This window comes from Actinacidiphila glaucinigra (genome assembly GCF_035918135.1).
Lineage (GTDB): Bacteria > Actinomycetota > Actinomycetes > Streptomycetales > Streptomycetaceae > Actinacidiphila > Actinacidiphila glaucinigra.
The window spans coordinates 7387501-7499615 of sequence record NZ_CP109144.1 but is presented as its reverse complement, the minus strand read 5'-3'; the positions used below and the strand labels follow the sequence as shown (position 1 = coordinate 7499615).

Below are 112115 nucleotides of genomic sequence, written 5' to 3'. Positions count from 1 at the left end.
GAAGTTGATGACCCAGGCGTCGGGCGCGAGCCGCGCGATGCGGCGGGCGATGTCGACGGCGACCGGGATGGTGCGCAGCCCGTACGCGATGCCGCCGGGGCCGACCGTCTCCTGGCCGAGGACGCCTTCGTCGAGGGCGACGCGCTCGTCGACGACGCGTCCGGCGAGGCCGCCGACGCGGATCGCGGAGAAGACGAAGTCGGCGCCGGTGACGGCCTCGTCGAGGTCGGTGGTGACGGTGACCCCCGGCGCGTCGGGGTATCCCCGCGCCTGCTGCCGCAGCACCCGGACGATGGCGTCCAGGCGTCCGGGGTCCAGGTCGTGCAGGGTCACGTGGGTGACGCGGCCCGCCGCACGGTCCTCCAGCAGGGCGCGGTAGACCAGCGGGACGCGGAAACCGCCACCACCGAGAATCGTGAGCCTCATACCTCGACCACCTCCACCCCCGCCTCGCGCAGCGAGGTCCGGGTCGTCGCGTCCGCCGGGGCGTTGGTCACCACGACGTCGATGTCCTCGGGCCCGCACACGCGGGCCATGCCGGTGCCGGGGAACTTGCCGGCGTCCGCGGCGAGCACCACCTGGTCGCTCGCCGCGATCATGGCCCGCTTGACGGGCACCTCCACGGCGGTCGTGTCCAGTATCTGCCCGTTGGGGCGGATGCCGCTGGTGCCCAGGACCAGCCGGTCGGCCCGGACCTGGCGCAGGTTGTCCTCGGTGAGGAAACCGACCAGGGAGCGGTACTCGCGGCGCACGACCCCGCCGAGCAGCACCAGCTGGACGTCCTTCTCGTCCTGCAGCTCCTCGTAGACCGCGAGGTTGCTGGTGATCACCGTGAGCGAGCGGCCGCGCAGGTGCCGGGCGACCCGCAGGGCGGTGGTCCCGATGTCCAGCAGCACGGTCTCGCCGTCCTTGATGATCTCGGCGCAGCGAACGGCGATGGCGTCCTTGGCCTCGACGCGGACGGCGGCGACGTCAGGGAACGGGTCGTCCTCGCCGGTCAGCGGGACCGCGCCGCCGTAGACCCGCTTCAGCAGGCCCTCGTCCTCGAGCTGGATGAGGTCGCGGCGGATCGTGGCCTGGCTGGCGCCGATCCGCTCGGCCAGCACGGTCACCGAGGTGGGGCCGTCCGCCCGCAGGGCTCGGAGGATCAGCTCATGTCGTCGGTCGGGGAGCATGGCACGAACCCTACCCGGGCTCTCTGCAAAGTCAATCAAAGTCGAGCAGGTTTGTGATTGACCCTTGTCAAACCACTGCACAGCATGCAAGCTCTTGCCTACTTCAGGCCGGGGCGTCCCCCCGTCCGGGCCTGGACCGGGGGGACACGAAGCACCGGGCGCCCCGCGCCGGTGCCCCTGGAGAGGTAGGTCGCAATGCCGCGGTCGACACACGCCGGCAGCACCCGGGAGGAGGCAGCCGATGTCTTCCTGTCAGGGCTGCTCTTCTTCGACCTGGGTTTCACCGGGCTCCCCTCGGCTCCCACCCCGGGCGCCGAGGTGTGGACCAAGGGCATGGGCACGTCCCCCGGCGGGATCGCCAACTTCGCGGTCGCGCTGCGCAGGCTGGGGCTGCGCACGTCGCTGTCCGCGGCCTTCGGCGAGGACCTGCTCGGCACGCACCTGTGGCACGAGCTGTCCGTCACCGAGGGCGTCGAGCTCTCCCGCTCCCGCCGCTTCGCCGGATGGCCGACCCCGGTGACCGTCTCGCTCGCGTACGACGGCGACCGGGCACTGGTCACCCACGGCCAGGAGCCCCCGCTCGGCCCGGACGCGATGATCGGCGAACCGCCGCCCAGCCGGGCCGCGATCGCCCACATCGGCGCCGAGCCGCTGGAGTGGGTGGGGCGCGCGCACGCCGCGGGCACCCTGGTCTTCGCCGACGTCGGCTGGGACCCCTCGGAGCGCTGGAGCCCGGCGGTGCTGGAGCAGCTGGCCCTGTGCCACGCCTTCATGCCCAACGCGGAGGAGGCGATGGCCTACACCCGCACCGGCACCCCGCGGGCGGCGCTGTCCCGGCTCGCCGACCTGGTGCCGCTCGCCGTGGTCACCGACGGCGCCGGGGGCGCGCTGGCGGTGGACGCCACGACGGGCGAGAGCGTGTCGGTGGCCGGTCTGGTGGTGGACGCCGTCGACACCACCGGCGCCGGCGACGTCTTCGGGGCCGGGCTGGTCGCCGCCACCCTGGCCGGCCGGCCGCTCGCCGACCGGCTGCGCTTCGCCAACCTCGTCGCCGCGCTGTCCGTGCGGCGGATCGGGGGCGCCGCCGCCGCACCGGACCTGGCCGCCGTCGGCCACTGGTGGCGGTCCGTGCGCGACTCCCCCGGCAACGACGACCTGCGCTCCGCGTACGCCTTCCTCGACCACGCCGTGCCGGCCGCCGAGACGACCGCCGCCGGCCCGCACCCCGCCGATCAGCCCGAGCAGTAGGAGAACCCCGTGGACCTTTCCCGCAGACGATTCCTGCAGGCGACCGTGCTCACCGCCGCGGCCGCCGGCCTCACCGCCGCGTGCGGTGGCGGCGGAGCGGGCGGCACCAGGAACGGCAAGAACCTCACGCTCTGGTACTGGGGCGGCGGGCTGAGTGACAAGGTTGTCAAGGACGCCGAGGCGCACTTCACCGAGGTGACCCTGAAGTCCGCGCAGATAGGCGGCGACTTCAAACAGAAGCTGCTCACGACGCTGACCGGCGGCCAGTCCGTGCCCGACATCACCGGCATCAAGGGCGAGGACATGGCCTCCTTCCTGCCCAACGCCAACCGCTTCCTGGACCTCAACGACCTGGGCTTCAAGGACGTGGCCCCGCAGTACCTGGAGTGGAAGACCAAACTGGCGCGGAGCGAGGACGGCCGGCAGGTCGGCTTCCCGATCGACATCGGCCCCACCGCGATGTTCTACCGCGCTGACTTCTTCGAGCAGGCCGGGCTGCCCTCCGAGCCGGAGCAGGTCGCGGCGCAGATCAAGACCTGGGACGACTGGCTGGCCGCGGGCCGGGAGCTGCACAAGGCGGTGCCGTCGGCGTCGCTGATCAACAGCGCGAGCGCGGTCTTCGACATCGCCGTCGGCCAGGGCACACAGCGCTTCATCGACACCGGCAACCACTTCGTCGGCGACCAGGACCACATCCGTGCCGCGTGGGACCTGGCCGTACGGCCGTACGAGCTCGGGCTAGACGCCAAGATCAACGACAACAGCTGGAACGCGGCCATCGCCAAGGGCACGCTGGCGACCGAACTCGGCGCCGCCTGGCACGCCCTGGACATCTCCTCCGCCGCCCCCGACTCCAAGGGCAAGTGGCGCGTGGCCCCGATGCCGGGCGGCCCGTCCAACCTCGGCGGCTCGTTCCTGGCGCTGCCCCGCCAGTGCCGCAACCCCGAGCAGGCCTTCAAGGTCGTGAGCTGGCTGCTGAGCCCCGCCAACGACGCCCGCGGCTTCGCCGACGCCGCGATCTTCCCGGCCGCCCCCGCGGCGTACGCGATGCCGCAGATGACGGCCGGCGATCCGTACTTCGGCGGCCAGAAGACCATCGACGTCTTCGGGCCGGCCGCCAAGGCGATCCCGGCTGCCTACGAGGCCCCGGCGGACGCGGCCCTGATGGCGACGTACAAGACCGAGCTGACCAACGTCGAGACCAAGGGCAAGAAGCCGGACGACGCCTGGAAGGACGCCGTGGCCCAGGCCAAGCAGATCGCGCAGCGGCAGGGCGTGCGCTGACATGGCGGCGCCTCCGACCACCGGCCCCGGTTCCGTCGCGGTGGACGCCACCGGCGGCGGCCCCGGGCGGCCGCGCTTCCGTCCGCGCCGCTCCGCGCCCGCGCACCACCCGCCCCGGCCGGGGGCGCGGGCCGCCCGGCGCGGGGTGCTGTCCTTCTGGCCGCAGTACCTGGCGATCTCGCCGTTCTACCTGGTCTTCGGCGTCTTCATGCTCTGGCCGGTGTTCTACTCGCTCTACCTGGCCTTCCACCGCTGGGACGGCATCGGCGAGATGCAGTTCGTCGGGCTGCAGCAGTTCCGCTTCCTGATGGACGACCCGGTCTTCTGGCTGTCGATCCGCAACACCCTGGCCATCTGGGTGCTGTCGACGGTGCCGACGCTCCTCGGGGCGCTGGTGCTGGCCACGCTGCTCAACTCCGTGCGGCGCTTCAAGTCCTTCTACCGGATCGCGCTCTTCCTGCCGAACGTCACCTCGATCGTCGCCATCGCGATCTTCTTCGGGGCGGTCTTCAGCAACAACTTCGGCCTGGTCAACGCGATCCTGCACATGGCCGGCCTGCCCGAGGTCCAGTGGATGAGCAATCCGTGGACCATCAAGCTGGTGATCGCGCTGCTGATGACCTGGCAGTGGACCGGGTACAACATGATCATCTACCTGGCGGGGATGCAGGCCATCCCCGGCGAGGTCTACGAGGCGGCGCGGATCGACGGGGCCGGGCCGGTGCGGACCTTCCTGCGCATCACGATCCCGATCCTGCGCCCGATCATCCTGTTCACGGTCGTCATCTCGACCGTCAACGGCCTGCAGAGCTTCACCGAGCCGCAGGTCCTCTTCGGCAGCAACGCGGCCAACGCCAATCTCGGCGGCCCCGGCCAGGCAGGTCTGACCACCTTGCTCTACTTCTACCAATCGGCGTTCTCCAACAACGACTTCGGCTACGGGGCCGCCATCGTCTGGGCGTTCTTCGTGCTCGTCCTCGTGCTCGTCGTCGTCAACTGGCGCCTCGTCCAGCGCGGGAGGAAGTCATGACGCGCACCGCACGGTCGCTGCGCCCCAAGGGGCTCACCGCGCACCTCGTGCTGATCGTCGCGGTCCTCGTCTCGGTCTTCCCGTTCTACTGGACGATCGTCATGGCGACCAACACCACCCGCGACATCTACCGCACGCCGCCCAAGGTCTCCTTCGGCCCGCACCTGCTGGACAACGTCCGCACGGTGCTCGACAGCATCGACTTCTTCGGCTCGATGCTCAACACGCTGGCGGTCGCCTGCGTCTCGACCGTGCTCGTGCTCCTCGTCGACTCGATCGCGGCCTTCGCCTTCGCCAAGTTCGACTTCCCCGGGCGCAGGTGGCTCTTCGGGGTGCTGCTCGTCTTCATGATGCTGCCGCTGCAGCTGGCGATCATCCCGCAGTACCTGATCATGATGCACCTGGGCTGGCTCGGCACGCTCAAGGCGCTCATCCCGCCCGCGCTGGCCAACGCCTTCGGCATCTTCTGGCTGCGCCAGTACGTCAGCGGGGGCGTCCCCGACGAACTCCTCGACGCCGCCCGCATGGACGGCTGCGGATTCCTGCGCCAGTACTGGCACGTGGTGCTGCCGATGATCCGGCCGGCGCTGGCGTTCCTCGGGATCTACGCCTTCGTCAACGCCTGGAACGACTACGTCTGGCCGCTGATCGCCCTGGTCAACCCCGAGCACATCACGCTCCAGGTCGCCCTGGCCCAGCTGAACGTCGGCCGCTCCACCGACTACAGCGTCGTGATGGCCGCCGTGCTCATCGCCTCCGCGCCCCTGGTGGTGGTCTTCGCGCTCTTCGCCCGGGGCTTCATCGCGGGCGCGACCGAGGGGGCCGTCCGCGGCTGACCGCACGGCCCCCGGGGCACCGCGGCGAACAGCGGCGCCCCGGGGCGGCCCCGGGCGGGCGGTCAGCCCGTCTGCACCGTGACCATGCCGTTCTCGGTGGTGGCGGTGATCCTGCGGGACGACGACGCATCGGTCGGCACGCTCACCTGCCTCATCCCGACGCCGGTCCGGGCCCGCACGTCGTAGGCGGTTCCGGGGGGCACGGTGACGGTGACCATGCCGTTCTCGGTCGTGGCGGTGACCTCCTCCGGTGCGATCTCGAAGGTCGCCTCGACCGTGCCGTTCACGCTCGTCAGGGACGCCCGGCGGGCGCCGAGGGCGGCGCCGGTGACGCTGCCGTTGCCCGTGCCGAGGTCGACCGCGCCGGTGACGCCGTCCGCCTCGACCTCCCCGTTGTCCACCTTGACGGTGACGGGCGTCGCAGGGGGCACCCTGACGACGTAGTCGACCTTGCACGGCCGGCTGTTCCCGCACCCGGAGCCGACCAGCCTCAAGGTGCCGGCCTCGACCCGATGGCGGGTGGCCGGCTTCACGGCGCCGTACTCCAGGGTCTCGGTCACCGACATCGGCCCGCTGCCCACGGTGATCCGCACGGAACCGTTCTCGTTGCGCACGTCGAGCGCCTTCGCGCCGGAGATCTCGTAGGAGTGCGGGGAGGACTTGTCGGTCGCGCCGCCGGGTGACCCCTCCCCCGAGGGGACGGCGGAGCCGGTGACGTCGGCACCGGGTGCCCCGTCGCCGCCCGCGTCGCAGGACGTCAGGAACCCCGCCGCCGCAAGTGCCAGGACGACCGCGACCGCGCGCCAACTGTTCACCACTGCCTTCTCCTTGCACGTCGTCAACCATCGCCCCATGCGGATCATATCGCTGCAAAGGCGGCATTCCCGATCCTCCGATGGGGTGACCGGCCCGTCGGCGGGCAGGCGGGCGGGCGGGCAGGGGATGGCGCGTGGCGGTCGCACCGGCCGCCCGCCCCGGGCGGTTACGGTCCGTGCATGGGACCGGGTATCGCCTTCGCTCTGTGTGCCGCCGTGCTGATGGGGACGGCGACCGTGCTCCAGGCCATGGGCGCGCGCCGGGCCGCCGCGGCCGCACCGGGGGCGCCGTGCGCGGGGGCGCGGACGCTGGTGGCGGCACTGCGCTGCTGGCCGTTCGTCGTGGGTGTCGGGATGGACGCGCTGGGCTTCGCGGCGGAGTTGGTCGCGCTGCGGTCCGTCGCGCTGTTCGTGGTCGAGGCGGCGCTGGCGTCCTCCCTCGCGGTCACCGCGGTCGTGGCGGCGGTGCTGCTGAAGGTGCGGCTGCGCGCGGTGGAGTGGACGGCGGTCGGGGCGGTCTGCCTCGGGCTCGCGGTGCTCGCCGTCTCCGGCGGCCGGGACGGCGGAGGCGAGGGTGACCTGCGGCTGCGGCTGGCGATCCTCGTCACGGCGGTCGTGCTGGCGGTTGCCGGGCGGGTCGTGGAACGCCGTGCCACGCGGAGCCGGGCGGCCGTGCTCGGCGCCGTGGCCGGGCTCGGCTTCGGGGTCGTCGCGGTGTCGGTGCGGATGCTGATCGGGTTCGCGCCGGGCGAGCTGCTCGCGGACCCGGCGACGTACGCCGTCGTCATCTCGGGGGTCACCGGCTTCGTCTTCCTCGTCGACGCCCTCCGGGCGGGCTCGGTGACCGCCGCGACGGCGGCGATGGTCATCACCGAGTCCCTGTGGCCCGCGCTCTTCGGGGTGGTGTGGCTGGGGGACTCCACGCGGCACGACCGGGCCCCGCTCGCCGCCATCGGCTTCGTGCTGTCGATCGCGGGGGCGCTGGCACTGGCGCGGTTCGGGGAGGCGGAGCAGGACGCGCCGCCCGCGTCGGCCGCGGGCGGCGCGCCGTGAGGGCCGCCTGACGGCCGTCAGACGGTCAGCCGGTCACCGCCCCGGCCAGGTCCAGTCGGCGACCTCCGGCAGGTCCGTGCCGTGCTCGCGGATCCACGCGTGGTGCCGCAGCCGGGCGTCCTCCATCAGCTGCCGTACCGGCGCGGCCCGCACCGCCAGCCCCGGTACGCGGTCGATGACGTCCATGACCAGCCGGAAGCGGTCGAGGTCGTTGCGGACGACCATGTCGAAGGGCGTGGTCGTGGTGCCGATCTCCTTGTAGCCGCGCACATGCAGGTGGGCGTGTCCGGTACGGCGGTAGGCGAGGCGGTGGATGAGCCACGGATAGCCGTGGTAGGCGAAGATCACCGGCCTGTCGCGGGTGAAGAGCGCGTCGTAATCCGGGTCCGCCATGCCGTGCGGGTGCTCGTCCTTGGGCAGCAGCCGCGCGAGGTCGACCACGTTGACCACCCGCACGGCCAGCTCGGGCAGATGACGACGGATCAGCGAGGCGGCGGCCAGCACCTCCTGGGTGGGCACGTCACCGGCGCAGGCGAGGACGACGTCCGGTTCGCGGGTGCCGTCCTCGGTGCCCGCCCACTGCCAGACCCCGGCGCCGCGGGCGCAGTGGGCGCGGGCGGCGTCGAGGTCGAGCCAGTCGAAGCAGGGCTGCTTGCCGGCGACGACGACGTTGACGTAGTCGCGGCTGTGCAGCACGTGCTCGGCGGTCGACAGCAGGGTGTTGGTGTCCGGCGGCAGGTAGACCCGCACGACCTCGGGCGCCTTGTTGAGGATGTGGTCGATGAAGCCGGGGTCCTGGTGGGAGAAGCCGTTGTGGTCCTGCCGCCACACGTGCGATGTCAGCAGGTAGTTCAGGGAGGCGATGGGGCGGCGCCAGGGCAGCGCCCGGGTGGTGCGCAGCCACTTGACGTGCTGGTTCACCATCGAGTCGACGATGTGGACGAAGGCCTCGTAGCAGGAGAACAGCCCGTGCCTGCCGGTGAGGAGGTAGCCCTCCAGCCAGCCCTGGCAGGTGTGCTCGGAGAGGATCTCCATGACGCGGCCGTGCCGGTCCAGGTGTTCGTCGACGGGGAGGACCTCGGCCCGCCACGCCTTGCCGCTGGCCTCGTAGACCGCCTGTAGCCGGTTGGAGGCGGTCTCGTCGGGGCCCACGAGCCGGAAGTCGCGGCGCTCGGCGGTGTCGGCCATGACGCGCTCCAGCAGAGCGCCGAGCATCCGGGTGGGCTCGTGCAGGGTCACCCCCGGCTTGTCGACCTCGACGGCGAACCGCTCCAGGGGCGGCACGGGCAGGTCGCGCAGCAGCAGCCCGCCGTTGGCGTAGGGGGTGGCGCCGAGCCGCAGGTCGCCCTCGGGGACGCAGGCCAGCACCTGCGCGGTGGGCGCGCCGTCCTCGTCGAACAGCTCCTGCGGCCGGTACGAGCGCATCCACTGCTCGAGCTGCCGCAGGTGCTGGGGGTTGTCACGGACCGCGGCCAACGGCACCTGGTGGGCGCGCCAAGTCCCCTCCACGGGAAGGCCGTCGACCTCGGCCGGGCCGGTCCACCCCTTGGGCGTGCGCAACACGATCACGGGCCAGCGCGGTCGCCCGTTCTCCCCGCCCTCGCGGGCGGCGGCCTGGATCTCCGCGATGCGGTCCAGGGCGGTGTCCATCGCCTCGGCCATCGCGGCGTGCACCGCCATCGGGTCGTCCCCGGTGACGTACAGCGGCTCGTGTCCGTAGCCGCGCAGCAGTTCGTCGAGTTCGCCCTGCGGGATCCGGGCGAGAACGGTGGGGTTGGCGATCTTGTAGCCGTTCAGGTGCAGGACCGGCAGGACCGCCCCGTCGTGGACGGGGTCGAGGAACTTGTTGGAGTGCCAGGACGCGGCGAGCGGCCCCGTCTCGGCCTCGCCGTCGCCGATGACGCAGGTGACGACGAGTTCGGGGTGGTCGAAGGCGGCACCGTAGGCGTGCGAGAGCGAGTAGCCCAGCTCACCGCCCTCGTGGATCGAGCCGGGGGTCTCCGGCGCCACGTGGCTCGGCACGCCCCCGGGGAAGGAGAACTGCCGGAACAGCCGGTCCATGCCCGAGGCGTCACGGGGGACGTCCGGGTAGGTCTGCGAGTACGTGCCCTCCAGCCACGCGTTCGCCAGGACCGCCGGGCCGCCGTGCCCCGGGCCCCAGACGGCGAGCTCCCGCTGCCCGCGGGCCTTGATCACCCGGTTGAGGTGCGTGTACACGAGGTTCAGGCCGGGCGAGGTGCCCCAGTGGCCGAGCAGCCGTGGTTTCACGTGTTCGGGGCGGAGCGGTTCGGCCAGGAGCGGATTGCCCATCAGATAGATCTGGCCGACGGCCAGGTAGTTCGCGGCGCGCCAATGGGCGTCGAGGGCACGGAGCTCCTCGTCGTGCATGGCTTCCTCCGAAACGTCGGTTACGGGAGACCTCTCCTTCCCAGACTCGGCACTCCCGATGACGGTCCGCTAGGGCCGGATGGGGCCTCTTGCCGCGGTCCGGACGCCGACGGGATGTCCGACACGGGCCGTGATCTGGAGTGCCCGTGCCGGAGGAGGACGCAGGGAAGATCGCCCGTTGAGCGGTTTCGGGCGAACCGGACCGCTTTCGGCGCATCCCCGGCACGGCCCGTCCCCAGGCCCTACGGTCCCGGAATCGGCCCCGTAAGGACGCCCGGATCGACAGGGGGACCATGATGCACGAGACCCGGACCGACGCGGCGGCCCCGGCGGTCGGTGACCCGGCCGCCGGGGAGATGTTCCGAGCGCTGCTCGAGGCGGCCCCGGACGCGATGGTCATCGTGGACGGCACCGGTGTCATCAGACTGGTCAACGCCCAGACCGAGTCCCTCTTCGGCCACACCCGGCAGGAGCTGCTGGGCCGCCCCGTCGAGGTGCTGGTCCCCGATCGCTTCCGCGGCCACCACCCCGCCTACCGGCACGGCTACGCGCACAACCAGCAGGTGCGCCCGATGGGCGCCGGACTGGAGCTGTACGGACTGCGCAAGGACGGCCGGGAGTTCCCCGTCGAGATCAGCCTCAGCCCGCTGCAGACCGCCGACGGCCTGCTGATCTCCGCGGCGGTTCGCGACGTCAGCGAGCGCAAGGCCGCGGAGGAGCGCATCAACGAGCTGGCGGTGCTCGTGGAGTCGTCCCAGGACGCGATCCTCGCCAAGACCCTCGACGGCCGCATCACCTACTGGAACGCCGCGGCGCAGCGGCTGTACGGCTACTCGGCGGAGGAGGCGATCGGCCGGCACGTGTCGATGCTGGCCCCTGCGCACCTGAAGGAGGAGATCGCGGCCCTGCTGGAACGGCTCGCCCGCGGTGAGCGGGTGGAGCACTTCGAGATGCTGCGGGTGACGAGCACCGGGCGGCTGCTGGACGTCGACGTGACCCTCTGGCCGATCCGCGGCCGGGACGGGGCCATCGTGGGCGCCTGCTCCATCGTGCGCGACATCGCCGACCTCAGGCGTGCCGAGGAGGAGCTGACGGAGCTGTACCGGCAGCAGCGGCACATCGCGCTGACCCTGCAGCGCAGCCTCATGGGGTCGCCGCCGGAACCGCCCGGCATGCGCACCGCGAGCCGCTACTTCCCCGCCACGCAGGGCGCGGGCGTCGGCGGCGACTGGTTCGACCTCATCCCGCTGGGCGGAGGCCAGGTGGGCGTGCTCATCGGCGACGTGATGGGGCGCGGCCTGGAGGCCGCCGCGGTGATGGGGCAACTGCGGTCGGCGGCCCGCGCGCTGGCCAAGACCGGGATACCGCCGCGGCAGTTGATACAGGCCCTCGACGCCTTCGTCACCGACCTGCCCGACCAGCTCGTCACCTGCTGCTACCTGGTGGTGGACCCGGACGCGGGCGAGGTGACGGTCTGCTCCGCGGGCCATCTGCCGGTGCTGCTGGTGGACCCCGGTCCCGACGCCGTCGTGCGGGAGCTGCCCGCGCCGATCAGCGTGCCGCTCGGCGTCGGCGACGTGCCGCACCAGCAGGTGTGCCTGCCCGTGCCGGCGGGGTCGACGCTCGTGCTCTACACCGACGGGCTGGTCGAGACGCCCCGCTCCGACATCGACGAACAGCTGCGCCGCCTGGGAACGGAGCTCCGCACCGCCTTCGCCCGCTCCCCCGGGCTGGAGGAGGCCGCCGACATGGTGCTGGCCTCACTCCGCCCCGACGCCGACGGCCACGCCGACGACGTCACCCTGCTGCTGGCCCGGCTGCCCGAGGCACCGCTCGCCTCGACCGCCATAGAGGTGACGGCCGTCCCCTCGGCGGTCGCCGACGGGCGCGGCTTCGTCCGCGAGACCCTGGCGCAGTGGGGCTGCGAGGAGGTCTCGGACGCCGCCTGCCTGCTGGCCTCGGAGGTCCTCACCAACGCCGTCCGGCACGCCCAGGGGCCGCTGCGGCTGCGGCTGCACCGTACCGACCAGGAGATCACCGTCGAGGTCACCGACCACAGCACCCACATCCCGCAGCGCCGTCCGGCCGAGCTCGGCGACGAGTCGGGGCGCGGCCTGCTGCTGGTGGAGGCCCTGGCCACGGGCTGGGGCACCCGGCCGTCCAGCGAGGGCAAGACGGTGTGGTTCACCCTCCGGCTGGCGCACGGGTGACGCCGGGGGCGGCGCCGCCGGTTGCCCCGCTCACCTCGGCCGCCTCGGCCACCTCGACGAAGTGTGGGTTGTACATCACGCCGAGCAGGTTCCCGAAGGGGTCGACGGCCGCGCCCGCGACAAAGCCGTGGCCGTAGTCGCGCGGTGCCTCGTGGGAGCGGGCCCCCAGGGCGAGCAGTCGCTCCCAGACCGCCTCGACGTCGTCGACGTGCCAGTAGGCGACCACGCCGACCGGCGCGGAGGGCGTACGGGAGACGCCCAGCTCCTGGCTGTGGTCGCCGAGGCGGAACTCGATGTAGTCCGGGGTGTCGAAGTAGGGCTCGACGCCGAGCAGTTCGATGTACCAGGCCTTCGCGGCCGCGAGGTCCTCCGCGTGGTGGCGGATGGTGGCCAGACCGCGGAATGTCGTCGTCATACCGTCATGCTCGCGCGGCTGGCGGTCGGTTCCGGTCCGCATTGCGCGAGTCCCGGGGCCCGGACGGCGGTGCGGTCGTGACCAGGGCCGCGCGCCGCCGGTCCCGGTCCGGGGTCCGTCCGTAGCATCGGGTCCATGGCAACCCTGTGGGAGCTCATGCGCGACTGCATCCCCGACGACCACGCCCGCCAGGTCACCTCGCGCTTCTACCTCGACGAGGCCATGACCTCCGCCCAGGCACCGGACCGGGTGGTGGACCTCGGCTGCGGCCGCGGCACCTCCGCCGCGCACTTCCGCCGGCACAACCCGCGGGTGCGCTGGGTGGGCGTCGACATCGGCGACTCCCCCGAGGCGCGGCAGCGCACCCCCGGCGACGACCCCGTCCTGCACTACGACGGCGTCCGGCTGCCCTTCCGCACCGGCGCCCTCCCGCTGGTCTACTCGCACCAGGTGTTCGAGCACGTCTCCCGCCCGAGGGAACTGCTGGCCGAGATCGGACGGGTGCTGCGGCCGGGCGCGGTCTTCATCGGCAGCACCTCGCAGTTCGAGCCCTACCACTCCTTCAGTCTCTGGAACTACACGCCGTACGGCTTCCGGGTGCTGGTCGAGGAGGCCGGGCTCACCCTGGAGGAGATCCGGCCCTCGCTGGACGGGGTGACCCTCATCATGCGCTCTTACCACGGGCGGCCGCCGGAGTACGGCCGCTACTGGGACGAGGCGTCACCCCTGAACGCCGAGATCGACACCTGGGCGCAGCGGACGAAGCGCGGCGCCGCCCTGGCGAACCTCCGCAAGCTCACCTACTGCGGGCAGTTCGCCTTCCGCGTCCGCAAGCCCGCTGCCGCACCCGCGGTGTGACGGCACGTCATCACCCCAGCGACAGCGACTCCGGACCCGGCTCCCCCGGGCGGGAGTGGCCCGACAGGGCGAGGGTGAGGTCGAACTCGGCGAGCAGGCAGCGGATGACGTGCTCGACGCCCGCCCGGCCGTCGAGGCCGAGGCCGTAGGCGTAGGGGCGGCCGAGGAGGACGGCGGAGGCGCCGAGGGCGAGGGCCTTGAAGACGTCGTCGCCGGTGCGGATGCCGCTGTCGAAGAGGACGGCGAGGCGGTCGCCGACGGCGCGGGCCACCGCGGGGAGGGCGTCGGCGGCGCCGATCGCACCGCCCACCTGGCGGCCGCCGTGGTTGGAGACGACGACGCCGTCCATGCCGGCGTCGGCGGCCAGACGGGCGTCGTCGGGGTGCTGCACGCCCTTGAGGACGATGGGGCCGTCCCAGTTCTCGCGCAGGAAGGCGAGGTCGGGCCAGGTCTTGCCGGGGTCGGCGAACATGCCGACGAAGTGCAGGACGGCGGCGTTGAGGTCGTCCTCGACGGGCTTGGCGAGTCCGGCGAGGAAGGCGGGGTCGGTGAAGTAGTTGGCGGTGCCGATGCCCTTGAGGAAGGGCAGGTACGCCTGGTCCAGGTCGCGGGGCCGCCAGGCGAGCAGCGGGGTGTCGAGGGTGACGAACAGCGCGGTGTACCCGGCGGCCTTGGCGCGGCCCAGGAAGCTGCGCGTCACCTCTCGGTCCTTGGCCCAGTACAGCTGGAACCAGCGTTCCGCGTCGCCCATGGCCTCGGCGACGTCCTCCATGGGCGTGCTGGACGCCGAGGAGAGCACGAACGGCACCCCCTGCGCCGCGGCGGCACGGGCGGCCGCGCGCTCGGCGTCGGGGTGCACGATCGACAGGACGCCGACCGGGCCCAGCGCGAGCGGGGCGCTCAGCGTGCGGCCGAGGACCTCCACCGACAGGTCGCGCGCCGACACGTCGCGCAGCATGCGCGGCACGATCCGCAGCCGGTCCAGGGCCTCCCGGTTGGCACGTTCCGTGCGGCCGCTTCCCGCGCTGCCGGCGACGTACCCGAAGGGACCGGGGGCCAGGCGCTCGGCGGCCAGTGCCTCCAGCCGCGTCAGGTCGGTGGGGAGCGCGGGCAGCACGCCCGCGAGCCCGTTGAGGTAGATCTCGTACTGGTGGTCCGCCCGGTCGCCCATCCCTGTCCCTGTCCCGTCTCTCGGTGCCGAGAGCAGGACTGTGTCAGGGCCGGGCCGCCGCGTCCACCGTCCGGTCAGGCTTCTTGCGGCAGCTCGGCAGCCATGTCGGCGCGTACGGCGGCATTGCGGCGGGAGATCACCACCGCCGCGGCGACGGCGCTGGCCGCGAAGGATGCCGCGACCGTCCAGGGACAGTCCAGTACGCCGCCGGTCAGATGGTCCAGGGAGTAGCGGCCGGGCCCGGCCAGACCGATCGCGGCGGCCGTGAAGCCGAGGAAGGCCGGGTGCTCGAAGCCGCCCGAGGCGGAGAAGAAGCCGGCCGGCAGGTGCACGGAGACGGCGCCGGCCATCCCCCCGGCGGCGGCCGCGCCCGCGGCCGGCGTGGCCAGGCCGAGCGCCAGCAGGGTGCCGCCGCCGGCCTCGGCGAGGCCTGAGGCGAGCGCGCTGCGCCGGCCGGGCCGGAAGCCCATGGACTCCATCGCCTCGCCCGTGCCCTCCAGGCCGTGGCCCCCGAACCAGCCGAAGAGCTTCTGGGAGCCGTGCGCGAAGAGCACCGCGCCGGCACCGAGACGCAGCGCGAGCAGTCCGAGGTCCTTGCGGCGGCTGTTGAGCATGACGGGGTCCTTCCGGGGCGGTGCTGACGCGTACGGCCAGTCTCGGCGCCCGCCGCGGGGCACGCCCGCTCGCGATGGGCCGTCCGGGCGGTCAGGAGGCGATGGCCACGGCCTGCCGTACGCAGTCCTCGGAGCCGAGGGCGCGGAGCATGAAGTCGGCGAGGTCCGCCCGGCTGACCCGGGAGGCGAGGCCGAGCCGCAGATCGGGTCCGGTGCGGTAGACGCCGGAGTAGCGGCCGCCGGTGATGACCGCGGGCCGCACGATCGTCCACAGGTCGCCCTCGGCGCGGATCACCTCCTCCTGCCGGTCCTTGTCCCGCATGATGGCCGGGATGACCAGCGAGGTCGCGACCCGGTACGCGCCGCGCCTGCCGGGTCCCGACCCGTACGCGCCCACGGCCACCAGCCGCCGTACGCCGAGCGCCCGCATGGCGGGGAGGATGCGCCGCATCGCGTCGGCGCAGACGGTCCCGCCGCGCGGGGAACGCGTGCCGAGGGCGCTGAGCACCCCGTCGGCGCCCGCGATGACGCGGCCGACGGCCTCGGGGTCACGGACGTCGCCGGGCACCACCGTCAGCCGTTCGTGCGGGGGGAGTGCGGCGGGGTCGCGGGCCAGGGCGGTGACCTCGTGGCCCGAGGCGAGTGCCTGCGCGACGAGTTCGCGTCCCACATGGCCGGTGGCTCCGAAGATCGCGATGCGCATGTCGGCGTGGCTCCGGGTCGGGGAAGGGTCACCGGCCATCCTGGTCCACCGCCCGCCGGGCGGCTACTTCAGCAGCCGCGACATCCTGCGGTCGGCGAGCGGCTTCCCGCCCGTCTGGCAGGTGGGGCAGTACTGCAGGGAGGAGTCGCTGAAGGAGACCTCGCGGATCGTGTCGCCGCAGACGGGGCACGGTTCGCCGGCGCGCCCGTGCACCCGCAGCCCGGTCTTCTTCTCGCCCTTCAGGTCGCCCGCGGCCAGACCGCGGGAGCGTTCGACGGCGTCCTGGAGGGTGGTGCGCAGCGCTTCGTACAACCGGCTGACCTCCGTCTCGGAGAGGTTCGCGGCGAGCGCGTACGGCGACATCCGGGCGGCGTGCAGCACCTCGTCCGAATAGGCGTTGCCGACACCGGCGATGACGCCCTGGTCGCGCAGGACGCCCTTGATGCGGCGGCGTTCGCCGGAGAGCAGGCCCGCGAAGACGTCGCGGGTGAAGGCGGGGCCGAGCGGTTCGGGGCCGAGGCGGGCGATGCCGGGGACGTCCTGGAGGTCCCGGACGCAGTGGATGGCCAGCCGCTTCTGCGTCCCCGCCTCCGTCAGGTCGAAGCCGGATCCCTCCGGTTCCGCCATCAGCAGCCGCAGCGCGAGCGGGCCCTTGCCGGGGCGGGGCGGAGTCGCGGGCAGGTCGTCCTTCCAGCGCAGCCAGCCGCCCCGGGCCAGGTGGACGGCGAGGTACGGACCCGCGCCGTCGTCGGTGGTGAACACCAGGAACTTGCCGCGCCGCCCCACGGAGGTCACGGTGCGCCCGTGCAGCGCGTCCAGCGGCGGGTCGTAGGTCTTGAGGACGCTCACCGCCACCGGCAGGATCCGGGCGATGGCGTGCCCGGCCATGCGGCCGGTGAGGAACCCGGCCAGGGCCTCGACTTCGGGCAGCTCCGGCATGCGACCAGTGTGCGCCCCGGGGCGGCGGGGTGCGAGCGGCGGCGGCCGGTTCCGCCCGGTATCGGCGTCAATACCGCACCATGAACGGACAGTTGGATCTTCGGGAGAACTGGACATCGGGCCGCCGGATGTGAATGATCGCAGCCATGGCCGATTCTCTCCCCCTGCCCGCCGAGGCACCGAGCCACCCGGACCCGGGTGCGCTGGACCCCACCGAGGTGATACCCCGGCCGCAGCCGGTGGAGGCCGGTGAGGCCTCGGAGGTCAGGGTGATCAGCGGAGAGGTCGTCGGCGGCCGCCACCGCGGGCAGCGCCGCGGGCCCGGCCGCAGCTCGGTGGGCACGGCCGTGCTGACGGCGACCGGCGCCGTCGCGGGGCTGTCCATGCTGATGCCGCACGGCGGCTCCGGCGACGTCGCGCAGGCCGCCCAGCAGCCGGTCAATACCGTGCCGGACGGGGTCGTCGAGGACACCATGGTGCCGACCGCGGCGGGCGCCGCCGTGGCCGCCGAGACCCCGAAGCCCGGCGCCGAGGCGGTCACGAAGGCCGCTTCCAAGGGCACGGACACCGGCACCCCCACGACCACCGGCACGGGATCCGGCACCCGCGACACCGCGCGGACGGACACCCCGGAGGGCGCCCCCGCCCCGGGCCGCCACGCCCGCGTCAGCGGCAGCTGGGACAGTGAGGACTGGCAGGAGGCCGTGGCCCGCGCCGTCGCCGGGCACCGCTCGGGCGAGCAGGGACACCTCGGCGGCCGCCACCGCTCCGGCGGCGGCTCCGGCTGGAACGGCGGTTCCGGCGGTGACCAGTGGGGCGGCGGCCGGCAGGGGGACTGGTCCCGGGGCGGCTGAGCCGCCTCCGGGCTGACACGGCTTCAGTGCGGCGCCGCATCGAGGCGGGCGCCGCTCCAAGGCAGGGCGCCGCATCGAGGCGGGCGCCGTACCAAGGCAGGGCGCCGTACCAAGGCAGGGCGCCGCCTCGACCGGACACCGCATCAGGACCGGCGCCGCGCCGAAGCCGGGCAGGCTCCGGGGCGTCAGGGCAGTGCCTGCTCGGCCCAGATCGTCTTGCCGGTGGGCGTCTGCCGGGATCCCCAGCGCTGCGTGAGCTGGGCGACGAGCAGCAGACCGCGGCCGCCCTCGTCGAAGATCCGGGCACGGCGCAGGTGCGGGGCGGTGCTGCTGGTGTCGGAGACCTCGCAGATCAAGGTGGCGTCGCGGATCAGCCGGAGCTGGATCGGACCGCCGCCGGCGTAGCGGATCGCGTTGGTCACCAGCTCGCTGACGACCAGTTCGGTGATGAACACGGCCTCCCCGAGCCCCCACTCCCGGAGTTGCTCCGCGGCCGCGCCCCGCGCGTCGGCGACGACGACCGGGTCGTCGGGCAGTTCCCAGGTGACGACCTGACGGGCGCCGAGCGCCCGGGTACGGGCGATCAGCAGGGCGATGTCGTCGCCGGGGCGGTCCGGCAGCAGCCCGTACAGCACGTTGTCGCAGAGTTCCTCCAGGCTCCCGGCGGGCCGGGTGAGCGTCCGGGCGAGCAGAGTGAGCCCCGCGTCGACGTCGTGCCCGGCCGATTCGATCAGGCCGTCGGTGTAGAGGGCCAGCAGGCTGCCCTCGGGCAGTTCCAGCTCGGCCGACTCGAAGGGCAGCCCGCCCAGCCCCAGCGGCGGTCCCGCGGGCAGGTCGGGGAACTCGGCCCGGCCGCCGGGCAGCACCACGGCGGGCGGCGGGTGGCCGGCGCGTGCCATGGTGCAGCGCCGGGAGACGGGGTCGTACACCGCGTACAGGCAGGTGGCGCCGACCTCCCCGGAGAACTGCTCGGAGACGCCCGCGATGCCCTGCCCCTCCTCCATGTCGAGGCGTACCACCAGGTCGTCGAGCTGGGTGAGGAGTTCGTCGGGCGCCAGGTCGACGTCGGCGAGGGTCCGCACGGCCGTGCGCAGCCGTCCCATCGTCGCCGAGGCGTGCACTCCGTGGCCGACGACGTCGCCCACCACGAGCGCCACCCGGGCGCCGCTCAGCGGGATCACGTCGAACCAGTCGCCGCCCACTCCCGCCCGCGAGCCGGCCGGCAGGTAGCGGGAGGCGACCTCGACGGCGGCCTGCCGCGGGGAGCGCCGCGGGAGCATGCTGCGCTGCAGGGTCAGGGCGGTGGAGCGCTCCCTGGAGTAGCGGCGCGCGTTGTCCACGCAGACGGCGGCCCGGGCGGTGATCTCCTCGGCGAGCAGCAGGTCGTCGGCGTGGAAGGGGTCGAGGTTGCGGTGCCGGATGAAGATCGCCAGACCCAGGGTGGTGCCCCGGGCGCGCAGCGGGACGATCATCAGCGAGTGCACGCCGTAGTCGACGACGCTCCTGCCCCGGGCCAGGTCGTACGCGGTCCAGCGCCGGATGTCCGGCTCATGCGTGCGGTGCAGCGACCCCTGCCCGGTGACCAGGGCGCGGGCGGCCGGTGAGTACTCGGGAACCGTGTCCAGCTCGCCGACCTGGGCGGCGGCCTCGGGGCAGCCGGGCAGCACGGACTGCTGGGCGACGCGGCGGAGGCGGAGGGCTCCGGCGGCGGGCAGCGGGCCGGGCTCCTCGCCGCGGACGACGGAGTCCAGCAGGTCGACGCTGACCATGTCGGCGAAGCGGCGTACGGCGACGTCGGCGAGCTCCTGCGCGGTGCGGGTGATGTCCAGGGTGGTGCCGATGCAGGTGCTCGCCTCGTTGACGATGTCCAGCCGGCGCCGGGCGTGGAACTGCTCGGTCGTCTCGTAGACGGCGGCGGACACCCCGGTGACCTGCCCCGAGCCGTCCCTCAGCGGGAAGACCACCATCGCGTACGCGTGGTCGCGGTCGTCGCCGGGCGGGCGGCCCAGGCTCTCCAGGCGCGCGGTCTCGCCGTTCTTCATCACCTCCTCCTGGACGCGGTCGAACTCCTCGAAGGCCGCTCCGGGCATGAACTCGCGCAGTCGCAGCCCGCGCACCTCCGCCACCCTCCTGCCGACCAGGCGCTCCATCGCGGAGTTGGCGGTGCGCAGCCGTACCTCGCGGTCGTAGACGGCGACGGCGACCGGGAGCTGGGCGAGGACCCGGGCGTCCAGTTCCGGCCGCCCGGGGGCGGTCGTGGTCGCGGTGACGGCCCAGTGCGCGGTGCCCGAGGCGTCGCTGAGGAGGCGCAGACCGAGCCGGACCGGCAGCCGGCGGCCGTCGCGGTGTCGCAGGACGACGGGGCCCGCCCAGGAGCGGCCGGCGGCGATCCGGCGCAGCGCGGCGAAGGGCAGGGGTTCGGCGAGCAGGGTGCCGGCCGGCCGGCCGAGGACCTCGGCGGACGACCAGCCGAGCAGTCGGCGGGCGTCCTCGCCCTAGGCGGTCAGCACTCCGGTGTCACCGGCAGCGACGGCAGCGGCCGCGGGCGGCGTCGGCCCGTTGCGCTCCTCCCCTTCCACGTGCTCCTCGTGGCCGGTGCGCCTTCCCATGGGTACGTCCTCGTCCTCATGGCCGTTCCCCCTCAGCATGGTCCCCCGCGGGGGCACTCTCAACCGGCGTGCGCGGCGGGGCGGCGGCGCGCACCGCACGGGACCGCCGGCTCACGCGCTGTCGCCCTCTGGGCAACGCCGTCCCGACGAACGAGACTGAGGCCAGGCGAGTGTGAGGAGTGGCGCAGGTGACGTTGAAGGTCGACGGGCCGCTGACGGCCTCCCCCCGGCCCGCCTCGCCCTGGACGCGCGGCGCGGCAGCCGCGGCGGCGGGGGCGTTGCCCGCGCTGGCCTTCCCCGCGCCGTCGCTGTGGTGGCTGGCGTACGTCGCCCTGGTGCCGTGGATGCTGCTGGCGCGCGCCGCGCCGACCGGGCGGCGGGCCGCCCTGGACGGTTGGCTGGGCGGGGCCGGGTTCATGGTGGCCGTGCACCACTGGCTGATCCCGAGCCTGCACGTCTTCATCGTGCTGATAGCGCTGCTGCTGGGGGCTTTGTGGGCGCCGTGGGGGTGGCTGGTGCGGCGGCTGCTCGGGGGCACGCCCGGCCGCCGCTCGGTGGTGGCGGCGACGGTGCTGGTGCCGTGCGCCTGGCTGCTGGTCGAGCTGGTGCGGTCGTGGGAGTACCTGGGCGGGCCGTGGGGCCTGCTGGGGGCGAGCCAGTGGCAGGTCGCGCCGGCGCTGCGGCTGGCGTCGATCGGGGGCGTGTGGCTGGTCAGCTTCCTGGTGGTGGCGGTGAACACCGCGCTGGCCGCGCTCCTCGCGGTGCCCTCGTGCCGGACGGCCGCGGGCTCGGTGCTGGCGGCCGCCGCGGTGGGCACGACGGCGGTGTGGGCCTGGGCGCCGGTCCCGTCCCGCAGCGGGGAGTCCGTGCGGGTGGCGGTGGTGCAGCCGGGGGTGATCGACGGGCCGCAGCCGCGCTTCGACCGGGGGGAGCGGCTGACCCGTGCGCTCGCGGGCAAGGGCGTGGACCTGGTGGTGTGGGGGGAGAGCAGCGTCGGCTTCGACCTGTCGGCGCGTCCCGACCTGGCCGACCGGCTGGCCGCGCTGTCCCGGGACGTGGGCGCCGGCATCCTGGTCAACGTCGACGCCCGGCGGGCGGACGGCCTCGGGATATCCAAGACCTCGGTGCTGATGGGCCCGGACGGGCCGGCCGGCCCGAGCTACGACAAGATGCGGCTGGTGCCCTTCGGCGAGTACGTCCCGGCCCGCACCGTGCTGGGCTGGGCCACGTCGGTGGGCAGGGCGGCCGGTGAGGACCGGATCCGGGGCGAGCACCAGGTGGTCATGGACGCGGGCCCGGTGCGGCTGGGCCCCCTGGTGTGCTTCGAGTCGGCGTTCCCCGACATGAGCCGGCACCTCGCGGACGACGGGGCGCAGCTGCTGGTGGCGCAGTCCTCCACGTCCTCGTTCCAGGGCAGCTGGGCGCCCGCGCAGCACGCCTCGCTGGCGGCGCTGCGCTCCGCGGAGTCCTGGCGGCCGATGGTGCACGCGACGCTGACCGGGGTCAGCGCGGTCCACGACGCCCGCGGCGAGCGGATCGGCCCGGTGCTGGGAACGTCGCGCAGCGCGGCGCAGGTGTACGACGTGCCGCTGGGCGCCGGGCGCAGCCCGTACGACCGGCTCGGGGACTGGGTGCCCCGGCTCGCGGTGCTGCTGCTGGCCGGGGCGGGCGCCTACGAGGCGGCGCTCAGGAGGTCTGCTCGGTCACGGCGGTGACGACGCGCTCGCACAGCTCATGGGTGAGCAGGGCGTCGCGGGCGTCGAGGGGCTTGCCGTGCCGTACGGCGTCGAGGAAGGCGAGGGCGATCCCCTCTATCCCGCGCTGGCGGGCGACCGGCACCCAGTCGCCGCGGCGGCGGACGGTGGGCTGGCCCTTGTGGTCGACGACCTCGGCCAGGTTGAACACCTGGCGCTTGCTGTCGTGGCCCATGACCTCCAGGACCTCCTCGCTGGAGCCGCTCATGCGGTTCATCACGCCGATCGCGGTGAAGCCGTCGCCGGACAGCTGCAGCGTGACGTGGTGGAGCAGCCCGCCGCGGACCCGTGCCCGGACGTCGGTGTGCTCGACGGGGCCGGGGAGGAGGAAGCGCAGGGTGTCGACGACGTGGATGAAGTCGTCGAAGACGACGGTGCGCGCGGTCTCCGGATGGCCGATGCGGTTCTTCTGCATGAGGATCAGGTCGCGCGGGTGGTCGGCGCACTGCACGTAGCCCGGCGCGTGGCGGCGGTTGAAGCCGACCGTGAGCCCGACGCCGCGCTCCTCGGCCAGGCGCACCAGGTGCTCGGCCCCGGCCAGGTCGTAGGCGAGCGGCTTGTCGACGTAGACGGGGACGCCCGCGGCGATGAGGCGTTCGGTGATCTCGACGTGCGTCTCGGTGGGGGCGTGCACGAACGCCCCGTCGAGCCCCTGGTCGAGCAGGGCGTCGAGGGTCTCGTGGCGGTGCGCGACCGGGACGCGGTGGGTGTCGCCGACGGTGTCGAGGGTCGCGCGGGTACGGGTCTGCAGGTGGAGCTCCACCCCCGGCTGAGCCGTGAGCACCGGCAGGTACGCCTTGCGCGCGATGTCGCCGAGTCCGATGACCCCGATCCTGAGGGGTTCCATGTGCCGCTCCCGCCTGCCTGCCGTGCCCGACCTGTGCCGTCGGCAGCATACGGGCCGGTCGGCGGGCGCCAGTCGGCGATCCCGTCGAGGCCGCGCAGGGCCAGGCGCGGGCCGACCCGGTTGACGCCGGCGAACAGGGCGTCGCGCCGGGCGACGGCGGGCCGGGACGTCACGCCCGGACCCTCGTCGCGTGGTGCGACGGCGTCCTGTTCCACTCCGTCGCCGGCGCGGGCTCGGCGTCACCGCCCCCGGAGGCCGAGTCGCGGGCGGGTGCGGCCGGCCTGCTGCGGGGGGACGCTGGGCGCCGGCTCCGGCGGCTCGGCCGGTTAATGCGTCGACGCTGTCAGAGGCCCCCGCCATCATGGCGGCCATGACGACCTCACCGGAGCGCACCGACCCGCCCTACATCGCCGACGAGCGCACCATGCTGGAGAGCTGGCTGGACTTCCATCGCGACACCCTCGCGATGAAGTGCGCCGGCCTGGACGACGAACAACTTCGCACGGCCGCCACGCCCCCGTCCGACCTCACCCTGCTGGGCCTGGTCCGGCACATGGCGGGCGTCGAACAGGGCTGGTTCCGCACCGTGTTCTCGGGGGAGGACGTGCCGCCCCTCCACCTCACCCAGGGGGACCCCGACGGCGAGTTCCACGACCTCGACAAGGCCGACACCGCCGAGGCGTTCGCCACCTGGCGCGCCGAGATCGCGCACGCCCGCGAGGTGACCCGCGGCCGGTCGCTCGACGACGTCGGGCTGCGGCGGGGCAGGGACGAGGTCTCCCTGCGCTGGATCTACGTCCACATGATCGAGGAGTACGCCCGCCACAACGGCCACGCCGACCTGATCCGCGAGCGCATCGACGGGGTCACCGGCGACTGACGCCTCGAGCACCCCCATCGGCCCGGGCCGGGCGACGACCCCCGTGCGCCGCCCGGCCCGGGCCGGGCCTCACTCGCCCAGGTCCGGGATGCGCCAGTCCACCGGGTCGTGACCCTGTGCCTTGAGCGCCTCGTCGATCTGGGTGAAGGGGCGGCTGCCGAGGAAGAGCTTGGCCGACAGCGGCGACGGGTGGGCGCCCTGGACGACCGCGTGCCGCTCGGTGTCGATCAGCGGCAGCTTCTTCTTGGCGTAGTTGCCCCACAGCACGAAGACCGCCGGGTCGGACCGGGACGCGACGGCCTTGATGACCGCGTCGGTGAACTTCTCCCAGCCCTTGCCCTTGTGCGAGTTGGCCTCCGCCTCGCGCACCGTCAGCACCGCGTTCAGCAGCAGGACGCCCTGCTCGGCCCACGGCATCAGGTAGCCGTTGTCGGGGACCGGGTAGCCGTACTCCTCCTTCATCTCCTTGAAGATGTTCCGCAGGGAGGGCGGCGTCCTGACACCGGGCTGCACGGAGAAGCAGAGGCCGTGCCCCTGGCCCTCGCCGTGGTACGGGTCCTGGCCGAGGACCAGCACCTTCACCTTGTCGTAGGGAGTGGCCTCCAGGGCCGCGAAGACCTGCTCGCGCGGCGGGAAGACCTTGTGCTTCCCGCGCTCCGCCTCCACGAACTCGGTCAGCTGGGTGAAGTAGGGCTTCTCCAGCTCCTCACCGAGGACGGCCTGCCAGGACTCGGGCAGCGTGATGGGCACGTCGGGAACCTCCGGTACGCGATCCGTTACTGGGGACGAACGTACCGTTCCGCACTGACAATCCGCCCGGCCGGGTGTCAGGCGGCGTCCGGCCGCACCCCGACGCGCACCGGGGACGGTGCGCGTCGGGGTGCCGGCGAACGCGAACCTCAGGCGCCGACGCCGGCGTTGAGGAAGATGCCGCCGTCCACGACCAGGGTCTGGCCGGTGATCCAGGCCGCCGCGTCCGAGAGCAGGAAGGCGGCGGCGCCGCCGATGTCCTCGGGCACGCCGAGCCGGCCCAGCGGGTACGCGGACGCGGCCTGCTCCTCGCGGCCCTCGTAGAGGGCGGAGGCGAACCTGGTCTTGACGACCGCGGGGGCGATGGCGTTGGCGCGGACGCCGGGCGCCATCTCGGAGGCGAGCTGCAGCGTGAGGTTGACCATCGCGGCCTTGCTCATGCCGTACGCGCCGATGAACGGGGAGGCGCTGATGCCCGCGATGGAGGCGATGTTGACGATCGCGCCGCCGTTCTCCTTCATCCACGCCTTGTAGGTCTGCTGGGCGAAGCCGAGCGCGGAGACGACGTTGGTCTCGAAGACCTTGCGGGCGACGCCGAGGTCGAGCTCGGCGAGCGGGCCGAAGACCGGGTTCGTGCCGGCGTTGTTGGCGACGTAGTCGACGCGGCCGAAGGCCTCCATCGTGCGCTCGACGACCTCGGCCTGGTGCGCCTCGTCGTGGGCCTTGCCGGCCACGCCGAGGGCCCGGTCGGCGCCGAGGCGTTCGACGGCCTCCTTCAGCGCCTCCTCGTTGCGGCCGGTGATGACGACGCGGTCGCCGCGGGCGACCAGGGCCTCGGCGATGCCGTAGCCGATGCCGCGGCTGGCTCCGGTGACGATCGCGACGCGGCCGTTCTCGGGCTGGGTGCTCATGATGCGGGTCTCCTGTCGCGGGTCAGTCGAGCGGGCCGCCGGCCACGTACAGCACCTGTCCGGAGACAAAGCCCGCGGCGTCGCCGGTGAAGAAGGCGATGGCGTTGGCGACGTCGTCCGGGTTGCCGACGCGCTGCACCGGGATCTGGGTGGCGGCCGCCGCCTGGAACTCCTCGAAGCCCATGCCGATGCGGGCGGCGGTGGCGGCGGTCATGTCGGTGACGATGAAGCCGGGGGCGACGGCGTTGGCGGTGACGCCGAACTTGCCGAGTTCGTGCGCGAGGGTCTTGGTGAAGCCCTGCAGGCCCGCCTTGGCGGCGGAGTAGTTGGCCTGGCCGCGGTTGCCGAGGGCGGAGGAGGAGGACAGGTTGACCACGCGGCCGAACTTCGCGTCCACCATGTGCTTCTGGACGGCGCGGGTCATCAGGAAGGCGCCGCGCAGGTGCACGTTCATGACCGTGTCCCAGTCGGCCGCGCTCATCTTGAACAGCAGGTTGTCGCGGAGCACGCCGGCGTTGTTGACGAGGATCGTCGGCGCCCCGAGCTCCTCGGCGACACGCGCGACCGCGGCCGCGACCTGCTCCTCGTCGGAGACGTCGGCACCGACGGCGACGGCCCGGCCGCCCGCCTTGGTGATCTGCTCGACGGTGTCCTTGCACGCGGTCTCGTCGAGGTCCAGCACGGCCACGGCGCGGCCCTCCGCCGCCAGGCGCACGGCGGTGGCGGCGCCGATGCCGCGCGCCGCCCCTGTCACGATCGCCACACGCTGCTCGGTGGTCGACATCTGCTCTCCTCAGCCCTGTGGGGAGCGGTCGCGCAGGTGAGCGACCGCTTAGTACGTCCCGTAGCCGAAACCGTAGGAGCGCAGTGACCCTGTGTCAACGCCCACCGCGCCGATGTGGCTCAGCGCACCAGAAGATCCAGCAGACGGTCCACCTCGGCCTCCGGGTCCTCGGTCAGCCCGGTGTGGATGGGGCCCGGCTGCACGATGGTGCTGCGCGGCGCCGTCAGCCACCGGAAGCGCCGCCCCGGATCGTCCTCCGCCGCCTGCCCGGCCCGCTCGCCACCCGCGCAGATGCCCTCGTACCCGCGCAGCGCGGCCCGCACTCCGGCGACGTCCACGTCGGGGTCGAGGCAGCGCAGCCGCGTCTCGTCCAGGTGGACCCGGGCACCCACGAAGGACTTGGCCCGGCAGTAGACCAGCACGCCCGCGTTGATCAGCTCGCCGCGCTCGATCCGCGGCATCACACGCACCAGCGCGTACTCGAACACATCGCGCCCGCTCGCCGTGCTCACTTGGCGGCCTTCCCCTCGACCCAGGTGCGCAGCCATTCCGGCGGCGCCTGCTTCTCCTGCTGCTTCGGGGCGAGGACGATCCGCTCCCCCACGGTGCCGGCGCGCGCCAGCAGTACCCGCTCGTAGGCGCGTCGCACCTCGTCGGGGCCCGCGAAGCCGGGCTCGTCCACCAGCCACTCGTCGGGGATCTGGGCGGTGACCTCGCGCAGCAGCGCCTCGTCCACGCGCGGGGCGAGGTCGCGGGCGGCGGACTCGACGTCCGGGGCGAACCGGGCGAGCGCGTGGTCGGCGGCGTCGTACGGCTTGTCGGCGGCCTGGTCGGCGCCCTTCCAGTTGTGGTGGAAGATCAGCGAGGCGCCGTGGTCGATCAGCCAGAGGTCCTGGTGCCAGACCAGCATGTTCGGGTTGCGCCACGAGCGGTCGACGTTGCCCACGAGCGCGTCGAACCACACGATCCGCCCCGCCTCGCCGGACTCCACCTCGAAGACGAGCGGGTCGAAGCCGAGCGCGCCGGGGAGGAAGTCCATGCCGAGGTTGAGGCCGCCACTGGCCTTCAGCAGGTCCTGGATCTCCTGGTCCGGCTCGCCCAGCCCGATCACCGGGTCGAACTGGAACCGCACCAGCAGCGGCACCCGCAACTCCAGCCGCCGGGCCAGCTCCCCGGCGATCACCTCCGCAACCAGCGCCTTGCGGCCCTGTGCGGCACCCACGAACTTCACCACGTACGTCCCCAGGTCGTCGGCCTCGACGACACCGGGCACCGATCCGCCCTCACGCAACGGCGTGACGTAGCGGATCCCTGTCACTTCCTCCATGGGCGCATCTTAATGATCGGCCTCCGGATGCCGCGGACCGCCGTCGCCCGGTGCCGACCCCTGCCCGGGTCCCGGATCGGTCCCGGGTGGAATTTCCGGGGAATGGTTGAACGGCTCACCCATCCGGCCCGTACGACAGGGCAGGGCGTGACCCACGCTCCCGGGCCCCGGCAGGCGGTCCGGAACGGACGAGGCAACAGGATGTGTGACGCATGGCCGAGACGACTGGCATCGCAGGAGCTCCGACCCGCCGCGCCGTGGTCGCCGGAGTGGGTGCGGCGGGGCTCGCGGCCGCGCTGGCCGCCTGCGGCGACTCCAACGACTCCGCGGGCGCCTACAGCCCCGCGGCGCCCCCGCAGGGCGGCGACCAGGGGACCGGGGGGTCGGCGCCCGCCGGTGGAGGGGCCGAGGCGGCGCTGGCCAAGACCTCGGAGATCCCGGTCGGCGGCGGCAAGATCTTCGCGGACAAGAAGGTCGTGGTCTGCCAGCCCGAGGCGGGCTCGTTCAAGGCGTTCTCCGCGATCTGCACCCACCAGGGCTGCGCCGTCAACGAGATCGCGGGCGGCACGATCAACTGCCCGTGCCACGGCAGCAAGTTCAGCATCAAGGACGGCAGCGTGGCCAACGGCCCGGCGACCCAGCCGCTGCAGGCGGCGAACATCAAGGTGGAGGGGGACTCAGTGGCCCTGGCCTGAGTCCCCCGGACCCGGCCCGGACCGTTCCCAGCTGCCGATCACCTCGTCGGCGGTGGTGACCGTGGCGACCAGCGCGAGAGTGTGCCGGAGCATGTCGGCGGTGTACGACTGCGGCACCCCGGCGATGGCATCGGCGGGCACGACCGCCTCGTAGCCGAGGTTGACCACGTCGAAGACGGCGTTGGGGACGGCCACGTTGGCCGACACCCCGGTGACGACGACCGTGCGCACGCCGAGGTTGCGCAGCACGGCGTCGAGGCCGGTGCCGGCGACCGGCGACAGCCCGTGCAGCCGTCGCACCACGAAGTCGCCGGCACCGACCGGTATCTCCTCCGCGACCTCGACGGCGGGCGTGCCGGCGACCTGCAGCACGGGCAGCCGCTCGGCGGCGCGGAAGATCCGCGCGTTGCGGCTGGACCCTCGGCCGTCACAGCGGCGTTCGGCGACGGCGTGCACCACGGTGGCGCCCGCCGCGTGGGCGGCGGCGACCAGCCGCGCGGTGGCGTCCAGCGCCCCGGAGGCGCGTACGGCGGCCGCGAGTTCCGGCAGCGCGCCGCCCGGGCCGACCACCCCGCGCTGGCACTCGACGGTGAGCACGGCGGCGGTCCGGGGGGTCAGGAGCGCGTCGAGCCGCCGGTGCCGATTGCCGTCCGCCATGCTTGCCCCCTCGCGCGCGGGTGCCCTACCGTCGTCCCGAGTGACCGTATCTGACGGAGCGTCAGACTGGGAAGTGGGGGGTGCGCATGGCCGTCGCACAGCGTCGCGGACGCCGGATCATGATGACCGCCGAGGAGGTCGACGCGTTCCTCGGCGCGCAGCGCACCTGCCGCGTCGCCACGGTCTCGCCCGACGGCCGCCCGCACGTGGGCGCCCTGTGGTTCGTCTGGGACGGCACGTCCCTGTGGCTGTACTCGATCGTCCGCAGCCGCCGCTGGGCCGACCTGCGGAGCGACCCGCGCGTCGCGGTCGTCGTCGACGACGGCACGGAGTACGGGGACCTGCGCGGCGTCGAGCTCTCCGGCACCGTCGAGTTCGTCGGTGAGGCGCCCCGCACCGGTGAGCCCCACCCGGGCCTGGAGGTCGTCGAGCGGCTGTTCGCCGCCAAGAACTTCGGCCTGGAGTCCATGCCCCACGACGGCCGCCACGCCTGGCTCCGCCTGACCCCGGACTCCGTCGTCTCCTGGGACTTCCGCAAGATGCCCGGGCCCGGCTAGGGCACGCGCAGGACCGCGTCCCCGAGGCGATCAGCCCTCGGCGGCCGCCACATCCTCCCCCGCCCGGCGCAGGGCCTCGACGGCGGCGCGGATGGCGGGGCGGCGGTCGGCGTCGGAGCGCCAGACGGCGTAGATGTGGCGCTTCATGGTGTGCCGCACGCGGATGGCTCGGACCCCGGCCGGGAGGGGGCCGCGGCCCAGGCGCGGGACGACGGCGACGCCCAGGCCGGCGGCGACGAGGGCCAGCACCGTGGGATGCTCCTCGGCGTGGTGGGCGATACGCGGTTCCACGCCCTTGCCGCGCAGGGTGAACAGCAGCCACTCGTGGCAGAAGCCGCCGTCCGGCCAGGCGATCCAGTCGTCGTCGGCGAGTTCGCCGAGGTCGACCTCGGCGCGGCCGGACAGGGGGTGGCCCTCGGGGACGACCACGTCGGCGATGTCGTCGAGCAGCGGCTCCTTGGCCAGGCCCCCGGGCAGCGAGAGCGGCTTGTTGTACCAGTCGAGGACGACCGCGAGGTCGATGTCGCCGCGGACGAGCCGGGCCAGCGCGTCCTGGGGCTCCATCTCGTGGACCATCGCGCGCAGCTTGGGGTGGTCGCGCCGCGTCGCGGCGAGCGCCTGCGGGAAGAGCCCGCGCACCGCCGTGGGGAAGGCCCCCATGCGCAGTTCGCCGACCGCGGCCCCGCGGTGCGCCTCCAGGTCGGAGTGGGCGAGTTCGACGAGCGAGAGGATGCGGCCGGCGTGCCCGGACAGCAGCCGGCCGGCGTCGGTGAGGCGGACTCCGCGGCCGTTCTTGGCCAGCAGCGTCTGGCCGGTCTCGCGTTCGAGCTTGCCCATCTGCTGGGAGACGGCCGAGGTCGTCACGTGCAGGACGTCCGCCGCGGCGCTCACCGAGCCGTAGGTGGAGATCGCGTGCAGGATGCGCAGGCGCTCGAGGTTCAACATGTAAGCAACACTACGTGATCACCGGCAGGTTTTCTCGCTTGTCCTAAGAGGTTCAATCCGTCATCGTGATGGCCATGAGCGCACCCAGCACCCGCCGCCCGGCCGATGTGGCCGCCCCCTCCCCCGCCGGCACCCCACCCGCCGCCGTCACCGACGCCCCCTCCACGACGACGCGCCGCCGCCTCGTCGTCGACTGGCGCGTCAGCTGGGCGGTGCTCGCGCTCATCTGGGGCTTCAGCTTCCTGTTCATCAAGGTGGGCACCGAGGCCTACGCGCCGCTGCAGGTCGCGCTCGGCCGCATGGTCTTCGGCACCGCCGTGCTGGCCGCAGCCTTCGCGCTGAAGCGGGAACGGATGCCGCGCGGTGCCCGCACCTGGGGGCACATGGCGGTCGCCGCGCTGCTGCTGAACACACTGCCGTTCACGCTCTTCGCGTACGCGGAGCTGACCATCCCGTCGACGCTCGCGGGTATCTGCAACGCCACGACCCCGCTGTGGAGCATGGTGCTGTCGGTGGTGGCGCTCTCGGACGACAAGCCGACCCGGCAGCGGGTCGCGGGGGTCGGCATCGGCTTCGTCGGCGTGCTGACCGTGCTCGGTGCCTGGCAGGGCTTCTCCGGGACGGACCCGGCGGGCACCGCGATGGCGCTGGGTGCCTCCGCGAGCTACGCGGTGGGCTGGATCTACGTGCGCCGCACCCTGAGCGGCAGCGGCAACTCGGCGCTGTCGATGTCCTCCGCGCAGCTGCTCCTCGGTACCGCCCAACTGGCCGTGCTGACCCCGCTGTTCACCTCCGTGCCCGCCTCGTTCCCGCTCTGGCCGACGCTGTCGGTGGTGGCGCTGGGCGCGCTGGGCACCGGGATCGCCTTCCTGCTGCAGTACGGGATCGTCGCGGAGAAGGGCCCGACGATCGCCACGATGGTCACCTATCTGATCCCGGTCATCGCGACCGCGGCCGGCGTCGCCCTGCTGAACGAGCGCCTGACGTGGAACGAGCCGGTCGGCGCCCTCGTGGTGCTCGCCGGCGCGGCGCTGACCCAGCGCCGCCCGGCGCGCTGACCCTTGGGCCGCGCCCCCTCAGCCGAAGCGCCCGGCGCGGTGCGGGCGGACCGCGCCGGCGACGGCCTCGGTCAGGGCCGGGATCTCGTCCACCGTGACCGGCGAGACGGTGATGCGGATGCCCGGCGGGGAGTCCAGGCGGAAGCGCGCGCCGGGCGCCACGGCCCAGCCCGCCTGCAGGAGCCGGGCGACGGCCGCGGTCTCGTCCGGCACCGGGACCCAGACGTTCATGCCGCTGCGGCCGTGTGCCGCGACGCCCCGGTCGGCCAGCGCCCGCACCAGCGCGTCGCGGCGCGCGGCGTAGGCGGCGGAGACGGCCGGGACGTCGACCGCGCCGGTGCGCCAGAGGTGGGCGACGGTGTGCTGCAGCAGATGGCTGACCCAGCCGGGCCCCAGCCGGTAGCGGCCGCGGACCCGGTCGACGGTGACCGGATCGCCGGTGAGGACGGCCAGCCGCAGGTCGGGACCGTAGGCCTTGGCGGTGGATCGGACCAGCATCCAGTGCGGGGTGCTGCCGGCGAGCGGATGCAGGGGCAGCTCCGTCAGTCCGTTCACATGGTCGTCGTCGATGACGAGCACCTGCGGGTGGCCGCCCAGGACGGCCCGCAGTTCGCCGGAGCGCGCCGCGGAGAGCGTGGCGCCGGTCGGGTTCTGGCCGCGGTCGGTGACGATCAGCGCCCGCGCGCCCTGCCGGAGGGCGGCGTCCACGTCCTGCGGCAGCGGGCCGTCGTCGTCCACGCCGACCGGGACGGCGCGCAGCCCGAGGGCCGGGACGAGGTCGAAGACGCTGCCCCAGCCGGGGTCCTCCACCGCCACCGCGTCCCCCGGTCGCAGGTGGGCGGTGAGCGCGCGTTCCATGGCGTCGAGCGAACCGGAGGTGAGCCCGACCGGCCCGGCCGGCACCCCCTCGGCGTCGAAGGCGGCCCGCGCCAGGGCGGCGAGCTCCTCCTCGACCGGGGCGTGCCCGTACAGCATGGGCTGCCGCGCGTTGCGGGCCGCCGCCTCGGCCAGCGCCTCCGCGAGCGGTGGCAGCAGCGCGGTGTCCGGGTTGCCGGTGGACAGGTCCCGCACCCCAGGCGGCACCTCCAGGCGGATCTCGTCCCGCGCGGTGGTCGCCGGACGACGCCGCACCCGGCTGCCGCGGCGGCCCGCGGTCTCGATGACACCGCGGTCGCGCAGCAGGCGGTAGGCGGCGGCGACGGTGTTGGGGTTGACGCCGAGTCCGGCGGCGAGCTCCCGCAGCGGCGGCAGCGCGGCGCCGGGGGCGAGCGCGCCCTCCCCGATGGCCCGTTCGACGCTCGCCGCGATGTCCGCTGCGCCCCGGCCTGTGAACGTGTACTCTCCTAGCACAAAAAGCATTATGCACTAGTGCAAAGGATCGTGCCATGTCCGCCACGCCCTCCGCTGCCGACGCGTACGCTCCCACCGACCGCACCGTCCCCACCCGCAGCCGCGAGCGCGCCTCGTACGACCGCGACCTGGTGCACGCGATCCTCGACGCGGACTACCTCTGCCACCTCGGCTTCGTCCGCGACGGGGCGCCGGTCGTGCTGCCGACCCTCTACGCCCGCGTCGGCGAGCGGCTCTACGTGCACGGTTCCACCGGCTCCCGTCCGCTGCGCGGCGCCGGCGAGGACACCGGGCTCCCGGTCTGCCTGACCGTGACGCACCTGGACGGGCTCGTGCTGGCCCGGTCCGCCTTCAACCACACCATCAACTACCGCTCCGTGGTGGTGCACGGCGTGGCCCGCCAGGTCACCGACCCCACCGAGCGCTCCGTCGCCCTGGACGCCCTGGTCGACCACATCGTGCCCGGCCGGGTCGCCGACTCCCGCCCCGCCAACGCGAAGGAACTGGCCGCCACCGCCGTGATCGCCCTCGACCTGCACGAGGTCTCGGCCAAGGTGCGCACCGGGGGCCCCGGCGACGACCCCGAGGACCTGGCCCTCCCCCACTGGACGGGCGTGCTGCCCGTCACCCGCGCCTACGGAACGCCCGAACCCGCGAACGACCTCGACCCGTCGATCGCCGCCCCGGACTACCTCACCACGCGCTGAAGGGAGCCCCGCGCATGCTCGTCCATCCCTGGGACGCCGCCGTCGACGAGGCCGAGTGGCAGGACTGGCTTGCCGAGCACGACTTCGGCCAGCTCGCGGTCAACGGACTCGGCGGCGAGCCCCCGTTCGTCCAGCCGGTGCACTTCGCCTACGACGCCGCACGGCGTGAGGCGGTCACCCACCTCGCCCGGCCCAACCCGCTGTGGAGCGCGATCGAGGCCCACCCCCGGGTGACGCTCAGCGTCGTCGGCGACCACACCTTCATCCCCGGCGCGTGGCACGCCCCCGAGGGCACCCCGCCCGAGCACGGCACGCCCACCAGCTACTACGCCGCCGTGCAACTGCTCTGCGTGGCCCGCCTCGTGGACGACCCCCAGGAGAAGGCGGACCTCCTGCACCGGCAGCTCGCCCACTTCCAGCCGCGCGGCGACCACGCCCCCGTCGTCCCCGGCGAGGCGCCGTTCGGCCGGATGCTGCCCGGCATCCGCGGGCTGCGGCTGGAGGTCACCGACGTCCGCGCCAAGTTCAAGTTCGGCGGGAACCGGCCGCTCGAAACGCAGTGGCGGGTGACCGAACTGCTGGCCGAGCGGGGTGGTCCGGGCGACGAGGCCGCCCGGACCCGGCAGTTGCGCCGCCTCGGGCAGCGCGGCTAGTCGTCGATCGCCGCGCCGAACCGGGCGTTCTGGTACGGCGCGCCGAGCGAGCCGCCGCCGTACGTCCAGCTCCCCGGCAGCTTCAGGCCGCCGGCACCGGCCGAGAACACCCACACCACACCGTCGTTGGTGTTCTCGCCCGGGGCCGCGACGAGCAGACCGGAGTAGCCGTCGCGGTTGGGGTCGGTGAAGGAGACCTGGGCGCCGAACTTGTCCGCCTTCTCGGCGGTGCCCGGGACGCCCGCGGTGTTCTGGTTGACGTCCAGGACACCGGCCGTGGTCAGACCCCGCGCGGAACCGCGCAGCACCCACACGGCTCCCGCGTCGGCGACGCTGCCGATGTCCTCGCCGGAGGCACCGATCGCGACGTCCGCGTACCCGTCACGGTCGACGTCGCCGACGGAGAGGTCGGAGCCGAAGCCGTCACCGCGCTCCGAGACACCCGGCACGCCGGCGTTGTCCTGGGTCCACCACACGGGCGGACTCCCCGGGCCCTCCTGCCCGACCGGGCCGTCCGGGCTGCCGTAGTAGACGCCGACCATGCCGCCGGTCATCGACTCGCCGCCGTCGTCGGGGCTGTGCGGCTCACCGGTGACCAGATCGTCGAAGCCGTCGCCGTTGATGTCGCCGGAGGCGACGACGGGGCCGCCGCGCAGGGCGGTGACGGGCAGCGGGTCGATGTCGTCGCTGAGGATGACGTACGACCAGCCGTGGCCCGGCTCGCCGCCCAGGCTGAGGCCGGAGACCACGAGGTCGGCCAGGCCGTTGTCGTCGTAGTCGCCGGTCGTCAGCGAGGTGGGCGCGATGCCGGGCCCTTCCGCCTGCCGGGCGAGCGGCGTGCGCCGCCGGTCCTTGAAGGGCGTGAAGGTCCCCGCGTCCCCGCCCTTGCGGGCGGCGGCCTGCGGCACGGACTCGTACTGGAAGATCGACAGCCCCACCTTGTCGATCACGGCGAGCAGGTCACCGGGGACGTAGGTGGTGAAGTGCCCGGCGGCCAGGGCGCTGCCGAACCGGTCGCCCTTCATGGGGCTGACGGACTGCAGCCAGTCGCTCGCGGCGCCGGACAGCCCCTTCGCCGAGCCCCACAGGACCACGATGCCGCCCGCGTCGGCGCCGACGCCGCCCAGGTCCTCGCCGGGGATGCCGACGACGGCGTCGTCGTACCCGTCCCCGTCGAGGTCCCCGCCGGCCACGGCCTGGCCGAAGGCGTCGCCGGTCTCGGCGGCGCCGGGCACGCCGGAGGTGTTCTGGCTGAAGACCTTGGCGCTGGTGGTGACCCCCTTGGGCCCGCCGTACTGCACGGTGACGGCACCGGCGCCGGAACGCCCGCCCACGGTGGCGCCGGGCGCGCCGGTCAGCACGTCCTCGTACCCGTCGCCGTTGAAGTCCCGGTTGCGATCGCTCGCGTGGGTGCCGCCGGGGGTCCCGGCGACGGAGGCGGGCGCGGTGGCGATGGCCGCGCCCGTGATGAGGAGAAATGACGCCGCGGTGACCGCAGCCGAGTGGTTCTTGCGCATGAGCGGCTCCTTCGCTCAAGAACGACCGGGCGGTGCGGGGGTATCCGGAAAGAGCCCGTTTCCTTCTCCGGCACCCTCTTTGACGCGCTGTGGGAAGAAAGGGTTGTAGGAGAAAGCGAACCCGGCACGGGGCGCGGGCGGCCGCGTGGTGCCGTGGGCGGGTGGGCGCGAGACGGCGGGACAGCCGAACCGCCGTCGCTACTGCCCCACGCCGGACACCGGCCTTGCCGGCGCGGCGGTGCCGGTGTCGACGGGGCTTCCCGAGGCCACGACCGTGGTCGGGCCCTGCTTCTTGGCGGTCTGGGCGACGAACGCGCCCGCCAGTACGAGCGTGCCGCCGATGATCTGCGGCGTTCCGAGGTGTTCGCCGAGCAGCACCCATGCGAAGACGGTGCCGACCACCGCCTCCAGGCACGCGACGACGCCGGCCACCTGCGGCGAAAGCCGGCGTACGGCGACCACACCGGTCAGGTAGGCGAGCACGGTGGCCACCAGCACGACCCAGCCCACGAGCAGGACCGCGGGCACGTCGGTCTCGCCGAGGGCCGCCTGCCGCGTGAGCACCGACCAGTCCATCGACCAGGGGCGGGAGATCGCGGTCAGCACGACGGCGCCGATGGTCAGGCCGTACGCGATGACGGCGACCGGGTCCGGGGCGTCGTCGCCGTCGCTGCCGTGGTCGGCCAGCACGAAGTAGCTGACCTGGCAGCAGGCGGCGCCGAAGGCGAGCGCCAGGCCCAGCGGGTCGAAGGCGAGCCCGGACCACACCTCGACCACCGCGGCCATGCCGCCGACGGCGAGCACGACACCGATCGCGGCGGCCTTGCTGACCGCCTTGCGCTGGACGAAGCGCACCCAGCCGAGCAGCAGCGCCGGGCCGAGGAACTCCACGAGGATCGCGACGCCGACCGGGATGCGGGATATCGCCGCGAAGTAGAGCGTCTGGACACCGGCGACACCGAGCAGCCCGAAGCCGAGCAGCAAGCCGGGGCGGCGCAGCAGGAGCGCCCGGTGCCGCAGCACCACGGGGAGCATGATGAGCGTGGCGCCGGTCACGCGCAGCCACACCACATGCAGCGGGTCGAGCCCCGCCTCGATCAGCGGCTTGGCCGCCACCCCCGAACCGCCGAACGCGAACGCGGAAACCAGCGCGAGCCAGAGCCCGGCGTTCCTCCCCTGAGACACATGCATCGGGCCATGATGCCAGCTCGCGACAGGACCGTCATCCCGGTAGCGGCTGTCGTTCTCACCACGCGGCAGGGGCGGCCGCGCGGCCAGGACCTGCGGCTCGGTCCCCGCCGACCTCAGCACCTGCGCCGCCCGGCTCCCCCGCTCGGCGACGAGCTCGGCCGGCAGGTCGGTGCCGCCGGCCCGCGGCACGCCCCGCTCCGCGGCGTGGACGGCGGCCCCACGCAGGGCCGCGGCGGCGCCGGGCTCCAGCCGGGCGCGTCGACGGCGGTGAACACGGTCCCGGCGCCGGCGTCCTCCACCACGTCCCGCCAGGCGACGCCGTGGCCGATGGTGCGCCGCCCGCCCGCCACCGACCGCGCCGCCCGTACCCGCCGCTCCGTCGACGCCCTCCCACGCCGCCTCCGGGACCGCCGTCGTCCCCGAGGAGGACACGGCGTACGGGCGTGCCCGTCAGGCGCGGGACGGCGGAATGGGACCGTGCGGCGATGCCGCGGGGCGGCGCGGCCTGATGGGGTGGAGGGCGGTCCGGGGCCGGGCGCCGCGGGCGGCTCAGTAGCGGACGTCGCCCTGCAGCAGCGGCGGGTACACCGCGGACGTCTCGCCGTCGACCGTGGTGCCCGCGAACTGCAGCATCGCCCGCATGGCGCCGTGCAGAGGCGCCGGGTAGCCCAGGACCGGGGCGGACACCTCGTCCAGCCGCCGCAGGTGCTCGGGGGCGAGGACGGTGTCGAGACCCGCGAGGTTGTCCTCGAGGTGTTCCAGGCGGCGCGCGCCGACGATCGGGACGACGGTGCCCTCCCGGGCGCGCAGCCACGCCAGGGACACCGCGGCCGAGGTGGCGCCGAGTTCGTCGGCGACGGCGGCGACCGCCTCGATGACGGGGTACTCGTCCTCGCCGGGACCGCCCACGAACGCCGCGCGGGCGGAGTCGGCGACCGCGCCGCCGCGCCGGTACTTGCCGGACAGGAAGCCGTTCTTCAGCGGGCTCCACGGCACGAGCGCCATGCCCTGGTCGAGGGCGAGCGGGGCGAGTTCCCCCTCCACGGTGCGGGCCAGCAGTGAGTACTCGACCTGCAGCGCGACGAGCGGGGTCCAGCCCTTGAGCAGCGCGGTGGTCTGGGCCTGGGCGGTCAGCCAGGCGGGGGTGTTGGAGAACCCGATGTAGCGGATCTTGCCCGCGCGCACCAGGTCGTCCAGGGTGCGCATCGTCTCCTCGATCGGAGTGTGGCGGTCCCAGTTGTGCAGCCAGTACAGGTCCAGGTAGTCGGTCCGCAGGCGGCGCAGGGTCTCGTCGAGCTGGGCGACGATCGAACCGCGGCCCGCGCCGCCGCCGTTGGGGTCGCCGGGGAAGAGGTTGGTGAAGAACTTCGAGGCCAGCACCACGTGCTCGCGCCGCCCGGGGTGGGCGGCGAACCAGTCGCCGAGGATCCGCTCCGAGTGGCCGTTGGTGTAGAAGTTCGCGGTGTCGACGAAGTTCCCGCCGCGGTCCAGGTAGGTCTCCAGGATCTTCTCGGACTCCTCGACGCTGCACCCGGCGCCGCCGGGGTCCTCGCCGAAGGTCATCGCGCCGAGGGCGAACGGGCTGACGCGCAGGCCGGATCGGCCGAGGGTGACGTAGTGGTCGAGCGGCACGGACGTGCTCCTTTGTGCGTCGGATTCTGTCCTCTCCATGCAACGGGAGGCGGCCGCCGCGGGGTAGACCGATCCGCGCGGGCTCTTGCCCGATCCTGCCGACTTCGCCCGGATCGGGCTTGCCCGGTTCCCGGTGCGGATGGTTCCGTGAGGTGTGCGCACCCCACCCGGCGTCCTCCTGGACGAGCTCCGCGACCTCGTCGCGACCCATGCCCGGCCCTCCTTGCGGACCCCGATCGACGGGCTGCTGCTGTCGCGGGTGGCGGCGGCCCCGCAGGACTACTCGCTGACCGAACCGCTGCTGGTCGTCATGGCCCGGGGCGGCAAGCGCCTGCTGCTCGGCGAGGAGGTGCACGACTACCGGGCGGGGCAGTATCTGCTGGTCACCGCGGTCCTGCCGGTCACCGGCCACTACCTGGACGCCAGCCCGCAGGACCCCGCGCTGGGCATGGGGCTGGTCCTGCGCGCGGCCGCCATCGCCCCGCTCCTGCTGGAGACACCGCCCGGCCGCCGGGCCCGGGCCGCGTCCGCCCCGCCCGCGATCGCCACCGGCGAGGCCGGACCCGACCTCCTCGATGCCGTGGTGCGACTGCTGCGGCTGCTCGACCACCCGGCTGACGCCCCCGTGCTCGCCCCGATGGTCGAGCGGGAGATCCTGTGGCGGCTGCTCACCGGCCCCCACGGCGCCATGGTCCGCCAGATCGGCCTGGCCGACAGCGGCCTGTCCCACGTGAGCCGGGCCATCCACTGGATCCGCGACAACTACGCGGAGCCCCTGCGGATCGACGACCTCGCGCGCCTCGCCGGCATGAGCCCCTCCGCCTTCCACCGGCACTTCCGCGCCGTGACCACCATGAGCCCACTGCAGTTCCAGAAGCGCATCCGCCTCCAGGAGGCCCGCTCGCTCCTCATGGCCAAACCCGACGACGTCGCCGGCGTCGGCCACGTCGTCGGCTACGCCAGCCCCACCCAGTTCAACCGCGAGTACCGCCGCCTCTTCGGCGCCCCACCCGGGCAGGACGCCGCCCGCGTGCGCGCAGCCGCCGCCCCCGCGGGCCTACGGCATCTGCCGTGAGGCCTCAGGGCCAGAGCAGCGTGCGCGTCCAGCCGCCGGGGGCGGCGGAGTCGCGGGTGTAGCGGAGGCGGACGTGGCCCTGGGCGGGGGCGGCCTGCCAGAACTCGGCCTCGTCGGCGACGAGGCGGTAGACGGTGTGGCCCTCGGGCACGTCGTCGGGATGGGCGGCGACGTGTCCGGCGGCCCGGCGGCGCGCCTCCTCGTACGCGGCGCGGCCCTCCAGCGGGGCGCTCATCACGCCCGTGAAGCCGGCCACCCGGGAGGCCTCGCGGCGGCCGAGGAAGTCGCGGCGGGCGGCGTCGCGGTCCAGGGTCTCCACCGGTCCGGTCACCCGGATCTGCCGGCCGTGCCGCGGCCAGTACCAGGTGAGGGCGGCACGGGGGCGGTCCGCCAGGTCGCGGCCCTTGCGGCTGGCGGTGTCCGAGGCGAAGTCGAAGGCCGGGCGGTCGAGGTCGACGCCGCGCAGCATGAGCACCCGCGCGGAGGGCCGGCCGCCGGCGTCCGCCGTGCTGAGGGTCATGACGTGCGGCTCCGGGACTCCGTCGTCCAGGGCGTACGCCAGCCAGCGGGCGAACAGCGGCCCCGGCTCCGGGCCCGCGCCGGCGGGATCGAAGGACGGGAGGGGCCCGGCGAGTACGGGCGCGGAGCGCATGCGCTCCCGGAGGGCGTCGGCGGTCACGGGGGCCTGGTCGTCGGTCACACGTCGATCCTGGCATGCGGCCGCCCGGCGCACCGCGGTTCCGCGGTGCGCCGGGCGGCGGTGGTGGGGCCCGTCAGGCCGGGAGGTGGAACTGCTGGTTGGTGCCGCCGGCGCAGGTCCAGATCTGCAGCCGGGCGCCGTTGGCGGTGGACTTGTCGGTGACGTCCAGGCACTTGCCGGAGACGGGGTTCACCAGGGTGTCCCCGCTGCCGCGCTGCCAGACCTGGGCGCCGGTGCCGTTGCAGTCGTAGAGCTGGACCTTGGTGCCGTTGGCGGTGCCGGCGGCGGTGAGGTCCATGCACTTGCCGAGGGCGCGCAGGGTGCCGTCGGTGCCCACCGTCCACTGCTGCGCGGTGGTGCCGTTGCAGTCGTACATCTGGACGGCGGTGCCGTTGGCGCTGCTCGCGGCGGCAACGTCGACGCACTTGCCGCCGAGGCCGGTGACCTGCCCGGTGGAGCCGGTGGGCGGCGGGGTGGTCCCGCCGGTCAGGGTGTTGAAGACGGAGGAGAACTGCCAGGCGCTCTGCGGGGTGCCGCTGCAGCTGTCGGAGAGCTGTCCGTTGGTGGCACAGGCCTTGTCGCGGCCGATCGCCCAGAAGGCGAGTTCCTGGATGCCCTTGGACTTGGCGAAGTTGGCGAGCGTGGTGGCGTTGCCGGTGGTGAAGATCTCGCTGGTGTCGTCGTTGACCCCGATCATCGGGGTGTTGCCCTCCATGGCCCACAGCTGGGCGTCGGACTTCTCCGGCCAGATGGCGCCGAGCTGGCCCCGCAGGGCGGTGGCGGCGTCGGTGGCCGCCTTGCCCATGTCGCGGGTTCCGTCGTAGTAGTCCATCGTCATGATGTTGACGAGGTTGACGTTCAGCCCGTTGCTCTTGGCGTTGGAGAGCAGCTTCGTCCCGTTGTCGTCCAGGCCGTTCGGCATGGACGGCAGGGTGTACTGGACGTCGAGCTTGCGCCCGGCGGCCGCGTACTCCTGCTGAAGCTGGGCGAGCGCCTTGTTGCGGCGGTCGTTGGCCGCGGTGTTGGCGATCGCGCTGCCCTCGATGTCGAGGTCGACGCGGGTGAGGTTGAGGGCGTCGACGACCTTCTTGTACTGCGCCTTGAGCGCGGACACGGTCGTACAGGACAGGCCGACCTCGGTGCCTGAGGCACCGCCGAAGGAGACGATGACGTCGCCGCCGGCGGCCCGCAGGGAGTTGACCGCGGAGGTCCAGCCGGCGTCGGTCACGGGCGTGTCGCCGTTGAACATGGCGTTGCAGCCGCCGCCGTCGATGACGAAGGCGAGCGTGAAGTACTTCAGGCCCGTCGCGTTGCGCACGTTGGTCATCGCCGAGGGCGAGTTCCAGGTCTCGACGTAGGGCGCGGCGTAGTGGGCGGGGAAGCCCGGGCCGGGGTTGGCGGCGGCGCTCGCGGAGCCGCCGGTGGCGACGACGGCGGTGGCGGCCATGGCGAGGACGGCGGGGGCCGCGGTGAGGGCTCTGACGGCGGATTTCAGCACGGGACGGCTCCTTCGTGTGCGCACTCGGGGTGCGCGTCGTGGGGGGCAAGCCGTTGAGGGGTGGTACCGAGGTGAGCGGGGGGTGGTACCGGGGGTGGGGGGATCTGGACAGCCGTTCATGTAGGTGAACATCGCCTCACTACATGAACAGCTGATGGCCGCAGACGTTATGGACTAGACCAGCCCCGCGTCAAGACCCCGGCGTCGCCGGTTCGTTGGACACTGCGAGGACCGCCGGCGGGTCTGCGGGCATGCCTGGTGGCGGGGTCGCCGCCGCCCGCCGTGCGGGCGGCGGCGGCCCCGCCTGGTGTCGTCCGGCCGGGGTCAGGGACCGGAGACGAGGTTGGCCACGTTGTTCGCGGAGTTGGACGGGCCTCCGCTGTTGTTGATGACGTGGCTGATCGTGCCGGTGCCGCCGAGGGAGACCGTCACCATGTTGTGGAAGCGGACCCCGGACACCGCGGGGACCTCGAAGGCCCGCTCGGCGACGACGGACGGGTTGACGTTGAAGTAGCAGTAGCTGCCCAGGCCCCAGGCCTCGTGGCCGGTCACCGACGGGCTGACCTTGTAGGCGTCGTAGCCGCGCGTGGAGCCGTTCATCCAGGCGGCCTGGTTGGGCGGGTCGTACGGCATCTCGTTCTGGAAGAAGTACGTACGGCCGCCGTTGCCGTTCCAGATCACCTGGTGCTGCTGGTAGTGCTCCACGAACAGTCCGTACATCGTCACGTTCGTGCCGTTGACGATCAGGCCGTTGGCGGCGGTGTTGCTGTTCCAGCCCACCCCGCTGCCGTGGTCGGCGCGCCACAGCCACATGTGGTCGCCGATGACGTCCGAGCTGTTGACCACCAGGCTCTGGGTGGCCTTGCCGACGGCCGCGCCGCCGATGCGGAAGAAGACGTCGTGCAGCGAGGTCGGGTCCGCGGTGTGCCGCGCGGACGACCCGGCGGGGCCGACCTGCATCAGCGTCTGCGAGTTGGTGGTGCCCGCGTCGATGAGCAGTCCGGCGATCTTGACGCCGTCGACGTCCGCGACGTTCACCGCGGTGATGCCGTTGTCCGGGATCACGGTCGCCAGACCCAGACCCAGCACGACGGTGCCGGCGCGGTTGACGTTCAGCGTCTGGTTGAGGTGGTAGACGCCGGGCGTGAACAGCAGGTTCTTGCCCTGGGCGAGGGCTCCGTTGATGTCGGTGGCGGTGGCGCCGGGCTTGACGACGAAGAACTGGTCGAGCGGCAGCGAGCTGCCCGCCGGGTTGCCGCCCGCCCAGGTCGTGCCCTGGGTGTTGGTGCGCAGCGAGGGGACGAAAACCTTGTAGGCGCCGGCCGAGTCCACGTACAGGAACGGCTTCTCACGGGTCACCGGGGACTGCGCGACGGTGGTGTAGGGCGGGTTCGGGAAGCTGTTCGAGGGCGCGTTGACGTCGCCGACGAAGACCATGTTCCAGTTCGAGCCGGTCCAGCTGCCCCACTGGCTGTTCCGCGACAGCCACTGCTGCTGCGAGCCGGAGCGCACCTGGCCGTCGATCTTGGAGTCGGCGATCAGACCGCCGCTGGACCAGCCGCCGTCGTCCAGCTGCAGGTTGCCGCGGACGTGCATCCGGCGGTACGGGGCCGCCTGCGAGACCGCCCAGCGGTCGGTGCCGCCGGAGGGGTTGACGGAGAGGTTCTCCGCCGAGCGCCAGAAGTTCTGGGTCGCGTTGCCCTGGAACCAGTCGGCCTCGGCGTGCACCGCGCCGTTGATCGTCACGTCGTCCGGCGACAGGCCCAGGCCCGCGACCTGCGTGTAGAAGCCGACGTTGGCGTCGACGCTGTAGCTGCCGGGCTTGAAGAGCAGGGCGTAGCGCTGGGCACCGAACTGGTTGGACTCCTGCTGCCCGAAGACCTGGTTGAGCCGGCCCTGGATCGCGGCCGAGGACATCGACGGGTCGAACACCGAGACGTTCGGGCCGAGGTCGGGGGTGCCCGGCGGGTTCTGCGGGGAGTCGGTGGAGCCCAGGCTGAAGGACTGCGCGCTCGTGCCGTTGCAGGTGTACTGCTGGATGCGGGCACCGTCGGCGGCCGACGCGGCGGGCACGTCGAGGCACTTGCCGCTGTTGCGGTTCACGAAGTGGTAGGCCCCGCCGGCCTCCTCGACCGGCAGCCACTGCTGGTTGGCGCCGCCCGAGTACGACCAGAGCTGGACCGGCGCGGCGTCCGCCGTGGAGACGTCGGTGACGTCCCAGGACTTGCTCGCGTCATTGCGGTTGTTGACGCGGACGTAGCCGTCGCTGGTCGGCTGGAACTGCCACTGCTGCGCGGTGGTGCCGTTGCACGCGTACTGCTGGACCGCGGTGCCGTCGGCGGTGCCCGCCGCGGCGGCGTCGACGCACTTGCCGCTGTGCTTGGCGGCGACGGTCACCCAGCCGGTGGGGAGGGAGGCGGCCTGGGCCTGCGGGGCGGTCAGCACGACGGCGGACAGCCCCGAGGCGAGGAGCGCGCCGAGCGCGAGCGGTACGACGCGGCGCCGGACCCGGCCGCGTCCGGTGGCGCCGCGGGGCGGCGCTCCGAGGATTCTCATGGATGACTCCTGTTGCCGCGCGGGGCGCGGCGCCGTGGGGGGGGTGGGAGCGGGCATGCCGAAGCGTGCGACGGCATGACGAGGCATGGCGGAGGTGGGGGGGTCCGGGCGCACGCGCCCGGCCATGCGACAGCGGCTCAAAGGTCGGGACGACCTTTCTTCACGGCGTGAAGTTAGGCTTCTGCAGCGGACACGTCAAGAGGTCGCGCTACGGATTTCGAACGCCGCCGGATGCGCGGCAGGGTCCGAACTCATCGGCGGGCAGAGGCATCCGCGCAGTTGGCGGCCGGTAGGGAACCGCACGGCCCGCAGGTTCCGCCGGACCCGGGCCGGACAACACTTGAACGCGCCCCGTCCACCGGACCGCCGCACCGGGTCCGCGCCCCCGGACCCCTCGTCCGGAACCGCCGATCAACGAAGGCGACCTGCACGGACATTACTGGTCTGTACCAAAGTCTTGACTGCACCCTTCCTTCACTCCTTAAATCACGAGTTGAAGAAGGCCTCCCCACCGCCTCCCCCCACCGCCTCTCCCCCGCTCCGCTCCCCCACCGGCGCCCCCCACACGCGCCCGCCGACCGGGAAGGACCTCCCCCCATGACCCGTGCCACGACCGCCGCCAGGCGCGTCGCCGCCCGCCTGTTACTGCTTCTCGCCGTCCTCCTGGGAGCCGTCGCCGCTCCCGCCACGTCCGCCCCCGCCGCCGCCCCCTTCAAGGTGCTGGCCTTCTACAACGGCACCTGGGACGCGGCCCACATCGACTTCGTCAAGGAAGCCAACCAGTGGTTCCCGCAGGCCGGGGCCGCCAACGGCTTCACGTACACCTCGACGACCAACTGGAACCTGCTGACCGACGCCAACGCGCTGAAGCAGTACCAGGTCGTCCTTTTCCTGGACGACGCCCCGCCGAGCGCCGCCCAGCGCTCCGGCTTCGAGGCGTACATGCGCGGTGGCGGCGGCTGGATGGGCTTCCACGTCTCGGCCTGGACGGACAACGCGCAGAGCTGGCCCTGGTACTACAACCAGTTCCTCGGCAGCGGGAACTTCCGCTCCAACACCTGGGGCCCCACGACCGCCACCCTGCGCGTCGAGGACCGCGCCCACCCCTCCACCTCGCACCTGCCGGCGACGTTCACCTCGTCGGTGAGCGAGTGGTACAGCTGGAGCAACGACCTGCGCAACAACCCGGACATCGACGTCCTGGCGTCCGTCGACCCGGTCAGCTTCCCGCTGGGCACCGACCCCGGTCAGTCGTGGTACAGCGGCTACTACCCGATCCTGTGGACCAACACCAAGTACCGCATGCTGTACGCCAACTTCGGCCACAACGCGATGAACTACGACACGAACACCGGCCTGTCGTCGACCTTCGCCAGCGCCACCCAGAACACCTTCCTCCTCGACGGACTCAAGTGGCTCGGCACCGGCTCCACGGGTGACCCCGCCCCCACCGACCCGATCTCCGAGACCTCCTGGTACTCCCTGGTCAACGCCGGCAGCGGCCGCTGCGTGGACGCCCGCGCCGCCGGCACGGCCAACGGCACCGCGGTCCAGCAGTACACCTGCAACTCCACCACCGCGCAGGACTTCCGCGTGCTGTCCACCGACAGCGGCTACACGCGCCTGGCCGCCCGCAACGACACCACGAAGGCCGTGGACGTCACGGACGTCTCCACCGCCGACAACGCCGCGCTCCAGCTCTGGACGTACGGCGGCGGCGCCAACCAGCAGTGGAAGCCCGTCGCCGAGTCCGGCGGCCGCTACCACTTCACCGCCCGCCACAGCGGCAAGTGCCTCACCGCCCCCACCGGCGACCCGAGCGGCACCCAACTGGTCCAGCGCACCTGCGACGGCTCGGCCGCGCAGTCCTTCCAGCTCGTCGTCCGTCCCTGACCCGGGCGACGGGATCCCGGTGCCGCCCCGCCCCCACGAGGGCCGGGGCGGCACCTCCACGTCCGGCATCGCGCACCGCTCCAACAGTTCTGACAGTTCATCAGTATTGAAACTTCCGGTCGCGGCGGTTACGTTCCGCTCACCCGCCGACGCAAGGGAGTGTGGTCGTATGGCCGAGGTCTCCGCACAGGCCCGCATCGCGGCTCCGGCCGAGAAGGTCTGGCGCACCCTCACCGACTTCAGTTCGCACACGCAGTGGAGCACCACGCACACCGGCTTCCCCGACGGCGGTCCCGAGCCGCTGGAGGCGGGCGCGACCTACCGGGAGAACATGAAGCTGATGGGCTTCCCCGCCGAGGTGAACTGGGAGGTCACGTCGGTGGACCCCGGCCGCGGGTTCGAGATCACGGGCAAGGGCCCGATGGCCGTGGACCTGCTCACGCGCTACAGCCTGACGCCGGACGGCGACCGGACCGACGTCCGCATCGACGGCTCCTTCAACGGCGCGGCCGTCGCCCTCATGGCGGGCAAGCTCAAGGACACCGCCACCGCGGCCCTCAACGAGTCGCTGCGCAAGCTCGCCGGTCTCGTCGAGTAGCCCGGGACCGGCCGGGACGACCCGGAAGCCGGGGACCGCGGGTGGCGTGCTCGGGCCGCGGGCGACGCAGGCGGCGACGCGCTTGAACCCGCCGGCGTGCTCGACGCCGGTGACGGCGGAGTCCGCCAGGGTGCCGGCGAGCAGCGGGCCCTCGCCATAGGTCTCGTACGGACATCCTCTCCCCCCTGAAGAGGGATTCCCGCCTACCGTGCCATTGAGGGCTGCGGTGTCGGGCGGGCCCTTCGTCCTGACCGGTCGTCACCCATAGGTGGACGATGCGGCATTGATCCGTTGTGCCCGGGTACGGTGGCGCTTGCGCCGGCCGTGCCGGGCCGACGGACCGACAGGGGAGCCCCGCCCATGCAGATCGCCCGCACCGCCACCGCCCTTGCGCTCACTGTCCTCGCCACCGCCGCGACGGCCTGTGATCCCGCCGGCGGCGGCACCACCGGCGACGGCCGGGCCCCCGCGAGCACCCCCGCCACGGCCGAACCGGCCGACCTGCCCTCGTTCGCCGGCATGGGCCTGCAGGCCGCCCAGGACAAGGCCCAGCAGCTGGGCTTCTACCGCCTGGACTCGCACGACGCGCTGGGCCGCGGCCGCGACCAGATCTGGGACCGCGACTGGAAGGTCTGCTTCCAGCGCCCGGCCCCGGGCAGCCGGGCCATCACAGCCACCGTCGACTTCGGCGCCGTCAAGCGCGAGGAGTCCTGCCCCGCCCAGGACGCTTCCCCGCCCGCCTCGGCGGGAGCGACGATGCCGGACCTCACCGGCACGTCCGTGAAGGTGGCCCGCACGACGCTCACCGCCTCGACCGGCATCACCGCGGAGGACGCCTCCGGGCAGGACCGCTTCATCCTCGTGGAGAGCAACTGGAAGGTGTGCTCGCAATCGCCCGCCGCCGGCGGCGCGCTCACCGGGCAGCCGGTCGTCTTCAAGGCCGTCAAGTTCGGCGAGGCCTGTCCGTAGGCGCCGCGCCGCACGCACGACGCCGGTGGCGCGGGACGCACGTGCGTCCCGCGCCACCGGCGTACGAAGGGGTCAGTCCTCGTCGGCGAGGATCAGGTAGAGCTTCTTGCGCGCCTCGTTGACCACGGTCAGCGCCTTGTCGCGCTGCTCGGGCGTACCGGTCGCCCAGACCTGCCGGAAGGCGTCGACCAGGCCGGCGCCCGACTTGCGGATCTCGTTCATGGCCTCCCAGTCGATGCCGCGCCCGGCCTCCTCCCAGGGGGCGTCGGCGCCCGCCTCGGCCTCGGTGCGGCCGGCCTCGGTGAGCGTGAAGAGCTTCTTGCCGCCCTCGGACGCGCTGGTGATCAGGCCCTCGTCCTCGAGCAGTTGCAGCGTCGGGTAGACCGAGCCGGGGCTCGGCTTCCACGCGCCGCCGCTGCGCTCGGCGATCTCCTGGATCATCTCGTAGCCGTGCATGGGCCGGTCGGCGAGCAGCGCCAGGATCGAGGCACGCACATCGCCGCGCCTCGCCCGGCCCCGCGGCCCTCCCCTGCCGCCCCGCCCGCCGTGCCACGGCCCGGGCCCCCAGGGCCCCCCGCCGAACGGCGGTCCGAAGGGTCCGAACGCCGCGCGCCGCCCCTCCTGCTCATGGTCGCCGCGGCCGTGATGGCCGGGTCCGAAGTGTCCGTGTCCATGGGAACGCATGGTGACGCTCCTTCCATCGTCGTACGGTCGCGATACCTCAACGATATATCGGCAACAGTCGCAGAGCAAGGCCCTTCGACCTGCGGAGCCGTGTCCTGTCTCAGCGAAGACGCACCGGTCTCACCGAAGATTGACGACTGAGCTGTTCGTCTCATCGAAGTTTCACCTGACACAGCTGCTGGCTGCGGCTTCCAGGAGCGTGGGTGGCAGGTCTAGTCCGTGTCCGAAGCGGTAGTCGCGACGACGGGGCGCGGCCACGCGAGTGCGGCACCCGGGTACGGCATAAGCTCGGCAGATGGCGAAGTACTTCGACGTGCACCCCGAGAACCCCCAGCCGCGCAGCATCGCCCAGGTCGCCGACACGGTGCGGTCGGGAGGACTCATCGCATACCCCACCGACTCCTGTTACGCGCTGGGCTGCCGGCTGGGCAGCAGGGACGGCATGGACCGGATCCGTTCGATCCGCCACCTCGACGACCGGCACCACTTCACGCTGATGTGCCGGGACTTCGCGCAGCTGGGCCAGTTCGTGCAGGTGGACAATGACGTGTTCCGGGCCGTGAAGGCGTCCACGCCCGGCAGCTACACCTTCATCCTCCCGGCCACCCGTGAGGTGCCGCGCAAGCTGCTGCACCCGAAGAAGAGGACCGTGGGTGTGCGCATCCCGGACCATGCGGTCACCCAGGCGCTGCTGGCCGAAATGGGCGAGCCGCTGCTGTCCAGCACACTGCTGCTGCCTGACGAGGAGGAGCCGATGACTCAGGGCTGGGAGATCAAGGATCGGCTCGATCACGTGGTGGATGCCGTGGTCGACTCCGGGGACTGCGGCACCGAGCCGACGACGGTAGTCGACTTCTCCGGCGGCGTGGCAGAGATCGTACGGCGGGGCGCGGGAGACACCTCGCGGTTCGAGTGAGGCCGCGAGGCCGGTCACGAAGGTATGGATCTTGCCTGCAGCATGAGACGTGCATGCCGCGCCGATGGCACCAGCCTCCCGCCGCTGATTCCTCGGGAGGCTTCTCGGCATGACCGCCGTACAGGGGACCGCCGTCGACATCACGACCGAGGACGGCACCCCCGACGCGTAGCAGTCACTGCAGGTCAGAGCCCAGCTAGGGTACGCGGGGCCTCATCACCGACTGCCCGCGCAGGTGTAGCCACCGTCGCCCCGCCCCTCGCAGCCTCGACAGCCGCGAACGCAGCCGCCTTCCGGTGGATCTTCTACCATCAAGGCAACGACGTCTGGATCCGCCTCCTGGAATTGCACCGCGGCAGTGACCACGACAGCAAGGGCGCCGAGATCTGGTCGAGCCGGCTTCAGTCGAGGCACTGGCCCGAGCCGTGATCCGCTGCTTCGACGAGGTGGCGTGGATCTACGACGAGAGCGGCTACAGGGGCAAATGGGGTGAGCGTTTCCCTCGAAGCGAACTCGAAGCCCTCAGATGTCTCTGGAACGCACATCGACGTGAAGACGGCACATAGCTCACGGTCGTCCGCTGCTCCGGTCTGCCGGGACTGTCAAACGAGTGGGTCCTACAGTCCCTCCTGAGGGACCACCGCGCCGGCTTCCCGCACGGTCCCGCGCACCGAACAGCGGGGCGAGTGTCACACGCGCAGGCGGATCAGCCATACTGCCCGCCGTGGAGCAGAGCAGAGGTCCGAACATCCCGCTCGTACAGGCCGCCGGCATGGATCCGGCACACGTCCCCGGCATCCTCGTTCCGGAACCGGATGGCGACGACAGAACCGAGGCCGCGGCCTCCGGGACCGGCAGTGCGTCCGACGCCCCGGCAGACGTGACGACCAGCACCGTGCCGTCGCCCGCCACGGCCGCGGAGGAGTCCGCCACCGACACCGACACCGATGACGACGAAGCCACCGAAGGCTCCGGCGAGGACCGGGTGTTCGAGGCGGCGGACCGCAGGGGGGCCATCCGGGCGGACCGGCACGGCCTCGTCTTCCGGCTGGACGACACCGAGGCCGAGTTCCGTTGGAAGGAGATCCGTGCGGTCGAGATCGACCTCCCCAAGTGGGGACGTCGCTTCGGCGTCACGGTCTACCTGTCCGAGCGCCGCTGGTTCGAGACGTGGGCCGACGCGCCCAGCCGACGCCAACTGCGGTCATGGGGCGATGAGTTCGACGCGATCCTCGACGTCTACTTCGAAGCCGACACCGAGAGGCACGACTCCGTGGAGGACTAGACGCTGATCCCAGCCGTCGGTTCGACGGCACGATGACGCAAGCCCGTCGACGACAAAAGGCAAGGAGCGCCCGCTCCTTGCCGCTTTCAAGCTATAGCCCACAGGGGGCCTTGCGGCAAGGCCCCCGTCGTGCCGCAGAATCACCGCCTTGAGCCGGAAGTCACGGGGATGGGTGTGTTGATGATCGACGTCATCATCGTCGGCGGCGGGCCGACCGGGCTGATGCTGGCCGGCGAACTGCGGCTGCAGGGTGTGCGGGCCCTCGTACTGGAGAAGGAGGCGGCGCCGAGCGTGCAGACCCGCTCGCGCGGCCTGCACGTGCGCAGCATCGAGGTGCTGGACCAGCGCGGTCTGCTGGACCGGTTCCTCGGCCTCGGCAGGAAGGTCACGTCCGGCGGGTTCTTCGCCGGCCTCGCCACGCGGTGGCCGGACCGGCTGGACACCGCCCATTCGTACGTCCTCGCCATCCGGCAGACCGAGACCGAGCGCCTGCTGACCGAGCACGTCACCGGACTCGGCGTCGAGGTCCGGCGCGGCTGCGAACTGACCGCGCTGATCCAGGACGACGACGGGGTGACCGCCGGACTGGCCGACGGGACACGCCTGCGCTCGCACTACCTCGTCGGCTGCGACGGCGGGCGCAGCACCGTGCGCAGGCTGCTCGGGGTCGGCTTCCCCGGCGAGCCCTCCAGGGTCGAGACGCTGATGGGCGAGATGGAGGTGGCCGCGCCGCCGGAGACGGTGGCCTCCGTGGTGGCCGAGGTCCGCAGGACACAGGAGCGGTTCGGCGTCATCCCCGAGCCCGACGGGCGGCACTGCCTCGTCGTGCCGGCCGACGGGGTGACCGGGGACCGCGCGGCGCCGACCCTGGAGGAGTTCAGGGAGCGGCTGCGGGCGGTCGCCGGCACCGACTTCGGCGTGCACTCGCCGCGCTGGCTCTCCCGCTTCGGCGATGCCACCCGGCAGGCCGAGCGGTACCGGGTGGGCCGGGTGCTGCTCGCCGGTGACGCGGCGCACGTCCACCCGCCGACCGGCGGGCAGGGTCTCAACCTGGGCATCCAGGACGCGTTCAACCTCGGCTGGAAGCTCGCCGCCGCGGTGAACGGCTGGGCACCTGAGGGGCTGCTCGACAGCTACCACGCCGAGCGGCACCCGGTGGCCGCCGACGTGCTCGACAACACCCGCGCGCAGATGCAGCTGCTGTCCACCGAGCCGGGTCCGCGGGCGGTGCGCCGGCTGCTGTCCGAACTGGCCGGCTTCGAGGAGGTGAACCGGCACCTGATCGAGAAGATCACCGGGATCGGGATCCGCTACGACTTCGGCGAGGGCCACGAACTGCTCGGCCGGCGGCTGCGTGACGTCGGGCTGACGCGGGGGCGGTTGTACGGGCTGATGCACGGCGGCCGCGGTCTGCTGCTCGACCAGGGCGGGGCGCTGTCGGTGGCGGGCTGGGCGGACCGGGTCGACCACGTCGTCGACGTCAGCGGGGAACTCGACGTCCGCGCGGTGCTGCTGCGGCCCGACGGCCACGTGGCCTGGGCCGGCTCGGACGGGCGCGAACTGCATGCCGCCCTCCCCCGCTGGTTCGGCGCCCCCGCCCACTGAGCCGGTGCGGCCGCGGCGCGGCCGCCCCCTCACCAGGGGGTATCACGTTGCGCCCATGGGGAGTTGCCGAAGGTGACCGGTCGGCCGACTGGCATCCGCAACGCCCGGGGCCGAGACTGCGAGTACGACACACACATCATCCGATCCCGAACAAAGGACCCATCCACCGTTTCCGGATCGCACGCTCGGACGTCGGCCGAGGCGGTGCCGCCTCGGCGCCCGGCCCGATCGCATGTGGTCCGCACCCCTCATGGAGCCGCCATGGCGGACATCCCGGTCGACGTCCTGACACCCGACCCCGACCCCGACCCCGACCCCGGTCCCGGTCCCGATCCGGATCCCGGTGCGGGCCGGTCCACGGCCACCGGCCGGGAACGGATCCTGGCCGAGGTCCTGGCCCCGGTCGTGCAGACCGAGCGGGTCCCGCTCGACAGCAACTTCTTCACCGACCTGGGCGCGGACTCGATGGTGATGGCGCGCTTCTGCGCCCGGCTCAGGAAGCGCCAGGACGTGCCTCCCGTCTCGATCAAGGACGTCTACCGCCACCCGACCGTCAGGAGCCTGGCGGCGGCGCTCACGGACGCCCCGCCTCCGGTCGCCGCCCCGCTTGCCGCGTCCCCGGCGGAGGCACCGTACGGACCGGGCGCGCCGGGGGGCCCGACCGGGACGCCGCGTTACGCGCTGTGCGCGACGCTGCAACTGCTGTTCTTCCTCGCCTACTCCTTCGCGACGGCCCTCGTCTTCGCGGGCGGCGTGGAGTGGATCGCGGGCGGCTCGGGGCTGCTGGGCACCTACCTGCGGGCGGTCGTGTTCGGGGCCGCCGTCTTCCTCGGGGTGTGCGTGCTGCCCGTCCTGGGCAAGTGGGTGCTGGTCGGCCGGTGGCGGCCCCGGGAGATCCGCCTCTGGAGCCTGGCGTACGTCCGCTTCTGGTGCGCCAAGACGCTGATCCGGGCGAATCCGCTGGCGCTGTTCGCCGGGTCCCCGGTCTACTCCCTCTACCTGCGGGCGCTCGGTGCCAGGATCGGCCGGCGCGTCACGGTCCTCACCCGTCACGTACCGGTCTGCACCGACCTGCTCACCGTCGGCGACGGCACGGTGATCCGCAAGGACGCCTTCCTCAACTGCTACCGGGCGCAGTCCGGGGTGATCCGGACCGGGCCGGTCACACTCGGCAGGGACGTGCTGGTCGGCGAGGCGACGGTGCTCGACATCGGGACCTCGATGGGCGACGGCACCCAGCTCGGCCACTCCTCCTCGCTGCACGCCGGCCAGACCGTGCCCGACGGGGAACACTGGCACGGTTCCCCGGCGCAGCCGACCGCGGTCGACTACCGCCGCGCGGCCGGCCCCGCCCGGTGCGGCACCCTCCGCAGGGCCGCCTACGCGGCGACGCAGGTGCTGACGGCCCTGATCGTGTACGTGCCCCTGGCCGTCGGCGGCGTCGTCCTGCTGGTCGCCGCTGTCCCGCAGTTCCGCTCCCTGCTGCAGCCCGGACCCACGGCGCTGACGAGCTGGATGTTCTACGCCGACGCGCTGGCCGCGTCCGCGATCTTCTTCTTCGGCGCCGTCGTCCTGGGAGTCCTGCTCTCGGTGACGGTCCCGCGCGTGCTGAACCTCGTCGTGCGGCCGGACCGCGACTACCCCCTGTTCGGATTCCGCTACGGGGTGCACCGCGCCGTCGGCTTCCTCACCAACCGGCGCTTCCACAAGGTCCTGTTCGGCGACAGCTCGGCGATCGTCCCGTTCCTGAGCCGCCTCGGGTACGACCTGGGCGACGTCGAGCAGACCGGCTCCAACTTCGGCCTCACGGTGCGGCAGGACACCCCCTCCCTGACCAACGTGGGCCGGGGCACGATGATCGCCGACGGGCTGTCGGTCATCAACACCGACTACACCGGCACGTCCTTCCGGACCTCCGAGGTGACGATCGGCCCCCGCAACTTCCTCGGCAACTACATCGCCTTCCCCGCCGGGGGCAGGACCGGCGACAACTGCCTCCTGGCCACCAAGGTGATGGTCCCGCTCGACGGGGAGGTCCGCGAAGGCGTGGGCCTCCTCGGCTCGCCCAGCTTCGAGATCCCCCGGTCCGTCCTGCGGGACAGCAGGTTCGACCATCTCGTCGCGGACCACGCGACCTTCCGGCGCCGCCTGGCGGCCAAGAACCGGCACAACGCCGCCACCATGGCCCTGCACCTGGGGTCGCGGTGGCTGTTCTTCTTCGCGGTCGCCCTGGTCGTGTCGGCCGCCGCGGACCTCTACGACACGTTCGGGCCGGCGGTGATCGCGCTCGCCAACGTCCTCACCGTGCTGTTCGCCGTCACCGGCATGGTGCTGACCGAACGCGCCACAACGGGCCCGCACGGCCTGCGGCCCCTGTACTGCTCGATCTACGAGCGCCCCTTCTGGCGGCACGAGCGCTACTGGAAGATCACCAACCCGACCGAGGCGATCGCGGTGTTCAACGGCACGCCCTTCAAGACCGTCGTCTGGCGACTGCTCGGCGTACGGATCGGCAGCCGGGTCTTCGACGACGGCTGCTACGTGCCGGAACGGTCCCTCGTCAGCATCGGCGACGAGTGCGTCCTCAACGAGGGCACCCGGATCCAGTGCCACTCGCAGGAGGACGGCACCTTCAAGTCGGACCGCACCACGCTGGGAAGCCGCTGCACCGTCGGCGTCGGCGCCCTCGTCCACTACGGCGTGACCATGGGCGACGAGGCGGTCCTCGCTGCCGACTCCTTCCTGATGAAGGGCGAGGAGGTGCCCGAGCGGGCCCGCTGGGGCGGCAACCCGGCCCGGGAGATGCGGGACGCCGTGGCCGGTGGGTCCGGCTGAAGCCGCGGCGCGGGGAACCTTCGGGCGCCGCACCTCGTTTCTACAGCGCTGTAGAAAACGCGGGAGCCCGGTCCGGGAGGCGGCCCGGGCTCCGCCGAGACCTGGAGCGTTCATGCCCCTGTGGGACCGCATCAAGGAATCCACCGCCACCATGCAGACACAGCTCATGGCGAAGAAGAACGACCTCAAGAGCGGTGCCTTCCGTGACGCCGCCATGGCGATGTGCGCGCTCGTCGCCGCCGCCGACGGCAGCATCGACCCGTCGGAACGGCGGCGGGTCGCCCAGCTGATCGCCACCAACGAGGTCCTGCAGAACTTCGGCGCGGCCGACCTGCAGCGCCGTTTCGAGGACAACCTCGCCCGGCTCACCGCGGACTTCGACCTCGGCAAGGTCAGCGTGCTGCAGGAGATCGCCAAGGCCGCCAAGAAGCCCGCCGAGGCGCGCGCGGTCGTCCAGATCGGCATCGTCATCGGCGGCGCCGACGGCGACTTCGACAAGACCGAGCAGGCCGTCGTCCGCGAGGCCTGCCACACCCTCGGCCTGCCTCCGCACGAGTTCGACCTCTAGACCGCTCGCGCGGCCGGCGGCTGAGGACCGGGTGCTGCCGTCCGCCCCGGCGGCAGCACCCCCGTCCCGCGGCGCTACAGCGGCGTGGCCGCGTGCAGGATGAGGAACAAGGTGACCGCGGGCGGCGGCCCTGCCGCGGGGTGTCCGGGTCGGCGTCCACGCCGTGCGGGCGGCACGGGCGGCACGCCGCGACGGCCGGGGTGGAAGCTCGCGGACGAGAGCGCCGAGGCCGCGGTGCCCGCGGCGGCGCCCCAGGCGGCCAGGCCCACCGCCGTGAAGACCGGCGGCCAGGCGCGCCCGGCGGGGGCGGGCGCCAGCAGGGCGGCGACGCGGCGCGGCACCGGGCCGGCGGTCGCGAACCCGGCGGGCCCCGCGAAACCCCCGGTCCGCGGGAGACCCGCGGACCCCCCGAACCCGGCGAGCCCCGCGAGCCCGCCGCCCGGGGTCCCCCCGGAGACGAGCGCGGCCCTGCCGATCGCCAGCGCGACGGTACGGCGGCTGCCGACCGTCCGGGCGGCCTCCTCGTCCGCCCACCGCTCGGTCGTGCAGGAGACCGCGGTACGCAGCGGCCGCAGGAAGGGATTGGCCCGCGCCGCGAGCTGCACGGCCAGCAGGAACCGGTGGTGGCGCCGGGCGAGATGCGAGCGCTCGTGGGCGAACAGGGCGCGGCGCTCGGCCGTCGTCAGCCTGCTCAGCATCCCGCTGCTGACCACGATCCGGGGACGCCGGCCGGGCAGCGCGTACGCGTACGGCGCGCCGTCGGGCAGTACCGCGACCGGCCCCGCCGGCAGGCCCTCCAGCGCGCGCCGGGCCCGGACGCGGACGCCGCGGTGCCGCCACACCGCCCGGGCGCACGACCCGAGCACGAGGATCAGCGCCGCGATCGCCGCCTTGCCGGCGACCTCGTCGTACGGGACCGCCGCGCGCACCTCCGGGTCCGACCACCCGTCCGGCAGCGGATTGCCCGGCAGTCGCGCGGTGTCGACCACCATCAGCAGGGCCAGGCAGAGCGTGCTGCACAACGCGAGCACCCCGGCCACCGCCGACAGCAGCCAGGTCGCCGTCCGGGGGTGCAGATGCTGCTCGGCCAGCCGGGCGACCGGCCACGCCGTCAGGGGCAGGACCAGCGGCAGGAAGACGAAGACCCCCATGTCCGGCCCTACTCCTCGGCTTCCCCGGCCCGGTCCAGCAGTTCCCGCAGCATCTGCTCGTCCTGCGGCAGCAGGCCGGTCACGAAGCTGGCCAGCACCGCCTGCCGGTCCTGCTCCCCGTCCAGCACCTTCCGCATGCGCAGCGCCGCCAGGTCCGCCTGGTCGGCGGTCGGCGTCCACACGAACGAGCGGCCGGCCCGCTCCCTCGTCACCGCGCCCTTGGCCAGCAGCCGCGTCAGGATGGTCACCACCGTGGTGTAGGCGAGAGCGCAGCCCAGTTCCTCCTGCACCCATGCCGCACTCGCCGGTCCCGGCGCCGCGCGCAGCGCCGCCAGCACCTCGGCCTCCAGCTCGCCCTGACCGCGCCGCCTGCCGTGCACCCGGTCCCTCACCCCGTCTCCTCCGGCCGGCCACGGCATCCGCCGCGGCCGGGGCGGTTCATCGTAGCCAGCGGCGGCGGTGCGCCCTGGCCCACGCCTACTACAGTGCTGTAGTTTCCACAGGGTCGTCACCACGGGCGCACCGGCGCCCCGTCCAGCCGGAGGGAAGCCGCCCGATGTTCGGCCTCAGCGAAATCGCCCTGCTGCTCATCGTGGTCGTCGTCCTGATCGGCATCAGGAAGCTCCCCGACCTCGTCCGCTCCGCCGGAAAGGCCACCCGCATCCTCAAGAGCGAGGCCGCGGCCATGAAGGCGGACGACGACCCGGCCGCCGAGCGGCCAGCCCCGCAGGTCATCCGGGCGGCCCCCGGGGACGTGATCCGCAGGACCGACGAGGCGGACGGCACCGGCCGCTGAACCCCTCCCCGGCCGCTCGGCCGAAGCCCCGTACGGGTGCACGCCGTGCTGCCATCACCCTGCACGGACCGCCGGGTGTCGGGCAGGGGAACCGTGACGGGATTCGAGATCGCACTGGTCATCCTCGCGAGCGGCCACGTCGCCGGAGGCGCGTACCACCGGCTGCGCGGGGCCGCGGCCGAGCGGCGCAAGGCCCGGCGGCAGGAGCCGAACGGGCCGGAGCCCGTGTGCGGTTGCGGACACCACCTCGCCTGCCGCGACGTGCGCGACGGCCTGTGCCACGCCTCCGACCCGGCGCGGTCCGGACACCGCCGGCGAACCTGTACGCGCCGGAGATCGCCGCGCCGCCCGCGGGAGGTCCCCGGCGCGAGGCCGCCGCCTAGCGGCTCAGGCAGCCTCCCCGACCGCCGTGGCGGGGCCGACGAGTTCCTCGAGGACGTCCTCCATGGTGACGTAGCCGAGCAGCGTGCCGTCGTCCCCCGTGACCGCGGCCAGGTGCGTGCCCGCGGCCCGCAGGGCGGTGAGCGTGTCGTCCAGCGGGGTGGTGGGGCGCAGCCGGATGACGGGGTGGAAGGAGCTCCGGGGGAAGGAGCGGTCGCGTTCGGCGACGCCGAGGGTGTCCTTGATGTGGAGGAAGCCCAGGACGCCGCCGTCGGCGCCGGTGACCGGCAGGCGCGAGTAGCCGGAGGCGGTGGCGGTCCGCTCCAGCTCGTCCGGGGTGACCCGCTCGCCGACGGTGACCATGCGGCCGGCCGGCACGAGGATCTCCCCCACCGGACGGCTGCCCAGTTCCAGGGCGTCCCGCAGGCGCTCGCCACCCGAGGCGTCGAGCAGGCCGGCGGCGCTGGAGTCCTGGACCAGCCGGGCCAGTTCGTCGTCGGTGAAGACCGCCGCGACCTCGTTCTTCGGTTCGACGCGGAGCAGCCGCAGCAGGGCGTTGGCGAAGGCGTTGACGCCGAAGACCAACGGCCGCAGTGCGTGGGTGACGGCCACCAGCGGCGGGCCGAGCAGCAGCGCGGAGCGTTCGGGCGCGGCGAGCGCGATGTTCTTGGGCACCATCTCGCCGACGAGCATGTGCAGGTAGGTGGCCACCGTCAGGGCGATCACGAACGAGATCGGGTGCACCAGCGCGTGCGGGACGTGCGCGGCCTCGAAGGCCGGCTCCAGCAGGTGCGCGATGGCGGGTTCGGCGACCGCGCCCAGCACCAGCGAGGAGACGGTGATGCCCAGCTGCGCGGTGGCCAGCAGGGCGGACAGGTGCTCCAGGCCCCACAGCACCGTGCGGGCGCGCTTGTCGCCTCCTTGCGCGCGCGGCTCGATCTGGCTGCGCCGTACGGAGATCAGGGCGAATTCGCCGCCCACGAAGAAGGCGTTCGTCAGCAGCGTGAGGGCGCCGACGGCGAGCTGCAGCGCGGTCATCGGGCGTCCTCCGCAATGCGTGCGACACGGACCCGTTCGGCCACGTGGTGGTCGACGCTGAGCACGGTGAAGCGCCAGCCGCCGACCTCCGCGGCGTCGCCCCGGGCGGGGATCCGGCCGAGGGCGGCGGCCAGCAGGCCGGCGACGGTCTCGTACGGGCCGTCGGACGCGGTCAGGCCGATGCCGGCGAGCTGGTCCATACGGATGTTGCCGTCGGCCTCCCAGGACCCGTCGTCCGCGGGGGCGAGGTCGGGCCGCTGCTGGGGGTCGTGCTCGTCGCGCACGTCGCCGACGACCTCCTCCACGACGTCCTCGACGGTGACGACACCGGCGGTGCCGCCGTACTCGTCGATGACGACGGCCATGGTGCGGCGGCTGCGCATCCGGTCCAGCAGCCGGTTCACCGGCAGGCTGTCGGGGACGAGCAGCGGGGCGGTGGCCAGTGCGCCGACGGGTGTGCCGGCGCGCTCGCCGGCCGGGAGGGCCAGCACGTCGCGGATGTGGACGGTGCCGACGACCTCGTCGAGGCTGTCCCGGTAGACGGGGAAGCGGGACAGGCCGGTGGACAGCGACAGGGCCGCGGCGTCGGCGGCGGTCGCGTGGGCCTCCAGGGCCCGGACGTCCACGCGCGGGGTCATGACGTTCTCCGCGGTCAGCTCGCTCAGGTGGAGGGTGCGGACGAAGAGCTCGGCGGAGTCCGGTTCGAGCACGCCCTCGGCGGCGGAGTGGCGGGCCAGGGCCCGCAGCTCGTCCGGTGTGCGGGCGGAGGCCAGTTCCTCGGCCGGTTCCAGGCCGAAGCGGCGCACCAGGCGGTTCGCGGTGTCATTGAGGTGGTTGATCAGCGGCGAGAAGGCCGCGGTGAAGCCGCGCTGCGGCCCGGCCACCACCTTGGCGACGGCCAGCGGGCGGGAGATCGCCCAGTTCTTGGGCACCAGCTCGCCGATCACCATCAGCACCACGGTCGAGACGACGACGCCCAGGACGGTCCCGGTCATGGACGCGGCCCCCTCGGGCAGGCCGACGGCCTCGATCGGGCCGCTCAGCAGCACCGACAGGGACGGCTCGGCGAGCATGCCGATGACCAGCGAGGTCACCGTGATGCCCAACTGCGCGCCGGACAGCTGCAGGGTCAGCCGCCGCACGGCCTTGAGGGCGCCGTCCGCGCCGCGCTCACCGGCGGCGGCGGAACGTTCCAGCTCGCCGCGCTCCACCGTGGTCAGGGAGAACTCCGCCGCGACGAACACCGCGCAGGCCAGGGTCAGCAGCAGGGCCAGCAGGAGGAGCAGGACTTCGGTCACCGTGTCACTCCCGTTCCCACACCTCGGCGGGCCTCTCGGGGGATGACACGGTCGGTACTCGGGGGATGGTCCATCGCGGGAACCGCGGCTCCTTCTTCGTGCTCGGTACGGCAGGTTTCACCCATAGTAAAGGAAGCGCAAAGGCGGCCGTCAATGGAGACGGGCCTTCTGCCGCCGCCCCGGCGGGCCCCCACGCTCGGACGAAGACCGCTCGGCCATGTGGGTGTCTTGGGAACTTCTTTACCTGACGCGGTAGTTCTGCGGGTGGCCCGCAGGGGGCCGACGGAACCACAGGTGAAGGAGCGAACGCCGCAATGGTGTTCAAACGGCCACGGGCGGACGACAGGGAATCCTGACCCGCTCGCCTCCCGGCTTTCCGGCGGGCCGTGCCGCGGCCGGCGGCACGGCCCGCTCCAGTGCAACCCGCTCCACCGCGGGCCGCACCCCGTCCGTCCGGCCACCGCCACCGTCCGACCTCATGTCGCGCACGTTCCCTCGGGCGGCTCCGCCGCCGGGCCGTGCCGCCCCGACCATCCGTGGAGTCACCCCCCGATGTCCTGGTTCGAAGCCGCCGTCCTCGGCCTGCTGCAGGGGCTCACCGAGTTCCTGCCCGTATCCTCCAGCGCCCACCTGCGCGTGTTCTCCGCCCTGGCCGGCTGGAAGGACCCGGGGTCCGCCTTCACGGCCGTGACGCAGCTGGGCACCGAGACGGCCGTGCTGATCTACTTCCGCCGCGACATCGTCTCGATCGTCAAGGCCTGGACGACATCCCTCTTCGTCCCGGACCGGCGCAAGGACCCCGACGCCCGCATGGGCTGGTTCGTCATCATCGGGACGATCCCCATCGCGGTCCTCGGCGCCGTCTTCCAGCACAGCATCGAGACGTCACTGCGCGATCTGCGGATCACCGGCACCGTGCTGATCCTCTTCGGACTGGTCCTCGCCGTCGCCGACCGCACCCGGGCGATCCGCAAGGCCAAGCCCATCAGCGAGCTGACCCTCCCGCACGCCCTCGGCTACGGCTTCGCCCAGTCACTCGCCCTCATCCCCGGGGTGTCCCGCTCCGGCGGCACGATCAGCGCGGGGCTCTTCCTCGGCTACAGCCGTGAGGCGGCCGCCCGCTACTCCTTCCTGCTGGCCATCCCGGCGGTCCTCGCGTCCGGCACCCTGGAACTGTTCAAGATCGGCGGCGGAACGGCCCCCGCCTGGGGGCCGACGCTGCTCGCCACCGGGATCGCCTTCGTCGTGGGCTACGCGGCCATCGCCTGGTTCCTCAGGTATGTCTCCACGCACAGCTTCACGCCGTTCGTGATCTACCGCGTGCTGCTCGGCGCGCTGATCATCGGGCTGGTCGCCGTCGGCGCGGTCGCACCGGGCGCGGGCGACGTGGGCTGACCCGGCCCGGCTCAGTCCTCGTCCTGCGCGTCGTCGTCACGCTCGCCGTCGCCCTGGTCGTCGCCCCGGTCCGCGGACGGTGTGACGGCCTGGGGCGCGGACCCGGCCCCCTGGGTCGGCGTCGCGCTCGGACCGTCGTCGGGGGTATTGGCGGAGCTGCTCTCCGGTGAGAACCAGACCATGCCGAGGATCACCGCCACCACGAAGGCCACCACCCCGGCGATGGCGCTCGCGACGCGCGGCCGGTAGCGGATGAACTCGCCGGGGCTGCGACGCTGCGCCGGGGCCGCCCGCCGCCTGGGCGCAGCGGACCGCGCGCCGCGCGCCGACCGCGTCGCCGGCGGCCGCACGAGCGCCGAGGTACCGGCCCTGCTCCCGGCGTCGTTCGGGGTGGCGTTGCCTGCGCCGCGCGACGCGACGGTGGCGGGCGGGGGAACGGGGTGCGCGCGCCAGGCGTCGGTGCGGAACCAGTCGGCCACGTCCTGGGCCGTCGGCCGGTCCTCCGGCTGCTTGGCCAGGAGTCCGAGCAGGTAGCTCTCGAAGGCCGCGGGCAGCTCGACGCCCCGCTGCGAGGGCGGCACGGGCGCACTGTCGATGTGCTGGTAGAGCAGGGCCGTCGGGCTGTCGCCCTGGAACGGCGTACGGCCCGTCAGCAGCTGGTAGAGGACGCACCCGAGGGCGTAGACGTCGGAGGCCGGTCCCGCGTTCTGGCCCAGGGCACGTTCGGGGGCGAGGTAGAGGCTGGTGCCGACGATCTGCCCGGTCATGGTGAGCGCGGCGGCCGGATCGTCGACGAACCTGGCTATGCCGAAGTCGCCGATCTTGAGTGAACCGGCCGCGTCGAGCATCAGGTTGCCCGGCTTGATGTCCCGGTGCACGATGCCCTGCTGGTGGGCGGCCGCCAGCCCCGCGGCGGCCTGCGCGGCGACGACCGCGACGTGTTCGGCCCCCAGCACGTGCCCGGCCTCCAGCAACTGGGCCAGACTGTCGCCCTCGACCAGTTCCATGACGAGGAAGAACCGCCCGTCCCAGGCTCCGAAGTCGAAGACCGCCACGACGTGCGGGTGCCCCAGACGCGCCGCCGTCTGCGCCTCCAGCCGGAAGCGCGCGGCCGCGGAGGCGTCCGAGCCGTCGCCCAGCAGGAGCTTCACCGCGACGGGACGTCCCAGCACCTCGTCGGTCGCCCGCCACACCTCGCCCATGCCGCCGCGGCCGATGGGCGCGTCCAAGCGATACCGATCCGCCACCAGCACGTCGTACGACCTCGATCCCGCGAGCCAAACCAGACCCCCCTTAAGGTACTTCACCCGCACACTCGCGGTGACCTGCGGCCGCAACCGCCGGGGACCCGCACCTCGCCGGGGAACCCCGGAGCGGCCGGGCCCCGCCCGCCCGAACGAAGTCGCCCGTCACGCCGTGGACTTGACGCTCCGGAACCGACTGCCGGATCGTCCCGGCCAGGTCGGCGCGCGCCACCCGGACGGGCACGGGCGCTGCGCTGAGCACGGCCTCCGGCTCTCCGACCGTGCCTGGCTGTCCACGCCGGTCAACTCGCCGGCCGGGCGCATCCGGGGCAGATCCCGGCCCCGGCCCGCCGGGCGCGGGGTGGGAGGCCCGTACCGGCGGCTCCCGCTCGGGGCCGGCGTACGCGTGCCCGTACCCCGGGGAGCGGCGGAACCCCAGGTCCGCCTCGGACCGCTTGCACATCCGGACCGGAACGGGCCGGTGTCCGATCGACGGGCGGCCTCCGGCCCGGCGGAGGCTCCCGGCCGGACACGGTCCGCCGGCGGCCCAGGACGAGGGGAAGGATGGACACGGCCCGCGCATGGCGACGCCTGCTCGGAGGCGTTCTGCTCTTCGCCGCCGCCGTCACGGCGGTGCACGGCTCCGGCACCGCGCAGGCCCGTGGTGCGGCCGGAACGGCCGTGGTCATCGCGGTGCCGGCGGGCTGCGGGGCCCGCCTCGTCCGCACCGCGGCTCACCGCCGCCGCTGAGCCGCACCCGCGGCCGGCGTCAACGCCGCCCGTCCCACGTCGCATTGTGCAGGAAGTAGGTGTCATACCGCTCCTGCACCTCCAGCAGGCTCTCCGCCGTGACCTCGCCCAGAGCTAAGCGCTGCAAGTGGCGGAAGTACTCGAAGCGTTCGACGCCCGGGGTGATGACGATGAGCATGTCGGCATCGCATCCGGGCGCCGCGGCGAAGGCATGGGGACGCCCGGGCGGGACGACGACCAGGTCGCCCGCGCCGGCGGTGACGACCTCGTCCCCGGACAGGAACCGGGCCTCGCCGTCGAGCATGTAGAACATCTCGGCCGACCTGCCGTGCCGGTGCGGCCGGGCGCCGTCGGCACCCCCCGTCAGGGTCACGCGCTGGGTGGACAGCGCGCCGCCGGTCGCACTGCTGTCGGCCAGCAGCCGGACGGTGGTGGGGGCGCAGCCGATCACCTCGGCCTCGGTGGAGCGGACGATCACGGAGGGGTCGAAGTCGGGCACGATCAATGACATTGCGGGCTCCTTGTCCGGGTGGTGACGGGTCTCGAAGGCCGTGCGGGGTCGTGACGGGGCTTCGGGAACCGCGGTCACACGGCGAAGAGCAGGGCCGCGCTGACGAGGACGACGACCGCGGTGGCGAAGTGGATGCCGAAGGCGACGGCCTTGGTGCCGCCGTGCCGCAGGACTGTCAGGGTGTCGCCGAGCGGGACGAGCGCCACGATCAGCATGAACCAGGCCTCGGCGCGGGCGCCGGCGAAGGCGAGCAGGGCCAGGCCCATCACGCCGAAGGTGGCGTCCCGCAGGCCCTTGACGGCCAGGTAGGCGCCGGCCCCGTCGCCCTCGGCGGGCACGCCGTACGCGGCGGCCGCGGGGCGGGGCCGGAGCAGGAACCGGGCTCCGATAAGGAGCACCAGGAGGTCGAGCACGACGGCCAGGGTGTACGCGGTGGTGGTCACGTCCACATCTCCTTGCTAGCAGCGCTAGGGGCAAGAGCGAAGCTAGCAGAGCATCGACAGAAGGTCTAGCGGTGCTAGAATTCCTCTCATGACGATCCGGACGCGCCGGGAGCGCGAGCGAGCCGACCGCGAGCAGCTGATCATCACGGCCGCGCGGGAACTGGCGGAGGCCGAGGGCTGGGACGCGGTCACCACACGGCGGCTGGCCGCCGAGATCGAGTACAGCCAGCCCGTCCTGTACAGCCACTTCAAGGGCAAGGACGCCATCATGGCCGCCGTGGCGGTGCAGGGGTTCGCGGAACTGGCCGCCGGGCTGCGGGAGGCGCGCGCAGCGGTGACGGGGCCGCGGGAGACCCTCGCCGCGGTGGGTGGCGCGTACACGGCGTTCGCGCGGCGGCGGCCGGCCCTCTATGACGCGATGTTCACGCACCACGTCGGCCTGCCCTTCGCCACACCCGAGGCCCCGGCGGCCCTGCGCGAGGCGTTCGGTGAACTGCTGCGCGCCGTCGAGCCGGTAGCGGGTGCCGACGGCGCGCCGGACCTCCTCACGGAGACCTACTGGGCGGGGCTGCACGGCCTGGTCACCCTCATGCGCAGCGGCCGCCTGCCGGAGGAGGCGCACGAGCGCCGCCTCGCCCTGCTGAACGCCCGCTTCACCAGCGGCGGTTGAGCCCGGCGCCGAGGGCTCCCGCGCCCCTCAGGGGACGAGGACGGTGAGCGAGGTGGCGGTCACCGCGAACCCCAGCCGCTCGTACAGCCCGCGGGCGGGATTGGCGTCGCTCACCGCCAGGCCGATCCGTGGGAGACCGCCCGTCGCCGCGTCCGCCAGCACCCGGCGCAGCAGCCGGGAACCGAGACCGGCACAACGGGAATCCGGCTGCCGGAAGACCGTCGCGACCCACGGGAGGCCGTCGCGGTCCGTCACGACGACCCCGGCGACGACGTGGTCGGACGCGTCGACCGCCAGGGCGCTGCACGGCAGGACCGGCCCGAGCACGGCGCCCGACAGCACCGGGGCCAGCTGGGCGTCGAGGGCCTCCTGGTCACCGCCCTCGTGGTGGTCGGGGTGACCGGGCGCGAAGGCGGCGCGCCACGCGGGGAACAGCTCCCGGGCCGTGCGGTCGCAGGGGACGGCGCTCAGTCCGTCGGGCAGGGGCCACGAGGCCCACTCGGGCGGCGGGGGGTCGGCGACGAGGTCGCGCTCCATTGCGTGGGCGTGCCGGAGGACCCGGGCGCCGTGCCGTACGAGCTGCTCCCCCAGTTCGACGGAGCCCGACACCGCCCACCCCGGCAGGCCCGCGAGTACGGCCGGCACGGGGTCCGGTCCCACCGCTTCCGCGAGGTCGGCCCAGGGACGGCCTTCCCTGACCCCCTCGACGTACGTCAGTTGCGGCAGGCCCCCCGGCCCGCGCAGGACCAGGCGCTCTTCCTCGTGCACGGCCACTCAGTACCCGCCCGCCGTGGTCGCCATCGCTCTCATGCGGCCCATGCTGCGGGCCGCCCGCCGGTGCGCGCAAACGATTTGCGGTCGGGGGACCGCCGTGGCGCACCGGCGCGCGGGACGGTCAGACCCGCGCGGCGGGGTAGGTCGGGTACTCGACCTCGGAGACGTGCTGGACGACCCGGATGACCTGGCAGGAGTAGCCGAACTCGTTGTCGTACCAGAGGTAGAGGATGGCGTTGTCGCCGTCGACCTTGGTGGCGCCGGCGTCGACGATCGATGCGTGGCGCGAGCCGATGAAGTCGCTGGAGACGGCGTCGGGGGCGCTGATGAAGTCGATCTGGCGCTTGAGCGGCGAGGTCAGCGACACCTCGCGGAGGTGGTCGAGGACCTCCTCGCGGGTGGTCTCGCGGGCGAGTTGCAGGCTGAGGATCGCGATCGAGACGTCCGGCACCGGCACCCGGATGGAGCTGCCGGTGATCCTCGCCTTGAGGTCGGGCAGCGCCTTGGCGACGGCCGAGGCGGCACCGGTCTCGGTGATGACCATGTTGAGCGGCGCCGAACGGCCGCGGCGGTCGGAGCTGTGGTAGTTGTCCAGCAGGTTCTGGTCGTTGGTGAACGAGTGCACCGTCTCGACGTGGCCGCGCAGGACGCCGTACTCGTCCGCCATCGCCTTCAGCGGCGGCACGATCGCGTTGGTGGTGCAGGAGGCGCAGGACAGGATCCGCTCGTCCGGCTTGATCATGTCGTGGTTGACGCCGTGGACGACGTTGGGGACGTCCCCCTTGCCCGGCGCGGTCAGGACGACCTTGTCGACGCCGGGACGCAGGTGCTGCGAAAGCCCCTCGCGGTCCCGCCACTTGCCGGTGTTGTCGATGAGGATGGCGTTCTCGATGCCGTACGCCGTGTAGTCCAGCGACGCCGGGTCGTCGGCGTAGATCACCTTGATCGCGTTGCCGTTGGCGATGATCGTGCTGTTCGCCTCGTCGATGGTGATCGTGCCCTGGAACTGGCCGTGGATGGAGTCGCGGCGCAGCAGTGAGGCCCGCTTGACGAGGTCTTCGGCTGCCCGGCCGGAGCCCTTGCGGACGACGACGGCGCGCAGCCTCAGGCCGTTGCCGGAACCGGACTTCTCGATCAGCAGCCGGGCCAGGAGACGGCCGATGCGGCCGAATCCGTAGAGGACGACGTCGCGCGGCTCGCGGCGCTCGATCTTGTTGGCACCGGTGGCGCCCGCGACGGCCCCGGCGGTGAACTCCTCCACGGACAGCCCGCGGTCGTCGGCCCGGTAGGTCGCGGCGAGCATGCCGAGGTCGATCTGGGACGGGCCGAGGTCGAGCGTGGTGAGGGCCCGCAGGAACGGCAGCGTCTCGGTGACGGAGAGCTCCTGTCCGGCGATCTGCCGGACGAAGCGGTGGGCCTTGAGGATGCTGATCACCGACTTGTTCACCAAGGAGCGGCTGTGCAGCAGGACGGTCACGTCCTGCTCCCTGTGCAGCTTCCCGATGATCGGAATCATCGATTCCGCGATCTCCTCGCGGTGCTTCCAGTCGGTGAACGAGTCCTCGTTGACAGTCACAGGCGCATCTTTCGAGCTAGGCGGTGCTCATATGTTAACCACACCGCCACCTCGCGCTTTCCGCGGGTCCCGCCCGCCGTCGTTCAGGAGACCGCGACGACGCCCACGGCGGCCGAGCCGGTGTCCGCGCGCAGCAGGACGTCGTAGAGGTACCCGTCGCCGGCCCGCGGGGCCACGGTCGCCCGCGCCCCGGTCGGCAGCGCGCGGGAGACCGTCTCGTGCCGCTCCCCCGGCGCCGAGCCGCTGACCGCCACGAGCCGCACCGAGGTCCTGCCGATGTTCTCGAACGTCACCGAACGGGTCCTGGGGCACGGGTCGCCGTGCTCATCCGAGCAGTGGAAGCGGACGTCGCCGAGGCCCACCAGCCCGCAGGAGATGTCGGTGGCGAAGGCGAAGTGCGAGGAGCAGACGGCCCCCACCCGCAGGTCCTGCACGGTCGCCCCGGCAGCCGTGCCACCGGGGCGGGGCGCGTCGCCGGAGCGAGGGGCGTCCGCGCAGGAGACGACGGACACACCGAGGGCGGCGGTGGCGAGTGCTGCGGGCAGGAGTGCTGTGCGCACCTGTGGCTCCAGATGTGGTGCAGTCGGCGAGTCGGCGCTCACCGCAATGCCCGCCCGAGCCGGGCCGGCGCGGGCGAAAGGCGGGAAGGGGCGGGGGCCCGGACGCGGGTGGGGCCCGGAAGCCGTGGCTCACGGGCCCCACCCTCAGGCGTCGTACAGACGTCAGCGACCGTTGTGCGCGGGGCGCTGCGTGGCGATGACGTCGTTCGCGTACACCAGCGCGGTGCGGTGGTTGTACTGGATCGTGTACATCTTCTTGGCGCCGAAGACGACCTTGCCGTCGGCCTTGAAGTAGTCGTCGGTCAGGGCCGGCGCCGCGGTGGCGACGTAGGCCTGACCGGACGGGATGCTGTACATGTTCAGCGGTGCCTGGGTGGAGGCGCCGTAGCCGGCCGGGTACTCCGCGGCGTCCGGGTAGCTGGTCCCGTACACCTTGGCGGGCGGCGTGGCGGGCGTCACGCCGGCCTTGATGAGGGTGTAACCGCCGCGCGCCGGGATGGTGTTGGCGCCGAGCGGGTTGTGGAACCACACCTTGCTGCCGCTGAACCAGATCGCGGTCCAGGGGCCCTCCTTGCCGGCGACCACGAACTGCTGGCCGGCCTGGACGGTGTTGCCCCAGTCGTTGATCCGGTCGGTGCCGTTGCCACCGGAGTGGATCGCCTGGTCCCCGAAGAGGGGCGCGGTGTCGCTGGGGGCGGTCCGCACGAACACGGAGTTCGACGCGTGCGTCACCTTGGTGCACTCGGGGGTGGCACCGGTCGGGTCGTCGCTCGGGCAGACCTCGACGGTCTGCTGGTTCCGCTCGAACCCGGGGGCGATGGTCACCACCGAACCGATGTCACCGACCCCGTGCCTGCCCTCGGCGGGCGCACCGACGAGAGCCATGAAGTGCTCCCAGTTCCAGCCGTCGGCCGGGTCCCAGTGCATGCCGGACACGGTCGCCGACGACGGGCCGACAACGTTGTCGTGGCCGACGATGTGCTGCCGGTCCAGGGGGATGTCGAAGCGCTCGGCCAGGTACTTCACCAGCTCGGCGGTGGCCTCGTACTGCGCCTCGGTGTACCAGTCGGCGCCGTGGGCGGCGAAGCCCTCGTGCTCGATGCCGATGGAGTGCATGTTGGTGGAGTAGTTGCCCGCGTGGAAGGCGATGTCCTTGGTGGGCATCATCTGCGTCACCGCGCCGTCCGAGGACCGCATCACATAGTGCGAGGCGGTCGAGCTGCCCGGGGTCTGGAAGGTGGCGATGGCGGACTCGTACGAGCCCTCGATGTCGTGGATGACGATCGAGTCGATCCGGATCCCGTTGCCGGGCCGGCTGGAGACCTGGCCGTTGCTCGACGCCGCCGGCACAAAGGTGCAGTCCACGGTGGCCGGGCACTCGGTGTCCGCGGTCGCCGCGGCCTTCAGGCGCAGCTTCGCCAGCTGGTCCGTGGCGGGCTTGACCTGCGGCATCGCAGCCAGGGTGACCCGCTGCCCGTCCGCGGTGGTACGGCCGGCGCCCTTGGCCAGGGTGGCGAAGACACGGTTCGCGAACGCCTTGGCACCCTGCGCTTGCGAGGCCTGGCTGTACCGGGCGACCGCCCCGTACCAGTCACCGGGCTCGGCGGAGGCCGAACCGCCCGTGGCCTTCTGGTACGACGCCAGCAGCGCCGCACCGCCGCGGATGTTGGCCGCGGCATCGCCGCGCAGCTCCCGCGCGGACAGACCGGTCAGCTCCGCCGCCGCCTGCAGGGTGTGCAGCGCCGGGTCGGCGACGAACGACGCGATGTCGCTGCGGCCGACCGCTCCGGCGTCACCGCCGGACACCATCTCCTCGGTGACGTCGGTCAGGTGCATCGGGCCGAAGCCACCGCCGGCGCTGTGCCTGCCGCCGTGCCCGTCCCACGCCGACTCCTGATACGCCACGGCCAGCAGCAGCTGCTCCGGCACGTGGTACTCCTCGGCCGCCGCGGCGAAGTCACGCTGCCGGGCGGTGTCCGCCGGCGCGGCACCGGTGGCCTGCGCCGTCAGCGGCACCGCCACCGAACCCGCGACCACCAGCGCGCCGGCCGCCGCCAGCAGGCCGGGCCTGCGCCGCCTGGCATGCCGGCGGTTGGATGTTTCTGAAGTCATCAACGATCCCAAATCTTGAACGAATGGTGCCAATTCACCTGACCGCACTGCGATGTGACGCACCGTCGGTCCATGGAAGGCTCGCGGATTCTACTCACGCCACTCCCCGCGGAGCCGAGGCGCCGTCACTATCGAGCCATGCCGACCGGTTCGCCGTGGAATTCCGTGCCGGGCGTCGGCACCGGCGCTTACCGGCCCCGACGCGGCAGCCGCCGGCGCGTGGGCATCCCCACGCCGGCAGTCGGCCGGACCGACCGGACGGCGAACGGGAAAGGCACGGGGCTTCACCAGCCGAATTCCGAGAGCCCACCACAACGCCCGCCCCCGCGAAGGGAAGACGAAAGGGAAGGAAGGGCACAGGCCGCATCGGCGGAAGAATTCGGCCGGCACATCGCAGTCGCACGACGTCCCGGTGCGTCACCGCCCCGACGGTGGAAGCTCACGAAGATCCCTCTTCTTGTCCTGACGGGCGTGCACACGAGAACCGCAGACCCCGGCCAATTACGCTTGCTGCGTCAAGGAGTAGATCAGGGAAGCGATGCACTATGCAAGTAAGTGTGGGAGCATACCGATCCCAACCCGGACATTCCCCATCCCCACACGGAACATCAGTCCACCCCTTGGAATTCATCACCACCTTGACAGGTGACTTTTTGCTGTGCAAAAGTCATCACCACTTCAATGGGTGACGAGACGGTCATCGCGTCGCCGGAACAGGAGAGGCTGCGTGAGCCAGGCTGTGGAATACGACTACGTCGTGGTGGGCGCGGGAACGGCCGGCAGCGTGCTGGCCGCGCGCCTGTCCGAGGACGGCGGCGCCCGCGTCCTGCTGCTGGAGGCCGGCGGTTCCGAGGTGCCCGAGGCGATGCCGCTTCCCCCCGCGTGGCCCCGGTTGCTGGGCACGTCGTCGGACTGGGGCGACCGCACGACCGGGCAGGCACCCACCGGGACGCCCGTCGCCCTCGCGCGGGGCCGGGGTCTGGGCGGCTCGTCGGCGATCAACGCCATGGTCTTCACCCGCGGGCACCGCAGCTCCTACGACGCGTGGGCGGCCGGAGGCGCGCAAGGCTGGGACTTCGACACCCTCCTGCCGTATCTCATGCGCAGCGAGCGCGCCGAGGGCCGCGACCCCCGTACGCGCGGGCAGCACGGACCACTGACCGTGGCCCCCGCCCGAGAGCCGAACCCGGTGCTGGAAGCGTGTCTGGAAGCGGCCGCGGAGGCGGGCCACCCCAGGGCGGCCGACATCAGCTCCGGACTGGAGGAGGGTTTCGGCCGGCCGGACCTGAACATCGTCGACGGCCGGCGCCAGAGCGCCGCCGACGCCTACCTCACCCCCGCGTCCGGACGGGACGGTCTGCGCGTGGCGACCGGTGCGCTCGTCCACCGCGTCCTGCTCGACGGCGACCGCTGCACCGGGGTGGCGTACACCCTCCGGGGAGAGGAGGTCACCGCCCGCGCCACGCGCGAGGTGATCCTCGCGGCCGGCGCCATCGGCACCCCGCACCTGCTCATGCTCTCGGGCATCGGCCCCCGGCGGCACCTGCGGGAGACCGGCGTCGAGGTCGTCCACGACCTGCCCGGCGTCGGCAGCGGCCTGCAGGACCATGTGATGGCCGGCGTGGTCCACTCCGCCGCCCGCCCGGTCCCCGCCGCTCGGAACAACCACGGCGAGGCCCTGGGCCTGCTGCGCAGCACGTCCTCGGCCGATGCCCCCGATCTGCAGATCATCTTCGTCGACGTCCCCAGCCACTCGCGCGCCCTCGCGGGGCCGAGCGAGGGGTACACGATCCGCGTCTCGCTGATGCGCCCGCACAGCCGTGGCACGGTACGGCTCGCGTCGTCCTCGCCGGACACCGCCCCGGTGATCGACCCGCGGTACTACAGCGACCCGCGCGATCTGCGGGCCATGGTCGCCGGCATCCGCGCGGCCCGCGAGATCGGCCGGGCCAGGGCGCTCGACGGCTGGCGCGGCGAGGAGGTCCTGCCCGGCCCGGGCGTCGACGACGACGCGGCGATCGCCGCCTACCTCCACAAGGGGCTGGCGTCCTACTTCCACCCCGTCGGCACGTGCCGGATCGGGACCGACGAGGACGCCGTGGTCGACGCGGAGCTGAGGGTCCGCGGCATCGAGGGGCTGCGCGTCGCCGACGCCTCGGTGATGCCGTCGATCGTCTCGGGGAACACCAACGCGACGGTCTATGCCATCGCCGAGCGGGCCGCCGAGTTCGTCTCGCGGAAGGGTGCGTGATGACCGTGGCCGACCAGGAGAACCTGCCGGAGCGCGGGGCCCCCGTGGCGCGCCGCGCCATGCTCGGCATGCTCGGTGCCGGCGTCGCCGGCGTCGCCGCGGCGCCCTGGCTGCAGCGCGGCTGGGAGAACTTCCTCGGCGCCGCCTCGCAGGCCGACCCCACCGGGCTCACCGGGGTCCTGCCCAACCCGGGGGGCTTCCGCTACTACAGCGTCGTCGGCTCGGTGCCGCGCAAGGACGCGCGGACCTACCGGCTGAAGGTCAACGGTCTGGTCGACCGTCCGCGCACGTACACGCTCGACGACCTCCGCGCGCTCCCGCAGAAGCGGCTCGTGCGCGACGTGCTGTGCACCGACGGCTGGCGGGTGGCGGACACCCCCTTCGAGGGTGTCCTGCTCTCCGACCTGCTGGACGCCGCGGGGGTGCGCCCCGAGGGCAAGGCGATCCACTTCACCTGCTTCGACGGCGTCTACACCGAGAGCCTGACCCTCGACCAGGCCCGCCGCCCCGACATGCTGGTCGCGCTGAAGATGCAGGACAAGCCCGTCAGCCACGAGCACGGCGGCCCCGTCCGGCTGTACGCCGCGCCGATGTACTTCTACAAGTCGGCCAAGTGGCTGTCCGGAATCACCGTGACCGACGAGGTCATCCCCGGCTACTGGGAGGAGTACGGCTATGACGTCGACGGCTGGCTCGACGGGGCCGACCGGCGTGGCGACGCGCAGGCAGCCTGAGCGCTCCGCGCGCGTGCTGCGGTTCACCCCGGCCGAGCGCTGGGTGCACCGCACCACCGGTCTGCTGATGCTGCTGTGCCTGACGACCGCGGCCTGCCTCTACCTGGGGCCGCTGGCCCAGCTCGTCGGGCGGCGCCATCTGGTCGCGACGGTCCACGAGTGGTCGGGGATCCTGCTGCCGCTGCCCCTCCTGCTCGGGCTCGTCTCGCCGGCCTTCCGCGCCGACCTGCGCAGGCTGAACCGGTTCGCCGCGTACGACAAGCGCTGGCTGCGGGCCGCGCGCAAACGCCTGACCGCGCCGGACCTGCGTCCCGCCGGCAAGTTCAACGCCGGTCAGAAGCTCTACGCGGGCTGGCTCGCCGGGGCCGTGCTGGTCATGACGGCCACCGGGCTGCTGATGTGGTTCACCGGTCTGCTTCCGGCGGTCTCCCGCACCAGCGCCATCTTCGTGCACGACGTCCTGGCCTGGGCGATCGCCCTGGTGGTGATCGGGCACATGCGCAAGGCGTTCCAGGACCCCGAGGCCCGTCTCGGGATGCGCACGGGGTACGTGTCCCTGAGCTGGGCCAGGAGGTCACACACCCACTGGCTGGCGGAGGACCGCCCGGCGACGAAGGACACACGGGAGCTCTGAACCGCTCCCGCGGCACACACGCGCACACCCGGGTGGCCGGGCCCCGCAGGACGGGGCCCGGCCACCCGGGCGCGTCGTACGGCTACTCGCCCCGCGCGGCGGACGCGGCCAGGGGAGGCGTGGCCGCCTTCTTGCGCGCGCGGTACGCCGCCGCCTTCACGCGGTTGCCGCAGGGGTCCATGGCGCACCACTCGCGGCGGCTGCCGTGCGAGCGGTCGAGGTAGATCTGCGTGCACTCCGGCCTGCTGCACTCCTTGACCAGCTCCGCGTCCGGGCCGCTCAGGAGCCGTACGGCCTCGCGGGCCAGCGAGGACAACGCCTGCTGCGGTGTGGCCTCGACCCTCCGCCCCTCCCTGGTGAGCTGCGGGACGGCGGACGGCCCGCGGGCCGTCGCGTTGAGGAGCGCGAGCGCGCCGGCGTCGTAACCCTCCCTGTTCAGGGCGGACCTGACGAGCGAGAAGATCGCCTCACGGAGGGAGACCGCCCGCTCCACGTCGGACGGCTGCGAGAGCACGTCCGCGTCGACGAGCCCCGACTCGCGGAACCAGGCGTCGAGGCTCCCCGGTGTGGTGAGCATCTCCTGGGGGTCCGGGTTGCGTCGGCGCCTCAGGGTTCCCACGAAGTCCAGCACGGGCAGACCGCACTTGAACACATGCATCATGTCACCATTTTGACAGGTGACGAACAAGAGGGCAAGACCCGCGCCCGACGTCGGCACACCTTTCCCGCGGACGGCGGCCGCGCGGCGGCGACCCGACGGCTCCGGTCAGGAGGTGATCGCGGGCGCGGCGGCGAGCATGTCGAGGGAGAGCCGCCACAGGCGTGCCGCGCTCCGCGGGTCCAGGGCGTGGGCGGCCACCCCGCGGCGCAGCCCCGGCCGGTACGGGGCGGCCTCGGCGCAGTCCTCGAAGTACCGGCCGGTGACCCCCGCGACCAGGGGGGACGCCGCGAGCAGCACCGACGTGGCGGCGCCCTGCTCGACGTTCTTCACCGACACCCCGTCACTCCTGCCCGGCTCGAAGGACGCGGGGGCGTCGAGCGCCGACGCGATGTGCCGGGCGAGGTTGGTCTCGGCGATCCGGCCGGGGTTGAGGGCGTTGACGCTGACGCCGTCGCCCGCCCAGCGCGCGGCGGCCTCCACCGCGAACAGCACGTTGGCGGTCTTGGACTGGCTGTAGGCGGCCCAGGCGTCATATGGCCGGTGCTCGAAGTTGACGTCGTCGAAGAGGACGTCGCCGTTGACGTGACCCACCGAGCCGACCACGACGACGCGTGCGTCGCCGGCGGCGCGGAGCGCCGGGTGCAGGCCGGTGGTCAGCGCGAAGTGGCCGAGGTGGTTGGTGGCGAACTGCAGCTCCCACCCCTCGGGGGTGCGGGTCTCGGGGGACGCCATGACGCCCGCGTTGTCGACGAGGATGTGCAGCGGCCCTTCCCACGCGGCCACGAAGGCGGCGATCGACGCCCGGTCGGACAGGTCGAGCGGTGCCGTCAGGACCCGTTCGTTGCCGGTGGTGGCGGTGATGCCCTCGGCCGTCCGCGCGCCGGCGGCGGTGTCGCGTACGGCGAGGGTGACCTCGGCTCCCGCGGCGGCGAGGGCGCGTGCCGTCTCCACGCCGATGCCCGAGGAGCCGCCGGTGACGACGGCCCGCCGCCCGGCGAGGTCCACGCCGGCGACGACCTCCGCCGCGGTGGTCCGCGCTCCGAACGGGGTGGTGACACGTGCGTGCTCGGTCATGCTGTCCGCCTTACTGTGCGCTCCGTACCGCGGAGCGGGGAATGGGTGTCCGCTCTCCAGGCAAACACCGTTCAGCACAGGTCAGGCGGGTCGGAGCAGGCCCCGCGCAACAGGGGTCCGGTAGTACCTCCCGGGCCGGGCCCGGCGGGCGTCGCGGGGGACGCCGGTCACCCCGGCCCGGGGCGGCCGGGATCAGGCGTGGTCGCCCTGGTCGCCCTGGTCGCTCGCCACGCGCTGCAGCGCGAGGGTCAGCCCGGCGAGGTCCTGGTCGCCGAAGTGGTCGACGAGGTGGCGCCGCACGCTGGCGAGGTGCGTCGGCCACGCCTGCTCCAGGCGTTCGAGCCCGGCGTCCGTCAGCACGGCGTTCCAACCGCGGCCGTCCTCGGCGCACTTGACCCGTTCCACCCAGCCGTGCTTCTCCAGCCGGATGACGACGCGGGTCATCCCGCTGAGGGAGAGACTGCAGACGGCGGCGAGTTCGCTCATCCGCATCCCGCGCCCGGGGGTCTCCGACAGGTACATCAGCGGCGTGTACTCGGAGAGCGGCAGCCCGGCCCCCTCGACCATGTCGGCGTCGACGGCACGCGGGAGCTCCAGGAGCACCCGGCTCAGCGCGCGCACGAACGCTTCCTCACTCGCGCTGAGAGGCTGCGACTGCTGCTTCGTGGAGGCCATCACCCCACTTTAGCTCCTTGACCGGTCAATGAGACCCGATGATCGCCATTCCGGTGCGGGCATGTGCCTTTGACAGTTGTCGACCGGTCGTCTAGCTTCGAATAGGCGACCGGTCAGTTAGTTCCGGTTCGCTCACCCCCCTGGCAACGAAACACAAGGAACGGAGCGCCTCCTGTGGCCACCCCCGTCAAGCTCGCCATCGTCTACTACTCGTCGACCGGCACCATCACCGAGATCGCCAAGGAACTGCACGACGCCGCTGTCAAGGCCGGCGCCGAGGTCCGCCTGGTCAAGACCGCCGAGCTCGCCCCGCAGGCCGCCATCGACACCAACCCGGCCTGGGCCGCCCACCACGCGGCCACCGCGCACGTCCCGCACGCCACGCCCGAGGACATCGAGTGGGCCGACGCCGTCATCCTCGGCACGCCCACCCGCTTCGGCAACGTCTCGGCGCAGCTGAAGCAGTTCATCGACACGCTGGGCGGGCTGTGGGCCGAGGGCAAGCTGATCGACAAGGTCTTCAGCGGCTTCGTCTCCAGCGCCACCTCGCACGCGGGCCAGGAGGCCACGCTGCTGTCCCTCTACACCTCGATCCACCACTTCGGCGGGATCACGGTCACCCCGGGCTTCACCCAGCCGTCCAAGTTCATCGACGGCAACCCCTACGGCACCTCCCACGTGGACGGCCAGGGCAACAACCCCGTGGACGAGGTCACCCGCACCGCGGCCCGCGTCCAGGCCGAGCGGGTCGTCCGGGTCGCCGCGCAGCTCAAGGCCGCCTGACCCGTCCCGGCACCCCATCGGCAGCGGCGCCGCGCGGCCCCACCACCCCGTCACCGGGGGCCGCGCGGCGCCGCCCCCACACCCCCACCGAACCCACGAACAGGGAGATCCTGAGACATGCGCGTCGAGATCTGGACCGACATCGCCTGCCCCTGGTGCTACGTCGGCCGAGCACGCTTCGAGCGGGCCCTCGCCGGCTTCGAGCACCGGGAGAGCGTCGAGGTGCTGCACCGCTCGTTCGAGCTCAACCCGGACGCCCGGAACGGCTCGACACCGATCATCGACGCCGTGGCCGCGCAGTACGGCCGCACCCGCGAGCAGCAGGTCGCCCGGGAGGAGCACGCCGCCGCCGAGGCCGGCGCCGAGGGCCTGGGCTTCCGGATCGGCGGCCGCGTGTACGGCAACACCTTCGACGTCCACCGTCTGGCGCACCTGGCCAAGGAGCGCGGCGTCCAGCAGGAGTTCCTCGACATCGCCTTCCGGGTGAACTTCGCGGACGAGCGCTCCGTCTACGACCGGGAGACCCAGCTGGACCTGGCGGTCGAGGCGGGACTGGACCGGGCGGAGGCGGACGCCGTCCTCGCGGACCCCGACGCGTACGCCGGCGAGGTCCGGGCCGACGAGCGGCTGGCCGCGGAGCTCGGCGCCGGCGGGGTCCCGTTCTTCGTACTGGACCGGAAGTACGGCGTGACCGGGCTGCAGTCCGCCGAGATGCTGACCCGCGCCCTGGCGCAGGCGTGGGAGAACCACGCCGCGGCCCGGCCCTGACGCCCGGCCCGGGGGGGTCCGGCAGTACCCGTCTACGGCTCGTTCTCCGGTGGCGGGCGTCGTAGCGTGAAGGAGATGGACGCGCACACGACCGGGGCCGGCACCCGGAACACCGCTCTGGGGGACTTCCTGCGCTCACGCCGCGCGAGGATCTCCCCGGAGCGGGCCGGCCTGGCCCCCAAGCCGACCGCCCGGCGGGTGCCCGGGCTGCGCCGTGAGGAGATCGCCCAGCTGGCCGGCGTCAGCGTGGACTACTACGTGCGCCTGGAGCGCGGGCACCACGTCAACGCGTCCGGGACCGTCCTCGCCGCCCTCGCCCGCGCCCTGTGCCTGACCGACGACGAGCGGGACCATCTGTTCGCCCTGGCCAGGCCCGGACGTCCGGCGACCCGTCCGCCGGCGCCGCAGCGGGTGCGTCCCGCCGTGCACCGCCTCCTGGAGACGATGACCGACGTGCCCGCGGTGGTCGTGGGGCGCCGCACCGACGTCCTGGCGGCCAACCGGCTCGCCCGCGCGCTCTACACCGACTTCGACGCGCTCCCCCAGCGGGAGCGGAACATGGCCTGCTTCATCTTCCTGGACGAGGCCGCCCGCACCCTCTACGACGACTGGGAGGGCGTGGCGCGCACCTCCGTCGCCGCGCTCCGCCTCTACGCCGGCAAGCACCCCCACGACTCCCGGCTCGCCGAACTCGTCGGCGAACTGTCCGCTCTCGACGACGACTTCCGGGCGTGGTGGGACGACCACGACATCAGGCGCCGTACGTACGGGGTCAAGCACTTCCACCATCCGGTGGTCGGTGAACTCACCCTGCAGTACGAGGCGCTGGCCGTCACCGGCGATCCGGACCAGATCCTCGGCGTCTACACCGCGGAGCCCGCGACCGCCTCCGAGCGGGCCCTGCGGAAGCTCGCCGAGTGGGCCGAGGCCACCGGCCCCACCGGCCGGACCATCTGACTTTCACACTTGAAGTCAGCTGTTAACCTGGCCCCGCAGGCCGGTCCGCGCCTGCCCCGAGGGCTGCCGCACCGCCCGGGCCGCCGACGACCGCGCGGCGCCGCCCGGGCAGCGCACGCCCGCAGCAAGGAGGCACGATGCACATCAAGGGGTCGGTCGCCCTGGTGACGGGCGCGAATCGCGGCATCGGCCGCGCCTTCGCGCGCGCACTCATCACCCACGGCGCGTCCAGGGTCTACGCGGGCGTCCGGGATCCGGAGAGCCTCGTCGACCAGAGCCTGGTCGACGACTGCCTCGTCCCCCTGCGCCTGGACGTCACCCAGCCCGAGCAGATCGCCGCCGCGGCCGCCGCGGCCGGCGACGTCAGCATCGTGATCAACAACGCGGGCACGGGCGGCACCGGCACCCATCTGCTGGACGGCCCCTTCGACGGCGCGCGCCAGGCGATGGAGGTCAACTACTTCGGCACCTGGGCCGTTTCCCGCGCCTTCGCCCCGATCCTCGCCACGAACGGGGGCGGGGCGCTGGTGAACATGCTCTCGCTGGCCTCCTGGGTCGGCCAGCCGCTGATCCCCGGGTACGCGGCCTCCAAGGCGGCGGAGTGGTCGCTCACCGACGCCCTCCGGCAGGCGCTGCAGCCGCAGGGGACGCTGGTGGTGGGCGTCCACGCGAGCTTCGTGGACACCGAGCTGAGTTCCTGGACGGACGCCCCCAAGATCAGCTCGGCGACGGTGGCGGAGCTGACCATGGACGCGCTGCTCCACGACCGGCCGGAGGTCCTCGCCGACGAGGAGACCCGGCGCGCCAAGTCCGCGCTCTCCGAGCGCCCGAGCGCCACCCCCGGCTCCTGACGCGTCACGTGACATGGCACCCCGACACGGCGAAGGCCCCGGACGTCTCCGTCCGGGGCCTTCGCCGTTCACTCGGGCAGTGACCGTCCGAGCCGGTCAGCGGCCGGCGGTCTGGCCGCCGTCGACGGGAAGGGTCACACCCGTCACGAACGGCGCCCTCTCCAGGTAGAGCACCGCCTCGACGATGTCGTCGATCTCCCCCATCCGCCCCACCGGGTGCAGCCCCGCCAGCACCTCGTGGGTCTCCACCGGGTGCATCGGGGTCTTGATCGTGCCCAGCGCCACCGCGTTGGCGCGGATACCCTGCGTCGCGTACTCGGTCGCCAGCGCCCGGGTCGCCGCCTGCAGGCCGCCCTTGGTGAGCGACGCCAGCACCGACGTCACCTTCGCGTCCGCCTGGTCACCCAGGCTGCTGGATATCTGGACGACATGCCCGCCGCCCTGCTGCAGCATCCGCTCCACGGCGAGCTGCGTGATGCGGAAGAAGCCGTCCACGTTCACCCCGATCACCGCGCGGTACTCCTCCTCGGTGTACTCGGTGAACGGCTTCGCGACGAAGATCCCCGCGTTGTTGACCAGCGTGTCCACCCGGCCGAAGCGCTCCACCGCCGTGGCGATCACGCGCTCCGCGGTCTCCCGCTCTGCGATGTCCCCCCGCACCGTCACCACTCCCGGGTCCCCCGAGTCGGCGATGTTCCGGGAAGTGGCGACCACCGCGTAGCCCAGCTTCCGGTACGCCTCGACCAGCCCCGCACCGATGCCCTGCGAGGCACCCGTGACGACCGCGACCTTCTGACCCTGAACGCTCATGGTGTTCCTTACTCCGTGGGGGGATCTCTTGGGATTCCGACACTAGACGACCGGTCGTTCAAAAAGTAGACGACCGGTCGGGAATTGTCAAAGAACCCGAGCACCGGCGGACGCGACCTCGCCGGGGACCGCCTCCCCGGCACCCGCCGGGTCCATGCGGTGCGGGAACCCGACGCGCAGCACGAACGCCGCCGCGGCGGCGGCCAGGACGACGAGTGCCGCCAGGACCAGCGCCTGCCGGTAGCCGTGGCGCAGCAGGGGCTCCACGGCCAGCGGGCCGAGGATCTGGCCCACCGAGTACCCGGCCGTCAGCAGGGCGACCGCGCGCGGGAACCGCAGATGCGTCCCGGCCGCCAGGGCGACCGTGCTCACGCCGATGAAGGTGGCGCCGAAGAGGAACGCCGAGACCAGCGCCGCGGCCGGCCCCTCCACCAGGGCGGGCAGGGCGATCCCGGCGGCCTGCACGACCAGCGCGGCGAGCAGTACGTCCGGGCGCGACCACCGACGCCCCAGCCCCGCCCACAGCGCTGCGGAGGGAACGGCCGCCACCCCGGCCAGCACCCAGGCGCCGGTGCCGAGCCGGCCGGGTGAACCCTGGTCGATCGCCGCGACCAGGAAGGTGCCGGCGATGATGTAGCCGACGCCTTCCAGCGTGTACGACGCGAACAGGGCGCCGAACCAGCGGTGTGTGCGCGGCGCCGTACGCCCCCGCCCTCCGGGAGCCGGCGCGGAAGCGGGAGCCGGCGCGGAAGCGGGAGCCGGCGCGGATTCCGTCCGCATCGTCCACGCCGGCACCGAGAGCAGCGCGGCGAGGACGGCGGAGGCCCACCACGCGGCCCGCCAGTCGGCGAAGCCGCGCAGGACGAGGACGAGCAGACCGGACAGGGCGATCCCGGCGCCGACCCCGCCGAAGCCCCAGCCGGGCAGGTGCGCGGGGTGCTCGCGCAGCCGCCCGAGGAGCGCGCTGACGGCGATGACGAAGACGGTCGCGCTCACCGCGCCCGCGACCAGTCGCAGCACCAGCCACGCCGTGGTCGCACGGGTGAGCGGCATGGCGGCGAGGCTCACGACGAGCAGCAGCAGCGAACCGCGCAGGACGGCGGCGGAGCGCGTCAGCCGGGGAAGGAAGGTCCCGGCCAGCGCGCCGACGAGGTAGCCGACGTAGTTGGCGGTGGCCAGGTGCGCACCCGCCCCGGCGGTCAGGCGTGCCTGAGCGTGCATCAGGGGGAGGATCGGGGTGTAGACGAAGCGCCCGACCCCCATCGCCGCCGCCAGCGCGGCCGCGGCCCGCAGTACGTGGCCCCAGGGCGAGCCCGGGAGGCCGCCGGGTGCGACGGACGGACTCTGGATTGATTCGCTCATGACATCTTCCTCGACGGGCGGGTTCCGGGGCGGGACGGACCACGGCCCCCCACCGGACCGTGTCCGGTCGGCGGGGGGCCGTGTGGGTGCCGCGTGCGGCGGGGCGTGCGCGGTCAGGCGCCGGCGTCCGCCTTCCCCGGGTCATTGGGGTGCGACTGCACCGCGGTGACGACCGCGGACATCCACGGCCACAGCGGCAGCGTGCCGAGGACCTTCTCGTACAGCCCGGCCTCGTCGTCGGCGCGCCACAGCCCGATGCTGCGCAGTTCGCCCACCGGGCGCCACAGCCGGACGAGGTGCCCGCCGGCGGCCAGTTCCCCGGCCCGGACGGCCTCGGCCGCGCGACGCCGGTCGACCTCGGCCGGGTCGGTGCCCTCGGGAACGGTGGTGGTCAGCTCGACCAGGAACTCCTTCACGGTGTTGCCTCTCCTGGAACATGGAAAACAGCAGGAACGTTCTGCGGGCGGGGGACAGCCGCCCGGGCCGGTGACGTGGTGCCGGTCCTGCGTACCCCCACCCTGCGCCCGCGGGCCGGGGCGGCGCCACGACCGGTTGCCTCCCTGCTGGGAGGCGCAACCTCGCAACGGGCCCCGCCCGCACGGCGGGTGACGTCCGGTCTCAGTGGTCGGTGACGATCCGGGAGACGTGGTAGGCGCGGATCAGCCAGCCGTCGCCCTCGCGCCGCAGGACCAGCGAGAGGTGCACGGGGGCCGTCCAGCCCTCCGCGCCCCGGAAGACGACGTCGGCGAAGCCGCCCGCCACATCGTCGCCGATACGGTAGCCCTGGATCTTCCCCACGTCCGCCCAGCGGTCCTCCGTCACGGCCTCGTAGTAGGCGCGCACCGCGTCCCGGCCCGCCGTGACCTCGGGCCCGAAGCCCTGGAACAGGGCATCGGCGGTGAACAACGCGGCCATCTCGTCCGGCCGGTGGCCGTCGAAGGCGGCCTTCCAGCGGGCGACCACCTCGCGCATCGGGCCGTTCGTCGTGTCCTTCGGATCAAGGCTCATGTCGGTTCTCCTCTGTGCTCAACGGTAGGAAGGGCGGCGCCCGCCCGCGTGCGGAGGGCGACCGGATCGGGGACGATCGATAGTAGTCGACCGGTCAAATAAAAATAGTTGGGCGGTCGTATACTGGCAAACACGGGCCGTCCGCTGACGCCGGCGAGAAGCCCCGGCCGGCACCGCCCGACCCCTGCCCACCCCGCGAACAAGCGTCGCCGCCCCGCAGGAGGAACACTCACATCATGGTCTCGCCACTGACCGCACTCGGGGTGGACACCCCGGTCCTCGCCGCGCCGATGGCCGGCGGTCCCACCACTCCCGCGCTGGTCACCGCGGCCGCCCGGGCCGGCGGTCTGGGTTTCGTGCCCGGCGGGTACCGCACCACCGCCGCGCTGGCCGAGCAGATCGCCGCCGTCCGGTCCGCGGGGGTGCCCTTCGGCGTCAACCTCTTCGCACCCAATCCCGTCCCGGTCGACCCCGACGCCTTCCGGCGCTACGCCCGTACCATCGCGCCCGACGCCGGGATCCACGGCATCGACACACTGGCCGCGGAGCTCGTCGAGGACGACGACCACTGGGCGGACAAGGTCGCCCTGCTGCTCTCCGACCCGGTGCCGGTGGTGAGCTTCACCTTCGGCATCCCGCAGGCCTCGGTCGTCTCGTCGCTGCGCGCCGCGGGCAGCCTGGTCGTCCAGACCGTCACCTCGGCCGCGGAGGCCCGGGCGGCCGCGGAGGCGGGCGCCGACGTGCTGGCGGTCCAGGCGTCCGCCGCGGGCGGCCACTCCGGCACCCTCACCCCGCAGCACACACCGGCGGCCGTCCCCCTGGAGAACCTGCTCGGCGAGGTGCGCGCGGCCGTACCCCTGCCGCTCGTCGCCGCCGGCGGCCTGGCGACCCCCGCAGCAGTGGCCGGTGCGCTGCGGGCCGGAGCCGACGCGGTCATGGTCGGCACCGTCCTGATGCGCGCCGACGAGGCCGGCACCTCCACTCCGCACAGGGCGGCACTGGCCGACCCGGCACGCACCGGGACGGTGGTGACCCGGGCGTTCACGGGGCGCCCTGCGAGGGCGCTGCGCAACGAGTTCACCGACCGCCACACCGGCGCGGCACCGGCCGGCTACCCGGCCCTGCACCATCTGACCGGCCCGATGCGCAGGGCGGCCGCCGCCGCCGGCGACCAGGAGCGGATCCACCTGTGGGCCGGCACCGGCCACCGTCACGCCACCGAGGAGCCCGCGGAGCGGATCCTGCGGCGGCTGGCGTCCGGGATCTGATCCCCGGCGCGTACGGGCGGGCCGCACACGCCGGCCCGCCCCCTGCGGACTGTCAGCTCAGAGCGACCCCGAGCAGGGCCTCCAGCCGCGCGATCGTCCCCTCGGGGTCCTTGGCGTGGACGCCGGCGAGCCCCAACTCGGCCGCCGGTGCGAGGTACTGCTCGGTGTCGTCCACGAACACGCAGGCCTCGGCGGGCAGACCGAGCTCCTTCAGCGCCAGTTCGAAGATGGCGGGCTCCGGCTTGCGCATCCCGTGGTGCTCGGAGATGACCACCGCGTCGTACGAACCCTCCAGGTCGTAGCCCTCGTAGAGGTTCCACGGCGCGAAGCCGACGGAGTTGGACAGGATCCCCACGCGCACCCCGGCGCGCCGGGCGGCGGCCGCGGCGTCGATCAGGGCCGTCTCGGGCCGCAGGTCGGCGAAGATCCGGCCCATGAGGTTGTCGGGCGCGACGCCGAGGCTGCGGGCCGCCGCGGCGTTCCACTCCTCCTGCGTGATCGCGCCGCGTTCGAGGTCGTGCGTGCGCCGGGTGCCCTCCTCGTCGAGGTAGAGCGCGGTGATGCAGGCACCCTCGGCCAGCCCCTCGCGCCGCTCGAAGGCGAGCACGGCGGGCAGCAGGGGCGTGGTGAGGACACCGCCGAAGTCGAGGATCAGGCCGGTGCGGTGGGACATGGCGGAACTCCAGCGGTAGCGACGAGGACGCGTGCCACCGCGATGCGGGCGCGGCAGCCGCGTGGTGGGCCGTCCGCCGGCGACGCTGCCGCACGGGGGCCCGAGGGGGCCGGCCCGCAAACGGCGGCCGCGCGGGCGGCACGCGCGGGACACGACCGGACGTCATCCTGCCACCTCCTTCCGCGGCCCGACCGGCCGCCCCTCCCCGGACCGGGGACGATTCCGCGACCCACACCTCTCGCGCGTCACCTCCTTGACCGGTGACGCTTGTGCGTGCAAGGGTTGCCGACGGGAGAACCCCCGGAACGTGAAAGAAGGTTGGGAATGATCGACAGGCGGAGCTTCGGCAAGGTCTTCGGCGCGGGCGCGGCCGCGGCGTCGCTCACGGGGCTTTCGGGCCTCGCGTCACAGCCCGCTTCGGCGGCGACGGCGCACGGGCCGGGGCCGGGGCCGGACGCGGGTGGAACGGCTCCGGTCCGGGGTGCGTACACCTCCCTCGGCGCCCTCAAGCAGGTCGACGCCGGCGTCCTGAACATCGGTTACGCCGAGTCCGGCCCCGCCGACGGCCCCGCGGTAATACTCCTGCACGGCTGGCCGTACGACATCCACAGCTACGTCGACGTCGCGCCCCTGCTGGCGGCCGAGGGCTACCGCGTCATCGTCCCGCACCTGCGCGGCCACGGCACGACGCGCTTCCTGTCGCCCCGGGCGTTCCGCAACGCCCAGCAGTCGGTGGTGGCGCTCGACGTCATCGCCCTGATGAACGCCCTGCGGATCGAGAAGGCCGTGCTGGCCGGCTACGACTGGGGGTCGAGGACCGCCGACATCATCGCCGCCGTCTGGCCGGAGCGCTGCAAGGCCCTGGTCTCCGTCACCGGCTACCTGATCACCAACCGGGACGCGAACAAGCAGCCGCTGCCGCCGAAGGCCGAGTGGGCGTGGTGGTACCAGTACTACTTCGCCACCGAGCGGGGCCGCCTCGGCCTGGAGGAGAACCGGCACGACCTCGCCCGCCTGGTCTGGGAGTTCAACTCCCCCACGTGGGAGTTCGACGACGCCACGTTCCGCCGCACCGCGGCGTCCTTCGAGAACCCGGACTACGTCGCCATCGTGCTCCACAACTACCGCTGGCGGCTCGGCCTCGCGAAGGGCGATCCGCGCTACGACCGCCTGGAGCGGCGGCTCGCCGCGGGCCCGATGATCGGGGTGCCCACCATCACCCTCGACGGCGAGGACGATCCGTTCACCCCGGCCGGGGAGGGAGCCGCCTACCGGGCCAAGTTCTCGGGCAGGTACGCCCACCGGACGCTGAAGGGCATCGGCCACAACGTGCCCCAGGAGGCACCGGAGGCGTTCACGGCGGCCGTCGTCGACGTCGACTCCTTCTGAGCCGGGCCGGCGGACGTCGGCCTCCCCTCACGCCGGCACAGGGCCGGCGACGACCTGACCGCCGGTGACGGGGACCGGTTCGGGGCGGATCGAGAGCACGGCACCGGTGGTGGTGCCGTGCTCTCGATCCGCCCCGTTCCGTTGTGTGCGTGCCGTGCACGGACACCCTCGCGCGGGGCCGCGCACGTCGGCCCCGGCCTTCGCCCCGGCCGGCAGGGAACCACCCACCGCACCGGCCGCGACGCCCGCGGTACGACGAACGCCGGGCCACCCGTTCCCCGTCCGCGCACCACCGCCCCCGGCCGAGTCACGGACGGGGGCGGTGGCGGTACGGCAGGCCGACGGCCGTGCGGTCACCCGAAGGTGAAGGAGTAGGCGCTGAGCCCTGGCGAGAGCTTCAGCGTCAGGACACCCTGGCGGGACGAACTCCCGCTCACCACACGGCGGATGCCGGGGGCGCCGGAGACGGGGAGGGTGGTGGTCCGCCCGTCCAGGGTCGCGGTGACCGTTCCGGTGCCACCGACGTCGAGGTAGACGTCGCGCGCGAAGAAGTCCAGCGTGATCCCGGCGTTCCGCCCGCTGGTGACCGCTTCCCCGCCGGCCTGCCAGGTCCCGGTCAGGGCGGCCTGGCCGGGCAGGAGCGCCTCCGGGCGGGCGAACTCACCGGTGCCCGTGGTCACGGGTCCGTTCACCACGGCGGCACTGCGGCCCGCCCCCAGCGGGATCTCCGGGGTCTGCCTCTGGTCGGTCGGGGTGTCGTCGGGGACGTCCGTGGGCGGCGGCAGTGCGGCGCCGGGGCGGGCGTCGGTGAGCAGTCGCCGGATCAGCGACTCGGTGCCGCCGTAGCCGCCCTCGCCGACGGCGACGTGCCGGACCTTGCCGCGGGCGTCGATCAGGTACTGGGTGGGCCAGGCCTGGTTGCCGAAGTTGTCCCAGGTCGCGTAGCCGTTGTCCAGCGCCACCGGGTAGTCGACGCCGAGTCGCCGGGCGCCCGCAGCGACGTTGCCGGGGACGCGCTCGAAGGCGTACTCGGGGGTGTGCACGCCGATGACCACGAGGCCGTCGGACCGGTAGTTCTCGTACCAGGCGCCGACGTGCTCGATCGCGCGCTGGCAGTTGATGCAGGAGTAGGCCCAGAAGTCGACGAGGACGACCTTGCCGGCCAGTGACTTCTTCGTCAGCGGCGCGTTCCCCGGCGTGTTGAGCCACTGCTGGATCCCCGAGATCTCCGGCGCCGCACCGCAGTCCAGGAGGACGGCCTCGGGTTCCTCCGCGCAGGAGCGCAACTCCCGCGAGCCGGAGGATCCGTGCCCGCCGGGGAGAGCGGGGCCGGCGATCGCGTCGTTGACGCGGGAGGTGTAGTCGGGGACGGCGCGCTGCACGACGTCGGTGAGGTTGAAGGTGAGGCCGAAGGCGAGCACGACGAAGGTCAGTCCGGCGGCGAACCGCACCCCGCGCTGCCGTTCGCGGAACGCGCGCACCCGCTCGCCCACCCTCCGGCCGGCCAGCGCGAAGAAGAGCAGCGGAATCGCGGTGCCGACCGCGAAGGCGACGGCGAGCACGACCGTCCCCGGGCCGATCCGGTGGGTGGCGCCGGCGACGGCGATCGCGGCGAGCACGGGACCGGCGCAGGGCACGTACACCGTCCCGAGGACGAGTCCCAGCAGGAACCCGCCGCGGCCGCCCCCGACGCGCCGCTGCCCGATCCGCGCGAACGGGCGCTCCAGCAGGTCCTGCACGGCCGGGAACATCATGGCCACGCCCAGCAGGAGCAGCACGCCGAGTCCCACCCACCGCAGGATGTCCGGCGGCACCGGCAGGGCGCCGAGCACCAGCGTGCCGAACAGCGTGATGAGGCTGAAGCTGACGACCAGTCCGGCCATCACCGCGAACGGCCGGCTCCTGCGCGCCGGTTCCGCCCCCTGCCGGGACGCCGGGACCCCGCCCGAGAGGAAGACCAGGGGCAGGACGGGGAGCACGCACGGGGAGACGGCGGTGACGAATCCGCCGACCAGCCCGATGAGCAGCAGGGTGAGCAAGACGACCTCCGGACGGGGCTCTCACGAACGGCCCCGGGGGGAACGGCGGGCGCCGGGAGCCTGGGCCCCGGCACGACGCGGACGGACGGTGCCGCCTCGGTGGGCGGCGGCGGGCACGGCCTCAGACGGCGGTGGCCCCGGCGGTCGCCGGGACGGCGAGCACCGTGGAGCGGGAGCGGATCGGGTGGGCGGCCGCGCCCTGCACCCGCACCTCACGCCGAGCGGCCGTGGTCTTCACCACACCCGGGAAGCGCGAGGCCGATCCCTCGGCCGGCGAAGGCTCCGGACCGGTCGCCCGGCCGTCGCGGCGCTCTCCGGCGGCGGTGACGGCCGCGATGTGGTTCGTCTCGGTCACGATCAGCCTTTCTCGCATGTCCCGGACCGAGCACGGCCCGATCCATCACCTGTCCGGATGGTGGCGACTGTGACAGAGCCCTTCGTCACCTGTCAAACAGGTGACGAAGCCACTTCGGACGCCGACCACCCCTGCTACACATGAGACGAATCACTCCCTTGACAGGTGACAGCCGGGGAGACATCGTCGACGGGAACGACACCCGCCCGCGGAGGAGACGACGCGATGCCGCCCACGCAACACAAGACGCCCGATGCCGCCGCGACGGCGCGCAGGACCCGGTTCGGCAAGCTGCCGGAGCGCATCCGGCCGGAGCAGATGGTCCAGGAGACCCCGGCCACGGCACCCGACCCGGCACGGCGCGTGTACAGCGCCGACGAGTGGCTCGTCCGCTACTGCCTGTGAACCGCGCCGGTCCCACCGGCCGAGGAGACGGAGGTTTCCCGTGCGTGTCCCCAAGCCCCTCCTGGCGGCGTCCCTGATGGTGCTCGCGGCGGCCGTGAGCGTCGCCTGCTTCGCCCAGGTCGTCTGACCACCCGCCCCCCATACGCCTCGCCGGCCCGCCCCGACCACCGTCGGGGCGGGCCGGCGTCGCCACACCCGAGGCCCGGCCGGGCGCCCTTGGCGGCGCTTGACGCATTTGAGACGACCGGTCATATTGGTCTTTCGACGCAGGTCCGCCCGTCGCTCCGGCGCGACGCGTGCGGCCTGCGCCGCGGCCGGCGCCGCCGCTGTGGCGCCCCGCCCGGCCATCCCCAACCCCACCGGTCGACCCGTCGAGGAGAACCATGTCCACGTACCGCGCATTCGAGGTCACAGGCGCCCGCAACTTCGAACTCGTCACCCGCGAGATCGTCGACCCGCCCGCCGGGCACGTCCGGCTGAGGGTGGAGAGCTGCGGCGTCTGCCACTCCGACGCGCTCGCCGTGGAGGGCCTGCGTGCCGACCCGTCGCAGCCGGTCGTCCCCGGCCACGAGGTCGTCGGAGTCATCGACGCCGTCGGCGAGGGCGTGAGCGCCTGGCGCGTCGGCGACCGGGTGGGCGTGGGCTTCCTGGGCGGTCACTGCGGCCAGTGCACGCCCTGCCGCCGCGGCGACTTCGTCAACTGCGCCGACCAGCCCCAGACCGGCACAACCGTCGACGGCGGTTACGCCGAGGTTCTGATCGCCCGCAGCAGCGGTCTGGTCCGGGTGCCGGACGAGCTCTCCCCCGCCCTCGCGGCCCCGCTGCTCTGCGCCGGCCTCACGACCTTCAGCGCCCTGAGCCGGCTGCACGTCCGCCCCGGCGGGCTCGTGGCGATCCAGGGCATCGGCGGCCTCGGCCACCTGGGCCTCCAGTACGCCGCACGGCTCGGCTACCGCGTGGCAGCCATCGCCCGCGGCCAGGAGAAGGAGAGGCTCGCCCTCGAACTCGGCGCGAGCCACTACATCGACAGCTCGGCACAGGACCCCGGAGCCGAGCTCCGCAAGCTGGGCGGCGCGGACGCCATCGTCGCCACGGCGGCGAGCGGCCCGTCGATGACCCCGCTGGTCCCCGGACTCGCCGCGCGCGGGCACATGGTCGTGGTCGGCGTCTCCATGGATCCGCTCACCGTCGCCACGCCCGACCTGATCTTCGGCCCGCGCACCATCACCGGCAGCCTGACCGGCTCGGCGATCGAGAACGAGGACAACCTCGAGTTCAGCTCCCGCTCCGGCATCCGCCCGATGATCGAGATGATGCCCCTGTCGCGGGCACCCGAGGCCTACGAGCGCATGATGTCCGGAAAGGCCCGCTTCCGGGTCGTGCTGGACACCGCGGCCTGACCCGGCGGGGCCTGCCCTGCCGGGTGTATTTTTGACAGGCGGGAGACGACCGGCCATATTGCGGTGCGGAGGAGGTGGCGCCATGGCCCGGCAGAGCATGCGCGAGGCGATCGTCGACGCGGCGGTCGCGCAGTTCCACGCGAAGGGGTACAACGCCGCGGGCGTGAAGGACATCACGGACGCGGCCGGCGTACCGAAGGGGTCGTTCTACAACCACTTCGACAGCAAGGAGTCGCTGGCCCTGGTCGCGCTCGACCGCTACGGCGCGGGCCGGCGGACGCACGAGCTGGCGGAACCCGGCACCCCGCCGCTGGCCCGCCTGCGCGCGCACTTCGAGTTCCTGCGCGACGAGACCGCGGACGCGGACTTCACCGGGGGCTGCATGTTCGGCAACTTCGGCGCCGAGATCGCCGACCACAGCGAGACGATCCGCGCGGGCGTCCGCGCGTCCCTCGGCCAGTGGGCCTCGTTGATCGCCGGCGCGCTCGCCGAGGCGCAGCGGGCCGGCGACCTGCGGGCGGACCTCGACACCGATCGGACGGCGCGGTTCGTGCTCAACGCCTGGGAGGGAACGCTGATCGCCGCGCGTTCCGGCCGATCGGGCGAGGCCTTCGAGGACTTCTTCGACACGGTCTTCGGAACGCTGCTCACCCCGCCGCCGGCCACGTCCTGATGTGTGACGGCGGGACGGTGCCCGGGCACCGTCCCGCCGGCGTTCCCCGTGCCGTTCGGGCACGGGCCACACCTGGGGCGCGCCCTGATCCCGCGCCCCGGCCTGCACGACGTGATCGAAAGGCGGACGACCATGTGCGTGATCGACACCGCGGCCAAGGAGGCCGTGGTGGGCCGGTTCCTCCGCGACCACCCGGACGCCGGGCGGGACGGTGCGACGCACCCCGCGCTGCGCGGCTGTGCCGAGGTGCCGTGGGCCGACCTCCCCGGCTGCCCCGCGGGGTTGCCTGCCCTCCTCCACGCGCTGCTGGACGAACGCGCCGCCCCCGAGGCCGTGCGGGTGCTCACCAACGTCCTGTTGGACGGCGTCTTCCGGATGGGCGCCGCGATGCCGGCCGCCCTGCCGTTCGTCATCCGCCTCGCCGTGTGTCCTGACGTGCCGGTGCGCTCCGGACTCGCCGACCTCGTCGCCGTGGCAGCCGAACTCGCCGAGCCGGTCGACCCGGGGGACGAGCGCGCGGTGCGCCTCTGGGGTTCGGACGCCGATCATCCGGAACGTGCGCGCTGCCGTGCCGTGCTCGCCGCGCACGCCGCCCTGGTCCGCCCGATGATGTTCGACGACGCGCCGCCCGCCTGAGGGGCGACCACGGGCCGCACCCGCCTCCACCGCCTCAAGTAGGCGGGATGCGCGCCCGGGTTGGGACGCGGAGCCGGTGTCGGCACCCGCCGAGCGGGCCACGACCCCTCGATTGGCCCTGGCCGCTCGCGTCCGTGCCTCCGTAGGCTCGCGACATGCGGATCCGTATCGTCGACGCCTTCACCGACCGCCCCTTCGCCGGCAACCCCGCGGGCGTGCTGCTGCTGGACGCGGACAGTTTCCCCGAGGACGGCTGGCTCCAGCGGGTGGCCGCGGAGGTCAACCTCTCCGAGACCGCGTTCGCCCATCCCACGCCGGGCGCCCAGGACGCGGACTGGGCCCTGCGCTGGTTCACCCCCCGGGCCGAGGTGAACATGTGCGGGCACGCGACCCTCGCCACCGCGCACATCCTGCACAGCACGGGCGCCGCCCGCGGCCCGGTGCGGTTCAGCGCCCGCTGCGGCGTCCTCACCACGACCGCCGGCGACGACGGCACCATCACCATGGACTTCCCGGTCGCCCCGCTGACCTCGGTCGTCGTCACGGGTGAGATCTCCGCGGCGATCGGCGCCGACGTGCTGTCGGTGCACCAGACCGGCGGCGACGTGGGCGACCTGATGGTGGAGGTCGTCGACGAGAGGACCGTACGGGCGCTCACGCCCGACATCGCCGCCGTCACCGCGCTGCCCTCCAGGCGCGGCCTCATCGTCACCGCGGCCGCCGAGTCCCCGGCGGCGACCGGCTACGACTTCGTCTCGCGCGGCTTCTTCCCCGCCCTCGGCATCGACGAGGACCCGGTCACCGGCAGTGCCCACACCGCACTGGCCCCGTTCTGGTCACGGCGTCTGGGCCGCGACGAACTCACCGGCCTGCAGGCCTCGGCGCGTTCCGGCCTGGTGCGCACGGTGCTGAGCGGCGACCGCGTACGGCTCAGCGGCCGTGCCGTCACCGTGATCGACGGCGAGTTGCACGCCCACCCGTAGGGCGGCCTCAGGCGGTCGGCAGCCAGCCGACCTTCCCGGCGAGCAGGGCGTAGCCCACGAAGGCCACGACGTCGATGAGCGCGTGGGCCGCCACCAGCGGCCCCACCCGGCCCCAGCGCCGGTAGAGCAGCACGAAGACGACACCCATCGCCATGTTCCCGATGAGCCCGCCGATGCCCTGGTACAGGTGGTACGAGCCGCGCAGCACACTGCTGGCCACCAGCGCGCCGACCGGGGTCCAGCCCAACTGGCCCAGTCTGCGCAGCAGATAGCCGACGACGACGACCTCCTCGAGCACGGCGTTCTGGATCGCGGAGGCGATCAGCACGGGGATCTTCCACCAGACGTCGGGCAGCGACTCCGGCACGACCGTCAGGTTGAACCCGGAGGCCCGCGCGCCCAGGTAGAACAGCAGCCCGGTGCCGCCGATGGCCGCGGCCAGGGCGGCGCCGCGCAGCACGTCGGCCCGCGGGCGGCGCAGGTCGAAACCGATGGCCGGCATGCCCGTTCCCTCGCGGGCCAGCAGATGGGCGACGAGCGCGACCGGGACGAGCGCGGTGGCGACGCCGAACAGCTGCCAGGACAGGTCGAGCCACGGACGGCCCGGCGCCTGCGAGCCGACAAGGGTGGCCGCCTGGTCCTTGAGCCCACCGGGCTTGGTCAGCGACCCGACGAAGCTGATCAGCGCCGAGAGCGCGCTCGCCCCGAGCGACAGCGCGAGCACCAGGAGGGTCTCGCTGCGCAGCGTACGCGGGGCGAGCCGCTCCACCGCCCCGGCCCCGGACCCGCCCGGCTCCGCCGAATTCCTGTCCACAGATGCCTCCACCCGCGCCATCCTGCCTCATCGGCCGGGCGGCACGGGCGGCGGCTCAGCGTTCCCGCGGCCACTCGTGCACGGGGGCGCCGGTGTGCATCAGCTCGCAGTAGCGCAGGGTCATCGCGGCCAGTGCCCGCTGCCGGTCCAGTCCGCGGTCCAGCTCCTGGTGGAAGGCGACGGCCTGCCACTCCGCGCCGTTCATGCGGTTGCGGCAGCGGCCCTCGATGATGCCGAGGTAGTGGTCCCGGTCCACCGGGTCGATCCCCCACGCGTCCAGTCCTGCGGCGGCCATCGGCAGCAGTTCGTCCAGGACGAGTTCGACGGCCCCGATCTCCAGGAGACCGCTGCCGCGCCCCTGCCGGGGCCAGGTGAACACCGCGTCGATGCCGTACCGGCAGGCGGCGTCGAAGTTCGCCGCGGCGGCCGCGAACGGCAGCCGGCTCCACACCGGGCGCGACGCCTCGGCGAGGGAGCGGACGAGCCCGTAGTAGAAGGCGGTGTTGGCGAGCACGTCGGCGACGGTGGGCCCGGCGGGCATCACCCGGTTCTCCACCCTCAGGTGCGGCACGCCGTCGACGACCGCGTACACCGGGCGGTTCCAGCGGTAGATCGTGCCGTTGTGCAGCGTGAGTTCCTTCAGCTGCGGCACCCCGCCCTCGTCGAGGACGTGCAGCGGATCCTCGTCCTCGCAGATGGGCAGCAGGGAGGGGAAGTAGCGCACGTTCTCCGCGAAGAGGTCGTACGCGGAGTCGATCCAGCGCTCGCCGAACCAGGTCAGCGGGCGCACGCCCTGGGCCCGGTGCTCCTCGGGCCGGGTGTCGGTGGCCTGCTGGAAGAGGGTGGGACGGGTCTCCCGCCACAGCTCACGGCCGAACAGGAACGGGGAGTTGGCGCCGAGCGCGACCTGCGGGCCGGCCACCACCTGCGCGGCGTTCCACACCGCGGCGAAGCGCGCGGGGGTGACCTGGAGGTGCATCTGCATCGAGGTGCACGCGGCCTCCGGGGCGATCGAGCCGGAGACGCAGGTCAGCCGCTCAACTCCCGAGATGTCGAGGGTGATGTCCTCGCCGCGGGCGGCCAGGATGCGGTCGTTCAGCAGCATGTAGCGGTCGACGCGGGAGAGGTTGGCACCGACCAGGTCCTGTGCGCCGAGGGTAGGCAGGATTCCCACCATCACGATGCGCGCGCCGACCTCGCGGGCCTTTCCCTCGGCATATCCCAGTCCCATGCGCAACTCTTCGGCGAGACGGTCCAGGACCCGGCCGGAAAGCCGGTGCGGCGCGATGTTCACCTCAATGTTGAACTGCGCTAGCTCGGTCTGGAAATCGCGGCTCGCGATGCGCTCGAGGACCTCCTCGTTCATCATGCGCGGCAGCCCGTCGCGGTCGGTGAGATTGAGTTCGATCTCCAGCCCCATGAGATTGCGGGGACGGTCGAACCGCTTCTCCTCCAGCAGCCGCTCCAACCCCAGCAGGCACTGCTTGAGCTTCCTGCGGTACCGCTGGCGGTCGGCCAGGTCGAACCCCGTGGCCGCGACCTTTTCCCCCATCGGAGGTCCTTCCTCGAGTGGGCCGTGATCACATCATGCCCAGCCCTGAGATCGATAAGGCCTCCGGCCTCGCTCCGGAGCCGCTAAGCTGGCCACGAGCACCGTCTCGCGGCACATTCCGCGGGCATGTACGGAATTCACATGCCGGCGGCGGCCCTCTCGTGAAAAACACCGACGAGATTCAGCCATCCGCAGTAGCACGGAAAGCGCAGTTCACGGCGTGGGCGACGGTGCAATCGGGGAGCAATTACCTGCCCAGGGTGTCCTGGAACCGCCTTGCCCGTAATATCACTGACGGCTAGATGAAACACTGCGCGAACACACCTCGTATATCCTTCGTTCACAGGCAGAGCCTCCGCGACCCGCCGCGCGCCCGCGACGTCACCGGCCACGGGAAGGGATCCGCATGCCCACGCCGATTCCGTTCGTCGCCACCCCCACGCGCCTCACGGATCCGGGCTGTCCCGGCCTGCCGCCGTGTCGTCTGCTCCATCGCTGACAGTGCTGTCCGCACCCCGCCGAGCACCCCCGTGTCTCCTCATGAGAGGCCGCCCACCATGCCGCTGCAGGTAGCCCCAGCCCCCGCTCCCGCTCTGCGGAGCGTTCTCGCCGCCCTGAGTTCCCCCACCGCAGTCCGCGAGGCCCGCACCCCCTCGCTGCGCAATGCCACGGGGCCGCTGGTCGCCGAGCACCCGCTCCCTCTGCACGTCCTCGACCCCGTGATCACCGAACCGGGAGGACTGCCGCGCGCGCGACTGACCGGCTGGCGCTTCCACATCCGTACCGGCGAGAAGGTGGCGGCCGCGGGCGAGACGGTGGACACCCCGGACGGCTGGGCGTTCTCGCACTTCTGCGAGGGCCCGTACCTTGCCTCCACCGAGCGCGCGCTGCGCCAGGCCGACGCGCTCACCACCCCTTACCAGCCGCACCTGCTCTCGGTACCGGGGCTCTACATGCTGACGCTGTGGCTGCACGGGGACATCGCTGCCGACGCGGGCACCGCGCAGCCGGCCCCTTCCGACCTGCTGATCCCGCTGGCGCCGGCCCCGCCGGGGATCGCCGCGCACCGTATGCACCGGCTCTCCGACCTGGTGCCGGTGCTGACCCTGCGGCTGGCTCCGCCACCACTGCTGGGCACCACTGCCTGAGACTCCCGGCTGGGGCGACCTCACACGCCTCCGTGACCGTCCGGTCACGGAGGCGTTGCATTGTCCGGGCAACCGCCCGCGAGAGTGAATGCGTCCCCAACTAACGAGGACAGCTCACGCGAAATCCCTGCGGAAATCCCTCAGTAGAGCAACACTGGGACCGACCGACTGAACGGGGGAGCGGCATGACTGAGGTTCCTACCCAAGGCAGCCGTACTTCACACCACTCGCAGCGAAAGACGTCGTCCATGTGCCCGCACCAGCCGCAGTGTCCGTCCGCCGGCAGCCCCGACCGCGAGGCCGCCCACATCATGGCCAGCCACCCCGAGCAGGGCTGGAGCCTGCTGTGCAACGGCGTCCTCCTCTTCGAGGACACCGGTGAGCTCCTCCCCGACGGGCAGATCATCGCCCCGCACCGCCCGCTCGGCAGCGAGCACATCGTCACGGCGGCCTGACCGGGCCGGGAACGACACAGGGCCGACCCCGCTGCTGCAGCGGGGCCGACCCTTGAGCGTCAACCGCCCTTACGCGTCGTACTCTTCGAGCGGGGGGCAGGAGCAGACGAGGTTGCGGTCGCCGAAGGCGCCGTCGATGCGGCGGACCGGCGGCCAGTACTTGTCCGCGGCCGACACACCGGCGGGGAAGACCGCCTCCTCACGGGAGTACGGGTGCTCCCAGTCGCCGCCCAGGGCCGCAGCCGTGTGCGGGGCGTTGCGCAGCGGGTTGTCCTCCTTGGGCCACTCCCCCGAGCCGACCCGCTCGACCTCGGCGCGGATCGCGATCATCGTGTCGCAGAAGCGGTCCAGCTCCGCGAGGTTCTCGCTCTCCGTCGGCTCGATCATCAGCGTCCCGGCCACCGGGAACGACATCGTCGGCGCGTGGAAGCCGTAGTCGATCAGGCGCTTGGCCACGTCGTCGACCGTCACGCCCGTCTCCTTGGTCAGCGGGCGCAGGTCGATGATGCACTCGTGCGCGACGAGCCCGCCAGGACCCGTGTAGAGCACCGGGAAGTGCGGCTCCAGGCGCTTGGCGATGTAGTTCGCGCTGAGCACGGCGACCTGGGTGGCGCGCTTGAGGCCCTCGCCGCCCATGAGGCGCACATACGCCCAGGAGATCGGCAGTATGCCTGCCGAGCCCCACGGCGCGGCCGAGATCGGGCCGACGCCCGTCTCCGGGCCGGCGGACGGCTGGAGCGGGTGGTTGGGCAGGTACGGGGCGAGGTGGGCGCGGACCGCGACCGGGCCCACGCCGGGGCCGCCGCCGCCGTGCGGGATGCAGAAGGTCTTGTGCAGGTTCAGGTGCGACACGTCTCCGCCGAAGTGGCCGGGCTTCGCCAGGCCCACCAGGGCGTTGAGGTTCGCGCCGTCCACGTAGACCTGGCCGCCCGCGTCGTGCACCGCGGCGCAGATCTCGCCGATGTGCTCCTCGAAGACACCGTGCGTGGAGGGGTAGGTGACCATGAGCACGGCGAGTTCGTCGCGGTGCTGCTCGATCTTGGCCCGCAGGTCCTCGACGTCGACCTCGCCGTCGCCGGCGGTCTTGACGACGACGACCTTCATACCGGCCATCACGGCGCTGGCGGCGTTGGTGCCGTGCGCGGAGGACGGGATGAGGCAGACCGTGCGCCGGCTGTCGCCGTTCGCGCGGTGGTAGGCGCGGACGGCCAGCAGGCCGGCGAGCTCGCCCTGGGAGCCGGCGTTCGGCTGGAGGCTGACATTGTCGTAGCCGGTGACCTCGGCGAGGCGCTCCTCCAGCTCACGGATGAGGGTCAGGTACCCCTCGGCCTGGTCGGCCGGCGCGAAGGGGTGCATCGCGCCGAACTCGGGCCAGGTCACCGGCTCCATCTCGGTGGTCGCGTTGAGCTTCATGGTGCAGGAGCCCAGCGGGATCATGCCGCGGTCCAGCGCGTAGTCGCGGTCGGCGAGGCGGCGCAGGTAGCGCAGCATCGCGGTCTCGGAGCGGTGCTGGTGGAAGACCGGGTGGGTCAGGTAGTCCACGCCGCGGGCCAGGCCGGCGGGCAGTGCGTCCTCGGTGGCCGCGTCCAGGGACTCGACGTCGGCGGTCACACCGAAGGCGCCCCAGACCGCGGCGAGATCGGCGCGGCCGGTGGTCTCGTCGCAGGCGATGCCGACCAGGTCCGCGTCGACCTGGCGCAGGTTGACCCCGGCCTCGCGGGCGGCGGCCACGACCTCGGCGGCACGGCCGGGCACACGCGCGGTGACGGTGTCGAAGAAGGCACCGGTGGTCACCTCGACGCCGCCGGCGCGCAGGCCGGCGGCGAGGACCGCGGCGTAGCGGTGGGTGCGGCGGGCGATCTGCGCCAGGCCGTCGGGGCCGTGGTAGACCGCGTACATCCCGGCCATGACGGCGAGCAGCACCTGCGCCGTGCAGATGTTGCTGGTGGCCTTCTCGCGGCGGATGTGCTGCTCACGGGTCTGCAGCGCAAGGCGGTAGGCCTTGTCCCCGTCGGCGTCGACGGAGACACCGACCAGGCGGCCCGGCAGGCTGCGGGCGTACGTGTCGCGGACGGCCATGTAACCGGCGTGCGGGCCGCCGAAGCCCATGGGCACTCCGAAGCGCTGGGTGGTGCCGACCGCGATGTCGGCGCCGAGCTCGCCCGGGGAGGTGAGCACGGTCAGGGCCAGCAGGTCGGCGGCGACGGTGACGATCGCGCCGATCGCGTGGGCCTGCTCGACGACCGGCTTGAGGTCGCGCACGGCGCCGGAGGCGCCCGGGTACTGCAGCAGCACGCCGAAGACGCCGCGCTCGGCGATCTCCGCCGGGATGCCGTCGCTGAGGTCGGCGACGACGACCTCGACACCGGTCGGCTCGGCGCGGGTCTCGATGACGGCGACGGTCTGCGGGAAGGTGTCGGCGTCGATCAGGAAGACGCCGTCCTTGACCTTGCCGACGCGGCGGGCGAGTGCCATCGCCTCGGCGGCCGCGGTGCCCTCGTCGAGCAGCGAGGCACCGGAGGTGGGCAGCCCGGTGAGGTCGGCGACGACCGTCTGGAAGTTCAGCAGGGCCTCCAGGCGGCCCTGGGAGATCTCCGGCTGGTAGGGCGTGTAGGCCGTGTACCAGGCGGGGTTCTCCATGACGTTGCGCAGGATGACCGGCGGGGTGAAGGTGCCGTGGTAGCCGAGGCCGATCATCGGCCGCAGCACCTGGTTGCGGTCGGCGAGCGACCGCAGCTCGGCGAGGACCTCGGGCTCGGTGCGGGCGCCGGACAGGCCGAGCGCCTCGGCGCTCTTGATGGCGTCCGGGACGGCTGCGGCGGTCAGCTCGTCCAGCGAGCCGTAGCCGACCTGCGCGAGCATCTTGGCCTGCGCACCGGCGTCGGGACCGATGTGACGCTGCTCGAAGGGGATGCCGCGCTCCAGCTCGGAGAGTGGGATGCGGTTGGCGGTCATCAGCGGAGGCCTCCTGGTCTGGCGCGACACGGCCTCCCCCTCTGTCATCTGAACCTGAGAGCTTCACCGTCCCGCACACGCGCCGGGACGGCTTTCACCGTCGGTGAGGAAGGGGCCGCGCACAGTTTGTGCCGCCCTTTCCTGCTTTCCAGAGTGACCTCGCCCATGCGGTACGGATGCCTGAGAGATTCCGGGGAGGGTTTGCTCCTTCGGCGCCCGACGGGCGGTTCCCCGCGTCGCCAGGACTCTCCCGCAAGGGGTCAGCAGCCGCTGTCAGCGTACCAGCGCGGTCAGGGAGCGGGTCATGTGACAGCCGCCACCTTTCGTGCCTAAATAGGATTAATCGCGATCAGTTGGAGGGACCGTGCAGACCGGCATCGATCCGCGCAGCCTCATCGGACGCAGGGCCTTCGACCGCAACGGGATGAAGATCGGCACCGTCGACGAGGTGTACCTCGACGACGCCACCGGAGAACCCGAATGGGCCGCGGTGCGCACCGGTCTCTTCAGCCGTGACGCGTTCGTGCCGCTGGAACCGAGCGAGTTCACCGGGGAAGAGCTGCGCGTGCCGTTCGACAAGGCACTGATCAAGGACGCCCCGGACTTCGGCGTGGGCCGGCACCTCTCCCCCGAGCAGGAGCTCCAGCTCTACCACCACTACGGCATGAGCGGGCCCTCGCTCTCCGGCCCGGTGCCGGAGCCCCCGCCGGACCGCGACTTCGGCACGCTGGCCGGCGACAGCTGACGCGGGAGTCCCGGCAGGTCCGATAACACCAGCGGGAGCGGCTCGGACGGCTCCAGCTCCGCATCGGTCACCGCGAAGGTGCGCACCCGCCCAGGCTCCGCCGAACCCGGCTCCTCGAAGCGCACGGTGACCCTGCCGACCCCGCTGCCCTGCACCCACCCGGCGCCGTACTCGGTGTGCCGTACGTCCTGGCCGGGCACCCAGCGCCGCTCCGCCGGACCGGCCTCCTCCGCGGGCCGCTCCGGAGTCCCCTGCGACGCGCCGGAATCCTCGTCCGCAGCGCTCTCCTCGTCCCGTTCCGCCGCCTGGGCGAACAGGTCCTCCTGCGTGAAGTCGGCGAGCCCGGCGACGCCGACCCCGAGCAGCCGGACGCCACCGGTGATGTCGACGGCCTCCAGCAGCCGAGCCGCGGTCTCCCGGACCACCGCGAGGTCGTCGGTCGGGGCGCGCAGGGTCTCCGAGCGGGTCAGCGTCGTGAAGTCGTAGCGCCGCACCTTCAGCACCACCGTGCGGCCCGAACGGCCGGCGGAGCGCAGCCTGCGCACGCAGCGTTCGGCCAGCCGGTCCACCTCCAGCCGTACCCGTACCCGGTCGGTGAGGTCCACGTCGAAGGTGTCCTCCACCGAGACCGACTTGCTCTCCCGGTCGGCGACCACGGGCCGCTCGTCGATCCCCAGGGCCATCCCGTGCACATGGGCGCCGTGCGCCTTGCCGAGCAGCCGCACCAGCTCGGCCTCCCCCGCCTCCACCACCTCGCCGACCGTGAGGATGCCCGCCCGCCGCAGGTGTTCCGCCGTCGCGGGACCCACGCCGGGCAGCGTACGGACCTGCATGGGGGCCAGCAGCTCACGCTCGGTGCCGGGCTCGATGAGCACCAGCCCGTCCGGCTTGGCCTGCTCCGAGGCGATCTTGGCGAGCAGCTTGGAGCCCGCGAGCCCCACCGAGCCGGTGAGCCCCGTCGCCGCCTTGATGTCCGCCCTCAGCCGCTCCCCCACCGCGCGCGGGTCGTCCGCGATCCCGCCCGCCTCCAGGTCCACGAAGGCCTCGTCCAGACTGAGCGGCTCGACCAGCGGCGAAAGCCGCGACAGCAGCTCCATGACGATGTCGCTGATCTGCCGGTAGACCGCGAAGCGCGGAACGAGGTAGGCGGCGTTGGGGCACAGCCTGCGCGCGTGGGCCATCGCCATGGCCGAGTGCACCCCGTGCACCCGGGCCTCGTACGACGCGGTCGCCACCACCCCGCGCGGCCCGAGACCCCCCACGACGACCGGCTTGCCCCGCAGACTCGGCTTGGCGGCCTGCTCGACGGCGGCGAAGAACGCGTCCATGTCGAGGTGGAGGATGGTCGGCGCGCTTCTCACAGTCACCGATGGTGCACCACGGGTCCGACATCCGCCGTACGCGTGTACGGCGGATGGGTGGGGTGCGGCCGGTCCGGCGCCGTCAGCCCGCGCGGTTGCGGCGCCGTGCCAGCTCGTCGCCCGGGTTGTGGCCGACCAGGGTCTCCCCGGTGTCGACCCGCTCGGAGTGCAGCTGCGACAGGGCGCCCTCGACGTCCCGCCAGACCACGCCCACGGCGATCCCGAAGATCCCCTGGCCGCCCTGGAGCAGGTCGACGACCTCGTCCGGCGAGGTGCACTCGTACACCGTCGCCCCGTCGCTCATCAGCGTCATACGGGTGAGTTCCGCGGGCCCGCTGGACCGCAGGTGCTGCACGGCGGTGCGGATGTTCTGCAGGGACACGCCCGTGTCGAGGAGCCGCTTGACGATCTTGAGGACCACGACGTCCCGGAAGCTGTAGAGCCGCTGTGTCCCCGAGCCGTACGCGGGCCGGATGCTGGGCTCCACGAGCCCGGTCCGCGCCCAGTAGTCCAGCTGGCGGTAGGTGATGCCGGTGGCCGCGCAGGCGGTGGGCCCCCGATAGCCGACCCGTTCGCCGGCCCCCTCCGGCAGCTGTCCCGAGGTGTCGCCCGAACCCCCTCCGCGGGGCGTCGCGGCGTTGCGGGCCAAGGCCCCGCGCATCGGATACGGGCCGCCAAAGGCCGTACCGTCGCCGGTGCTTCTCACGCCGACCTCCCGTCCCTTCGCACCCCTCAGGGCACGCGCACGTGCCATCGGGACTTTCCTTCTCGACGGTAGGCAGTCACTCCGGGTGCGTCAACGATCGCCACGCTCGGCACGCCGAGTGATATCAACCCCAGAGGTGGTTTTCCGTGTCCACGGCGAGGGTAGGGCTGGACGAATGTCCTCGGCGGGCCTCATTGGCTGCTGGTGCCGAAGTCCTCCGGCGAGATCTGGTCGAGGAACTCGCGGAACTTCTCGACCTCGTCCTCCTGCTCGTCGGGAATGGCGATGCCGGCGTCGTCCAGCACACCGTCGCTCCCGTAGATGGGGGTACCGGTGCGCAGCGCCAGCGCTATGGCATCCGAGGGACGGGCGCTCACCTCCACACCACTGGCGAACACCAGCTCGGCGTAGAAGACGCCGTCGCGCAGGTCGGTGATCCGGACCTCGGTCAGCGTCTGGCCGACGGCCTCGAGCACGTCCTTGAACAGATCATGGGTCAGCGGCCGCGCGGGCGTCATGCCCTGCTGCGCGAAAGCGATGGCGGTGGCCTCGCCCGGCCCGATCCAGATGGGCAGGTAGCGGTCGCCTCCCACTTCCCGCAGGAGCACAATCGGCTGGTTGGAGGGCATTTCGACCCGGACACCCACGACGTCGAGCTCGTTCACACAGCAACCCTAGGCCGTGCCCGGCAGGTTTGGGTAGTCGGGACGGGCCCGGCCGGTCGCCGACCGGGCGTGTCCTGGCCACGTCGGCTCAGAAGAGCCGCACCCTGAGCGCGGACTGCACCAGCGCCGCGTGCAGCCGCACCGACAGCGCCGCCAGCTCCCGCGCGGTGGCCTCCGCGTGCGTCCTGGTCTGGGGATTGCGGTGCCTGCGCAGGGGCGCGACCACCTGCTCCACCAGACCGGCCTCACGCTCGGCGGCGGCCTTCATCGCGCGCAGGTGCCGCGGCTCGAGTCCGAAGCGGCCCAGATCGGCCACGATCTTGGCGATGTTCACCGTTTCGGCGTCGTAGTCGCCGTCAGGACCCGCCTCCACCAGCCCGTACGCCTCCCACTGGGCGAGCTCGCCCGGTCCGGCGCCCGTCGCGGCCAGCAGTTCGTCCCGGCCGATGCGCAGCGCCGGCGGCGCCTCCCGTTCCACCGCGCCGACCTCGATCAGCTCCCGGGACTCCCCGGAGGACGGGACGGGCAGCGGCAGCGGCTCGCCGCGGTCGAGGGCGTCGACGTGCTCACGAATCACTTTGAGCGGAAGATAGTGGTCCCGCTGCATGCGCAGCACATGCCCGAGCCGCTCCACGTCCCGGACGGTGAACTTCCGGTATCCCGACGGAGTGCGCTGCGGCTCCACCAGCCCCTCCGCCTCCAGGAAGCGGATCTTGGAGATGGTGACCTCGGGGAACTCCTCCCGCAACTCGTTGAGCACCGCTCCGATGCTCAGCAGCCGGTCGTCCGCGGTGGCGGTGCCGTTGCCGGCACCGCCCGACGGTGTAAGAAGCATGAACCTTCCCTCGCGGGTCAGGCGCCCCACTGGCTCGCGTAGAAGACCAGTCGGTACTTGCCGATCTGTACCTCGTCGCCACTGGACAAGGTCACCGAGTCGATCCGCTCCCGGTTGACGTAGGTGCCGTTGAGGCTGCCGACGTCGGAGACCGTGAAGGAACCGTCCTGCTGGCGCCGGAACTCCACGTGACGCCGCGAGACGGTGACGTCGTCCAGGAAGATGTCGCTCTCCGGGTGACGGCCGGCCGTGGTCAGCTCACCGTCCAAGAGGAAGCGGCTCCCCGAGTTGGGGCCACGGCGCACCACCAGCAGCGCGGAGCCCGGGGGCAGCGCGTCGACCGCGGCCTGGGCCTCCGGGGACAGCGCCGGCAGCACGGTCTGTCCCGTCGCCTCGGCCTCGTACGCCTCGATCCCGGAGATGGAGATCGTGGACGTGGTCTCGGAGGCACGCTCGGACGGCACCCCGGCACGCAGCGGCGCGCCACAGTTGGAGCAGAAACGGCTCGCTTCCGCGTTCTGGAACCCGCACCGCGCACAGACCGGCAAGGACCCTCCACCCGTGCTAGAGGCTGATGGTTGCTGGAAACCTATGCGCCCCGCAGCCGCAGGGTCAACAGAAACCGCACCATGACCGCCCGAAATGTCACCGCCCGGAGCAGCGGCCTCGTCACGGAACAGCGGGCGCTCCTCGCCCGCTCCCTCCCCCTGCACGTGCCGCGGCGCGCGGTGACGCGCGGTGGGGCTGTCACCAGCCGGACGCGAACTCTTGCCGAACCACTTACCGAACAACTTCACGGGCGATTCCCCTTGAACGACACAGACCCGCCCGTGGGGCAGGACGAACCCTCAGTCACGACCAACACACAGTTTCTCTCACGCACCACCCCAACGGTGCGGCGACCCCCCGCATTCTCCCGCCCTCCCCCGCATACCCCACTCGCCCCCGCATCACCGGGTTGACGACTGAGCGTAGTCAGGCTGCTCCGACGGCCGCAAGGCGTCGACAACGATCTTCTCCGATCGTGCCACGTCCGCTGTGGCCTGCTCCTTCTCCAAAGTCTGTACCACGCCGCCCGGGATGTTCAGGGCGGGTTCGAGATCTTGTGGATTACCGATGACCTTGAAGCGGTAGGGCGCGTTCACCTTGTGCCCGTCGATCTGCACACCGCCCGACCCCTGGGTGAAGTACGTGTCGGCCACGACCCGCACGTCGTTGATCTGGATCGCCTCCGCTCCCGCGGCGCGCAGTTCCTGGAGCGCGTCGAGGAGCATGTCGGCCTCGACCGCGTTCTGGGGGTCGTTGACCGTCAGCGTGATCCCGGGACCCTCGACGGCGACCGTGCCGGCCAGCACCCCGAGCTGCTCGGCCTTCTGCTCGGTCTGCTTGCGGGCCTCCTCGGCCTGGTCGGAGCTGTTCTCCAGCTCCGTGCGCTGCTCCTCCAGACGCCGCTGCTCGTCGCCCAGCCGCTGCGAGCGGTTGTCGAGTTCGTCCAGGATGCGCACCAGGTCCTCCTGGCGGGCGCCGCGCAGTGCGCTGGTGTCGCTGGTCGAGCGGACCTGGATGGCCAGGCCGAGGCCGAGCACGAACAGCAGCAAGGCGACGATCAGCTGGGCCCGGGACACCCGCGGCGGCCACAGCCCCGCCTTGAGGCGTTGCCGGCCGGTCACACCGGACGCCGAGCCCGCTGGTCTCCCCACGTCCGGCGAGGGCTGCTGCCGCCCCGGCGCGGAAGGCTCCGCGTCCGCCGCCGCGGTGGGCGGCATCGGTCCGGCGGCGGGCAGCTCCGGGCGTGCCGGGGGCTCGGGGCGCCGGGACCGCTCCGGCCGGAAGGGCGGCTCGGGCCGCTCGGGCCCGGCGTGCTCCGCCGGCCTCCTCGGTTCCGCGGGCTCGCCTGGAGTGCCGGGGCGCGGCGTCTCCGGGCGCTCCGGCGTCTGGTCGCTCTCGTCGCTCATCGTGCTGTCACGCCCGGAAGACATGGCGGCGGATCGCCGCGGCGTTGGAGAAGATGCGGATGCCGAGGACGACGACCACACCCGTGGAGAGCTGCGCACCCACCCCCAGCTTGTCGCCCAGGAAGACGATCAGCGCGGCCACGACGACGTTGGAGAGGAAGGAGACCACGAAGACCTTGTCGTCGAAGATCCCGTCGAGCATGGCCCGCAGACCGCCGAAGACGGCGTCGAGCGCGGCGACCACGGCGATCGGGAGGTAGGGCTCGACCACCGTCGGCACCACAGGGCGGACCACCAGGCCCACCACCACTCCGACGATCAGGCCCAGTACGGCGATCAATTCGTACCCTTCCCATTTCCGGATGCGCTCGACGACGGCCCGGTCGACGGGACCGGGGTCGCGGAGCGGATGATCAGACTCGGAGCCGCGGGCAGTTCCAGCTTCTCCTTCTCGGAGATGCGCGTACGGATCCCGTAGTTCTCCTGCAGGACGTGCAGGTACTGCCCGTCCGCACTGTCCAGGAAGGACGTGCTCAGCTTCTGCGGGTCCCCGATCGCCAGGACCGTGTAGGGCGGTACCAGCGGCCGGTTGTCGACCAGTATGGCGTCACCCGCGGCACGGATGGCCGACAACGACGTCAGCCGCTGCCCGTTGATGGAGATGGCCTCCGCCCCCGACGCCCACAGTCCGTTGACGACGCGCTGCATGTCCCGGTCGCGCACGCGGCCGGTGTCCGAGAAGTCACTGGTCGTACGCGGATCGTTGCCGCCGCCCGACGAGGCCTCCTTGGCGTCGTTGACCTCCAGCTCGATCCCCGGCCCCGTGACCGGCGTCGCCCCGGCGAGCAGCGCCACGCGCTCCGCCTCGCCGTCCCGGTCGTTGAGCGCCTGCCGCTGCCTGGCCGCCACGTCGTCGCGCAGCTCGTCCACGCTCTTCTGCAGCTCGTCGGCGGTACGGGTCTCGGACTGGATGCGGTCGATGAGCTTCTGCCGCTCCTTGGCCAGCGTCGGGGCCGCCACCTGCGTCTGCGCCGCGCCTATCGTGACCACCACGGCGGCCAGCACCAGGCCCAGTGCGAGCACCATCCGGCCCCGCAGCGTCCCGGGCAGACGGGACGTACCCGTCGCGCCCCGGCGGGCGGTGGCCTCGGCGTACCCGTCGTCGAGGCTGTGCTCCATGACGTTGTTCAGCAGCGACATGGAGGCGTCCGGGCGCCGGGTCACGGCCCTCCCAGGGGCGCTGCTCCGATCGGGGTGCTGCTGCGGCATGCCGCACATCGTCGCACGTCCCCGCCACCGACCTCGAACGGGCCCCTCCCGACGCGCCGTTCGTCGCATCGGGAGGGGCCCGTGAGCCGTCGCCGGGGCGGGGTCAGCGGCCCGCGCTGTCCACGATCCCCGCCCACTCGTCGAGCAGTGCCTGCGCGGAGGCGTCGTCCGGGCCCTCCGCCCACAGGTGTGTGACCGCCTCGGCCGGGTCGGGCAGCACCATCACCCAGCGGCCGTCCGCCTCGACCACGCGCACGCCGTCGGTGGTGTCGACGCTGCGGGCGCCCGCCTCCTCGACCACGCGGCGCATGACCATGCCCTTGACCGCCCACGGCGTCGCCAGGTCCCGCTTGAGGACGTGGGCGCGCGGGATCCGGGCGTCGATCTGGCTCAGGGTGAGCTGCGTACGGGCCACCAGGCCGATCAGCCGCACGAAGGCCGCCGCGCCGTCGAAGACGCTGCTGAACTCCGGGACGATGAGACCGCCCTTGCCGTCACCGCCGAAGATGGTCGAGTCCTGCCGGCCGACCCGGGTGAGGTCGTCGGGCGAGGTCGTCGTCCACTCCACCTGCGTGCCGTGGTACGCCGCGACCTGCTCGGCGACGCGTGTCGTCGTCACGGGGAGCGCCACCCGGCCGCTGCGGCGCTCGGCGGCGACCAGGTCCAGCAGGACCAGCAGGGCCCGGTCGTCCTCGATGATCTTGCCGCGCTCGTCCACCAGCGACAGCCGCTCGCCCACCGGGTCGAAGCGCACGCCGAAGGCGGCCCGCGAGGACGCCACGATCTCCCCGAGCCGGACCAGGCCGGCCCGCCGGCTGTCCGCGGTCTCGGTCGGTCTGGCCTCGTTGAGACCGGGGTTGATCGTCAGCGAGTCCACCCCGAGCCGGCCGAGCAGGCTCGGCAGGACCAGGCCCGCGCTGCCGTTCGCGGCGTCGACCACGACCTTCAGGCCCGCCTCGGCGATGCCCGAGATGTCCACGGCCCGCAGCAGCGCGCCGGTGTAGGAGTCGAAGACGCTCGCCGGGAAGTTCAGGTCGCCGATCTCACCGGGGAACGCACGGCGGTACTCCTGGCGTGCGAAGACGCGGTCCAGCTTGCGCTGCCCGGCCGCCGACAGGTCGGCACCGCGTTCGTCGAAGAACATGATGTCGACCGAGTCGGGGATGCCGGGGCTCGTCCGGATCATGATGCCGCCGGCGCTGCCGCGGGCGGTCTGCTGCCGCGCCACGGGCATCGGCACGTTCTCCAGATCGCGCACGTCGATCGCGCTGGCCTGGAGCGCCGAGATCACCGCGCGCTTGAGCGCACGCGCACCACGGGAGTGGTCACGGGCGGTGGTGACGGTCGCGCCCTTCTTGAGCGTCGTCGCGTACGCGCCCGCCAGGCGCACGGCCAGCTCCGGGGTGATCTCCACGTTCAGGATGCCGGAGACGCCCCGCGCGCCGAAGAGGTTCGCCTGGCCCCTGGACTCCCAGATGACCGAGGTGTTCACGAAGGCGCCGGCCTCGATGGTCTTGAACGGGTACACCCGGACGTCGCCCGCGATGATCGACTCCTCGCCGATCAGGCACTCGTCGCCGATGACCGCGCCGTCGTCGATCCGCGCCGCGCGCATGACGTCGGTGTTCTTGCCGATGACGCAGCCGCGCAGGTTGGTCTGGGGCCCGATGTAGACGTTGTCGTGGACGACGGCCTTGTGCAGGAAGGCGCCCGACTTCACGACGACGTTCGAGCCGATCACCGTGTGCTCGCGCAGCTCGGCCCCGCCTTCGACCTTGGCGTAGTCACCGACGTACAGGGGACCGCGCAGCGTCGCGTCCGGGTGCACCTCCGCACCCTCGGCGACCCAGACACCGGGCGAGATCTCGAAGCCCTCGAGGTCGACGTCCACCTTGCCCTCGAGGACGTCCGCCTGCGCCTTGATGTAGCTCTCGTGGGTGCCGACGTCCTCCCAGTAGCCCTCGGCGATGTAGCCGTAGATGGGCTTGCCTTCCTTCATCAGCTGCGGGAAGACGTCACCGGACCAGTCCACGGAGACATCGGGCTCGACGTAGTCGAAGACCTCGGGCTCCATGACGTAGATGCCGGTGTTCACCGTGTCGGAGAAGACCTGGCCCCAGGTCGGCTTCTCGAGGAAGCGCTCGACCTTGCCCTCTTCGTCGACGATGGTGATGCCGAACTCCAGGGGGTTGGGCACACGAGTCAGGCAGACCGTGACCAGCGCGCCCTTCTCCTTGTGGAAGTTGATCAGCTCGGTGAGGTCGAAATCGGTCAGGGCGTCACCGGAGATCACCAGGAACGAATCGTCCTTCAGTGCGTCCTCGGCGTTCTTCACGCTGCCGGCGGTGCCGAGTGGCTTCTCCTCGTTCGCGTAGGTGAGCTCCATGCCGAGTTCCTCGCCGTCGCCGAAGTAGTTCTTGACGAGGGAGGCGAGGAACTGCACGGTCACCACGGTCTCGGTCAGACCGTGCCGCTTGAGCAGCTTGAGCACGTGCTGCATGATCGGCTGATTCACGACCGGCAGCAGCGGCTTGGGCATGCTCGAGGTCATCGGGCGAAGGCGTGTGCCTTCGCCGCCGGCCATCACGACGGCCTTCATGTCGGAAGCGTCCTCCTCAAAGAGACGACTGTCTTGCCGACGTCACCCGTGCTCTCTCTTACGCGGACCGTCGCGGTCCCCCGGACCGCCGGTCACGCGCGGGGCACCCGGTCGGAGGCTCTCCTGCCGGGTACGCGGGCTCAATCGGCCGTGGCGTCCGCCCTGACGAGTCGGCGGACCTGGACCACGTAGAGGATCCCTGCCCACCAATACAGCGTTGTACCCCATCCGGCGAACGCCCATCCGAAAATAGCAGCGAGCGTGTTCAGCCACCCGTCGCCGTCGCTCAGCAGCAGCAGCGGGAAGGCGTACATCAGGTTGAAGGTGGCGGCCTTGCCCATGAAGTTGACCTGCGGCGGACCCCAGCCGTGCCGGCGCATGACCAGGATCATCACGCCCATGACGGCGTCCCGGGCCACCAGGATGGCCGTCAGCCACCACGGTAGGATCCCGCGCCAGGTCAGGCCGACGATCGTGGAGACGATGTAGAGCCGGTCCGCGGCCGGGTCCAGCACCCTGCCGAGGCTGCTGATCTGGTTCCAGCGGCGTGCGAGCTTCCCGTCCAGGTAGTCGCTGACACCGCTCAGGGCGAGCACGAGCAGCGCCCATCCGTCGACCTTCGGACCGCCGAACTCCGGCCACAGGATGAGCCACAGGAACACGGGCACGCCCAACAGCCGTGCCATGCTCAGGATGTTGGGGATCGTGAAGACGCGATCCGTCTGCACCCTTGTCTCCTGGACCTCCACCGGGGGCCCCTCCTGTTTGAACGTACGCTCCGATGATTCCACCCGACCTTACATCAGGGCATGAAAAAGCCCGCCGCCGGGCCTCTGAAGAGGCTCCGGCGACGGGCTTTACAAGAATTGTTCGGCGGCGTCCTACTCTCCCACAGGGTCCCCCCTGCAGTACCATCGGCGCTGAAAGGCTTAGCTTCCGGGTTCGGAATGTAACCGGGCGTTTCCCTAACGCTATGACCACCGAAACACTATGAAACTGTACGAACCGGCACCAGCCACCCCACACAAAGCGGGGGCCGGGGTTCGTTGTTTCAGAACTACACAGTGGACGCGAGCAACCTATGGACAAGCCCTCGGCTTATTAGTACCGGTCAGCTCCACCCATTACTGGGCTTCCACATCCGGCCTATCAACCCAGTCGTCTACTGGGAGCCTTAACCCCTCAAGGGGGTGGGAGTCCTCATCTCGAAGCAGGCTTCCCGCTTAGATGCTTTCAGCGGTTATCCCTCCCGAACGTAGCCAACCAGCCATGCCCTTGGCAGGACAACTGGCACACCAGAGGTTCGTCCGTCCCGGTCCTCTCGTACTAGGGACAGCCCTTCTCAAGACTCCTACGCGCACAGCGGATAGGGACCGAACTGTCTCACGACGTTCTAAACCCAGCTCGCGTACCGCTTTAATGGGCGAACAGCCCAACCCTTGGGACCGACTCCAGCCCCAGGATGCGACGAGCCGACATCGAGGTGCCAAACCATCCCGTCGATATGGACTCTTGGGGAAGATCAGCCTGTTATCCCCGGGGTACCTTTTATCCGTTGAGCGACGGCGCTTCCACAAGCCACCGCCGGATCACTAGTCCCTACTTTCGTACCTGCTCGACCCGTCAGTCTCACAGTCAAGCTCCCTTGTGCACTTACACTCAACACCTGATTGCCAACCAGGCTGAGGGAACCTTTGGGCGCCTCCGTTACTCTTTAGGAGGCAACCGCCCCAGTTAAACTACCCACCAGACACTGTCCCTGATCCGGATCACGGACCGAGGTTAGACATCCAGCACGACCAGAGTGGTATTTCAACGACGACTCCACAATGGCTGGCGCCACCGCTTCACAGTCTCCCACCTATCCTACACAAGCCGAACCGAACACCAATATCAAGCTATAGTAAAGGTCCCGGGGTCTTTCCGTCCTGCTGCGCGAAACGAGCATCTTTACTCGTAGTGCAATTTCACCGGGCCTATGGTTGAGACAGTCGAGAAGTCGTTACGCCATTCGTGCAGGTCGGAACTTACCCGACAAGGAATTTCGCTACCTTAGGATGGTTATAGTTACCACCGCCGTTTACTGGCGCTTAAGTTCTCAGCTTCGCCCCACCGAAATGGAGCTAACCGGTCCCCTTAACGTTCCAGCACCGGGCAGGCGTCAGTCCGTATACATCGCCTTACGGCTTCGCACGGACCTGTGTTTTTAGTAAACAGTCGCTTCTCGCTGGTCTCTGCGGCCACCACCAGCTCAGGAAGTAAATCCCCTCACCAGCAATGGCCCCCCTTCTCCCGAAGTTACGGGGGCATTTTGCCGAGTTCCTTAACCATAGTTCACCCGAACGCCTCGGTATTCTCTACCTGACCAC

The 112115-nt window shown here is 72.6% G+C and carries 106 protein-coding genes, 2 rRNA genes, 1 pseudogene and 2 riboswitches (2 of these 111 only partly in view); of the genes and pseudogenes, 46 read left to right on the top strand and 63 right to left on the bottom strand.

Annotated features, from left to right (window positions below):
• A protein-coding gene (locus tag OIE69_RS33825; protein WP_326578261.1) for a 6-phospho-beta-glucosidase crosses the window boundary here: on the bottom strand, positions 1 to 426 show its beginning. Its footprint begins 918 nt before the window's first position; the window shows 426 of its 1344 coding nt (coding positions 1-426); it begins with the start codon at positions 424 to 426; its stop codon lies beyond the left edge, outside the window.
• Complete coding sequence (locus tag OIE69_RS33820) at positions 423 to 1211, bottom strand: DeoR/GlpR family DNA-binding transcription regulator (RefSeq protein ID WP_451916793.1); 789 nt, start codon at positions 1209 to 1211, stop codon at positions 423 to 425. The genes OIE69_RS33825 and OIE69_RS33820 overlap by 4 nt, the downstream gene beginning before the upstream one ends.
• Before the next feature lie 159 nt (positions 1212 to 1370).
• Here OIE69_RS33820 and OIE69_RS33815 point away from each other — a divergent pair, with 159 nt between their 5' ends.
• From OIE69_RS33815 to OIE69_RS33800, 4 genes are all read left to right on the top strand, one after another.
• The gene (locus OIE69_RS33815; RefSeq protein WP_326578257.1) at positions 1371 to 2423 is read left to right on the top strand and encodes a carbohydrate kinase family protein; all 1053 of its coding nucleotides are present in this window, start codon (positions 1371 to 1373) and stop codon (positions 2421 to 2423) included.
• 9 nt (positions 2424 to 2432) lie between these two features.
• Positions 2433 to 3707, top strand: a complete 1275-nt coding sequence (locus tag OIE69_RS33810) for an ABC transporter substrate-binding protein (RefSeq protein WP_326578255.1) — start codon at positions 2433 to 2435, stop codon at positions 3705 to 3707.
• A gap of 145 nt (positions 3708 to 3852) precedes the next feature.
• Positions 3853 to 4737 (top strand): carbohydrate ABC transporter permease, encoded by an 885-nt coding sequence (locus OIE69_RS33805; protein WP_326581495.1) that lies wholly within the window; start codon positions 3853 to 3855, stop codon positions 4735 to 4737.
• The gene (locus OIE69_RS33800; RefSeq protein ID WP_326578253.1) at positions 4734 to 5573 is read left to right on the top strand and encodes a carbohydrate ABC transporter permease; all 840 of its coding nucleotides are present in this window, start codon (positions 4734 to 4736) and stop codon (positions 5571 to 5573) included. The genes OIE69_RS33805 and OIE69_RS33800 overlap by 4 nt, the downstream gene beginning before the upstream one ends.
• Before the next feature lie 62 nt (positions 5574 to 5635).
• Here OIE69_RS33800 and OIE69_RS33795 read toward each other — a convergent pair whose 3' ends face one another.
• Positions 5636 to 6391, bottom strand: a complete 756-nt coding sequence (locus tag OIE69_RS33795; protein ID WP_326578251.1) for a DUF4097 family beta strand repeat-containing protein — start codon at positions 6389 to 6391, stop codon at positions 5636 to 5638.
• Between the two features lie 177 nt (positions 6392 to 6568).
• Here OIE69_RS33795 and OIE69_RS33790 point away from each other — a divergent pair, with 177 nt between their 5' ends.
• A complete protein-coding gene (locus tag OIE69_RS33790) occupies positions 6569 to 7441 on the top strand; it encodes a DMT family protein (RefSeq protein WP_326578249.1) in 873 nt (290 codons plus the stop codon).
• Positions 7442 to 7474: 33 nt separating this feature from the next.
• On the opposite strand, the gene OIE69_RS33785 is transcribed toward OIE69_RS33790, so the two are convergent.
• Positions 7475 to 9889, bottom strand: a complete 2415-nt coding sequence (locus OIE69_RS33785; protein ID WP_455550605.1) for a phosphoketolase family protein — start codon at positions 9887 to 9889, stop codon at positions 7475 to 7477.
• A 236-nt stretch (positions 9890 to 10125) separates the two neighbouring features.
• Between OIE69_RS33785 and OIE69_RS33780 the strand changes: the two genes are divergently transcribed.
• Positions 10126 to 12039: a PAS domain S-box protein gene (locus OIE69_RS33780; RefSeq protein ID WP_392567692.1), complete on the top strand. Its 1914-nt coding sequence runs from the start codon at positions 10126 to 10128 to the stop codon at positions 12037 to 12039.
• Here the strand turns inward: OIE69_RS33780 and OIE69_RS33775 are convergent.
• Positions 12014 to 12454, bottom strand: a complete 441-nt coding sequence (locus OIE69_RS33775; RefSeq protein ID WP_326578246.1) for a VOC family protein — start codon at positions 12452 to 12454, stop codon at positions 12014 to 12016. The genes OIE69_RS33780 and OIE69_RS33775 overlap by 26 nt on opposite strands.
• Positions 12455 to 12589: 135 nt before the next feature.
• Here OIE69_RS33775 and OIE69_RS33770 point away from each other — a divergent pair, with 135 nt between their 5' ends.
• Positions 12590 to 13312 (top strand): class I SAM-dependent methyltransferase, encoded by a 723-nt coding sequence (locus OIE69_RS33770; protein ID WP_326578245.1) that lies wholly within the window; start codon positions 12590 to 12592, stop codon positions 13310 to 13312.
• A 10-nt stretch (positions 13313 to 13322) separates the two neighbouring features.
• Here OIE69_RS33770 and OIE69_RS33765 read toward each other — a convergent pair whose 3' ends face one another.
• The 4 genes from OIE69_RS33765 to OIE69_RS33750 form a co-directional block, all read right to left on the bottom strand.
• Positions 13323 to 14483 carry a lactate 2-monooxygenase gene (locus OIE69_RS33765; RefSeq protein WP_326578244.1) on the bottom strand — a complete coding sequence of 387 codons (1161 nt, stop codon included), beginning with the start codon at positions 14481 to 14483 and terminating at the stop codon, positions 13323 to 13325.
• A 74-nt stretch (positions 14484 to 14557) separates the two neighbouring features.
• On the bottom strand, positions 14558 to 15097 hold the full coding sequence (locus OIE69_RS33760) for a DoxX family protein (protein ID WP_326578243.1): 540 nt from the start codon (positions 15095 to 15097) through the stop codon (positions 14558 to 14560).
• Between the two features lie 91 nt (positions 15098 to 15188).
• A complete protein-coding gene (locus OIE69_RS33755) occupies positions 15189 to 15800 on the bottom strand; it encodes an NAD(P)-dependent oxidoreductase (RefSeq protein ID WP_326578241.1) in 612 nt (203 codons plus the stop codon).
• Positions 15801 to 15863: 63 nt separating this feature from the next.
• The gene (locus OIE69_RS33750) at positions 15864 to 16739 is read right to left on the bottom strand and encodes an Fpg/Nei family DNA glycosylase (RefSeq protein ID WP_326578239.1); all 876 of its coding nucleotides are present in this window, start codon (positions 16737 to 16739) and stop codon (positions 15864 to 15866) included.
• Between the two features lie 146 nt (positions 16740 to 16885).
• Here OIE69_RS33750 and OIE69_RS33745 point away from each other — a divergent pair, with 146 nt between their 5' ends.
• Positions 16886 to 17593, top strand: coding sequence for a hypothetical protein (locus tag OIE69_RS33745; RefSeq protein ID WP_326578237.1), 708 nt, complete (start codon positions 16886 to 16888; stop codon positions 17591 to 17593).
• Between the two features lie 185 nt (positions 17594 to 17778).
• Here OIE69_RS33745 and OIE69_RS33740 read toward each other — a convergent pair whose 3' ends face one another.
• Positions 17779 to 20070, bottom strand: coding sequence for a SpoIIE family protein phosphatase (locus OIE69_RS33740; RefSeq protein WP_326581494.1), 2292 nt, complete (start codon positions 20068 to 20070; stop codon positions 17779 to 17781).
• Between the two features lie 311 nt (positions 20071 to 20381).
• Here OIE69_RS33740 and lnt point away from each other — a divergent pair, with 311 nt between their 5' ends.
• Positions 20382 to 21917: an apolipoprotein N-acyltransferase gene (gene lnt / locus OIE69_RS33735; protein ID WP_392567599.1), complete on the top strand. Its 1536-nt coding sequence runs from the start codon at positions 20382 to 20384 to the stop codon at positions 21915 to 21917.
• Here the strand turns inward: lnt and OIE69_RS33730 are convergent.
• Entirely contained in the window at positions 21889 to 22803 is a 915-nt protein-coding gene (locus OIE69_RS33730) for a Gfo/Idh/MocA family protein (protein WP_326578233.1), read from the bottom strand. The genes lnt and OIE69_RS33730 overlap by 29 nt on opposite strands.
• 17 nt (positions 22804 to 22820) lie before the next feature.
• On the opposite strand from OIE69_RS33730, the gene OIE69_RS44810 reads away from it, so the two are divergent.
• Together OIE69_RS44810 and OIE69_RS33720 are read left to right on the top strand one after the other, a co-directional pair.
• Positions 22821 to 23177, top strand: a complete 357-nt coding sequence (locus OIE69_RS44810) for a hypothetical protein (protein ID WP_392567691.1) — start codon at positions 22821 to 22823, stop codon at positions 23175 to 23177.
• Positions 23174 to 23683, top strand: coding sequence for a DinB family protein (locus tag OIE69_RS33720; RefSeq protein ID WP_326578231.1), 510 nt, complete (start codon positions 23174 to 23176; stop codon positions 23681 to 23683). The genes OIE69_RS44810 and OIE69_RS33720 overlap by 4 nt, the downstream gene beginning before the upstream one ends.
• A 69-nt stretch (positions 23684 to 23752) precedes the next feature.
• Here OIE69_RS33720 and OIE69_RS33715 read toward each other — a convergent pair whose 3' ends face one another.
• The 5 genes from OIE69_RS33715 to OIE69_RS33695 all read right to left on the bottom strand — a co-directional run bounded on the left by OIE69_RS33715 (position 23753) and on the right by OIE69_RS33695 (position 27455).
• Positions 23753 to 24433 (bottom strand): uracil-DNA glycosylase, encoded by a 681-nt coding sequence (locus OIE69_RS33715; RefSeq protein ID WP_326578229.1) that lies wholly within the window; start codon positions 24431 to 24433, stop codon positions 23753 to 23755.
• A 149-nt stretch (positions 24434 to 24582) separates the two neighbouring features.
• Complete coding sequence (locus OIE69_RS33710) at positions 24583 to 25344, bottom strand: SDR family oxidoreductase (RefSeq protein ID WP_326578227.1); 762 nt, start codon at positions 25342 to 25344, stop codon at positions 24583 to 24585.
• Positions 25345 to 25366: 22 nt separating this feature from the next.
• On the bottom strand, positions 25367 to 26128 hold the full coding sequence (fabG, locus tag OIE69_RS33705) for a 3-oxoacyl-ACP reductase FabG (protein ID WP_089224548.1): 762 nt from the start codon (positions 26126 to 26128) through the stop codon (positions 25367 to 25369).
• 119 nt (positions 26129 to 26247) lie between these two features.
• Positions 26248 to 26676, bottom strand: coding sequence for a DUF3037 domain-containing protein (locus OIE69_RS33700; RefSeq protein ID WP_326578224.1), 429 nt, complete (start codon positions 26674 to 26676; stop codon positions 26248 to 26250).
• On the bottom strand, positions 26637 to 27455 hold the full coding sequence (locus OIE69_RS33695) for a HipA family kinase (protein WP_326578222.1): 819 nt from the start codon (positions 27453 to 27455) through the stop codon (positions 26637 to 26639). The genes OIE69_RS33700 and OIE69_RS33695 overlap by 40 nt, the downstream gene beginning before the upstream one ends.
• Before the next feature lie 212 nt (positions 27456 to 27667).
• Here OIE69_RS33695 and OIE69_RS33690 point away from each other — a divergent pair, with 212 nt between their 5' ends.
• On the top strand, positions 27668 to 28150 hold the full coding sequence (locus OIE69_RS33690) for a Rieske (2Fe-2S) protein (protein ID WP_326578220.1): 483 nt from the start codon (positions 27668 to 27670) through the stop codon (positions 28148 to 28150).
• Here the strand turns inward: OIE69_RS33690 and OIE69_RS33685 are convergent.
• Complete coding sequence (locus OIE69_RS33685) at positions 28133 to 28807, bottom strand: isochorismatase family protein (RefSeq protein WP_326578218.1); 675 nt, start codon at positions 28805 to 28807, stop codon at positions 28133 to 28135. The two genes, OIE69_RS33690 and OIE69_RS33685, sit on opposite strands and share 18 nt — an antisense overlap.
• 86 nt (positions 28808 to 28893) lie before the next feature.
• On the opposite strand from OIE69_RS33685, the gene OIE69_RS33680 reads away from it, so the two are divergent.
• On the top strand, positions 28894 to 29364 hold the full coding sequence (locus tag OIE69_RS33680) for a pyridoxamine 5'-phosphate oxidase family protein (RefSeq protein ID WP_326578216.1): 471 nt from the start codon (positions 28894 to 28896) through the stop codon (positions 29362 to 29364).
• Positions 29365 to 29394: 30 nt separating this feature from the next.
• Here the strand turns inward: OIE69_RS33680 and OIE69_RS33675 are convergent, their stop codons facing one another.
• On the bottom strand, positions 29395 to 30309 hold the full coding sequence (locus OIE69_RS33675; RefSeq protein ID WP_326578214.1) for a LysR family transcriptional regulator: 915 nt from the start codon (positions 30307 to 30309) through the stop codon (positions 29395 to 29397).
• A gap of 68 nt (positions 30310 to 30377) precedes the next feature.
• Here OIE69_RS33675 and OIE69_RS33670 point away from each other — a divergent pair, with 68 nt between their 5' ends.
• Positions 30378 to 31367 (top strand): DMT family transporter, encoded by a 990-nt coding sequence (locus OIE69_RS33670; protein ID WP_326578212.1) that lies wholly within the window; start codon positions 30378 to 30380, stop codon positions 31365 to 31367.
• Between the two features lie 18 nt (positions 31368 to 31385).
• Here the strand turns inward: OIE69_RS33670 and OIE69_RS33665 are convergent, their stop codons facing one another.
• Positions 31386 to 32717 (bottom strand): aminotransferase class I/II-fold pyridoxal phosphate-dependent enzyme, encoded by a 1332-nt coding sequence (locus OIE69_RS33665; RefSeq protein ID WP_326578211.1) that lies wholly within the window; start codon positions 32715 to 32717, stop codon positions 31386 to 31388.
• Between the two features lie 35 nt (positions 32718 to 32752).
• Between OIE69_RS33665 and OIE69_RS33660 the strand changes: the two genes are divergently transcribed.
• Together OIE69_RS33660 and OIE69_RS33655 are read left to right on the top strand one after the other, a co-directional pair.
• Positions 32753 to 33424 carry a pyridoxamine 5'-phosphate oxidase family protein gene (locus OIE69_RS33660; protein WP_326578209.1) on the top strand — a complete coding sequence of 224 codons (672 nt, stop codon included), beginning with the start codon at positions 32753 to 32755 and terminating at the stop codon, positions 33422 to 33424.
• Positions 33425 to 33438: 14 nt separating this feature from the next.
• The gene (locus OIE69_RS33655; RefSeq protein WP_326578207.1) at positions 33439 to 34077 is read left to right on the top strand and encodes an FMN-binding negative transcriptional regulator; all 639 of its coding nucleotides are present in this window, start codon (positions 33439 to 33441) and stop codon (positions 34075 to 34077) included.
• Here OIE69_RS33655 and OIE69_RS33650 read toward each other — a convergent pair.
• The 3 genes from OIE69_RS33650 to OIE69_RS33640 all read right to left on the bottom strand — a co-directional run bounded on the left by OIE69_RS33650 (position 34074) and on the right by OIE69_RS33640 (position 38417).
• Entirely contained in the window at positions 34074 to 35594 is a 1521-nt protein-coding gene (locus tag OIE69_RS33650; protein ID WP_326578205.1) for an FG-GAP repeat protein, read from the bottom strand. The genes OIE69_RS33655 and OIE69_RS33650 overlap by 4 nt on opposite strands.
• A gap of 198 nt (positions 35595 to 35792) precedes the next feature.
• A complete protein-coding gene (locus OIE69_RS33645) occupies positions 35793 to 36785 on the bottom strand; it encodes an EamA family transporter (RefSeq protein ID WP_326578203.1) in 993 nt (330 codons plus the stop codon).
• A 549-nt stretch (positions 36786 to 37334) separates the two neighbouring features.
• Positions 37335 to 38417: an aldo/keto reductase gene (locus OIE69_RS33640; RefSeq protein WP_326578201.1), complete on the bottom strand. Its 1083-nt coding sequence runs from the start codon at positions 38415 to 38417 to the stop codon at positions 37335 to 37337.
• A 154-nt stretch (positions 38418 to 38571) separates the two neighbouring features.
• On the opposite strand from OIE69_RS33640, the gene OIE69_RS33635 reads away from it, so the two are divergent.
• The gene (locus OIE69_RS33635) at positions 38572 to 39492 is read left to right on the top strand and encodes an AraC family transcriptional regulator (protein WP_326578199.1); all 921 of its coding nucleotides are present in this window, start codon (positions 38572 to 38574) and stop codon (positions 39490 to 39492) included.
• Positions 39493 to 39496: 4 nt separating this feature from the next.
• Here OIE69_RS33635 and OIE69_RS33630 read toward each other — a convergent pair whose 3' ends face one another.
• From OIE69_RS33630 to OIE69_RS33620, 3 genes are all read right to left on the bottom strand, one after another.
• Positions 39497 to 40192: a pyridoxine/pyridoxamine 5'-phosphate oxidase gene (locus OIE69_RS33630; protein WP_326578197.1), complete on the bottom strand. Its 696-nt coding sequence runs from the start codon at positions 40190 to 40192 to the stop codon at positions 39497 to 39499.
• Between the two features lie 73 nt (positions 40193 to 40265).
• Complete coding sequence (locus OIE69_RS33625; protein ID WP_326578195.1) at positions 40266 to 41690, bottom strand: ricin-type beta-trefoil lectin domain protein; 1425 nt, start codon at positions 41688 to 41690, stop codon at positions 40266 to 40268.
• 324 nt (positions 41691 to 42014) lie between these two features.
• Positions 42015 to 44246, bottom strand: coding sequence for an RICIN domain-containing protein (locus tag OIE69_RS33620; protein ID WP_326578193.1), 2232 nt, complete (start codon positions 44244 to 44246; stop codon positions 42015 to 42017).
• A 597-nt stretch (positions 44247 to 44843) separates the two neighbouring features.
• On the opposite strand from OIE69_RS33620, the gene OIE69_RS33615 reads away from it, so the two are divergent.
• From OIE69_RS33615 to OIE69_RS33605, 3 genes are all read left to right on the top strand, one after another.
• A complete protein-coding gene (locus OIE69_RS33615) occupies positions 44844 to 46139 on the top strand; it encodes a ThuA domain-containing protein (RefSeq protein ID WP_326578191.1) in 1296 nt (431 codons plus the stop codon).
• 169 nt (positions 46140 to 46308) lie between these two features.
• Positions 46309 to 46737: a type II toxin-antitoxin system Rv0910 family toxin gene (locus OIE69_RS33610; protein ID WP_326578189.1), complete on the top strand. Its 429-nt coding sequence runs from the start codon at positions 46309 to 46311 to the stop codon at positions 46735 to 46737.
• 360 nt (positions 46738 to 47097) lie between these two features.
• A complete protein-coding gene (locus OIE69_RS33605) occupies positions 47098 to 47706 on the top strand; it encodes a PASTA domain-containing protein (protein ID WP_326578186.1) in 609 nt (202 codons plus the stop codon).
• 72 nt (positions 47707 to 47778) lie between these two features.
• Here the strand turns inward: OIE69_RS33605 and OIE69_RS33600 are convergent, their stop codons facing one another.
• On the bottom strand, positions 47779 to 48390 hold the full coding sequence (locus tag OIE69_RS33600; protein ID WP_326578184.1) for a PadR family transcriptional regulator: 612 nt from the start codon (positions 48388 to 48390) through the stop codon (positions 47779 to 47781).
• Positions 48391 to 48685: 295 nt separating this feature from the next.
• Here OIE69_RS33600 and OIE69_RS33595 point away from each other — a divergent pair, with 295 nt between their 5' ends.
• The 5 genes from OIE69_RS33595 to OIE69_RS33575 all read left to right on the top strand — a co-directional run bounded on the left by OIE69_RS33595 (position 48686) and on the right by OIE69_RS33575 (position 55599).
• A complete protein-coding gene (locus OIE69_RS33595) occupies positions 48686 to 49306 on the top strand; it encodes an L-threonylcarbamoyladenylate synthase (protein ID WP_326578182.1) in 621 nt (206 codons plus the stop codon).
• Between the two features lie 724 nt (positions 49307 to 50030).
• Positions 50031 to 50591 (top strand): hypothetical protein, encoded by a 561-nt coding sequence (locus OIE69_RS33590; protein ID WP_326578180.1) that lies wholly within the window; start codon positions 50031 to 50033, stop codon positions 50589 to 50591.
• 180 nt (positions 50592 to 50771) lie between these two features.
• Positions 50772 to 52196, top strand: a complete 1425-nt coding sequence (gene rox, locus OIE69_RS33585; protein ID WP_326578178.1) for a rifampin monooxygenase — start codon at positions 50772 to 50774, stop codon at positions 52194 to 52196.
• 261 nt (positions 52197 to 52457) lie between these two features.
• A complete protein-coding gene (locus OIE69_RS33580; RefSeq protein WP_326578176.1) occupies positions 52458 to 55031 on the top strand; it encodes a Pls/PosA family non-ribosomal peptide synthetase in 2574 nt (857 codons plus the stop codon).
• A 112-nt stretch (positions 55032 to 55143) separates the two neighbouring features.
• Positions 55144 to 55599 (top strand): tellurite resistance TerB family protein, encoded by a 456-nt coding sequence (locus tag OIE69_RS33575; protein ID WP_326578174.1) that lies wholly within the window; start codon positions 55144 to 55146, stop codon positions 55597 to 55599.
• 74 nt (positions 55600 to 55673) lie between these two features.
• Here the strand turns inward: OIE69_RS33575 and OIE69_RS33570 are convergent, their stop codons facing one another.
• Complete coding sequence (locus tag OIE69_RS33570; RefSeq protein ID WP_326578171.1) at positions 55674 to 56750, bottom strand: M56 family metallopeptidase; 1077 nt, start codon at positions 56748 to 56750, stop codon at positions 55674 to 55676.
• Between the two features lie 8 nt (positions 56751 to 56758).
• Entirely contained in the window at positions 56759 to 57169 is a 411-nt protein-coding gene (locus OIE69_RS33565; RefSeq protein WP_326578169.1) for a BlaI/MecI/CopY family transcriptional regulator, read from the bottom strand.
• A 137-nt stretch (positions 57170 to 57306) separates the two neighbouring features.
• Between OIE69_RS33565 and OIE69_RS33560 the strand changes: the two genes are divergently transcribed.
• Positions 57307 to 57546 (top strand): twin-arginine translocase TatA/TatE family subunit, encoded by a 240-nt coding sequence (locus OIE69_RS33560; RefSeq protein WP_326578167.1) that lies wholly within the window; start codon positions 57307 to 57309, stop codon positions 57544 to 57546.
• A 387-nt stretch (positions 57547 to 57933) separates the two neighbouring features.
• On the opposite strand, the gene OIE69_RS33555 is transcribed toward OIE69_RS33560, so the two are convergent.
• Together OIE69_RS33555 and OIE69_RS33550 are read right to left on the bottom strand one after the other, a co-directional pair.
• A complete protein-coding gene (locus OIE69_RS33555; protein ID WP_326578165.1) occupies positions 57934 to 58965 on the bottom strand; it encodes a hemolysin family protein in 1032 nt (343 codons plus the stop codon).
• Positions 58962 to 60263 (bottom strand): hemolysin family protein, encoded by a 1302-nt coding sequence (locus OIE69_RS33550; protein WP_326578163.1) that lies wholly within the window; start codon positions 60261 to 60263, stop codon positions 58962 to 58964. Before OIE69_RS33550 ends, OIE69_RS33555 begins: the two co-directional genes overlap by 4 nt.
• 552 nt (positions 60264 to 60815) lie before the next feature.
• Between OIE69_RS33550 and OIE69_RS33545 the strand changes: the two genes are divergently transcribed.
• Positions 60816 to 61658, top strand: a complete 843-nt coding sequence (locus tag OIE69_RS33545) for an undecaprenyl-diphosphate phosphatase (RefSeq protein ID WP_326578161.1) — start codon at positions 60816 to 60818, stop codon at positions 61656 to 61658.
• Between the two features lie 11 nt (positions 61659 to 61669).
• Here the strand turns inward: OIE69_RS33545 and OIE69_RS33540 are convergent, their stop codons facing one another.
• Positions 61670 to 62887: a serine/threonine-protein kinase gene (locus tag OIE69_RS33540; RefSeq protein WP_326578159.1), complete on the bottom strand. Its 1218-nt coding sequence runs from the start codon at positions 62885 to 62887 to the stop codon at positions 61670 to 61672.
• 579 nt (positions 62888 to 63466) lie between these two features.
• On the opposite strand from OIE69_RS33540, the gene OIE69_RS33535 reads away from it, so the two are divergent.
• Positions 63467 to 63652, top strand: a complete 186-nt coding sequence (locus OIE69_RS33535; protein WP_326578157.1) for a hypothetical protein — start codon at positions 63467 to 63469, stop codon at positions 63650 to 63652.
• A gap of 19 nt (positions 63653 to 63671) precedes the next feature.
• On the opposite strand, the gene OIE69_RS33530 is transcribed toward OIE69_RS33535, so the two are convergent.
• Positions 63672 to 64163 (bottom strand): cupin domain-containing protein, encoded by a 492-nt coding sequence (locus OIE69_RS33530; protein ID WP_326578156.1) that lies wholly within the window; start codon positions 64161 to 64163, stop codon positions 63672 to 63674.
• Positions 64164 to 64237: 74 nt separating this feature from the next.
• Positions 64238 to 64606, bottom strand: a complete 369-nt coding sequence (locus OIE69_RS33525; protein WP_326578154.1) for a DUF4267 domain-containing protein — start codon at positions 64604 to 64606, stop codon at positions 64238 to 64240.
• 88 nt (positions 64607 to 64694) lie between these two features.
• On the opposite strand from OIE69_RS33525, the gene OIE69_RS33520 reads away from it, so the two are divergent.
• Positions 64695 to 65276 carry a TetR/AcrR family transcriptional regulator gene (locus OIE69_RS33520; protein ID WP_326578152.1) on the top strand — a complete coding sequence of 194 codons (582 nt, stop codon included), beginning with the start codon at positions 64695 to 64697 and terminating at the stop codon, positions 65274 to 65276.
• Positions 65277 to 65303: 27 nt separating this feature from the next.
• On the opposite strand, the gene OIE69_RS33515 is transcribed toward OIE69_RS33520, so the two are convergent.
• From OIE69_RS33515 to OIE69_RS33500, 4 genes are all read right to left on the bottom strand, one after another.
• Positions 65304 to 66044, bottom strand: a complete 741-nt coding sequence (locus OIE69_RS33515; RefSeq protein WP_326578151.1) for a GNAT family N-acetyltransferase — start codon at positions 66042 to 66044, stop codon at positions 65304 to 65306.
• A gap of 127 nt (positions 66045 to 66171) precedes the next feature.
• Positions 66172 to 67626 (bottom strand): glyceraldehyde-3-phosphate dehydrogenase, encoded by a 1455-nt coding sequence (locus OIE69_RS33510; protein WP_326578150.1) that lies wholly within the window; start codon positions 67624 to 67626, stop codon positions 66172 to 66174.
• 83 nt (positions 67627 to 67709) lie between these two features.
• The gene (locus OIE69_RS33505) at positions 67710 to 68186 is read right to left on the bottom strand and encodes a hypothetical protein (RefSeq protein ID WP_326578149.1); all 477 of its coding nucleotides are present in this window, start codon (positions 68184 to 68186) and stop codon (positions 67710 to 67712) included.
• A gap of 162 nt (positions 68187 to 68348) precedes the next feature.
• The gene (locus OIE69_RS33500; protein WP_326578148.1) at positions 68349 to 70298 is read right to left on the bottom strand and encodes an N-acetylmuramoyl-L-alanine amidase; all 1950 of its coding nucleotides are present in this window, start codon (positions 70296 to 70298) and stop codon (positions 68349 to 68351) included.
• A 739-nt stretch (positions 70299 to 71037) separates the two neighbouring features.
• Here OIE69_RS33500 and OIE69_RS33495 point away from each other — a divergent pair.
• The 3 genes from OIE69_RS33495 to OIE69_RS33485 are packed head-to-tail and all read left to right on the top strand — an operon-like array spanning position 71038 to position 73917.
• Positions 71038 to 72549, top strand: a complete 1512-nt coding sequence (locus OIE69_RS33495; RefSeq protein WP_455550604.1) for a GMC family oxidoreductase — start codon at positions 71038 to 71040, stop codon at positions 72547 to 72549.
• Positions 72549 to 73283, top strand: coding sequence for a molybdopterin-dependent oxidoreductase (locus OIE69_RS33490; RefSeq protein WP_326578144.1), 735 nt, complete (start codon positions 72549 to 72551; stop codon positions 73281 to 73283). Before OIE69_RS33495 ends, OIE69_RS33490 begins: the two co-directional genes overlap by 1 nt.
• Complete coding sequence (locus tag OIE69_RS33485; RefSeq protein ID WP_326578143.1) at positions 73225 to 73917, top strand: cytochrome b/b6 domain-containing protein; 693 nt, start codon at positions 73225 to 73227, stop codon at positions 73915 to 73917. The genes OIE69_RS33490 and OIE69_RS33485 overlap by 59 nt, the downstream gene beginning before the upstream one ends.
• Positions 73918 to 73999: 82 nt before the next feature.
• Here OIE69_RS33485 and OIE69_RS33480 read toward each other — a convergent pair whose 3' ends face one another.
• From OIE69_RS33480 to OIE69_RS33470, 3 genes are all read right to left on the bottom strand, one after another.
• Positions 74000 to 74575 carry a CGNR zinc finger domain-containing protein gene (locus OIE69_RS33480; protein ID WP_326581493.1) on the bottom strand — a complete coding sequence of 192 codons (576 nt, stop codon included), beginning with the start codon at positions 74573 to 74575 and terminating at the stop codon, positions 74000 to 74002.
• Positions 74576 to 74683: 108 nt separating this feature from the next.
• Positions 74684 to 75652, bottom strand: a complete 969-nt coding sequence (locus OIE69_RS33475) for an SDR family NAD(P)-dependent oxidoreductase (protein WP_326578141.1) — start codon at positions 75650 to 75652, stop codon at positions 74684 to 74686.
• A 192-nt stretch (positions 75653 to 75844) separates the two neighbouring features.
• On the bottom strand, positions 75845 to 76327 hold the full coding sequence (locus OIE69_RS33470) for a MarR family winged helix-turn-helix transcriptional regulator (RefSeq protein ID WP_326578139.1): 483 nt from the start codon (positions 76325 to 76327) through the stop codon (positions 75845 to 75847).
• A gap of 174 nt (positions 76328 to 76501) precedes the next feature.
• On the opposite strand from OIE69_RS33470, the gene wrbA reads away from it, so the two are divergent.
• The 4 genes from wrbA to OIE69_RS33450 all read left to right on the top strand — a co-directional run bounded on the left by wrbA (position 76502) and on the right by OIE69_RS33450 (position 79686).
• Positions 76502 to 77110, top strand: a complete 609-nt coding sequence (wrbA, locus tag OIE69_RS33465) for an NAD(P)H:quinone oxidoreductase (RefSeq protein WP_326578137.1) — start codon at positions 76502 to 76504, stop codon at positions 77108 to 77110.
• Positions 77111 to 77227: 117 nt separating this feature from the next.
• Positions 77228 to 77878, top strand: coding sequence for a DsbA family oxidoreductase (locus tag OIE69_RS33460; RefSeq protein WP_326578135.1), 651 nt, complete (start codon positions 77228 to 77230; stop codon positions 77876 to 77878).
• A gap of 75 nt (positions 77879 to 77953) precedes the next feature.
• Positions 77954 to 78835, top strand: coding sequence for a helix-turn-helix transcriptional regulator (locus OIE69_RS33455; protein WP_326578133.1), 882 nt, complete (start codon positions 77954 to 77956; stop codon positions 78833 to 78835).
• Positions 78836 to 78972: 137 nt separating this feature from the next.
• Positions 78973 to 79686 carry an SDR family oxidoreductase gene (locus tag OIE69_RS33450; RefSeq protein ID WP_326578131.1) on the top strand — a complete coding sequence of 238 codons (714 nt, stop codon included), beginning with the start codon at positions 78973 to 78975 and terminating at the stop codon, positions 79684 to 79686.
• 96 nt (positions 79687 to 79782) lie between these two features.
• Here OIE69_RS33450 and OIE69_RS33445 read toward each other — a convergent pair whose 3' ends face one another.
• The 4 genes from OIE69_RS33445 to OIE69_RS33430 form a co-directional block, all read right to left on the bottom strand.
• Positions 79783 to 80496, bottom strand: a complete 714-nt coding sequence (locus OIE69_RS33445) for an SDR family NAD(P)-dependent oxidoreductase (protein WP_326578129.1) — start codon at positions 80494 to 80496, stop codon at positions 79783 to 79785.
• An 87-nt stretch (positions 80497 to 80583) separates the two neighbouring features.
• A complete protein-coding gene (locus OIE69_RS33440; RefSeq protein ID WP_326578127.1) occupies positions 80584 to 81858 on the bottom strand; it encodes a YbfB/YjiJ family MFS transporter in 1275 nt (424 codons plus the stop codon).
• Between the two features lie 113 nt (positions 81859 to 81971).
• Complete coding sequence (locus OIE69_RS33435; RefSeq protein WP_326578125.1) at positions 81972 to 82274, bottom strand: muconolactone Delta-isomerase family protein; 303 nt, start codon at positions 82272 to 82274, stop codon at positions 81972 to 81974.
• A gap of 202 nt (positions 82275 to 82476) precedes the next feature.
• On the bottom strand, positions 82477 to 82866 hold the full coding sequence (locus tag OIE69_RS33430; protein ID WP_326578123.1) for a YybH family protein: 390 nt from the start codon (positions 82864 to 82866) through the stop codon (positions 82477 to 82479).
• A 236-nt stretch (positions 82867 to 83102) separates the two neighbouring features.
• On the opposite strand from OIE69_RS33430, the gene OIE69_RS33425 reads away from it, so the two are divergent.
• Positions 83103 to 84134, top strand: coding sequence for an NAD(P)H-dependent flavin oxidoreductase (locus OIE69_RS33425; RefSeq protein WP_326578121.1), 1032 nt, complete (start codon positions 83103 to 83105; stop codon positions 84132 to 84134).
• Positions 84135 to 84186: 52 nt separating this feature from the next.
• Here the strand turns inward: OIE69_RS33425 and OIE69_RS33420 are convergent, their stop codons facing one another.
• Entirely contained in the window at positions 84187 to 84807 is a 621-nt protein-coding gene (locus OIE69_RS33420) for an HAD-IA family hydrolase (RefSeq protein ID WP_326578119.1), read from the bottom strand.
• A 324-nt stretch (positions 84808 to 85131) separates the two neighbouring features.
• On the opposite strand from OIE69_RS33420, the gene OIE69_RS33415 reads away from it, so the two are divergent.
• On the top strand, positions 85132 to 86196 hold the full coding sequence (locus OIE69_RS33415) for an alpha/beta fold hydrolase (protein ID WP_326578117.1): 1065 nt from the start codon (positions 85132 to 85134) through the stop codon (positions 86194 to 86196).
• Positions 86197 to 86549: 353 nt separating this feature from the next.
• Here the strand turns inward: OIE69_RS33415 and OIE69_RS33410 are convergent, their stop codons facing one another.
• Positions 86550 to 88235, bottom strand: a complete 1686-nt coding sequence (locus OIE69_RS33410) for a cytochrome c biogenesis protein DipZ (RefSeq protein ID WP_326578113.1) — start codon at positions 88233 to 88235, stop codon at positions 86550 to 86552.
• Positions 88236 to 88356: 121 nt separating this feature from the next.
• A complete protein-coding gene (locus tag OIE69_RS33405) occupies positions 88357 to 88590 on the bottom strand; it encodes a hypothetical protein (protein ID WP_326578111.1) in 234 nt (77 codons plus the stop codon).
• 225 nt (positions 88591 to 88815) lie between these two features.
• Between OIE69_RS33405 and OIE69_RS33400 the strand changes: the two genes are divergently transcribed.
• From OIE69_RS33400 to OIE69_RS33380, 5 genes are all read left to right on the top strand, one after another.
• Positions 88816 to 88995 (top strand): hypothetical protein, encoded by a 180-nt coding sequence (locus OIE69_RS33400; RefSeq protein ID WP_326578109.1) that lies wholly within the window; start codon positions 88816 to 88818, stop codon positions 88993 to 88995.
• Positions 88996 to 89378: 383 nt separating this feature from the next.
• Entirely contained in the window at positions 89379 to 90395 is a 1017-nt protein-coding gene (locus tag OIE69_RS33395; RefSeq protein WP_326578107.1) for an alcohol dehydrogenase catalytic domain-containing protein, read from the top strand.
• An 82-nt stretch (positions 90396 to 90477) separates the two neighbouring features.
• Complete coding sequence (locus tag OIE69_RS33390) at positions 90478 to 91068, top strand: TetR/AcrR family transcriptional regulator (protein WP_326578105.1); 591 nt, start codon at positions 90478 to 90480, stop codon at positions 91066 to 91068.
• Between the two features lie 132 nt (positions 91069 to 91200).
• A complete protein-coding gene (locus tag OIE69_RS33385) occupies positions 91201 to 91704 on the top strand; it encodes a hypothetical protein (protein WP_326578103.1) in 504 nt (167 codons plus the stop codon).
• 155 nt (positions 91705 to 91859) lie between these two features.
• Entirely contained in the window at positions 91860 to 92687 is an 828-nt protein-coding gene (locus OIE69_RS33380) for a PhzF family phenazine biosynthesis protein (RefSeq protein WP_326578101.1), read from the top strand.
• Between the two features lie 7 nt (positions 92688 to 92694).
• On the opposite strand, the gene OIE69_RS33375 is transcribed toward OIE69_RS33380, so the two are convergent.
• Positions 92695 to 93522, bottom strand: coding sequence for a CPBP family intramembrane glutamic endopeptidase (locus OIE69_RS33375; protein ID WP_326578099.1), 828 nt, complete (start codon positions 93520 to 93522; stop codon positions 92695 to 92697).
• 34 nt (positions 93523 to 93556) lie between these two features.
• Positions 93557 to 95053 (bottom strand): glutamate--cysteine ligase, encoded by a 1497-nt coding sequence (locus tag OIE69_RS33370; RefSeq protein WP_326578097.1) that lies wholly within the window; start codon positions 95051 to 95053, stop codon positions 93557 to 93559.
• A 557-nt stretch (positions 95054 to 95610) separates the two neighbouring features.
• Here OIE69_RS33370 and OIE69_RS33365 point away from each other — a divergent pair.
• Positions 95611 to 96201 carry a hypothetical protein gene (locus tag OIE69_RS33365; RefSeq protein ID WP_326578095.1) on the top strand — a complete coding sequence of 197 codons (591 nt, stop codon included), beginning with the start codon at positions 95611 to 95613 and terminating at the stop codon, positions 96199 to 96201.
• A 248-nt stretch (positions 96202 to 96449) separates the two neighbouring features.
• Positions 96450 to 96656, top strand: a complete 207-nt coding sequence (locus tag OIE69_RS33360; RefSeq protein WP_326578093.1) for a DUF5999 family protein — start codon at positions 96450 to 96452, stop codon at positions 96654 to 96656.
• Between the two features lie 69 nt (positions 96657 to 96725).
• Here the strand turns inward: OIE69_RS33360 and gcvP are convergent, their stop codons facing one another.
• Positions 96726 to 99611, bottom strand: coding sequence for an aminomethyl-transferring glycine dehydrogenase (gene gcvP, locus OIE69_RS33355; RefSeq protein WP_326578091.1), 2886 nt, complete (start codon positions 99609 to 99611; stop codon positions 96726 to 96728).
• 39 nt (positions 99612 to 99650) lie between these two features.
• Positions 99651 to 99765: riboswitch (glycine riboswitch) on the bottom strand.
• A gap of 4 nt (positions 99766 to 99769) precedes the next feature.
• Positions 99770 to 99874, bottom strand: a riboswitch (glycine riboswitch).
• A 101-nt stretch (positions 99875 to 99975) separates the two neighbouring features.
• Here gcvP and OIE69_RS33350 point away from each other — a divergent pair.
• On the top strand, positions 99976 to 100356 hold the full coding sequence (locus tag OIE69_RS33350) for a PRC-barrel domain-containing protein (RefSeq protein ID WP_018558702.1): 381 nt from the start codon (positions 99976 to 99978) through the stop codon (positions 100354 to 100356).
• On the opposite strand, the gene OIE69_RS33345 is transcribed toward OIE69_RS33350, so the two are convergent.
• The 13 genes and pseudogenes from OIE69_RS33345 to OIE69_RS33285 all read right to left on the bottom strand — a co-directional run.
• A complete protein-coding gene (locus OIE69_RS33345; RefSeq protein WP_326578088.1) occupies positions 100269 to 101717 on the bottom strand; it encodes a DNA polymerase IV in 1449 nt (482 codons plus the stop codon). The genes OIE69_RS33350 and OIE69_RS33345 overlap by 88 nt on opposite strands.
• 82 nt (positions 101718 to 101799) lie before the next feature.
• Positions 101800 to 102423 (bottom strand): MerR family transcriptional regulator, encoded by a 624-nt coding sequence (locus tag OIE69_RS33340; RefSeq protein WP_326578086.1) that lies wholly within the window; start codon positions 102421 to 102423, stop codon positions 101800 to 101802.
• 191 nt (positions 102424 to 102614) lie between these two features.
• Positions 102615 to 103088 (bottom strand): bifunctional nuclease family protein, encoded by a 474-nt coding sequence (locus tag OIE69_RS33335; protein WP_018558705.1) that lies wholly within the window; start codon positions 103086 to 103088, stop codon positions 102615 to 102617.
• Between the two features lie 88 nt (positions 103089 to 103176).
• On the bottom strand, positions 103177 to 103923 hold the full coding sequence (ftsR, locus tag OIE69_RS33330; protein ID WP_326578084.1) for a transcriptional regulator FtsR: 747 nt from the start codon (positions 103921 to 103923) through the stop codon (positions 103177 to 103179).
• Between the two features lie 17 nt (positions 103924 to 103940).
• Positions 103941 to 104387: an FHA domain-containing protein gene (locus OIE69_RS33325; RefSeq protein WP_324603862.1), complete on the bottom strand. Its 447-nt coding sequence runs from the start codon at positions 104385 to 104387 to the stop codon at positions 103941 to 103943.
• Between the two features lie 15 nt (positions 104388 to 104402).
• Positions 104403 to 104636: pseudogene (locus tag OIE69_RS33320) on the bottom strand (FHA domain-containing protein); the annotation flags it as partial.
• Between the two features lie 237 nt (positions 104637 to 104873).
• Entirely contained in the window at positions 104874 to 105878 is a 1005-nt protein-coding gene (locus OIE69_RS33315; protein WP_326578083.1) for a DUF881 domain-containing protein, read from the bottom strand.
• Between the two features lie 7 nt (positions 105879 to 105885).
• On the bottom strand, positions 105886 to 106218 hold the full coding sequence (locus tag OIE69_RS33310; protein WP_003984969.1) for a small basic family protein: 333 nt from the start codon (positions 106216 to 106218) through the stop codon (positions 105886 to 105888).
• Positions 106215 to 107156: a DUF881 domain-containing protein gene (locus OIE69_RS33305; protein ID WP_326578038.1), complete on the bottom strand. Its 942-nt coding sequence runs from the start codon at positions 107154 to 107156 to the stop codon at positions 106215 to 106217. The genes OIE69_RS33310 and OIE69_RS33305 overlap by 4 nt, the downstream gene beginning before the upstream one ends.
• A 94-nt stretch (positions 107157 to 107250) precedes the next feature.
• Positions 107251 to 109746 carry a mannose-1-phosphate guanyltransferase gene (locus tag OIE69_RS33300; RefSeq protein ID WP_326578037.1) on the bottom strand — a complete coding sequence of 832 codons (2496 nt, stop codon included), beginning with the start codon at positions 109744 to 109746 and terminating at the stop codon, positions 107251 to 107253.
• Positions 109747 to 109886: 140 nt separating this feature from the next.
• Positions 109887 to 110495, bottom strand: coding sequence for a CDP-alcohol phosphatidyltransferase family protein (locus OIE69_RS33295; RefSeq protein ID WP_326578035.1), 609 nt, complete (start codon positions 110493 to 110495; stop codon positions 109887 to 109889).
• Positions 110496 to 110614: 119 nt separating this feature from the next.
• Positions 110615 to 110731: ribosomal RNA gene (rrf, locus tag OIE69_RS33290) — 5S ribosomal RNA — on the bottom strand.
• A gap of 96 nt (positions 110732 to 110827) precedes the next feature.
• A 23S ribosomal RNA gene (locus OIE69_RS33285) occupies positions 110828 to 112115 on the bottom strand; it runs 1834 nt beyond the window's last position.

What these genes read in the sequence shown, in the direction of transcription:
- OIE69_RS33815 (WP_326578257.1), top strand. Translation starts at nt 1,371, where the DNA reads ATGCCGCGGTCGACACACGCCGGCAGCACCCGGGAGGAGGCAGCCGAT.
- OIE69_RS33800 (WP_326578253.1), top strand. Translation starts at nt 4,734, where the DNA reads ATGACGCGCACCGCACGGTCGCTGCGCCCCAAGGGGCTCACCGCGCAC.
- OIE69_RS33790 (WP_326578249.1), top strand. Translation starts at nt 6,569, where the DNA reads ATGGGACCGGGTATCGCCTTCGCTCTGTGTGCCGCCGTGCTGATGGGG.
- OIE69_RS33780 (WP_392567692.1), top strand. Translation starts at nt 10,126, where the DNA reads ATGCACGAGACCCGGACCGACGCGGCGGCCCCGGCGGTCGGTGACCCG.
- OIE69_RS33775 (WP_326578246.1), bottom strand. Translation starts at nt 12,454, where the DNA reads ATGACGACGACATTCCGCGGTCTGGCCACCATCCGCCACCACGCGGAG.
- OIE69_RS33770 (WP_326578245.1), top strand. Translation starts at nt 12,590, where the DNA reads ATGGCAACCCTGTGGGAGCTCATGCGCGACTGCATCCCCGACGACCAC.
- OIE69_RS33765 (WP_326578244.1), bottom strand. Translation starts at nt 14,483, where the DNA reads ATGGGCGACCGGGCGGACCACCAGTACGAGATCTACCTCAACGGGCTC.
- OIE69_RS33760 (WP_326578243.1), bottom strand. Translation starts at nt 15,097, where the DNA reads ATGCTCAACAGCCGCCGCAAGGACCTCGGACTGCTCGCGCTGCGTCTC.
- OIE69_RS33755 (WP_326578241.1), bottom strand. Translation starts at nt 15,800, where the DNA reads ATGCGCATCGCGATCTTCGGAGCCACCGGCCATGTGGGACGCGAACTC.
- OIE69_RS33750 (WP_326578239.1), bottom strand. Translation starts at nt 16,739, where the DNA reads ATGCCGGAGCTGCCCGAAGTCGAGGCCCTGGCCGGGTTCCTCACCGGC.
- OIE69_RS33745 (WP_326578237.1), top strand. Translation starts at nt 16,886, where the DNA reads ATGGCCGATTCTCTCCCCCTGCCCGCCGAGGCACCGAGCCACCCGGAC.
- OIE69_RS33730 (WP_326578233.1), bottom strand. Translation starts at nt 22,803, where the DNA reads ATGGAACCCCTCAGGATCGGGGTCATCGGACTCGGCGACATCGCGCGC.
- OIE69_RS33720 (WP_326578231.1), top strand. Translation starts at nt 23,174, where the DNA reads ATGACGACCTCACCGGAGCGCACCGACCCGCCCTACATCGCCGACGAG.
- OIE69_RS33710 (WP_326578227.1), bottom strand. Translation starts at nt 25,344, where the DNA reads ATGAGCACCCAGCCCGAGAACGGCCGCGTCGCGATCGTCACCGGAGCC.
- fabG (WP_089224548.1), bottom strand. Translation starts at nt 26,128, where the DNA reads ATGTCGACCACCGAGCAGCGTGTGGCGATCGTGACAGGGGCGGCGCGC.
- OIE69_RS33700 (WP_326578224.1), bottom strand. Translation starts at nt 26,676, where the DNA reads ATGGCTGCGCACCTGGGTCGAGGGGAAGGCCGCCAAGTGAGCACGGCG.
- OIE69_RS33695 (WP_326578222.1), bottom strand. Translation starts at nt 27,455, where the DNA reads ATGGAGGAAGTGACAGGGATCCGCTACGTCACGCCGTTGCGTGAGGGC.
- OIE69_RS33690 (WP_326578220.1), top strand. Translation starts at nt 27,668, where the DNA reads ATGGCCGAGACGACTGGCATCGCAGGAGCTCCGACCCGCCGCGCCGTG.
- OIE69_RS33685 (WP_326578218.1), bottom strand. Translation starts at nt 28,807, where the DNA reads ATGGCGGACGGCAATCGGCACCGGCGGCTCGACGCGCTCCTGACCCCC.
- OIE69_RS33680 (WP_326578216.1), top strand. Translation starts at nt 28,894, where the DNA reads ATGGCCGTCGCACAGCGTCGCGGACGCCGGATCATGATGACCGCCGAG.
- OIE69_RS33675 (WP_326578214.1), bottom strand. Translation starts at nt 30,309, where the DNA reads ATGTTGAACCTCGAGCGCCTGCGCATCCTGCACGCGATCTCCACCTAC.
- OIE69_RS33670 (WP_326578212.1), top strand. Translation starts at nt 30,378, where the DNA reads ATGGCCATGAGCGCACCCAGCACCCGCCGCCCGGCCGATGTGGCCGCC.
- OIE69_RS33660 (WP_326578209.1), top strand. Translation starts at nt 32,753, where the DNA reads ATGTCCGCCACGCCCTCCGCTGCCGACGCGTACGCTCCCACCGACCGC.
- OIE69_RS33655 (WP_326578207.1), top strand. Translation starts at nt 33,439, where the DNA reads ATGCTCGTCCATCCCTGGGACGCCGCCGTCGACGAGGCCGAGTGGCAG.
- OIE69_RS33650 (WP_326578205.1), bottom strand. Translation starts at nt 35,594, where the DNA reads ATGCGCAAGAACCACTCGGCTGCGGTCACCGCGGCGTCATTTCTCCTC.
- OIE69_RS33645 (WP_326578203.1), bottom strand. Translation starts at nt 36,785, where the DNA reads ATGCATGTGTCTCAGGGGAGGAACGCCGGGCTCTGGCTCGCGCTGGTT.
- OIE69_RS33620 (WP_326578193.1), bottom strand. Translation starts at nt 44,246, where the DNA reads ATGAGAATCCTCGGAGCGCCGCCCCGCGGCGCCACCGGACGCGGCCGG.
- OIE69_RS33615 (WP_326578191.1), top strand. Translation starts at nt 44,844, where the DNA reads ATGACCCGTGCCACGACCGCCGCCAGGCGCGTCGCCGCCCGCCTGTTA.
- OIE69_RS33610 (WP_326578189.1), top strand. Translation starts at nt 46,309, where the DNA reads ATGGCCGAGGTCTCCGCACAGGCCCGCATCGCGGCTCCGGCCGAGAAG.
- OIE69_RS33605 (WP_326578186.1), top strand. Translation starts at nt 47,098, where the DNA reads ATGCAGATCGCCCGCACCGCCACCGCCCTTGCGCTCACTGTCCTCGCC.
- OIE69_RS33600 (WP_326578184.1), bottom strand. Translation starts at nt 48,390, where the DNA reads ATGCGTTCCCATGGACACGGACACTTCGGACCCGGCCATCACGGCCGC.
- OIE69_RS33595 (WP_326578182.1), top strand. Translation starts at nt 48,686, where the DNA reads ATGGCGAAGTACTTCGACGTGCACCCCGAGAACCCCCAGCCGCGCAGC.
- rox (WP_326578178.1), top strand. Translation starts at nt 50,772, where the DNA reads ATGATCGACGTCATCATCGTCGGCGGCGGGCCGACCGGGCTGATGCTG.
- OIE69_RS33580 (WP_326578176.1), top strand. Translation starts at nt 52,458, where the DNA reads ATGGCGGACATCCCGGTCGACGTCCTGACACCCGACCCCGACCCCGAC.
- OIE69_RS33575 (WP_326578174.1), top strand. Translation starts at nt 55,144, where the DNA reads ATGCCCCTGTGGGACCGCATCAAGGAATCCACCGCCACCATGCAGACA.
- OIE69_RS33570 (WP_326578171.1), bottom strand. Translation starts at nt 56,750, where the DNA reads ATGGGGGTCTTCGTCTTCCTGCCGCTGGTCCTGCCCCTGACGGCGTGG.
- OIE69_RS33565 (WP_326578169.1), bottom strand. Translation starts at nt 57,169, where the DNA reads ATGCCGTGGCCGGCCGGAGGAGACGGGGTGAGGGACCGGGTGCACGGC.
- OIE69_RS33560 (WP_326578167.1), top strand. Translation starts at nt 57,307, where the DNA reads ATGTTCGGCCTCAGCGAAATCGCCCTGCTGCTCATCGTGGTCGTCGTC.
- OIE69_RS33555 (WP_326578165.1), bottom strand. Translation starts at nt 58,965, where the DNA reads ATGACCGCGCTGCAGCTCGCCGTCGGCGCCCTCACGCTGCTGACGAAC.
- OIE69_RS33545 (WP_326578161.1), top strand. Translation starts at nt 60,816, where the DNA reads ATGTCCTGGTTCGAAGCCGCCGTCCTCGGCCTGCTGCAGGGGCTCACC.
- OIE69_RS33535 (WP_326578157.1), top strand. Translation starts at nt 63,467, where the DNA reads ATGGACACGGCCCGCGCATGGCGACGCCTGCTCGGAGGCGTTCTGCTC.
- OIE69_RS33530 (WP_326578156.1), bottom strand. Translation starts at nt 64,163, where the DNA reads ATGTCATTGATCGTGCCCGACTTCGACCCCTCCGTGATCGTCCGCTCC.
- OIE69_RS33520 (WP_326578152.1), top strand. Translation starts at nt 64,695, where the DNA reads ATGACGATCCGGACGCGCCGGGAGCGCGAGCGAGCCGACCGCGAGCAG.
- OIE69_RS33500 (WP_326578148.1), bottom strand. Translation starts at nt 70,298, where the DNA reads ATGACTTCAGAAACATCCAACCGCCGGCATGCCAGGCGGCGCAGGCCC.
- OIE69_RS33490 (WP_326578144.1), top strand. Translation starts at nt 72,549, where the DNA reads ATGACCGTGGCCGACCAGGAGAACCTGCCGGAGCGCGGGGCCCCCGTG.
- OIE69_RS33485 (WP_326578143.1), top strand. Translation starts at nt 73,225, where the DNA reads ATGACGTCGACGGCTGGCTCGACGGGGCCGACCGGCGTGGCGACGCGC.
- OIE69_RS33480 (WP_326581493.1), bottom strand. Translation starts at nt 74,575, where the DNA reads ATGCATGTGTTCAAGTGCGGTCTGCCCGTGCTGGACTTCGTGGGAACC.
- OIE69_RS33475 (WP_326578141.1), bottom strand. Translation starts at nt 75,652, where the DNA reads ATGACCGAGCACGCACGTGTCACCACCCCGTTCGGAGCGCGGACCACC.
- OIE69_RS33470 (WP_326578139.1), bottom strand. Translation starts at nt 76,327, where the DNA reads ATGGCCTCCACGAAGCAGCAGTCGCAGCCTCTCAGCGCGAGTGAGGAA.
- OIE69_RS33460 (WP_326578135.1), top strand. Translation starts at nt 77,228, where the DNA reads ATGCGCGTCGAGATCTGGACCGACATCGCCTGCCCCTGGTGCTACGTC.
- OIE69_RS33455 (WP_326578133.1), top strand. Translation starts at nt 77,954, where the DNA reads ATGGACGCGCACACGACCGGGGCCGGCACCCGGAACACCGCTCTGGGG.
- OIE69_RS33450 (WP_326578131.1), top strand. Translation starts at nt 78,973, where the DNA reads ATGCACATCAAGGGGTCGGTCGCCCTGGTGACGGGCGCGAATCGCGGC.
- OIE69_RS33445 (WP_326578129.1), bottom strand. Translation starts at nt 80,496, where the DNA reads ATGAGCGTTCAGGGTCAGAAGGTCGCGGTCGTCACGGGTGCCTCGCAG.
- OIE69_RS33440 (WP_326578127.1), bottom strand. Translation starts at nt 81,858, where the DNA reads ATGAGCGAATCAATCCAGAGTCCGTCCGTCGCACCCGGCGGCCTCCCG.
- OIE69_RS33430 (WP_326578123.1), bottom strand. Translation starts at nt 82,866, where the DNA reads ATGAGCCTTGATCCGAAGGACACGACGAACGGCCCGATGCGCGAGGTG.
- OIE69_RS33425 (WP_326578121.1), top strand. Translation starts at nt 83,103, where the DNA reads ATGGTCTCGCCACTGACCGCACTCGGGGTGGACACCCCGGTCCTCGCC.
- OIE69_RS33420 (WP_326578119.1), bottom strand. Translation starts at nt 84,807, where the DNA reads ATGTCCCACCGCACCGGCCTGATCCTCGACTTCGGCGGTGTCCTCACC.
- OIE69_RS33415 (WP_326578117.1), top strand. Translation starts at nt 85,132, where the DNA reads ATGATCGACAGGCGGAGCTTCGGCAAGGTCTTCGGCGCGGGCGCGGCC.
- OIE69_RS33400 (WP_326578109.1), top strand. Translation starts at nt 88,816, where the DNA reads ATGCCGCCCACGCAACACAAGACGCCCGATGCCGCCGCGACGGCGCGC.
- OIE69_RS33395 (WP_326578107.1), top strand. Translation starts at nt 89,379, where the DNA reads ATGTCCACGTACCGCGCATTCGAGGTCACAGGCGCCCGCAACTTCGAA.
- OIE69_RS33390 (WP_326578105.1), top strand. Translation starts at nt 90,478, where the DNA reads ATGGCCCGGCAGAGCATGCGCGAGGCGATCGTCGACGCGGCGGTCGCG.
- OIE69_RS33385 (WP_326578103.1), top strand. Translation starts at nt 91,201, where the DNA reads ATGTGCGTGATCGACACCGCGGCCAAGGAGGCCGTGGTGGGCCGGTTC.
- OIE69_RS33380 (WP_326578101.1), top strand. Translation starts at nt 91,860, where the DNA reads ATGCGGATCCGTATCGTCGACGCCTTCACCGACCGCCCCTTCGCCGGC.
- OIE69_RS33375 (WP_326578099.1), bottom strand. Translation starts at nt 93,522, where the DNA reads ATGGCGCGGGTGGAGGCATCTGTGGACAGGAATTCGGCGGAGCCGGGC.
- OIE69_RS33370 (WP_326578097.1), bottom strand. Translation starts at nt 95,053, where the DNA reads ATGGGGGAAAAGGTCGCGGCCACGGGGTTCGACCTGGCCGACCGCCAG.
- OIE69_RS33365 (WP_326578095.1), top strand. Translation starts at nt 95,611, where the DNA reads ATGCCGCTGCAGGTAGCCCCAGCCCCCGCTCCCGCTCTGCGGAGCGTT.
- OIE69_RS33360 (WP_326578093.1), top strand. Translation starts at nt 96,450, where the DNA reads ATGTGCCCGCACCAGCCGCAGTGTCCGTCCGCCGGCAGCCCCGACCGC.
- gcvP (WP_326578091.1), bottom strand. Translation starts at nt 99,611, where the DNA reads ATGACCGCCAACCGCATCCCACTCTCCGAGCTGGAGCGCGGCATCCCC.
- ftsR (WP_326578084.1), bottom strand. Translation starts at nt 103,923, where the DNA reads ATGCTTCTTACACCGTCGGGCGGTGCCGGCAACGGCACCGCCACCGCG.
- OIE69_RS33315 (WP_326578083.1), bottom strand. Translation starts at nt 105,878, where the DNA reads ATGAGCGACGAGAGCGACCAGACGCCGGAGCGCCCGGAGACGCCGCGC.
- OIE69_RS33305 (WP_326578038.1), bottom strand. Translation starts at nt 107,156, where the DNA reads ATGTGCGGCATGCCGCAGCAGCACCCCGATCGGAGCAGCGCCCCTGGG.
- OIE69_RS33300 (WP_326578037.1), bottom strand. Translation starts at nt 109,746, where the DNA reads ATGAAGGCCGTCGTGATGGCCGGCGGCGAAGGCACACGCCTTCGCCCG.